The sequence below is a fragment of the Pseudomonas sp. S2_B07 genome (assembly GCF_054668435.1).
This window is the reverse complement of the sequence record NZ_CP162769.1, coordinates 3,088,939-3,204,281: the sequence shown is the minus strand read 5'-3', so window position 1 is coordinate 3,204,281 and position 115,343 is coordinate 3,088,939. Positions and strand designations below refer to the sequence as shown.

Annotated in this window: 83 protein-coding genes and 6 pseudogenes (2 of these 89 only partly in view); 51 read left to right on the top strand and 38 right to left on the bottom strand. The window is 60.1% G+C overall.

The window, feature by feature from the left end; all coding sequences use genetic code 11:
• A protein-coding gene (gene argS, locus AB4N43_RS14655) for an arginine--tRNA ligase (protein ID WP_194940879.1) crosses the window boundary here: on the bottom strand, positions 1–1,454 show its 5' portion. The gene continues 283 nt to the left of window position 1, outside the view; only the first 1,454 of its 1,737 coding nucleotides appear in the window; its start codon is at positions 1,452–1,454; its stop codon lies beyond the left edge, outside the window.
• On the opposite strand from argS, the gene AB4N43_RS14650 reads away from it, so the two are divergent.
• Positions 1,453–1,575, top strand: coding sequence for a hypothetical protein (locus AB4N43_RS14650; protein ID WP_256218298.1), 123 nt, complete (start codon positions 1,453–1,455; stop codon positions 1,573–1,575). The two genes, argS and AB4N43_RS14650, sit on opposite strands and share 2 nt — an antisense overlap.
• Positions 1,576–1,635: 60 nt before the next feature.
• Here the strand turns inward: AB4N43_RS14650 and AB4N43_RS14645 are convergent, their stop codons facing one another.
• Complete coding sequence (locus AB4N43_RS14645) at positions 1,636–3,855, bottom strand: primosomal protein N' (RefSeq protein ID WP_027922105.1); 2,220 nt, start codon at positions 3,853–3,855, stop codon at positions 1,636–1,638.
• 293 nt (positions 3,856–4,148) lie between these two features.
• Between AB4N43_RS14645 and rpmE the strand changes: the two genes are divergently transcribed.
• The 3 genes from rpmE to AB4N43_RS14630 all read left to right on the top strand — a co-directional run bounded on the left by rpmE (position 4,149) and on the right by AB4N43_RS14630 (position 6,648).
• Positions 4,149–4,382 (top strand): 50S ribosomal protein L31, encoded by a 234-nt coding sequence (gene rpmE / locus AB4N43_RS14640; RefSeq protein ID WP_027922104.1) that lies wholly within the window; start codon positions 4,149–4,151, stop codon positions 4,380–4,382.
• A 14-nt stretch (positions 4,383–4,396) separates the two neighbouring features.
• Complete coding sequence (locus tag AB4N43_RS14635; RefSeq protein ID WP_032833435.1) at positions 4,397–5,197, top strand: thermonuclease family protein; 801 nt, start codon at positions 4,397–4,399, stop codon at positions 5,195–5,197.
• 182 nt (positions 5,198–5,379) lie between these two features.
• Positions 5,380–6,648 (top strand): malic enzyme-like NAD(P)-binding protein, encoded by a 1,269-nt coding sequence (locus AB4N43_RS14630; protein ID WP_027922102.1) that lies wholly within the window; start codon positions 5,380–5,382, stop codon positions 6,646–6,648.
• A gap of 140 nt (positions 6,649–6,788) precedes the next feature.
• Here AB4N43_RS14630 and AB4N43_RS14625 read toward each other — a convergent pair whose 3' ends face one another.
• A complete protein-coding gene (locus tag AB4N43_RS14625) occupies positions 6,789–9,230 on the bottom strand; it encodes a penicillin-binding protein 1A (protein WP_371258937.1) in 2,442 nt (813 codons plus the stop codon).
• Positions 9,231–9,450: 220 nt separating this feature from the next.
• Between AB4N43_RS14625 and AB4N43_RS14620 the strand changes: the two genes are divergently transcribed.
• The 11 genes from AB4N43_RS14620 to hemE all read left to right on the top strand — a co-directional run bounded on the left by AB4N43_RS14620 (position 9,451) and on the right by hemE (position 25,239).
• On the top strand, positions 9,451–10,515 hold the full coding sequence (locus tag AB4N43_RS14620) for a pilus assembly protein PilM (RefSeq protein ID WP_027922100.1): 1,065 nt from the start codon (positions 9,451–9,453) through the stop codon (positions 10,513–10,515).
• A complete protein-coding gene (locus AB4N43_RS14615; RefSeq protein ID WP_059181775.1) occupies positions 10,515–11,081 on the top strand; it encodes a PilN domain-containing protein in 567 nt (188 codons plus the stop codon). The genes AB4N43_RS14620 and AB4N43_RS14615 overlap by 1 nt, the downstream gene beginning before the upstream one ends.
• On the top strand, positions 11,078–11,695 hold the full coding sequence (gene pilO, locus AB4N43_RS14610) for a type 4a pilus biogenesis protein PilO (protein ID WP_059181774.1): 618 nt from the start codon (positions 11,078–11,080) through the stop codon (positions 11,693–11,695). Before AB4N43_RS14615 ends, pilO begins: the two co-directional genes overlap by 4 nt.
• On the top strand, positions 11,692–12,219 hold the full coding sequence (locus tag AB4N43_RS14605) for a pilus assembly protein PilP (protein WP_027922097.1): 528 nt from the start codon (positions 11,692–11,694) through the stop codon (positions 12,217–12,219). Before pilO ends, AB4N43_RS14605 begins: the two co-directional genes overlap by 4 nt.
• 13 nt (positions 12,220–12,232) lie before the next feature.
• Positions 12,233–14,299: a type IV pilus secretin PilQ gene (gene pilQ, locus AB4N43_RS14600; RefSeq protein WP_027922096.1), complete on the top strand. Its 2,067-nt coding sequence runs from the start codon at positions 12,233–12,235 to the stop codon at positions 14,297–14,299.
• A gap of 4 nt (positions 14,300–14,303) precedes the next feature.
• Positions 14,304–14,822 carry a shikimate kinase AroK gene (aroK, locus tag AB4N43_RS14595; protein WP_027922095.1) on the top strand — a complete coding sequence of 173 codons (519 nt, stop codon included), beginning with the start codon at positions 14,304–14,306 and terminating at the stop codon, positions 14,820–14,822.
• 150 nt (positions 14,823–14,972) lie between these two features.
• Positions 14,973–16,073 carry a 3-dehydroquinate synthase gene (gene aroB / locus AB4N43_RS14590; protein WP_059181772.1) on the top strand — a complete coding sequence of 367 codons (1,101 nt, stop codon included), beginning with the start codon at positions 14,973–14,975 and terminating at the stop codon, positions 16,071–16,073.
• Between the two features lie 10 nt (positions 16,074–16,083).
• On the top strand, positions 16,084–17,676 hold the full coding sequence (locus tag AB4N43_RS14585; protein ID WP_027922093.1) for an SPOR domain-containing protein: 1,593 nt from the start codon (positions 16,084–16,086) through the stop codon (positions 17,674–17,676).
• Between the two features lie 349 nt (positions 17,677–18,025).
• Positions 18,026–22,471, top strand: coding sequence for a glutamate synthase large subunit (gene gltB, locus AB4N43_RS14580; RefSeq protein WP_027922092.1), 4,446 nt, complete (start codon positions 18,026–18,028; stop codon positions 22,469–22,471).
• A 33-nt stretch (positions 22,472–22,504) separates the two neighbouring features.
• Positions 22,505–23,923 (top strand): FAD-dependent oxidoreductase, encoded by a 1,419-nt coding sequence (locus AB4N43_RS14575; RefSeq protein WP_027922091.1) that lies wholly within the window; start codon positions 22,505–22,507, stop codon positions 23,921–23,923.
• Between the two features lie 248 nt (positions 23,924–24,171).
• Complete coding sequence (gene hemE, locus AB4N43_RS14570; protein WP_027922090.1) at positions 24,172–25,239, top strand: uroporphyrinogen decarboxylase; 1,068 nt, start codon at positions 24,172–24,174, stop codon at positions 25,237–25,239.
• Positions 25,240–25,416: 177 nt separating this feature from the next.
• Here hemE and AB4N43_RS14565 read toward each other — a convergent pair whose 3' ends face one another.
• A complete protein-coding gene (locus AB4N43_RS14565; RefSeq protein WP_460154179.1) occupies positions 25,417–26,691 on the bottom strand; it encodes an MFS transporter in 1,275 nt (424 codons plus the stop codon).
• Positions 26,692–26,810: 119 nt separating this feature from the next.
• On the opposite strand from AB4N43_RS14565, the gene AB4N43_RS14560 reads away from it, so the two are divergent.
• Positions 26,811–27,707 (top strand): LysR family transcriptional regulator, encoded by an 897-nt coding sequence (locus AB4N43_RS14560; RefSeq protein ID WP_027922088.1) that lies wholly within the window; start codon positions 26,811–26,813, stop codon positions 27,705–27,707.
• A gap of 399 nt (positions 27,708–28,106) precedes the next feature.
• Positions 28,107–28,550, top strand: coding sequence for a DUF2846 domain-containing protein (locus AB4N43_RS14555; RefSeq protein ID WP_027922087.1), 444 nt, complete (start codon positions 28,107–28,109; stop codon positions 28,548–28,550).
• Positions 28,551–28,754: 204 nt separating this feature from the next.
• On the opposite strand, the gene AB4N43_RS14550 is transcribed toward AB4N43_RS14555, so the two are convergent.
• The 19 genes and pseudogenes from AB4N43_RS14550 to AB4N43_RS14460 all read right to left on the bottom strand — a co-directional run bounded on the left by AB4N43_RS14550 (position 28,755) and on the right by AB4N43_RS14460 (position 46,368).
• A complete protein-coding gene (locus AB4N43_RS14550; RefSeq protein ID WP_027922086.1) occupies positions 28,755–29,981 on the bottom strand; it encodes a beta-ketoacyl-ACP synthase in 1,227 nt (408 codons plus the stop codon).
• Entirely contained in the window at positions 29,981–30,709 is a 729-nt protein-coding gene (gene fabG / locus AB4N43_RS14545; protein ID WP_460154178.1) for a 3-oxoacyl-ACP reductase FabG, read from the bottom strand. The genes AB4N43_RS14550 and fabG overlap by 1 nt, the downstream gene beginning before the upstream one ends.
• Positions 30,706–31,167: a hotdog family protein gene (locus AB4N43_RS14540; protein ID WP_027922084.1), complete on the bottom strand. Its 462-nt coding sequence runs from the start codon at positions 31,165–31,167 to the stop codon at positions 30,706–30,708. Before AB4N43_RS14540 ends, fabG begins: the two co-directional genes overlap by 4 nt.
• A complete protein-coding gene (locus AB4N43_RS14535; RefSeq protein WP_059181769.1) occupies positions 31,164–32,360 on the bottom strand; it encodes a beta-ketoacyl-[acyl-carrier-protein] synthase family protein in 1,197 nt (398 codons plus the stop codon). The genes AB4N43_RS14540 and AB4N43_RS14535 overlap by 4 nt, the downstream gene beginning before the upstream one ends.
• A complete protein-coding gene (locus AB4N43_RS14530) occupies positions 32,357–32,839 on the bottom strand; it encodes a hypothetical protein (RefSeq protein ID WP_027922082.1) in 483 nt (160 codons plus the stop codon). The genes AB4N43_RS14535 and AB4N43_RS14530 overlap by 4 nt, the downstream gene beginning before the upstream one ends.
• 49 nt (positions 32,840–32,888) lie before the next feature.
• On the bottom strand, positions 32,889–34,136 hold the full coding sequence (locus AB4N43_RS14525) for an NAD(P)/FAD-dependent oxidoreductase (protein WP_460154177.1): 1,248 nt from the start codon (positions 34,134–34,136) through the stop codon (positions 32,889–32,891).
• Positions 34,123–35,282: pseudogene (locus AB4N43_RS14520) on the bottom strand (cation:proton antiporter). The gene AB4N43_RS14525 and the pseudogene AB4N43_RS14520 overlap by 14 nt, the downstream one beginning before the upstream one ends.
• Entirely contained in the window at positions 35,279–37,621 is a 2,343-nt protein-coding gene (locus AB4N43_RS14515) for an MMPL family transporter (RefSeq protein ID WP_410921767.1), read from the bottom strand. The pseudogene AB4N43_RS14520 and the gene AB4N43_RS14515 overlap by 4 nt, the downstream one beginning before the upstream one ends.
• The gene (locus AB4N43_RS14510; RefSeq protein WP_027922078.1) at positions 37,605–38,183 is read right to left on the bottom strand and encodes an outer membrane lipoprotein carrier protein LolA; all 579 of its coding nucleotides are present in this window, start codon (positions 38,181–38,183) and stop codon (positions 37,605–37,607) included. The genes AB4N43_RS14515 and AB4N43_RS14510 overlap by 17 nt, the downstream gene beginning before the upstream one ends.
• 167 nt (positions 38,184–38,350) lie before the next feature.
• Entirely contained in the window at positions 38,351–38,776 is a 426-nt protein-coding gene (locus tag AB4N43_RS14505; protein ID WP_027922077.1) for an acyl-CoA thioesterase, read from the bottom strand.
• Positions 38,769–40,313, bottom strand: a complete 1,545-nt coding sequence (locus AB4N43_RS14500; RefSeq protein WP_027922076.1) for an HAL/PAL/TAL family ammonia-lyase — start codon at positions 40,311–40,313, stop codon at positions 38,769–38,771. Before AB4N43_RS14500 ends, AB4N43_RS14505 begins: the two co-directional genes overlap by 8 nt.
• Complete coding sequence (locus AB4N43_RS14495; protein ID WP_027922075.1) at positions 40,294–41,241, bottom strand: LpxL/LpxP family acyltransferase; 948 nt, start codon at positions 41,239–41,241, stop codon at positions 40,294–40,296. Before AB4N43_RS14495 ends, AB4N43_RS14500 begins: the two co-directional genes overlap by 20 nt.
• Complete coding sequence (locus tag AB4N43_RS14490) at positions 41,238–41,972, bottom strand: glycosyltransferase family 2 protein (RefSeq protein WP_027922074.1); 735 nt, start codon at positions 41,970–41,972, stop codon at positions 41,238–41,240. Before AB4N43_RS14490 ends, AB4N43_RS14495 begins: the two co-directional genes overlap by 4 nt.
• A gap of 162 nt (positions 41,973–42,134) precedes the next feature.
• The gene (locus tag AB4N43_RS14485) at positions 42,135–43,814 is read right to left on the bottom strand and encodes an AMP-binding protein (RefSeq protein ID WP_460154176.1); all 1,680 of its coding nucleotides are present in this window, start codon (positions 43,812–43,814) and stop codon (positions 42,135–42,137) included.
• The gene (locus tag AB4N43_RS14480; protein WP_460154175.1) at positions 43,811–44,356 is read right to left on the bottom strand and encodes a COG4648 family protein; all 546 of its coding nucleotides are present in this window, start codon (positions 44,354–44,356) and stop codon (positions 43,811–43,813) included. The genes AB4N43_RS14485 and AB4N43_RS14480 overlap by 4 nt, the downstream gene beginning before the upstream one ends.
• On the bottom strand, positions 44,353–44,607 hold the full coding sequence (locus tag AB4N43_RS14475; RefSeq protein WP_007947135.1) for an acyl carrier protein: 255 nt from the start codon (positions 44,605–44,607) through the stop codon (positions 44,353–44,355). Before AB4N43_RS14475 ends, AB4N43_RS14480 begins: the two co-directional genes overlap by 4 nt.
• A gap of 9 nt (positions 44,608–44,616) precedes the next feature.
• Positions 44,617–44,877 carry a phosphopantetheine-binding protein gene (locus AB4N43_RS14470; protein ID WP_027922071.1) on the bottom strand — a complete coding sequence of 87 codons (261 nt, stop codon included), beginning with the start codon at positions 44,875–44,877 and terminating at the stop codon, positions 44,617–44,619.
• The gene (locus AB4N43_RS14465) at positions 44,858–45,667 is read right to left on the bottom strand and encodes a lysophospholipid acyltransferase family protein (protein WP_027922070.1); all 810 of its coding nucleotides are present in this window, start codon (positions 45,665–45,667) and stop codon (positions 44,858–44,860) included. The genes AB4N43_RS14470 and AB4N43_RS14465 overlap by 20 nt, the downstream gene beginning before the upstream one ends.
• Positions 45,643–46,368 (bottom strand): beta-ketoacyl synthase chain length factor, encoded by a 726-nt coding sequence (locus AB4N43_RS14460; protein WP_059181766.1) that lies wholly within the window; start codon positions 46,366–46,368, stop codon positions 45,643–45,645. The genes AB4N43_RS14465 and AB4N43_RS14460 overlap by 25 nt, the downstream gene beginning before the upstream one ends.
• Before the next feature lie 355 nt (positions 46,369–46,723).
• Between AB4N43_RS14460 and AB4N43_RS14455 the strand changes: the two genes are divergently transcribed.
• Complete coding sequence (locus AB4N43_RS14455) at positions 46,724–47,494, top strand: ParA family protein (RefSeq protein ID WP_027922068.1); 771 nt, start codon at positions 46,724–46,726, stop codon at positions 47,492–47,494.
• A 130-nt stretch (positions 47,495–47,624) separates the two neighbouring features.
• Here the strand turns inward: AB4N43_RS14455 and trxC are convergent, their stop codons facing one another.
• Complete coding sequence (gene trxC, locus AB4N43_RS14450; protein ID WP_027922067.1) at positions 47,625–48,059, bottom strand: thioredoxin TrxC; 435 nt, start codon at positions 48,057–48,059, stop codon at positions 47,625–47,627.
• 270 nt (positions 48,060–48,329) lie between these two features.
• Between trxC and mazE the strand changes: the two genes are divergently transcribed.
• Positions 48,330–48,599 carry a type II toxin-antitoxin system antitoxin MazE gene (mazE, locus tag AB4N43_RS14445; RefSeq protein WP_460154174.1) on the top strand — a complete coding sequence of 90 codons (270 nt, stop codon included), beginning with the start codon at positions 48,330–48,332 and terminating at the stop codon, positions 48,597–48,599.
• Positions 48,599–48,961 (top strand): type II toxin-antitoxin system toxin MazF, encoded by a 363-nt coding sequence (gene mazF / locus AB4N43_RS14440; protein ID WP_027922065.1) that lies wholly within the window; start codon positions 48,599–48,601, stop codon positions 48,959–48,961. Before mazE ends, mazF begins: the two co-directional genes overlap by 1 nt.
• A gap of 6 nt (positions 48,962–48,967) precedes the next feature.
• Here mazF and selO read toward each other — a convergent pair whose 3' ends face one another.
• The 5 genes and pseudogenes from selO to AB4N43_RS14415 form a co-directional block, all read right to left on the bottom strand.
• On the bottom strand, positions 48,968–50,431 hold the full coding sequence (selO, locus tag AB4N43_RS14435; RefSeq protein WP_027922064.1) for a protein adenylyltransferase SelO: 1,464 nt from the start codon (positions 50,429–50,431) through the stop codon (positions 48,968–48,970).
• Between the two features lie 48 nt (positions 50,432–50,479).
• Entirely contained in the window at positions 50,480–53,830 is a 3,351-nt protein-coding gene (gene mscK / locus AB4N43_RS14430) for a mechanosensitive channel MscK (protein ID WP_027922063.1), read from the bottom strand.
• A 34-nt stretch (positions 53,831–53,864) separates the two neighbouring features.
• Positions 53,865–55,607, bottom strand: a complete 1,743-nt coding sequence (locus AB4N43_RS14425; RefSeq protein WP_027922062.1) for a potassium/proton antiporter — start codon at positions 55,605–55,607, stop codon at positions 53,865–53,867.
• A 276-nt stretch (positions 55,608–55,883) separates the two neighbouring features.
• A pseudogene (locus tag AB4N43_RS14420) lies at positions 55,884–56,483 on the bottom strand (methyl-accepting chemotaxis protein); the annotation flags it as partial.
• Positions 56,484–56,786: 303 nt separating this feature from the next.
• Positions 56,787–57,443, bottom strand: a pseudogene (locus AB4N43_RS14415) (MCP four helix bundle domain-containing protein); the annotation flags it as partial.
• Positions 57,444–57,785: 342 nt separating this feature from the next.
• Here AB4N43_RS14415 and AB4N43_RS14410 point away from each other — a divergent pair.
• From AB4N43_RS14410 to AB4N43_RS14395, 4 genes and pseudogenes are all read left to right on the top strand, one after another.
• Positions 57,786–58,016, top strand: a complete 231-nt coding sequence (locus AB4N43_RS14410) for a hypothetical protein (RefSeq protein WP_027922060.1) — start codon at positions 57,786–57,788, stop codon at positions 58,014–58,016.
• Positions 58,013–58,315: a cell division protein ZapA gene (locus AB4N43_RS14405; protein WP_027922059.1), complete on the top strand. Its 303-nt coding sequence runs from the start codon at positions 58,013–58,015 to the stop codon at positions 58,313–58,315. The genes AB4N43_RS14410 and AB4N43_RS14405 overlap by 4 nt, the downstream gene beginning before the upstream one ends.
• Before the next feature lie 101 nt (positions 58,316–58,416).
• Positions 58,417–59,442 (top strand): annotated as a pseudogene (locus AB4N43_RS14400) (cache domain-containing protein); the annotation flags it as partial.
• Positions 59,443–59,508: 66 nt separating this feature from the next.
• Positions 59,509–60,354 (top strand): methyl-accepting chemotaxis protein, encoded by an 846-nt coding sequence (locus AB4N43_RS14395; protein ID WP_371258936.1) that lies wholly within the window; start codon positions 59,509–59,511, stop codon positions 60,352–60,354.
• A gap of 109 nt (positions 60,355–60,463) precedes the next feature.
• Here AB4N43_RS14395 and AB4N43_RS14390 read toward each other — a convergent pair whose 3' ends face one another.
• Positions 60,464–62,266: an acyl-CoA dehydrogenase gene (locus tag AB4N43_RS14390; protein ID WP_027922057.1), complete on the bottom strand. Its 1,803-nt coding sequence runs from the start codon at positions 62,264–62,266 to the stop codon at positions 60,464–60,466.
• Positions 62,267–62,520: 254 nt separating this feature from the next.
• Positions 62,521–66,471, bottom strand: a complete 3,951-nt coding sequence (gene putA, locus AB4N43_RS14385) for a trifunctional transcriptional regulator/proline dehydrogenase/L-glutamate gamma-semialdehyde dehydrogenase (RefSeq protein ID WP_194940869.1) — start codon at positions 66,469–66,471, stop codon at positions 62,521–62,523.
• A gap of 463 nt (positions 66,472–66,934) precedes the next feature.
• On the opposite strand from putA, the gene putP reads away from it, so the two are divergent.
• The 8 genes from putP to AB4N43_RS14345 all read left to right on the top strand — a co-directional run bounded on the left by putP (position 66,935) and on the right by AB4N43_RS14345 (position 79,410).
• Positions 66,935–68,419 (top strand): sodium/proline symporter PutP, encoded by a 1,485-nt coding sequence (gene putP / locus AB4N43_RS14380; protein WP_027922055.1) that lies wholly within the window; start codon positions 66,935–66,937, stop codon positions 68,417–68,419.
• A gap of 365 nt (positions 68,420–68,784) precedes the next feature.
• On the top strand, positions 68,785–70,803 hold the full coding sequence (locus tag AB4N43_RS14375) for a type VI secretion system Vgr family protein (protein WP_460154173.1): 2,019 nt from the start codon (positions 68,785–68,787) through the stop codon (positions 70,801–70,803).
• A complete protein-coding gene (locus tag AB4N43_RS14370) occupies positions 70,793–71,530 on the top strand; it encodes a DUF4123 domain-containing protein (protein WP_460154172.1) in 738 nt (245 codons plus the stop codon). The genes AB4N43_RS14375 and AB4N43_RS14370 overlap by 11 nt, the downstream gene beginning before the upstream one ends.
• Positions 71,530–76,323, top strand: coding sequence for an RHS repeat-associated core domain-containing protein (locus AB4N43_RS14365; protein ID WP_460154171.1), 4,794 nt, complete (start codon positions 71,530–71,532; stop codon positions 76,321–76,323). The genes AB4N43_RS14370 and AB4N43_RS14365 overlap by 1 nt, the downstream gene beginning before the upstream one ends.
• Positions 76,324–76,325: 2 nt before the next feature.
• Positions 76,326–76,679, top strand: coding sequence for a hypothetical protein (locus AB4N43_RS14360; protein ID WP_027922051.1), 354 nt, complete (start codon positions 76,326–76,328; stop codon positions 76,677–76,679).
• A 262-nt stretch (positions 76,680–76,941) separates the two neighbouring features.
• Positions 76,942–77,577, top strand: a complete 636-nt coding sequence (locus AB4N43_RS14355) for a hypothetical protein (RefSeq protein ID WP_027922050.1) — start codon at positions 76,942–76,944, stop codon at positions 77,575–77,577.
• Positions 77,578–77,943: 366 nt separating this feature from the next.
• The gene (locus AB4N43_RS14350; protein WP_027922049.1) at positions 77,944–78,267 is read left to right on the top strand and encodes a hypothetical protein; all 324 of its coding nucleotides are present in this window, start codon (positions 77,944–77,946) and stop codon (positions 78,265–78,267) included.
• Positions 78,268–78,573: 306 nt separating this feature from the next.
• Positions 78,574–79,410: a 23S rRNA (adenine(2030)-N(6))-methyltransferase RlmJ gene (locus AB4N43_RS14345; RefSeq protein ID WP_194940982.1), complete on the top strand. Its 837-nt coding sequence runs from the start codon at positions 78,574–78,576 to the stop codon at positions 79,408–79,410.
• Positions 79,411–79,501: 91 nt separating this feature from the next.
• Here AB4N43_RS14345 and msrA read toward each other — a convergent pair whose 3' ends face one another.
• From msrA to aceE, 5 genes are all read right to left on the bottom strand, one after another.
• Positions 79,502–80,149, bottom strand: coding sequence for a peptide-methionine (S)-S-oxide reductase MsrA (gene msrA / locus AB4N43_RS14340; RefSeq protein WP_027922047.1), 648 nt, complete (start codon positions 80,147–80,149; stop codon positions 79,502–79,504).
• 92 nt (positions 80,150–80,241) lie between these two features.
• Entirely contained in the window at positions 80,242–82,935 is a 2,694-nt protein-coding gene (locus AB4N43_RS14335) for a putative bifunctional diguanylate cyclase/phosphodiesterase (RefSeq protein ID WP_460154170.1), read from the bottom strand.
• 192 nt (positions 82,936–83,127) lie between these two features.
• Positions 83,128–84,522, bottom strand: a complete 1,395-nt coding sequence (locus AB4N43_RS14330) for an alkaline phosphatase D family protein (protein WP_194940981.1) — start codon at positions 84,520–84,522, stop codon at positions 83,128–83,130.
• A gap of 272 nt (positions 84,523–84,794) precedes the next feature.
• Positions 84,795–86,780 carry a dihydrolipoyllysine-residue acetyltransferase gene (gene aceF / locus AB4N43_RS14325; protein WP_460154169.1) on the bottom strand — a complete coding sequence of 662 codons (1,986 nt, stop codon included), beginning with the start codon at positions 86,778–86,780 and terminating at the stop codon, positions 84,795–84,797.
• A gap of 11 nt (positions 86,781–86,791) precedes the next feature.
• Complete coding sequence (gene aceE / locus AB4N43_RS14320) at positions 86,792–89,437, bottom strand: pyruvate dehydrogenase (acetyl-transferring), homodimeric type (RefSeq protein WP_027922043.1); 2,646 nt, start codon at positions 89,435–89,437, stop codon at positions 86,792–86,794.
• 383 nt (positions 89,438–89,820) lie between these two features.
• Between aceE and glnE the strand changes: the two genes are divergently transcribed.
• From glnE to AB4N43_RS14245, 15 genes and pseudogenes are all read left to right on the top strand, one after another.
• Positions 89,821–92,760, top strand: coding sequence for a bifunctional [glutamate--ammonia ligase]-adenylyl-L-tyrosine phosphorylase/[glutamate--ammonia-ligase] adenylyltransferase (gene glnE, locus AB4N43_RS14315; protein ID WP_027922042.1), 2,940 nt, complete (start codon positions 89,821–89,823; stop codon positions 92,758–92,760).
• Positions 92,761–93,088: 328 nt separating this feature from the next.
• Positions 93,089–94,123, top strand: a complete 1,035-nt coding sequence (waaF, locus tag AB4N43_RS14310) for a lipopolysaccharide heptosyltransferase II (protein ID WP_059181749.1) — start codon at positions 93,089–93,091, stop codon at positions 94,121–94,123.
• A gap of 1 nt (position 94,124) precedes the next feature.
• Positions 94,125–95,186, top strand: coding sequence for a lipopolysaccharide heptosyltransferase I (gene waaC / locus AB4N43_RS14305; RefSeq protein ID WP_027922040.1), 1,062 nt, complete (start codon positions 94,125–94,127; stop codon positions 95,184–95,186).
• Complete coding sequence (locus tag AB4N43_RS14300) at positions 95,186–96,307, top strand: glycosyltransferase family 4 protein (protein WP_059181747.1); 1,122 nt, start codon at positions 95,186–95,188, stop codon at positions 96,305–96,307. The genes waaC and AB4N43_RS14300 overlap by 1 nt, the downstream gene beginning before the upstream one ends.
• Positions 96,307–97,113: a lipopolysaccharide core heptose(I) kinase RfaP gene (rfaP, locus tag AB4N43_RS14295; protein WP_027922038.1), complete on the top strand. Its 807-nt coding sequence runs from the start codon at positions 96,307–96,309 to the stop codon at positions 97,111–97,113. Before AB4N43_RS14300 ends, rfaP begins: the two co-directional genes overlap by 1 nt.
• A complete protein-coding gene (locus AB4N43_RS14290) occupies positions 97,113–97,847 on the top strand; it encodes a lipopolysaccharide kinase InaA family protein (RefSeq protein ID WP_027922037.1) in 735 nt (244 codons plus the stop codon). Before rfaP ends, AB4N43_RS14290 begins: the two co-directional genes overlap by 1 nt.
• Positions 97,844–98,596, top strand: a complete 753-nt coding sequence (locus tag AB4N43_RS14285) for a lipopolysaccharide kinase InaA family protein (protein ID WP_027922036.1) — start codon at positions 97,844–97,846, stop codon at positions 98,594–98,596. Before AB4N43_RS14290 ends, AB4N43_RS14285 begins: the two co-directional genes overlap by 4 nt.
• A pseudogene (locus AB4N43_RS14280) lies at positions 98,596–100,046 on the top strand (lipopolysaccharide kinase InaA family protein). The gene AB4N43_RS14285 and the pseudogene AB4N43_RS14280 overlap by 1 nt, the downstream one beginning before the upstream one ends.
• Before the next feature lie 235 nt (positions 100,047–100,281).
• Complete coding sequence (locus tag AB4N43_RS14275) at positions 100,282–100,617, top strand: YceK/YidQ family lipoprotein (protein ID WP_032833434.1); 336 nt, start codon at positions 100,282–100,284, stop codon at positions 100,615–100,617.
• 164 nt (positions 100,618–100,781) lie between these two features.
• The gene (locus tag AB4N43_RS14270) at positions 100,782–102,539 is read left to right on the top strand and encodes a carbamoyltransferase family protein (protein WP_027922033.1); all 1,758 of its coding nucleotides are present in this window, start codon (positions 100,782–100,784) and stop codon (positions 102,537–102,539) included.
• Positions 102,523–103,652: pseudogene (locus AB4N43_RS14265) on the top strand (glycosyltransferase). Before AB4N43_RS14270 ends, AB4N43_RS14265 begins: the two are co-directional and overlap by 17 nt.
• A complete protein-coding gene (locus AB4N43_RS14260) occupies positions 103,652–104,548 on the top strand; it encodes an antimicrobial resistance protein Mig-14 (protein WP_059181746.1) in 897 nt (298 codons plus the stop codon). The pseudogene AB4N43_RS14265 and the gene AB4N43_RS14260 overlap by 1 nt, the downstream one beginning before the upstream one ends.
• 8 nt (positions 104,549–104,556) lie before the next feature.
• Positions 104,557–105,999, top strand: a complete 1,443-nt coding sequence (locus AB4N43_RS14255) for a PIG-L deacetylase family protein (RefSeq protein WP_027922030.1) — start codon at positions 104,557–104,559, stop codon at positions 105,997–105,999.
• Positions 105,996–107,150: a glycosyltransferase family 4 protein gene (locus AB4N43_RS14250; RefSeq protein WP_027922029.1), complete on the top strand. Its 1,155-nt coding sequence runs from the start codon at positions 105,996–105,998 to the stop codon at positions 107,148–107,150. Before AB4N43_RS14255 ends, AB4N43_RS14250 begins: the two co-directional genes overlap by 4 nt.
• On the top strand, positions 107,147–108,031 hold the full coding sequence (locus tag AB4N43_RS14245) for a glycosyltransferase (protein ID WP_027922028.1): 885 nt from the start codon (positions 107,147–107,149) through the stop codon (positions 108,029–108,031). The genes AB4N43_RS14250 and AB4N43_RS14245 overlap by 4 nt, the downstream gene beginning before the upstream one ends.
• Before the next feature lie 61 nt (positions 108,032–108,092).
• Here AB4N43_RS14245 and AB4N43_RS14240 read toward each other — a convergent pair whose 3' ends face one another.
• Both AB4N43_RS14240 and AB4N43_RS14235 read right to left on the bottom strand, forming a co-directional pair.
• Positions 108,093–109,310: an acyltransferase family protein gene (locus tag AB4N43_RS14240; RefSeq protein WP_460154168.1), complete on the bottom strand. Its 1,218-nt coding sequence runs from the start codon at positions 109,308–109,310 to the stop codon at positions 108,093–108,095.
• Entirely contained in the window at positions 109,310–111,172 is a 1,863-nt protein-coding gene (locus AB4N43_RS14235; protein ID WP_460154167.1) for an O-antigen ligase family protein, read from the bottom strand. The genes AB4N43_RS14240 and AB4N43_RS14235 overlap by 1 nt, the downstream gene beginning before the upstream one ends.
• 156 nt (positions 111,173–111,328) lie before the next feature.
• Between AB4N43_RS14235 and msbA the strand changes: the two genes are divergently transcribed.
• The 4 genes from msbA to hldE form a co-directional block, all read left to right on the top strand.
• A complete protein-coding gene (gene msbA, locus AB4N43_RS14230) occupies positions 111,329–113,131 on the top strand; it encodes a lipid A export permease/ATP-binding protein MsbA (RefSeq protein WP_027922025.1) in 1,803 nt (600 codons plus the stop codon).
• A 158-nt stretch (positions 113,132–113,289) separates the two neighbouring features.
• Positions 113,290–113,994, top strand: a complete 705-nt coding sequence (locus tag AB4N43_RS14225) for a sulfotransferase family 2 domain-containing protein (RefSeq protein WP_194940975.1) — start codon at positions 113,290–113,292, stop codon at positions 113,992–113,994.
• A complete protein-coding gene (gene cysC / locus AB4N43_RS14220; protein ID WP_460154166.1) occupies positions 113,987–114,592 on the top strand; it encodes an adenylyl-sulfate kinase in 606 nt (201 codons plus the stop codon). Before AB4N43_RS14225 ends, cysC begins: the two co-directional genes overlap by 8 nt.
• Before the next feature lie 102 nt (positions 114,593–114,694).
• Positions 114,695–115,343 carry the 5' portion of a bifunctional D-glycero-beta-D-manno-heptose-7-phosphate kinase/D-glycero-beta-D-manno-heptose 1-phosphate adenylyltransferase HldE gene (hldE, locus tag AB4N43_RS14215; RefSeq protein WP_059181742.1) on the top strand. 776 nt of this gene lie beyond the right edge of the window, so the window shows 649 of its 1,425 coding nt (coding positions 1–649); its start codon is at positions 114,695–114,697; the stop codon falls past the right edge of the window.

The following is a 115,343-nucleotide window of genomic DNA, read 5'->3' as shown; positions in this document are numbered from 1 at the left end:
CCTTCGACTTCGGTGAAGTCCTTGCCCAGTTTGCGGAACACGCCAGCGACGCGGGTGTAGGCGTACAGCAAGTACGGCGCGGTGTTGCCTTCGAAGTTGAGCATCAGGTCGAAGTTGAAGCTGTAGTCGCTGGTGCGGTGCTTGGACAGGTCGGCGTATTTCACCGCGCCAATGCCCACCACCTTGGCGATATTGCGCAACTCGGCTTCGGCCAGTTCCGGATTCTTGTCCTTCACCAGGGTGTAGGCACGTTCCTGAGCTTCGGTCAGCAAGTCGATCAACTTCACGGTGCCGCCGTCACGGGTCTTGAACGGACGGCCATCGGCGCCGTTCATGGTGCCGAAGCCCATGTGTTCCATTTCCATCGGGTGCGTCACGAAGCCGGCCTTGCGCGCCACGGCGAACACTTGCTGGAAGTGCAGGGCCTGACGCTGGTCGACGAAGTACAGCGCGCGATCAGCCTTGAGCTTGCCGCTGCGGTAACGCACGGCCGCCAGGTCGGTGGTGGCGTAGAGGTAGCCGCCATCTGCCTTGACGATGATCACCGGCAACGGGTCGCCGTCGGCGTTTTTGAACTCGTCGAGGAACACGCACTGGGCGCCATTGCTCTCGACCAGCATGCCGGCGGCCTTGAGGTCGTTGACCACGTTGATCAGGTCGTCGTTGTAGGCACTTTCGCCCATCACGTCGGCCATGGTCAGTTTGACGTTCAGCAGTTCGTAGATTTTCTGGCAGTGCGACAGCGAGATGTCCTTGAACTTGGTCCACAGGGCCAGGCAGTCCGGGTCGCCGGCTTGCAGCTTGACCACCAGGCCACGGGCGCGATCGGCAAACTCTTCGGATTCGTCAAAGCGCTGCTTGGCCGCACGGTAGAAATTTTCCAGGTCCGACAGCTCGTCGCTGGTGATCGGGTTTTCTTGCAGGTACGCCATCAGCATGCCGAACTGGGTGCCCCAGTCGCCGACGTGGTTCTGACGGATCACGTCGTCGCCGAGGAACTCCAGAACGCGCGCCACGCCGTCACCGATGATGGTCGAGCGCAAATGGCCGACGTGCATTTCTTTGGCGAGGTTCGGTGCCGACAGGTCGACCACAGTGCGCTGCACCGGGCCAGCTTTGCGCACGCCGATGTGGTCGTCGGCGAGGGCGGCATCCAGGCGAGTGGCCAGGGCATCAGTGTTCTGGAAGAAATTCAGGAAGCCCGGGCCGGCGATTTCGGTTTTGCTGACGTTTTCATCAGCCGGCAGCGCAGCGATGATTTTCTCAGCCAGGTCACGCGGCTTCATGCCAGCCGGTTTGGCCAGCATCATCGCGATGTTGCTGGCGAAGTCGCCGTTCTTTTTGTCGCGGGAGTTTTCCACCTGGATCGCCGGCGACAGGCCTTCAGGCAACACACCTTCGTTGACGAGTTGGGTGATGGCTTGTTGGATCAGCTGGCGAATGGTGTCTTTCATGGTGGTCTCTTTCGACCGCAAGCGCGGTGCGCGCTTCGATGCGCTGGTGGAAAAACTGGGCATTATCCGTTGCGAAGACGGGCTTGCCAACTATAGCGGGCAGGTTATGGATATGTGGTGACAAATAGTCAGCCTTCTTCGGAACGCCGCCCGGAGCCTGCTCGCGAAGGCGCTCTCTAATTCAATACAAATCCACGGGATCGACATCAAGGGACCAGCGCACCGCCCGCCCGCTCGGCATCTGCTCCAGCACCAGCAACCAGCTGCTCAACAACCGATGCAGCGGCGCCCGGGCCGTGGCCTGCAACAACAGCTGTGCGCGATAGCGCCCGGCGCGACGCTCCATCGGCGCGGGCACTGGCCCCAGCAACTCGATCCCACCCAGATTCTGCTCGGCCAGCAAGCGTTCGGCCTCGCTGCATGCTTCATCCAGGAAGCCTTCAGCCTGCCCCGGTTTATGCGCTTCAGCCCGCAGCAGCGCCAAATGCGCAAACGGTGGCAGTCCAGCGGAGCGACGTTCGCTCAACGCCTGCTCGGCAAAGGCGAAATATCCTTGCTCGGTCAGTTGCACCAGCAGCGGATGGTCTGCCAGGTGCGTCTGGATAATCACTCTGCCCGGCTCTTCCGCCCGTCCGGCGCGGCCGGCCACTTGAACGATCAACTGCGCCATGCGCTCGCTGGCGCGGAAGTCGCCGGAGAACAGGCCGCCGTCGGCGTCGAGAATCGACACCAGCGTCACCCGCGGAAAGTGATGCCCTTTGGCAAGCATTTGCGTGCCGACCAATATGCACGGCTGGCCTTTCTGAATGGTGGCGAACAGCTGATTCATCGCGTCCTTGCGCGATGTGCTGTCACGGTCGACCCGCAACACCGGGACGTCCGGGAACAGAATCGCCAGCCGTTCCTCGGCGCGCTCGGTGCCAGCACCCACAGGGCGCAAATCGACTTTGCTGCATTTCGGGCAACGCCGAGGCACGCGCTCGACGTAGCCGCAATGATGGCAGCGCAGTTCGCCGGAGCGTTGGTGCACGGTCATCCGCGCATCACAGCGCTGGCATTCGGACATCCAGCCGCAGTCGTGACACAACAGCGTCGGCGCAAAACCGCGACGGTTGAGGAACACCAATACTTGCTGGCCAGCGGCCAAAGTCTGGCCGATCGCTTGCTGCATCGGCCCGGAAATGCCGCTGTCCAGCGGGCGGCTTTTGACATCCAGGCGCAGGAAGCGTGGCTGCTTGGCGCCGCCGGCTCGCTCGTTCAGCCGCAGGAGGCCGTAACGGCCGGTGTAGGCGTTGTGCAGACTTTCCAGTGAGGGTGTGGCGGAGCCGAGGACAATCGGGATGTTTTCCTGGCGGGCGCGGACCAGTGCCAGATCGCGGGCGTGGTAACGCAAGCCTTCCTGCTGTTTATAGGAACCGTCATGCTCTTCATCGATGATGATCAGGCCGGGGTTTTTCATCGGCGTGAACAGCGCCGAGCGGGTGCCGATAATGATGTCTGCGTCACCGTCCCGCGCGGCAAGCCAGGCTTCGAGGCGTTCTCGGTCGTTAACCGCCGAGTGAATCAGCGCGATGCGCGCATTGAAGCGCTGCTCGAAACGCGCCAGGGTCTGCGGGCCGAGGTTGATCTCCGGGATCAGCACCAGCGCCTGCTTGCCGGCCTCGAGGGTTTCGCGGATCAGCTGTAAATAGACTTCCGTCTTGCCGCTGCCGGTGACGCCGGCCAGCAGAAACGCATGATAGCTGTCGAACCCGGCGCGAATCGCTTCATACGCGGCGCGTTGTTCCGGGTTGAGTGGCAATTCCGGTTGCGCCAGCCAGTGCTCGTGGCGTGCGCCGGGGGCGTGTTTGCGGATTTCGACCTGGACCAGGTCTTTGGCCAGCAACAAATCCAGGCTGTCCTTGCTCAGCATCAGTTTGCTCAGCAACTGATGCGCCACGCCGTGGGGATGCTGGGCCAGTGTCGCCAGGGCTTCGCGCTGGCGGGGCGCGCGGGCAATGCGCGGGTCATCCAGGCTGGCGCCCGGTGCGGCGGACCAGAAGCGTTCCTGGCGCGCTTCGGCCAGTTCGCCCTGACGCAGCAACACCGGCAGCGCCCAGCTCAAGGTGTCGCCGAGGCTGTGCTGATAATACTGGGACGTCCACAGGCACAGCTTGAATAGTGCGGGCGGCAGTGGTGGCGTGGCGTCGAGCAGGGCGATCGCCGGTTTGAGCTTTTCTACCGGGACTTCGCTGGTGTCGGTGACCTCCACCAGAATTCCGATCATTTCCCGTCGACCGAACGGCACCCGCAGGCGCATGCCCGGTTGCAGCTGGGCACGCAGGACTCCGGCCGGGGCACGGTAATCGAACAGGCGGCGCAGCGGCGAAGGCAGGGCGAGGCGCAAAATGGCGTCGGGCACGCGGGGGATTCTCTTTGGACGGGCAATAAATGAAAAACCGGGCGCATACCCTGTGGGAGCGAGCTTGCTCGCGATGGCGGTGTGTCAGGCACTACAAATGCTGGGCTGACACACCCTCTTCGCGAGCAGGTTCACTCCTGCACGGGACGGCGCTTTGGGTCGGGAGCCTAGCAGACGGTCGGTCTCAGCGACAGCTTGCGCGATTGGCAATGTCTGGTAGAATCCGCGGCCTAATTACGTGCGGTATTCAACAATAGTGTTGAGTGGCGGCACGCTAGCCCGAGGAAGACACCATGAAAGCCGATATCCATCCAACATACGAAGTCACCGCAGTTACCTGCAGCTGTGGCAACAAGTTCGAAACCCGTTCGAACCTGGCCAAGCCTCTGGCGATCGACGTATGCAACGAGTGCCACCCGTTCTACACCGGTAAGCAGAAGACTCTGGATACTGGCGGTCGTGTACAGCGCTTCGCAGACCGTTTTGGCGCTTTTGGCAAAACCAAAGCACCAGCTGCTGCAGAGTAAGGTTGAACGGCCCGATGGGCTTTTCCTTGCTGTTGAAAAAGGCGTCCCTCGCGGGCGCCTTTTTTGTGTCCGCGATTTGGCTGTCCGGCGCCCACGCCTTTTGTCCGACGCCGAGCGCACTGGAGTCGGTCATGGTGCAGCGAGTGGTGGATGGCGACACCTTGCGCCTCGACGATGGCCGCAGTGTGCGCATGATCGGTCTGAACACCCCGGAGCTGGGCAAAAAGGGGCGTTCCGACGAGCCGTTCGCCGTGGCCGCGCGCAAACGCCTGGAAGCGTTGGTGGCCGCCAGCGATGGACGGGTCGGCTTGTTGCCCGGCAAGGAGAGCAAGGACCATTACGGTCGCACTCTGGCTCATGTCTATAGCGCCGATGGCGCCAATCTCGAAGCGCAGATGCTCGCAGAAGGGCTCGGTTTCCAAGTGGCAGTCGCGCCGAATGTCGATTTGGTCGGCTGCCAGCAATCCGCCGAACGCAGTGCCCGTCAGGCCGGCCTTGGCCTGTGGCGGCAATCACCTGTACTGAAAGCAGAGCAGATCAACGCTTCCGGTTTCGCCGTGCTCAGTGGACGTGTGAGCAAGGTTCAGCGCAATCGCGGTGGGATTTGGATCGAGTTGCAGGATTCAGTTGTATTGCGTGTTGCACCCAATTTACTCGGGCAGTTCGATGTCCCGGCGCTGGAAAACCTGGAAGGCAAGCAGATCGAGGCGCGTGGCTGGGTAGTGGATCGTTCCCGTCGCGGTGGGTTGAAATCCGGACAGGCGCGCTGGCTTCTGCCGCTCACCGATCCGTCGATGCTGCAAATCGCGCGCTAAGAAAAAATTGTAGACATTTTTGCTGTCGATTGTGAACAGTCCATCCCTTGTGTTCCGCGGCTCTTGGCCCAAAGTCGTAGGGCAGGGCGCTTGACAGGGGTGACCGGTCAGTCTTGTGGGGATTTTGCGAGGCGCGTATCCTCGCTGACCAGTCTGTCCAACAGTAAAAGCGGAATGCCCCCATGTCTGATTTGAAAACTGCCGCTCTCGAATATCATGCCCATCCTCGTCCAGGTAAGCTGAGCGTCGAGCTCACCAAGGCCACCGCTACTGCCCGCGACCTGTCGCTGGCCTACAGCCCCGGCGTAGCCGAACCAGTACGCGAAATCGCCCGCGATCCTGAGCTGGCCTACAAATACACCGGCAAAGGCAACCTGGTTGCAGTCATTTCCGATGGCACCGCGATTCTCGGCCTGGGTAACCTCGGCCCATTGGCTTCCAAGCCTGTGATGGAAGGTAAAGGCGTGCTGTTCAAGCGCTTCGCCGGCATCGACGTTTTCGACATCGAAGTCGACTCCGAAAGCCCGCAAGCCTTCATCGACACCGTCAAGCGCATCTCCATCACCTTCGGTGGCATCAACCTGGAAGACATCAAGGCACCGGAGTGTTTTGAAATCGAACGCGCTCTGATCGAGCAGTGTGACATTCCAGTGTTCCATGATGACCAGCACGGCACCGCGATCGTTACCGCGGCCGGCATGATCAACGCCCTGGAAATCGCCGGCAAAACCCTCGCTGACGCCAAGATCGTCTGCCTGGGCGCCGGTGCGGCGGCCATCTCCTGCATGAAATTGCTGGTGAGCATGGGCGCCAACATCGAAAACATCTTCATGGTTGACCGTACCGGCGTGATCCACTCCGGCCGTGACGACCTGAACCAGTACAAGGCTGTCTTCGCTCACGCGACCGACAAGCGCACCCTGGCAGACGCCCTGCAAGGCGCAGACGTGTTCGTTGGCCTGTCCGGTCCGAACTTGCTGAGCGCTGAAGGCCTGAAATCCATGGCGGCCAACCCGATCGTGTTCGCGTGCTCCAACCCGGACCCGGAAATCTCCCCGGAACTGGCTCACGCCACCCGTGACGACGTGATCATGGCCACCGGCCGTTCGGACTACCCGAACCAGGTCAACAACGTGCTGGGCTTCCCGTTCATCTTCCGTGGTGCCCTGGACGTTCGCGCCAAGCGCATCAACGAAGAAATGAAAGTGGCTGCGGCCAACGCCCTGCGTGAACTGGCCAAGCTGCCGGTTCCTCAGGAAGTGTGCGACGCCTACGGCGGTATCAAACTGGAATTCGGCCGTGAGTACATCATTCCGAAACCAATGGATGCCCGCCTGATCACCCTGATCTCCGATGCGGTGGCCAAGGCTGCCATCGAGACCGGCGTAGCGACCCTGCCGTATCCGAAGAACTACCCGCTGAAAAGCGTGGATGACGTGTTCAACGGATAAAAGCAGCCGCCCATAAAAAACCCAGCCAAGTGCTGGGTTTTTTTATGGGCTTGAAGCGACAAGCTACAAGCTGCAAGTTAAAAGCGATGCGGCTCTTGCTTCAGCGTGTGGCTTGCAGCTTGAAACCTGTAGCTGCCTCTCTAGAACAAATCGATCGGTGCCGCTTCATCCGCTGGCAGCGGGCTGCCCGGCGCTGTGCCGTTGCCCAGCTCATTCACCGACGGTGGCGTGTCTTCGGCCTTGAACAGTTCAAAGTACGCGCCTGGCGTGCCCGGGCTGGCGGCACGACCGCTGACCGGGTCGACCCGCAGGCTCAGGATGCCTTCCGGCTCTGGCTGCGTATGCGGCGGCTTGTCTTTGAGGGCGGCGCCCATGTAGCTCATCCAGATCGGCAGCGCGACGGTGCCGCCGAACTCCTTGCGGCCGAGGCTTTCAGGCTGGTCGAAACCGGTCCAGACCGTCGTCACGTAGTCGGCGTTATAGCCGGAGAACCACGCGTCCTTGGATTCGTTGGTCGTACCGGTCTTGCCCGCAATGTCGCCACGTCCCAAGGCCAGTGCGCGACGGCCGGTGCCGAGCTTGATCACGTCCTCCAGCATGCTGTTGAGGATGTAGGTCGTGCGGCCATCGACGATGCGTTCGGCAACGGCCGGCGTTTGCGGCGCGGTGCCCGGAGCGGCTGGCGCCTCACCCGGTGTCGCGTTGACTGTAAAGGTCTGCGCGGCCGGGGCAGCAATGCCGCTGGACGCTGCGTCGCCCTGAGGAACGCTCGGCGGGTTGGCGACGAACAGCGTGTCGCCGTTGCGACTTTCGATCTTGTCGATGATGTACGGGGTGATCTTGAAGCCGCCGTTGGCGAAGGTGCTCCAGCCCGTGGCGATCTCCATCGGGGTCAGGGTCGCGGTGCCCAGTGCCAGGGACAGGTTGGGCGGCAGGTCCTGCTTGTTGAAACCGAAGCGGGTGATGTAGTCGATTGTCCTGCCGACGCCCATCGCTTGCAGCAAGCGGATCGACACCAGGTTACGCGACTTGTACAGCGCCTCGCGCAGACGGATCGGACCGAGGAAGGTGTTGGTGTCGTTCTTCGGGCGCCAGACCTTGTCCAGGTATTCGTCGACAAACACGATCGGCGCGTCGTTCACCAGGCTGGAGGCGGTGTAGCCGTTGTCCAGCGCCGCACTGTAGACGAACGGTTTGAAGCTCGAGCCTGGCTGGCGCTTGGCCTGCAAGGCGCGGTTGTAGTTGCTCTGCTCGAACGCAAAACCGCCGACCAGCGAACGAATGGCGCCGTTCTGCGGATCAAGGGATACCAGTGCGCCCTGCGCCTGCGGAATCTGGCTGAATTTCAGCGAGTTGTCCGGCTGACGCTGCACGCGAATCAGATCGCCGACTTGAGCCACATCCGAAGGCTGCTTCGGATTGGCGCCCATGCTGTTGGTGTTCAGGAACGGACGCGCCCACTTCATGCTATCCCAGCCGACGTGTTCGTCACCGGTGCGGGTCATCACTTGCAGGCCGTTTTTGTCGACCTGAGTCACGATGGCGGGTTCAAGGCTGCTGATGGTGCGTTGCTTGGTCAGCTCGGTAGCCCAGGCCTCGCGCGTCTTGCCCGGCAGGCGCGACTCGGGGCCGCGATAACCATGGCGCTGGTCATATGTCATCAAGCCTTCGTGAACCGCGGTGTTGGCCATTTCCTGCAGATTGCTCGGCACAGTCGTGGTCACGCGGAACCCTTCGGTATAGGCGTCGCTGCCATAACGCCCGACCATCTCGGCCCGGGCCATTTCGGCGATGTAAGGTGCATTCACTTCCGGCGTCGGCACGTGATAGCTGGCGTTCAGGGGTTCGTTGATCGCCGTGGTGTAGTCGGCTTCGGTGATTTTCCCGAGCTTGTACATGCGCCCCAGAATCCAGTCGCGGCGCTCTTTGCTGCGGGCCGGGTTGGCCAGCGGGTTGAAGCGCGACGGGGCTTTTGGCAGGCCGGCGATCATCGCCATCTGGGCGAGGCTGACGTCACGAATCGATTTGCCGTAGTAAACCTGCGCGGCGGCTTCGATGCCGTAGGCGCGGTTGCCCAGGTAGATCTTGTTGACGTACAGCTCAAGGATCTCGTCCTTGGTCAGCTGTCGTTCGATCTGCAGGGCCAGGAGAATTTCGGTGGTTTTGCGCGAGAAGCTGCGTTCGCTGGTCAGGAAGAAGTTTTTCGCGACCTGCATGGTGATGGTGCTGCCGCCGGACTGAATGTGCCCGCTCTTGACCAATTGGGTCGCCGCACGCATCAGGCTGCTGGGGTCGACGCCGTAGTGGTTGGCGAAATTGTCGTCTTCAGCACTTAGTAACGCATTAATGAAATTGGGGGGAATGTCGGCGAAACGGATCGGAGTACGGCGCATTTCGCCAAACTCTGCGATCAACTTGTTATCGCTGCTGTAGACCCGCAAAGGAATCTGCAACTGGATGCTTCTCAGCGCCTCCACGGACGGTAATCCGGGACTAAGGTAAAGAAAGGCGCCACTCAGACCCAGAAGCAGTCCGCAGAAAACGGCGACGATGGACCAACCGAAAAATTTCAGCAGACGAATCAAGGCTTTTGGACATCCAGGGCAAAGAATGAATGAGGCATCAGGGTTCGGATAAACAGGGAACGACCCGCGCTTGAAGTAAAAACCGGAAAAAAAACGCTGGGCATTATAAGCATTTTTCCGCAGGGAGCGTCATGGGCGCTTCTGTCAAGACGGGAGGTAATGAACGCAACGGATATTACAGAGTCCGTAAGACACGGATAGTCATAGGGAATGGGTAGTGCTAGGACTCTTCAATAAAAAAGCCAACTCGCTGTTGGGGATCGACATCAGTTCCACGTCGGTAAAGCTTCTGGAACTGAGTCGTCAGGGTGACCGTTATCGGGTCGAGGCGTACGCGGTAGAGCCGTTGCCGGCCAATGCGGTAGTCGAAAAAAACATCGCTGAGCTCGAGGGTGTCGGGCAGGCGCTCTCTCGTGTGTTGCTCAAGGCCAGAACCAGCCTCAAGAGCGTGGCGGTGGCAGTGGCCGGTTCGGCGGTGATCACCAAGACCATCGAGATGGACGGTGGTCTTTCCGACGACGAGATGGAAAACCAGCTCAAGATCGAGGCCGATCAGTACATTCCCTACCCTTTGGATGAAGTCGCCATCGACTTCGAAGTCCAGGGCGTGTCCGCGCGTAACCCGGAGCGGGTCAATGTGTTGCTGGCCGCCTGTCGCAAGGAAAATGTCGAAGTCCGAGAGGCGGCTCTGGCCTTGGCCGGCCTGACTGCGCGCGTGGTCGATGTCGAGGCTTACGCGCTGGAGCGTTCCTTCGGCTTGCTCTCGACACAACTGGCCGCCACCCAGGAGCGCCTGACGGTTGCGGTGGTGGACATTGGCGCGACCATGACCACCCTCAGCGTGCTGCACAACGGCAAGATCATTTATACCCGCGAGCAATTGTTCGGGGGGCGGCAGCTGACCGAGGAAATTCAGCGCCGGTATGGCCTGACGGTCGAGCAGGCCGGGCTGGCGAAGAAGCAGGGCGGATTGCCAGACGACTACGTCAACGAAGTCTTGCAACCGTTTCGCGAGGCGCTGGTACAGCAGGTTTCGCGCTCGTTGCAGTTCTTCTTTGCCTCTGGCCAGTACAACGCGGTCGATCACATTCTGCTGGCCGGTGGCACGGCGTCGGTGTCGGGGCTGGACCGGTTGATCGAACAGCGCCTGGATACGCCGACTCAGGTGGCCAACCCGTTCGCCAACATGGCCTTGAGCAGCAAGGTCAACGCCGGCGCGCTGGCTAGCGATGCGCCAGCCTTGATGATCGCGTGCGGGCTCGCCCTCAGGAGTTTCGACTGATGGCGCGGATCAATCTTTTACCTTGGCGCGAAGAGCTGCGGGAAGAACGCCGCAAACGCTTTTTGCTGACGTTGGTCGGCGTGCTGCTGTGTTCCGTGGGGGGCGTACTGGTCGCGGACCAGTTCATCAGTGGAGCCATTGATCGGCAGGCTGCCCGTAACGCCTACATCGGCAAGCAGATCGCAGTGGTCGACGAGCGGATCGCACAGATCAGTGATCTGAAAGCCCGACGCCAGCAACTGGTCGAGCGCATGCGCATTATCCAGGACCTGCAAGGCAACCGGCCGATCAGCGGCCGGATCTTCGATCAATTGGCGCGCACGCTGCCGGACGGTGTGTATTTCACTGAAGTGAAAATGATCGGCAAAACCCTGTCCATCACCGGCGCGGCGGAGTCGAACAATCGCGTGTCGGACCTGATGCGCAACCTGGATGCGTCCGACTGGTTCGATGCCCCCAGTCTTACCGAGGTCAAGGCGACGACCGCCGGTCAGCTGGATCAGGCCAATGTCTTTCAGCTGACCGTTCGTCAGACCCAGCCCGCTGTCGTGGAGGAGGATAAATGAGTCCGTCTCAATGGCTGGAAGGGTTGCGCAATGTTGATCTCAACGATCTGGACACCAGCAACATGGGTTCCTGGCCGCCAGCGATCAAGGCCGTGGTGGCTGTTTTGCTCATGCTGTTGGTGTTGGCGCTGGGGTACACCTTTTACCTCAGTGATCTCGAAGACCAGCTCAACCTGAAGCGCGAGGAAGAGTCGACCCTCAAGGAACAGTTCGCGACCAAGGCCCACATGGCGGCAAATCTGGAGCTGTACACCCAGCAAATGAAGGAGATGGAAACGTCCTTTGGCATGCTGCTGCGGCAATTGCCCAGCGACACCGAGGTTCCCGGCCTGCTGGAGGACATCACCCGCACGGGGCTGGGCAGCGGACTGGAGTTTGAAGAGATCAAACTGCTGCCGGAAGTCACCCAGCCGTTCTACATCGAACTGCCGATCCAGATCACGGTGACTGGTGCCTATCACGACCTGGCGACCTTCGTCAGTGGCGTGGCCGGGCTGCCCCGGATCGTGACGCTGCATGATTTCGACATCGCGCCGGCCAGCCCTGAAGGTGGTCCGAAGTTGCGCATGAGCATCCTTGCCAAGACCTATCGCTACAACGGGGCGCAGAAATGAGTCCGCTTCGTTGTGTATCGATGGTGGTGTTGTTCGCCAGCCTGGCCGCGTGTGGCAGCGATAACGACCTCGGCGACCTGGATGCCTACATGAACGAAGTGCGCCTGCGGGCTCCGGGCAAAATTGAACCAACGCCGACGTTTCGGTCTTACCCAACGTTCACCTACAACGCCGCCAACCTGCGCAGCCCGTTTTCCCGGCAGGTCAGAGTGGACCTGGCAGGCCAGAAACGCGGCTCGCGCAACGTCAAGCCCGACCCCAATCGGATCAAGCAGTACCTCGAAGGATTCAACATCGAGCAGTTTGAAATGGTCGGCACGATCTCCAATGCCTCTGGCTCCTTTGCACTGTTGCGCGGGGCGGGCGGGGTGCATCGGCTGAAAGTCGGTGATTACCTGGGGCGTAACGATGGGCGGATCGTCGCCATCAGCGGCTCACAAGTTGATGTGGTCGAAATCGTTCCCGATGGCGAGGGTGCCTGGCTGGAGCGACCACGGACCCTTCCTTTGAAAGAGCACTCATAGTGGAACTCGAATAATGAACAGGACTTTCTCAACCCTCGGCATTTCGCTATGGATAGCGTTGGTGTCTCCGATGGTGCTGGCGAGCAACCTCAAAGCGCTGGATGTTGCCGCGCTGCCGGGTGATCGCGTCGAGTTGAAGTTGTCTTTCGATGGGCCGCCACCGGTGCCCGACGGTTACACGACCGAACAGCCGGCGCGGATTGCACTGGACCTGCCCGGCGTGGTCAGTCAGCTGAAGAACAAGACGCGCGACCTCGGTGGCGGCAATGCCCGCAGTGCCACGGTGGTCGAGGCCAACGACCGCACGCGATTGATCATTAACCTGACGCAGTTGACGCCGTATAACGCGAGGGTCGAAGGCAACAACCTGTTGGTGGTGGTCGGGCAGGGGGCCAACAGCAAGGCGTCGAAACCGGCGGCTCGCGCCGCGGTAGCAACACCGGCGCCGGCTAAAACCTACGCCCCTTCGAGCAAGGCCATTCGCGGCGTCGACTTCCAGCGGGGTACCCAGGGTGAAGGCAATGTGGTCATCGACCTGTCGGATCCGTCCATCGCACCAGACATCCAGGAACACGAAGGCAAGATCATCCTCGGTTTTGCCAGGACCCAATTGCCCGAAAAGTTGCGTGTGCGCCTCGACGTCAAGGATTTCGCCACTCCGGTGCAATTCGTCAACGCCGTCGCCACTGGCGACCGTGCCACGATCACCATCGAGCCTGGCGGCGCGTTCGACTATTCGACCTATCAGACCGACAACAAGCTGACCGTCAGCATCCGGCCGATGACGGTCGACGATCTGCAAAAGCGCAACGCAGAGCGCTTCGCCTACACCGGCGAAAAACTCTCGCTGAATTTCCAGGACATCGACGTGCGCTCGGTGCTGCAACTGATCGCCGATTTCACCAACCTCAATCTGGTGGCCAGCGACACCGTGCAGGGCGGCATCACGTTGCGGTTGCAAAACGTACCATGGGATCAGGCACTGGACCTGGTGCTGAAAACCAAGGGCCTGGACAAGCGCAAGATCGGTAACGTGCTGTTAGTGGCGCCGGCCGATGAAATCGCCGCCCGGGAACGCCAGGAACTGGAATCGCAGAAGCAGATCTCCGAACTGGCGCCGCTGCGTCGCGAGCTGTTGCAGGTCAACTACGCCAAGGCGGCGGACATTGCCAAGTTGTTCACTTCAGTGACCAGTGCCGAGGCGAAAGCCGACGAGCGGGGGTCGATCACCGTTGATGAGCGCACCAACAACATCATTGCTTACCAGCCCCAGGACCGTCTCGATGAGCTTCGCCGCATCGTCACGCAACTGGACATCCCGGTTCGCCAGGTGATGATCGAAGCGCGAATCGTCGAAGCCAACGTCGATTACGACAAAAGCCTCGGCGTGCGCTGGGGTGGTTCGGTGCGGAACAAGGGCAACTGGAATACGTCCGGGGCCAGCGATGGGAGGACCATCGGCACACCGGAAAGTACCAGTACCAACTCGTCGTTTGTCGACATGGGCGCAGCAGGCAGCACCTCGGGCATCGGCATCGCCTTCATCACCGACAACGTGTTGCTGGACCTGGAACTGACGGCGATGGAGAAAACCGGCAACGGCGAAATCGTCTCGCAGCCCAAGGTGGTCACGTCCGACAAGGAAACCGCAAAAATCCTCAAGGGCACGGAGATTCCCTACCAGGAAGCCAGCTCCAGTGGCGCGACTTCGGTGTCTTTCAAGGAAGCCTCGCTGTCGCTGGAAGTGACACCACAGATCACCCCGGACAACCGGATTATCATGGAGGTCAAGGTCACCAAGGATGAGCCGGACTACCTGAACAAGGTGCAGGATGTACCGCCGATCAAGAAAAACGAGGTCAACGCCAAGGTCCTGGTCAACGATGGCGAGACCATCGTGATTGGCGGGGTTTTCTCAAATACTCAAAGCAAGGTTGTAGATAAGGTGCCATTTCTCGGCGATGTGCCGTATCTTGGCCGCCTTTTCCGGCGTGACGTGGTTTCGGAGAAAAAATCCGAGCTGCTGGTATTTCTCACTCCGCGTATCATGAACAACCAGGCGATTGCTGTGAGTCATTGATTCTGTGCGAAATTTGATTCTTGTTGGACCGATGGGCGCTGGTAAAAGCACCATCGGCCGGTTGCTGGCCAAAGAGCTGCGCCTGCCGTTCAAAGATTCCGATAAGGAAATTGAATTGCGCACGGGCGCCAATATCCCGTGGATTTTCGATAAAGAAGGCGAACCGGGCTTTCGTGACCGCGAGCAGGCGATGATTGCCGAGCTGTGCGGCTGCGATGGCGTGGTATTGGCAACCGGTGGGGGCGCAGTCATGCGCGAAGCCAATCGTCGGGCGCTGCATGCCGGTGGTCGGGTGGTCTACTTGCATGCTTCTGTCGAACAGCAAGTCGGCCGAACTGCCCGTGACCGCAATCGCCCCCTGTTGCGTACCGCTGATCCGGCCAAGACTCTGCGGGATCTGCTGGCAATCCGCGATCCGCTGTATCGGGAAATCGCCGACCTGGTGGTTGAAACCGATGAGCGGCCGCCGCGAATGGTGGTGCTCGACATCCTCGAACGCTTGCAGCAGCTACCGCCCCGTTAATGCGCAGCGCGAAATGCGCTATCCTCGGCGTCCTGCCATGATCGCTCCAGGTTATGGCAGATGGCTACCGAACGGCGTCACACCAACGGGTGCCGTGGACATTCGATAACTCAAGGCAGGACGCCTGATTCATCTTCACTGTGGGGACACATGCAGACACTCAAGGTCGATCTAGGCGAGCGCAGCTACCCGATTCACATTGGCGAAGGTTTGTTGGATCAGCCTGAGCTGCTGGCCCCGCATATTCGCGGACGGCAAGTAGCGATCATCTCCAACGAGACCGTTGCACCGCTCTACCTCGAACGTCTGACCCGCAGCCTGGCGCAGTTCTCGGTGATTTCCGTTGTCCTGCCTGACGGCGAAGCCTTCAAGACCTGGGAAACCCTGCAACTGATTTTCGACGGCCTGCTGACCGCACGGCACGACCGCCGCACCACCGTGATCGCCCTCGGTGGCGGCGTGATGGGTGACATGGCCGGGTTTGCTGCCGCCTGTTACCAGCGTGGCGTTGATTTCATTCAAGTGCCGACCACGTTGCTGTCGCAAGTCGACTCTTCGGTGGGCGGCAAGACCGGTATCAACCATCCGCTGGGCAAGAACATGGTCGGCGCGTTCTATCAGCCCAACGTGGTGCTGATCGATACCGCGACCCTCAATACCCTGCCGGCCCGCGAACTGTCCGCTGGCCTGGCTGAAGTCATCAAGTACGGACTGATCTGCGATGAGCCGTTCCTGACCTGGCTCGAAGAAAACGTTGATCGCCTGCGTGCCCTGGATCAGGTCGCCCTGACCTATGCCATCGAACGCTCCTGCGCCGCCAAGGCTGCAGTGGTCGGCGCCGACGAAAAAGAGACCGGTGTTCGCGCCACATTGAACCTCGGTCATACGTTTGGCCACGCCATCGAAACCCACATGGGCTATGGTGTCTGGCTTCACGGTGAAGCCGTCGCTGCTGGCACCGTGATGGCTTTGGAGATGTCGGCGCGACTGGGTTGGATCAGTGAGCAAGAACGTGATCGCGGTATTCGCCTGTTCCAGCGTGCCGGCCTGCCGGTCATCCCGCCAGAAGAGATGACCGAAGCCGATTTCCTTGAACACATGGCAATTGACAAGAAAGTGATCGACGGTCGTTTGCGCCTGGTGCTGCTGCGCCACATGGGCGAAGCGGTGGTGACCGACGATTATCCGAAAGAGATTTTACAGGCCACGCTGGGAGCGGATTACCGCGCCCTGGCTCAGCTGAAAGGTTAATAAGATCCCGATGACTAGTTTGCATGCCGACGAGGCTTTCCTCGGCCATTACCAGTTAAGTCATGACCCTTTTGCTCCACGGGTACCTGGCTTCAAATTTTTCCCGGCCCAGCGCAAACCGGTGCTGGGGCAACTGCATCACCTGGCGCGTTATAGCCAGCTGCTGCTGGTGGTCACGGGCCCGCAAGGCAGTGGCAAGACCCTGTTGCGCCAGGCTCTGGTAGCCAGCACCAACAAGCAGTCGGTGCAGAGCGTGGTGGTTTCCGCTCGCGGGGCGGGCGATTCGGCCGGCATCTTGCGCCAGGTCGCTCAATCGCTGAACGTCGAACAGGCCGAGATCGGCGCGATTCTGGCGCAAGTGGTGCAACTGGCGTTGACCGGTCAGGAAGTCTATTTGCTGGTGGATGACGCCGAGCAGCTCGACGAGTCCGCGCTGGAAGCCCTCATGGCTCTGGCGGCCGGCGCACCGGAAGGTCGCCCGCACGTGTTCCTGTTTGGCGAGTCGTCGCTGATCGCTCAGCTTGAGGCGCTGAGCCTTGAGGAAGAGCGCTTCCACGTGATCGAGCTGCAGCCTTACACCGAAGAAGAAACCCGCGAATATCTGGATCAGCGCCTCGAAGGTGCCGGTCGGGGTATCGAACTTTTCACCGCGGATCAGATCTCTGATATTCACGAAAGCTCCGACGGTTGGCCTGGCAACATCAACCAGGTCGCCCGCGATGCAATGATCGAAGCCATGATTGCCAGCCGCTCAGCGGTGAAGCGTCCAAGTATGGGGTTTAACATGCCGAAGAAACACGTATTGGCGATTTCCGCCGTAGTCGTGGTCGCGGTAGCCGCCGCCTGGTTGATGCCGGGTCGCAGCAAAGCACCGACCACCGGCGCACCTGCCAACGAACAGGCACAACTGCCGCTCGGACAGGGTTCGCCACAGCCTAACGGCGGTGCACCTTCCGTCGAATTCGCCGGTAACTCGCAGCCGATGCCATTGCCGCTGGTCGGCAACTCGCAACCGGTCATGCGCGGTCCGTTGGCTGAAGCGGCCGGTGGCATCACCGAGGGCGACGATGGCGTGCCGGTCGAGGGTTCCAGCGCGACACCGCCAACCGTGACCACTGTCGCGCCGCCAGCGGGCATTCAGCCGGGTCCTGCGCCGACGCCAGCCGCTAAACCGGTTCCAGCACCGACTCAGGTCGCCACCGCCAAGCCAGCCCCGACTGCGCCGGCCGTGAAGCCGGCTCCCGCGCCAGCCAAGCCAGCCGCTGTGGCTGCCGCCAAGCCTGCCGAGAAGCCAGCCCCTGCCGCCAAGGCCGCGGGTGGCACCTGGTACGCCGGTCAGCCGACCAGCAACTACGTGGTGCAGATTCTCGGCACCAGCTCCGAAACGACTGCACAAAACTTCGTGAAAGAGCAGGGCGGCGAGTACCGTTATTTCAAGAAAGTCCTCAACGGCAAGCCGCTTTACGTCATCACCTACGGTAACTTCGCCAGCCGCGATGCAGCCGTTACCGCCATCAAGGCCTTGCCAGCGAAGGTTCAGGCTGGTAAACCTTGGCCTCGCACTGTCGCCAGCGTCCAACAGGAACTGGCTACAACTCGCTGAAGATTCGGCGGCCTTACCCAGGCCGCCTCTCCCGGCACCTCAAAATTTCTACAAGTGCATGCCGCCTCTACAGGCCGCGTGCCTTGTGGTGTCTGCGTCACAGTAGTCTTTGAGTCGTGCGGTCAAAATTAAAAAAGTTTTGACTAGCACAGCAGATCGCTTTAAACCTTTCACAAATGCGACATAGATTTGCGACAGTTCGTCGTCAAATTTGTGAGCGTAAGTGTCGGTGTGTACAATGACCTCCCTTTTGCTCCCGCAAAGCTGACGAACGTTCGGCGTGGATGGCAAGTGGTTGAATTGAAAAGAAATTTGCCTCGACAAGAGGCAGCCTGGTGAGAAAGTGTCTATGAAAGCAGGTCTGTACCAACCAGATGAATTCAAGGATAACTGCGGTTTCGGCCTGATAGCCCATATGCAGGGCGAGCCCAGTCATACCCTTTTGCAAACGGCCATTGAGGCCCTGACCTGCATGACCCACCGCGGTGGGATTAATGCCGACGGCAAGACCGGTGACGGTTGCGGTCTGCTGATTCAAAAGCCGGACGTGTTCCTGCGTGCCATCGCCCAGGAAACCTTCGGCGTCACACTGCCCAAGCAATATGCTGTGGGCATGGTCTTCTTCAACCAGGACCCGGTAAAAGCCGAAGCCGCTCGCGAGAACATGAACCGCGAGATCCTGGCGGCCGGCCTGACCCTCGTCGGCTGGCGCAAAGTGCCGATCGACACCAGCGTCCTCGGCCGCCTGGCCCTTGAGCGCTTGCCACAGATCGAACAAGTGTTCATCGGCGGTGAAGGCCTGAGCGATCAGGACATGGCCGTCAAGCTGTTCACGTCCCGTCGTCGCTCGTCCGTGTCCAATGCCGCCGATACCGACCACTACGTCTGCAGCTTTTCGCACAAGACCATCATTTATAAAGGCCTGATGATGCCGGCGGACTTGACCGCCTTCTATCCAGACCTGAGCGATGAGCGCCTGCAAACGTCGATTTGCGTGTTCCACCAGCGCTTCTCCACCAACACCCTGCCGAAATGGCCGCTGGCTCAACCGTTCCGCTTCCTGGCGCACAACGGCGAGATCAACACCATCACCGGCAACCGCAACTGGGCCGTGGCCCGTCGCACCAAGTTCACCAACGATCTGATGGACCTGGAAGAGCTCGGCCCGCTGGTCAACCGCGTCGGTTCCGACTCCTCCAGCATGGACAACATGCTGGAGCTTATGGTCACCGGTGGCATCGACCTGTTCCGTGGCGTGCGGATGATCATTCCGCCTGCGTGGCAGAACGTCGAAACCATGGACCCGGATCTGCGTGCGTTCTACGAATACAACTCGATGCACATGGAACCGTGGGACGGCCCGGCCGGCGTGGTCATGACCGACGGTCGCTACGCGGTGTGCCTGCTCGACCGTAACGGTCTGCGTCCGGCGCGTTGGGTCACCACCAAGAACGGTTTCATCACCCTGGCTTCGGAAATCGGTGTCTGGAACTACCAGCCTGAAGACGTGATCGCCAAGGGCCGCGTGGGTCCGGGCCAGATCTTTGCCGTGGACACCGAAACCGGTCAGATCCTCGACACCGATGCAATCGACAACCGCCTGAAGTCCCGTCACCCGTACAAGCAATGGCTGCGCAAGAATGCCCTGCGCATTCAGGCGACCATGGAAGACAACGACCACGGTTCGGCGTTCTACGACGTCGATCAGCTCAAGCAATACATGAAGATGTACCAGGTCACTTTCGAAGAGCGTGATCAGGTGCTGCGTCCGCTCGGCGAGCAAGGCTACGAAGCCGTGGGCTCGATGGGCGACGATACGCCGATGGCCGTGCTGTCCCAGCGCGTGCGCACGCCGTACGACTATTTCCGCCAGCAGTTCGCGCAGGTCACCAACCCGCCGATCGACCCGCTGCGTGAAGCCATCGTCATGTCGCTGGAGATCTGCCTCGGTGCCGAGCGCAACATTTTCCAGGAATCGCCGGAGCACGCCTCGCGCGTGATCCTCAGCTCGCCGGTCATTTCCCCGGCCAAGTGGCGTTCGCTGATGAACCTCGATCGTCCGGGCTTCGAGCGCGCGATCATCGACCTCAACTACGACGAAAGCGTCGGCCTCGAAGCGGCGATCCGCAACGTTGCCGATCAGGCTGAAGAAGCCGTGCGCGCCGGTCGTACCCAGGTGGTGTTGAGTGACCGGCACATTGCCCCGGGCAAGTTGCCGATCCATGCTTCGCTCGCCACTGGCGCGGTGCACCATCGCCTGACCGAAAAAGGCCTGCGTTGCGACTCCAACATCCTCGTGGAAACCGCGACCGCTCGCGACCCGCATCACTTCGCCGTGCTGATCGGTTTCGGCGCCTCCGCCGTTTATCCGTTCCTGGCGTACGAAGTGCTGGGCGACCTGATCCGTACCGGTGAAGTGCTGGGCGACCTCTATGAGGTGTTCAAGAACTACCGCAAAGGCATCACCAAAGGCCTGCTGAAGATCCTGTCGAAGATGGGTATTTCGACCATCACGTCGTATCGCGGCGCGCAGTTGTTCGAAGCCATCGGTCTGTCCGAAGAAGTTTGCGAGCTGAGCTTCCGTGGTGTGCCGAGCCGCATCAAGGGTGCGCGTTTCGTCGACATCGAAGCCGAGCAGAAAGCACTCGCCGCCGAAGCCTGGAGCCCGCGCAAGCCGATCCAGCAAGGCGGCCTGCTGAAGTTCGTCCACGGTGGCGAATATCACGCCTACAACCCGGACGTGGTCAACACCCTGCAAGCGGCTGTGCAGCAGGGCGACTACAGCAAGTTCAAGGAATACACGGCGCTGGTGGACAACCGTCCGGTGTCGATGATCCGCGACATGTTCAAGGTCAAAACCCTCGACACGCCGCTGGACATCAGCGAAATCGAACCGCTGGAATCGGTGCTCAAGCGCTTCGACTCCGCCGGTATCTCGTTGGGCGCCCTGTCGCCGGAAGCCCATGAAGCCCTGGCCGAAGCCATGAACCGTCTCGGTGCGCGTTCCAACTCCGGCGAAGGCGGCGAAGACCCGGCGCGTTACGGCACCATCAAGAGCTCGAAAATCAAGCAGGTTGCGACTGGCCGCTTTGGTGTGACCCCGGAATACCTGGTCAACGCTGAAGTACTGCAGATCAAAGTCGCTCAGGGCGCCAAGCCCGGCGAAGGTGGTCAGTTGCCGGGTGGCAAGGTCAACGGTCTGATCGCCAAGCTGCGTTACGCAGTGCCGGGCGTGACCCTGATTTCGCCGCCGCCGCACCACGACATCTATTCGATCGAAGACTTGTCGCAGCTGATTTTCGACCTGAAACAAGTCAACCCGAAGGCGCTGGTCTCGGTGAAGCTGGTAGCAGAAGCGGGCGTCGGCACCATCGCGGCCGGTGTGGCCAAGGCCTACGCGGACTTGATCACCATCTCCGGCTACGACGGCGGCACCGGCGCATCGCCGCTGACTTCGATCAAATACGCGGGTGCTCCGTGGGAACTCGGCCTGGCTGAAACCCACCAGACCCTGCGCGGCAACGACTTGCGCGGCAAAGTGCGGGTACAAACCGACGGCGGCCTGAAAACCGGCCTCGACGTGATCAAGGCTGCGATCCTCGGCGCTGAAAGCTTTGGCTTCGGCACCGCGCCAATGATCGCACTGGGCTGCAAATACCTGCGCATCTGCCACCTGAACAACTGCGCCACCGGCGTCGCGACTCAGAACGAGAAGCTGCGCAAGGATCACTACATCGGCACCGTCGACATGGTGGTGAATTTCTTCACCTACGTCGCCGAAGAAACCCGTGAGTGGCTGGCCAAGCTGGGCGTGCGCTCCCTCGAAGAGCTGATCGGTCGTACCGATCTGCTGGAAGTCCTCGAAGGCCAGACCGCCAAGCAGCAACACCTGGATCTGACGCCGTTGCTGGGCAGCGATCACATCCCGGCAGACAAGCCTCAATTCTGCCAGGTGGACCGCAACCCGCCGTTCGACAAAGGCCTGCTGGCCGAGAAAATGGTCGACATGGCCACCTCGGCCATCAACGACATGAGCGGCGCCGATTTCGCCCTGGATATCTGCAACTGCGACCGTTCGATCGGCGCACGGATCTCCGGTGAAATCGCGCGCAAGCACGGCAACCAAGGCATGGCGAACGCGCCGATCACCTTCCGTTTCAAAGGGACGGCCGGTCAGAGCTTCGGTGTGTGGAACGCCGGCGGCCTGAACATGTACCTGGAAGGCGACGCCAACGACTACGTCGGCAAAGGCATGACCGGCGGCAAACTGGTCATCGTTCCGCCGAAGGGCAGCGTCTACAAGACTCAGGACAGTGCCATCATCGGCAACACCTGCCTGTACGGCGCCACTGGGGGCAAGTTGTTCGCCGCCGGCACCGCAGGCGAGCGTTTTGCCGTGCGTAACTCCGGCGCCCACACGGTTGTGGAAGGCACTGGCGATCACTGCTGCGAGTACATGACCGGTGGTTTCGTCTGCGTCTTGGGCAAGACCGGTTACAACTTCGGCTCAGGCATGACCGGCGGTTTCGCCTACGTGCTCGACCAGGACAACACCTTTGTTGACCGGGTCAACCACGAACTGGTGGAAATCCAGCGGATCAGCGGTGAGGCGATGGAAGCCTATCGCAGCCACTTGCAACGCGTGCTGAACGAATACGTCGAGGAAACCGACAGCGAATGGGGTCGTAACCTCGCTGAAAACCTCGACGACTACCTGCGTCGTTTCTGGCTGGTCAAGCCCAAGGCTGCCAACCTGAAATCGTTGCTTTCCAGCACCCGTGCCAACCCGCAGTGAAATGCGCCTGAAGAGTTTGATGAGGTTTTAACAATGGCTGAACGTCTGAATAACGACTTCCAGTTCATCGATGTCGGGCGCAAAGATCCGAAGAAGAAACTGTTGCGTCAACGCAAGAAAGAGTTCGTGGAGATCTACGAACCCTTCAAACCCCAGCATTCGGCTGATCAGGCCCACCGCTGCCTGGGTTGCGGTAACCCGTATTGCGAATGGAAGTGCCCGGTGCACAACTTCATTCCGAACTGGCTGAAGCTGGTGGCCGAGGGCAACATCCTCCAGGCCGCCGAGCTGTCGCACCAGACCAACACCCTGCCGGAAGTGTGCGGCCGGGTGTGCCCGCAGGATCGTCTGTGCGAGGGTGCCTGCACCCTCAACGACGGCTTCGGCGCGGTAACCATCGGTTCGGTCGAGAAGTACATCACTGACACCGCGTTCGCCATGGGCTGGCGCCCGGACATGTCCAAGGTCAAGCCGACCGGCAAGCGTGTCGCGATCATCGGGGCCGGTCCTGCAGGCCTGGGCTGTGCCGACGTGCTGGTACGTGGCGGCGTGACCCCGGTGGTGTTCGACAAGAACCCGGAAATCGGTGGCCTGCTGACCTTCGGCATCCCCGAGTTCAAGCTGGAAAAGACCGTGCTGAGCAATCGTCGCGAAGTCTTCACCGGCATGGGCATCGAGTTCCGCCTGAACACCGAAGTGGGCAAGGACGTGACCGTCGAGCAACTGCTCGAAGAATACGATGCCGTGTTCATGGGCATGGGCACCTACACCTACATGAAGGGCGGCTTTGCCGGTGAGGACCTGCCGGGCGTGCACGATGCGCTCGACTACCTGATCGCCAACGTCAACCGCAACCTGGGCTTTGAAAAGTCGCCGGAAGATTTCGTCGACATGAAAGGCAAGAAGGTCGTGGTACTCGGCGGTGGCGACACGGCGATGGACTGCAACCGTACGTCGATCCGTCAGGGCGCCAAGTCGGTGACCTGTGCGTACCGTCGTGACGAAGCGAACATGCCGGGCTCGCGCAAAGAAGTGAAGAACGCCAAGGAAGAAGGGGTGAAATTCCTCTACAACCGCCAGCCAATTGCGATCGTCGGTGAAGACCGCGTCGAAGGCGTGAAAGTGGTCGAGACCCGTCTCGGCGCACCGGACGCCCGTGGCCGTCGCAGCCCTGAGCCGATCCCGGGCTCCGAAGAGATCATCCCGGCCGACGCCGTGGTCATCGCCTTCGGTTTCCGCCCAAGCCCGGCGCCGTGGTTCGAACAGTTCGACATCCAGACCGACAGCCAGGGCCGCGTAGTGGCCCCGGAACAAGGCAAGTTCAAGCACCAGACCAGCAACCCGAAAATCTTCGCCGGTGGCGACATGGTTCGCGGTTCTGACCTGGTGGTGACCGCGATCTTCGAAGGCCGCAATGCGGCTGAAGGGATCCTGGATTACCTGGGCGTCTAAACCCGTTCCACCTGATTGAAATGCAATACCTGTGGGAGTTGGCTTGCCAGCGATAGCATCACCTCGGTCTAACTGACAAACCGAGGTGTCTGCATCGCAGGCAAGCCAGCTCCCACAATGGTTTGTGGTGTTGCGAAAACCGGGTTTCACCGCGACAAATTGACCCGATAGACAAAAGGCTGACCTGCAACCGTGCCTTTTGCGTCGCGCTCTGAGAAAATGCCCGCACTTTTTTTCCGGATGCCGACATGACTGCCCTGAAGAACGACCGTTTCCTTCGCGCCCTGCTCAAGCAACCCGTAGACGTCACCCCTGTGTGGATGATGCGTCAGGCCGGTCGCTACCTGCCTGAATACCGCGCCAGCCGTGCCAAGGCCGGTGACTTCATGAGCCTGTGCATGAACCCGGAGTTCGCTTGCGAAGTCACGATGCAACCGCTCGACCGCTATCCGCAACTGGACGCGGCGATCCTGTTCTCCGACATCCTGACCATCCCCGATGCCATGGGCCAGGGCCTGTACTTCGAAACCGGTGAAGGCCCGCGCTTCAAGAAAGTCGTCAGCACCCTGGCCGACATCGAAGCCCTGCCGATTCCTGATCCGCACAAAGACCTCGGCTACGTCATGGACGCGGTCAGCACCATCCGCCGCGAACTGAACGGTCGTGTGCCGTTGATCGGCTTCTCCGGTAGCCCATGGACCCTGGCCACCTACATGGTTGAAGGCGGCTCGTCGAAAGACTACCGCAAGACCAAAACCATGCTGTACGACAACCCGCAAGCCTTGCACCTGCTGCTAGACAAACTCGCGCAGACGGTCACCAGCTACCTCAACGGCCAGATCATGGCCGGTGCGCAAGCCGTGCAGATTTTCGATAGCTGGGGCGGCAGCCTCTCGGCGGCGGCGTACCAGGAATTCTCCCTGGCCTACATGAAAAAGATCGTCAGCGGCCTGATCCGCGAACACGAAGGCCGCAAGGTTCCGGTGATCCTGTTCACCAAGGGCGGCGGTTTGTGGCTGGAAAGCATCGCCGACGCTGGCGCTGATGCCTTGGGTCTGGACTGGACCTGCGACATCGGCAGCGCCCGTGATCGCGTCGGCAACAAAGTCGCGCTGCAAGGCAACATGGACCCGACCGTGCTGTACGCCAAACCGGAAGCCATTCGCACCGAAGTCGGGCGCATCCTCGCCAGCTACGGCAAAGGCAGCGGCCACGTGTTCAACCTGGGTCATGGCATCACCCCGGAAGTTGATCCGGAACACGCGGGTGCGTTCTTGCGCGCGGTGCATGAGTTGTCGGCGCAGTATCACGAGTGATCGTCGTCCAATAAAAAACGCCCGGCTAATGCCGGGCGTTTTTGTTTGCACGATCCAATGTCGGGCGCAGATCAAATGTAGGAGTGAGCCTGCTCGCGATAGCGGTAAATCAGTCGCTGAATGTATTGGCTGACACTCCGCTATCGCGAGCAGGTTCACTCCTGCATGGGTTATGCGTCAGGCTTTCACTCCGCTCAGGGGCGGCAACTTCGCCAGTTTCAACGCCACTAGCAGCGCAATCACCAGCAACCCGCCAATGAACAACCCGATTCCGTTCCAGCCACCCAAATGCCAGAACACGCCCCCGGCAGTACCCGCAATGCTCGACCCGGCGTAATAGCTGAACAGATACAGTGAAGACGCCTGCCCCTTGGCCTTGATCGCCCGACGGCCGATCCAGCTGCTCGCCACGGAGTGCGCGGCAAAGAAGCCGAAGGTAAAGATCAGCATGCCAATGATCACTACCGGCAGCGGTGTGAACAGGGTCAGCGCCAGGCCGGCGAGCATCAGCACAATCGTCGCCCAGAGCACTTTGCGGCGACCCAGCTTGTCAGCCAGCGAACCGATCTTCGCCGAGCTGTAGATCCCCGAGAGGTACACCACCGAGAGCAGTCCGACGAAGGTTTGCTCCATGTGATACGGCTCGGCCAGCAAGCGGTAGCCGATGTAGTTGAACAGCGTGACGAACGCGCCCATCAACACAAAGGCTTCGAGGAACAACAACGGTAAACCGGCATCGCGAAAGTGCATGGTGAAGCCGTCGAGCAAGCTGCGCGGGTGCAGCGAGCGGGCGCGAAAGTTACGGGATTCGGGAAGGATTTTCCAGAACACCGCTGCGGCGATCAGCGCCAGGCCGCCGATCACCAGCATCGCCGTGTGCCAGCTGACGAAGTCGATCAACACGCCGGTGATCAAGCGCCCGCTCATCCCGCCAATCGCGTTGCCGCCGATGTACAAACCCATGGCCAGGCCGATGTGCTGTGGGTGAATCTCTTCGCTCAGGTACGTCATGGCGACCGCTGCCAGGCCGCTCAATGACAAACCGATTAGTGCGCGCATCACCAGCACGCCGTGCCAGCTCGGCATCATCGCGCTGGCCATGGTGCACAGCGCGGCGGCGAACAATGCGGCAACCATCACCGGTTTGCGGCCAACACGGTCGGAGATCGGGCCGGTGATCAGCAGGCCGATGGCGAGCATGCCGGTCGCGACCGACAGGATCAGGCTGCTCTGCGCCGCGTTGATCGAGTACTCGTGGGACAGCAGCGGCATCATCGGTTGCACGCAATAGAGCAACGCGAAGGTCGCGAAGCCGCCGGAGAACAGCGCCAGCACGGTGCGCATGAACATCGGCGTGCCTTTTTCGATGTAAATCTCCTTCAGCTCGGCGACGACATCGTCCGCCGCGGCGGGCGGAACTTCATGGGCGAGTGGAGCGACAGCAGTTTTCACGTTGAACCTCGGAGGGACGCAGCCGGGCAGGCAATGAAAAAATCATATAGCTGCCTAATGATTCAATCCAATATATTGTTCGACCTGTTTGAGAGCTTTTACGACCTAATGGGGTTTTCATGGAATTGCGTCACCTGCGCTACTTCATCGCCGTCGCCGAAGAACTGCACTTTGGCCGCGCCGCTCAGGTGCTGGGCATCTCTCAGCCGCCGCTGAGCCAACAGATTCAGGCACTTGAGGCCGAGGTTGGCGCACGCTTGTTCGAGCGAACCAATCGTCGGGTCGAGCTCAGCGAAGCCGGTCGGTTGTTTCTGCAAGAGGCGCGATTGGCGCTGGCGCAAGTCGACAAAGCCGCCGACGTGGCGCGGCGTGCGCAACTGGGTGAACTCGGTGAACTGAAGATCGGTTTCACGTCCTCTGCACCGTTCAACTCGACCATTCCTCAGGCGATTTTTTCGTTCCGCCAGCGCTTCCCGGCGGTGCACCTTAATTTGCGGGAGCTGAGCAGCACCCAGGTCGCCGATGCGCTGGTCGACGAGTCGATCGAGGTCGGCATCATGCGACCGTTGGGGTTGCCGGATTCCCTCAGCGTCGTGGAGCTGATGCGCGAGCCACTGGTGGCGGTGCTCAGCTCCAAGCACCCCTTGGTCAATGGCAGCGAAGATGGACTGTTTCTGTCAGCACTGGCCCTCGAGCCTTTCGTCTTTTTCCCACGCAGCTATGGCAGCGGTCTCTACGCACAATTGCTCAGCCTGGCCCGCGATGCGGGTTTCAGTCCGCACTTTGCGCAAGAGGCGGGCGAGGCGATGACCATTATCGGCCTGGTAGCAGCGGGGCTTGGGGTGTCGGTGCTGCCGGCGTCGTATCAGCGGATGCGCATCGATGGCGTGGTGTATCGACCGTTGCTGGACCCCGCGGCGGTGTCGGCGGTGTGGCTGGTGCAGCGCAAGGATCAGAAATCGCCGATGGCCAAGGCGTTTGTCGAGTTGTTGACGCGTAAGGTTGAAGGGACTTAAGCGTGGGGACACTTCAGGCCTAGCGAGGCGAATGGCCAGTCGTTGCCCTGAGTTCTGTTTCGCGCAATACTCGCGCCGTTCCCGAAAGGGGCTTGTGAGACTCTGAGGATCCTGGGCACCCAGCCATCGCAGAGCCAGACAGGTACAGGGCGATGACAAGCCGGCCTGTTTGTGAAGGGGCGCCGAAAGGCGCCCTTTGTCGTTTTAGCATGACCCACTTCAGTCTATTTGTACCCGATCCCCACGCAACACCACCTCGGACGCTATCGCCTTCAGCACTTCTGATGCCGCGAAAATTCACGCCTTGGTGCTTGCCATGTTTTTTTGATACATCCCTTCGCCTTTTTTCTGATCAGCCGATAACGGTTTCGGACTCATCACAAACAATGGAGATACAGGATGTTCAAGCAATTAACTTTTACCGCGTTGCTGGCCATGATGGCGCTGACCGGTGGTTGTGCTTCGGTAAAAATGGCGGATGACACTCAGGACGCTCAGGCGAAGACCTTCCAGGTCGCCCCGGACAAAGCCAACATCTACGTTTATCGCAACGAGAGCATGGGCGCTGGGGTGAAAATGCCGGTGACGCTGAACGGTAAACCGGTCGGCCAGACCGTCGCCAAGTCGTACCTGATGTTGGCCGTCCCGGCTGGTCAGCAGACCCTGGTGTCCTCGGCGGAAAACGATTCCGAACTGAAACTCACCGCAGAAGCCGGCAAGAACTACTTTGTCTGGCAGGAAGTGAAAGTGGGCTTCATCAAGGCACGCAACAACCTGCAAGTGGTTGATGACCAGACCGGTCGTGCTGGCGTTGCTGAAAGCAAGTTGATTCAAGCTCAGTAAGTATCGGGACGGTCCCTGCATCCAGTGCAGGGGCCGTACCAAGCAACATCACACCCGTCGCGCTAACTCATCCCCCATCGCCACGCCACACTCCCTTCTTGAGTAGATCCTGATAGCGCTCGCTTTCGCTTATGTGGCAGTCCAGCACCGGCCATGACAAACAACGCAAAAGCGTCATTCCTTTTACTCCAAACGTAGTTCAGGTCAGCGCCAACGACGGAAGATCAATGAGGTGTTGACGCCACCAAACGCGAAGTTGTTGTTCATCACGTATTCATTACTCATCTGCCGAAACTCCCCGCGCAAGTAGTCGAGCTTGCCGCAATGCGGATCGACCTCGTCGAGGTTCAACGTGTGGGCATACAAATCGCGGTTCATCATTTCGATGCTGAACCAGGACTCCAGTGCACCGCAGGCGCCTAGCGTATGACCGAGGAAGCTTTTCTGCGAACTGATCGGCATGTGTTCGCCAAACAACGCGCTGGTGGCCAGTGTTTCAGCAATGTCGCCCTGTTCTGTGGCAGTGCCGTGGCCGTTCACGTAGCCGATGTCCGACGGTTGCAGTCCGGCGTCTTCCAGCGCGAGCTCCATGGCCCGGCGCATGGTCAGTTGCTCGGGACGGGTGGTGTGCTGACCGTCGGCGTTGCTGCCGAAGCCGACGAGTTCGGCGTGGATGCGCGCGCCGCGAGCCAGTGCGTGTTCCAGCTCTTCAAGCACCAGCATGCCGCCGCCTTCACCGATCACCAGACCGTCGCGACCCTTGTCATAAGGACGAGGGGTGGATTGCGGGGCGTCGTTTTTCAGGCTGGTGGCGTACAGCGCATCGAAGACCATGGCTTCGGTCGGGCACAGCTCTTCGGCGCCGCCCGCCAGCATCAGCGGCAGGCGGCCGAATTTGATCGACTCATAGGCGTAACCGATGCCCTGGCTACCGCTGGTACAGGCACTCGACGTCGGGATCAAACGGCCGGTGAGGCCGAAGAAAATGCTGATATTCGCAGCTGTGGTGTGCGGCATCATCCGCACGTAGGAGTTGGCGTTCAGGCCTTCGGCCACCGAGTTGAGCAGCATGTTGCCGAATGCCTTGATCTCGTCGGTGCTGCCGGTGGACGAGCCGCACGCGACGCCCATGCGCCCGTCCTTGATCGACTCGTCGCCCAGCAATCCGGCATCGGCCAGCGCTTGCTCGGCCGCGCCCACCGCAAGCCGCGACACCCGGCCCATGCTGCGCAATTGCTTGCGGGTCCAGTGGCTCGGGATCTTGAAGTCATCGATCGGGCCGGCCAGGCGCGTGTTGAGTTCGGTAAAGCGATCCCACTCGTCCATGCGCCGAATGCCGCTGCGATTGGCCGCAAAGTGCCCTGCGATGGTGTCCCAGTCGCTGCCCAGTGAAGTGATGCCGGCCATGCCGGTGACGACAACGCGCTTCATCAGCACAGGCCTCCATTGACGGCCAGAACCTGCCGGGTGATGTACGAGGCTTCCGCCGAAATCAGGAAATTCACCGCGCCAGCCACCTCTTCCGGGGTGCCCATGCGTTGTGCGGGGATCATTTTCATCAGTTCTTCCACGGGCACGTTTTCGTCGAGCATGGCGGTGTCGATCAGGCCGGGCGCGACACAGTTGACGGTGATTTTACGCTTGCCCAATTCAATCGCCAGCGCCTTGGCTGCGCCGATGAGGCCGGCCTTGGAGGCGCTGTAGTTGACCTGGCCACGGTTGCCGATCAACCCCGACACCGAAGTGATACAGACAATTCGCCCGGCGGCGCGACGACGGATCATCGGCATCATCACCGGGTGCAGCACGTTGTAGAAACCGTCGAGGTTGGTGCGCATCACCACATCCCAATCATCCTCGCTCAGCGCCGGAAAAGCACCGTCGCGGGTCAGGCCGGCGTTGAGCACCACGCCGTAATAGGCGCCGTGGGCTTCGACGTCGGCTTCGAGAATGGCTTTGCAGCTGGCACGGTCGGAAACGTCGAACTGCAGGACGCGTGCATGGCGGCCCAAGGCTTCGATTTCGCCTTTTACCGCGATGGCGTCCGCGAGGCCGCTGCGGCAATGCAGCACGATGTCGTGCCCGGCCTGAGCCAGGCGCAAGGCGATGGCGCGGCCGATGCCACGGCTGGAACCGGTGACCAGTACAGGTTCAGTCATGACTGGACTCCTTCGGGTTCATGTAGATATTGAGCGGCCTGAGGCGGACGAAACACGTTCAGGCGCGCGCTGGCGTGGATGCCCGGGGCGTTGATATGGCATTCGAACACGCCCATGCCATTGTCGTCTTCCAGCGAGCGCAGGCCGTGGATGGTCAGTTCCGTACCCGCCGGAAAGTGCTCGACGTTGCACTCGAATTTACGGCTGCCCAGCAGAAAGCCCAGCGCCACCGCATCACCGCGCTGGCGCGCATGGCAACCGGCGTAGGCGGCAACACTCTGGGCCATTATCTCGATGCCGACCCAGGCCGGCAGGCTGCCGTCGGGACGGTTGAACAGGCCGCCGGGTCTGACGGTGAGGCGGGTGTGAATCTGCTCGTCATCGAACGCCAGGATCTGCTCGATGAGGATCATGTCGCCAGCGTGGGGCAGCAACTCGGCGAGCGGCCAGTCAATCATGGTGCATCTCCGATAATCAGGCTGACGTTGTTGCCACCGAAGGCAAAGGAATTGCTCATCAAATAGCGAGGTGCAATGGACGTCAGGCGATCGGCCGGGGTCACCCAATGCAGCGCGGGCAGGAGCGGGTCGGGCTGGCCGTCCCAGAGATGAGGCGCGAGGGCGTGGTCGCGATTGTCCGGGCTCAGGCTCAGCCAACAGAACGCGGCTTCCAGAGCGCCGGCAGCGCCGAGGGTGTGACCGGTCATCGGCTTGGTCGATGAGCAGGGTACGCCTTGCGGGAACAGCGTCGCCACGGCGAGGCTTTCCATGGCGTCGTTATGCTGGGTCGCGGTGCCGTGCAGGTTCAGGTAATGGATCTGCTGCGGTTGCAGGTTTGCCCGGTTCAGGGCTTTGCTCATGGCTTGCAGTGCACCACGACCGGTCGGTTCCGGCGCGGAGATATGGTGCGCATCGGAGCTGGCGCCGCTGCCGAGCAAGGCAATGGCCTGGCCATCTCCTGCGTTTTTGCTCATCAGAAACAACACGGCGGCTTCGCCGATGTTGATGCCGTTGCGGTTGACTGAAAACGGATTGCAGCGTTGTCCGGACACCGCTTCCAGGGCCGAGAAGCCGTTGAGGGTCAGTTTGCACAAGCTGTCGACGCCGCCGCACAACACCGCGTCGCACAGGCCCAGGTCCAGCAGGCGCTGGGCACTCATCAGCGCCCGGGCGCTGGAGGTGCAGGCGGTGGAAATCACATAGGCCGGACCGCTCAATTGCAGCCAGTCGGCGAGGAAGCTGGCCGGCGCGCCGAGTTCCTGTTGCTGATAGTCGTACTCGGCAGGGAATTGATGTTCACGGATGTAATGGGCCAACCCACGGCTGGCCTCATCGATACCCGAGGTGCTGGTGCCCAGAATCACGCCGATCCGATCACGGCCGTAGGTCTGGATCGCCTGATCAATCTCGTCGCGAATTTGCAGTGCGGCGTCCATCAGCAATTGGTTGTTGCGAGTGTCTTGCACTTTCAACTCAAGCGGAATCGACGGCAGTTCGCCGCTCACTGCCGCTACCGGCAAGGCGCGCTCTGGCACCCAGCCGGTTTCGACGCGCAGGCCCGAGCAATCGCCGGCAAACAGATTGGCGGCAACCTCGTGTTTGCCACGACCCAATGCGCAGATCACCCCGAGGGCATTCAAGTAGGCTGTCATGGTGCTTCCCCGCTCAGCGGCGTGACTTCATACCGGGGCCCCTTGGGCAGGTTCAATTCAAAGGTCATGGGCTGTGAATATAAGACGTCCCAGTGTGTTGGCAGCGAGCGTTGCCTGCCGTGCTGCCAGGCAGTGGGGTAATTACCCGACAGTTCGTCCTTGGGGGTCAGGGCAAACAGCAACGCGGCGAACAGCTCCCGGGCTTCCGGGTTGGGCGGCAACAGACCATCGGCGTGCCATTTGCCATCGATCAGTTTCTGCCGCGCTTGTGGAATGCCCAGCAGATCCATCATCGACCAGCGAAGCCCCACCTCTTCCTGCTGGATCACCAATACCCAGTCCTGACGTTGCGCGGCTTCCAGGCGCTGGATGTGCAGTTGCAGCGGCAACGACAGCTTCGGGATGTGCTCGGGCAGCGGTGCCTGGCTGGCGCAAGCGCTCAGCAACAGCAGGCAGCCCAGGAGCAGAAAACGGATCATCAGGCATTACCTTCAAGGGAGTTGCACCGCAAACAGGCGGTCCTGTCATTCATGTGACATCTCTGGCGCAGAGTTCTGACAACATGCGCAGCCGACGCTTGGGTTCACTGACGAACGGGTTGCGTTCGTCCCAGGCATAACCGGCGAGAATGGCGCTGATCATGCGGCGGATATCCGGTGAGCCGCCTGTGTGGAAGATCACATCCTGGAAGGTCCCGGCGTACCAGCCCTCGACGTAGCAACGGAAGGTGTCGACGCCACGCTTGAGCGGTTCGGCGAACTCGCTCTGCCAGTCCACGCTTTGCCCTTGCAGTTGGCGATGCAACACGCCCGCGGCCATGCTCGCCGAGCGCATGGCGATGGTCACGCCGGAGGAGAACACCGGGTCGAGGAATTCCGCGGCGTTGCCGAGCAGCGCAAAGCCCGGGCCGTGCAAGGTTTTGACGTTGGCCGAGTAGCCGCCGATGGTGCGTGCGGGCGTGTCCCACACGGCATTTTTCAGTACGCCAGCCAGGCTTGGGGTTTCAGCGATGAACCCGCGCAGGCACTCGTCCAGATTCTCCATGCGGCCTTCGAAATGTTCAGCGGCCGCGACCACGCCCACCGAACATCGACCGTTGCTGAACGGGATGGTCCAGAACCAGATGTCGCGATGGATGGGGTGGGTCGTAATCAGGATCTTTTCCCGCTCGAAAGACGGGCTGTCGATGTGGTCTTCGATATGGGTAAACACGGCCTGGCGCACCGGAAAATTCGACGGCGCTTCAAGGTCCAGCAGGCGCGGCAGCACACGACCGTAGCCGCTGGCGTCGAGCACGAAATCCGCTTCGACGCGGTACTGGCTGCCGTCTTCGCGCAGCACCTCGAGCTGCGGCTTGGGCAAGTCGAAATCGACGCTGACGATGGCTTCGCCATAACGCACTTCTACGCCTTGCAGCGCAGCCTGATCGGCCAGCAGCTTGTCGAAATCGGCCCGTTGCACCTGGAACGTGGTCGGCTTGCCATGGCTGAACGTGTCGCCAAAATCGAAGGCGCTGTACTGCTCGCCCCAGGCGAAGGCGGCGCCGTTTTTAAGCTGGAAACCTGCAGCGTTCACGGCCTCGAGCATGCCGGCTTCTTCAACGAAATCCAGGCAATGCGATAACAGGCTCTCGCCGATGGAGAACCGTGGGAAGTGCTGGCGCTCGATCATCAGCACATCATGACCGTTACGCTTGAGCAGCGCGGCAGCGATGGCGCCCGAGGGCCCCGCGCCGATGACGACGACCTGGCGACATTGCATTTCAACTGTTGGCACGGGGGCTCCTTGCCGGGGCGGCGATGTTCAAAGGGGGCTGCGCATGCCGGCCAGTGCCGGCAGCAGCGTCGCGATCAGGCCCATCACCATCAGCGCAAAGTACAGCGCCGGGCTGATGAGCTGTTGTTGCAGCAGCAGGTTGAGAAAAACGATCTCGCTCAAGCCACGAATGTTCAGCAGCAAGCTTTCCCGCCAGCGACTGGCGCCTTCAAAGGAGGCGCCGGCCCAGCCGAGACCCAGCCAGTTGCCCAGCAGTTTGCTGGCAATCGGCAACAGCAGCAATGCGGCCAGTTGTAGCCAGCTCAGGCTGGTCATGGCGGCGTGAACGTTGATCTGCACAATGCCGAACGTGAGGATCAGCGGAATGGCGATCCAGGTTTGCAGACGGGTCATCCACACTGCGGACATTGGCCACACCAGCGGTACTTTCAGCGCGGCCATGCACAGCAGATAACCGATGCCGAAAATCAGCGCATTGAGCTTGAAGTGCTCGGCGACCACCAGCAGCGCGAAAAAACAGCCGCTGTGCAGCAACGGCTGACGCAGACCGAGCACACGCAACAGCACCGGCAGGCAGGCGCCAGCCAGCGGCAGGAGCAAACTGCTCAGGTGCAGGCTGCCTTGGGCGAAGCCGAACAGCGTCCAGCACGCCAGGTCGATGAGGATCGCGGTCTGCACCAGGCGCCGGGTGGCGTCGGGCGGGTAGTTGATGTGGCGCAGGTACAAATACAGCACCGGAATCGCGGTGATGGCGAACACCAGGCCCACCGCCAATGAACTGATCCACGATTGCGCAGGCAGCAACCACACCGCCGTCGCCAACCCGCCCGCGAACGGAACGCAAAAACTCGGCAGGGCGATTTTCAGGCTCTGGCGGTCCAGCCGCAGGTCGATCACGTCGCTGAGAATGTGCCCCAGCAGCAAGGCAAAGCTCAGGCTGTAGAGGTTTTTCAGCCATGTCGGCGAGATCAGTTCAGCGCCGCTGAGCTGCCAGCCGGGCTCGATCCAGAGGTACATCAGCAGCGGCAGGCCGAAGGTCGCCAGCAGCAACTGGCTGACGATCGGGATCAGGCCAAAATGACGACCGACACGGGTGGCCACGGCGAACAGCGCGAGGGCCATCAGCCAGAACAGGGCGATCATCATGCGGCTGACTCCGCAACCGGAGCCGTGTGCAGATGTCGGCCCGCCCATGGCGCCAGGATGAAACTGAAAGCCAGCCCCAGGCTCACTGACAATCCAAAATTGCTTACGGCCGGGGTACTTGATACGGCGAGCAGACCGAACGACAGCCAAGTGGTCAGCGCTGCCAGCAAGGTGCCGAGCAGGCTCACAGCGGCGCCGCCGACCTGTTCGCGCATGAGGATTGCGTAATCGACGCTGATCGCCGTCACCAGCAGCAGGCCGAACAGGCTGAACAGCGTCAACGGTTGCCCCAGCCAGCCGAGACTGGCCAGGCTGCACAGCGCGGCGAGCAGTGGCAGGGCGACGATGCGCAGGGCACCGCCGAAACCGAATGGCAGCATCAACACCAGCACGATCAGTGCGCAGGAGGCGAGTTTGAGCTCTGCTGCGCTGATCTGTGTCGCGGCGAAAACGCTGTTCAATTCACCGAGGCGGTCGACCAGTTTGACGCCGGGCAAGTCCAACGCCTGAACGCGTAACAGGGTCGGGTCGTTGAGCCCTTGCAGGCTGACCATCGCTGCCACGCCACCGTCATCGGTCGGCCCCAGCCACAGTGGACGATAAGGTTCAGCCAGCGGCCCGAGCAGTGCGGCATCGATGTCTTCGGTGGGCAACGCCTGCAATTTCGTCAGCTCGGCATGCAGCGCTTCGGCCGGTACGCCGACGGCGAGCAGCGGTTGCCAGAACTGCGGCAGTTTACTCAGTGCATTACGCACTTGCTGCTGTTCACTTGGCTGGCTCACGAGCTGATTCAGCGACAGGTAACCCTGAAGTTTTTCCAGGTTCACCAACTGATTCAGCCGTTCGCTCAACGCGGTCTGACGCTCCAGCAGTTCTTGCTGATTGGCGCCGCGCACCAGGAAGAACTGGCTGGTCGGTTGAAAACCCGTGATGCGCGCAATGGTCTTGGCTTCGTCAGTCAATTGCTGCGGTGCGCCGATCCATTGGCGGATGTCGTTTTTGCTGTCGAGTTTCAGCAGACCGCCCACGCAGAAGGCAATCAGCAGGGCCAGCAGCACCGGCGTGCTGGCCTGTTTGAGCAGCGCGTCACGCAGGCTCAGCAAACATTCGCAGAGACGCAGTGGCCATTGTGCTGGACGGATATCGGCGCCCTTGAGCAGTGCCGGCAACAGACAAACGGCGGACAGATAGGCACCCAGCAAACCGGCGGCGGAGAACACGGCGATCTGGGTCAGGGCCGGGAACGGTGTCCACGCCAGCGCCAGGTAACCGATGCAACTGGTGATCAGGCTCAGCGTCAGGCCCGGCAGCGTCAGGCGCAACGCGGGCCAGCTGTGCCAGGGTTTCAGGCTCCAGCTTTTCGACAGGTAATGCAGCGGATAGTCGACGGCCACACCGATCAGGCTGGAGCCGAGCACCAGCGTCATCACATGCATATGGCCGAACAACGCCACGCAGGCCACCGCGCCAAACAGCATGCCCACCAGCACCGGAACGAACGCGAGCAATACCCGCCATCGCCGGAAGGCCAGCAACAGCAACGCCAATATCCCCAGCGTGGCGCCGCCGCCGACCCATGTCATCTCGCGGGTGGCTTGTTGCTGACCGCTCGCGGCGTAGAGCAATCCGCTGGCTGCCAGCAATTGCACGTCAGACTGCGCCGCTTGTTCGCGGCTATGTTTCAGCAGGTCGGCCACTTGCAGCGGCAGGCTCATGTCGAACGCATTGCCGGTGGTTTTTGCCCGCAGCATCACCCAGCTCTTGCCGTCGGCATCGGCGATCAACGCGCCGCTGCCAATGTCCAGTTGCACGGCGCCGTGTTGCGGTTGGCTGTTCTGAATGCGTCCGGTCAGGCCCAACCAGTCATCCTGGCTCGGCACCAGACTGAAGCCGGTAAACGGGTCGAACAGCGCCTGAACCCGTTGCTGGATGAAGACGTCTGGGTGCTCGATCAGTTGCTGTCGATCCGCCTCGGACAGCATTGCCAATCGGCCTTGCAGCAGTTGCGTGCGCAGTGCGGGCAAGTCGGCTTGTAACGTCCACTGCACCTTCTCGAACAGACCGCTGGCCTGCCATTGCTCGCCGAGTTTCTGCGCCATGGCGATGGCTTGCTCGCGATCCTTATGGCCGACCAACACCAGCATTTCGCGGTTCAGCGGTTCTTGCATGCGTTGTTCGGCGCGCAGTTCCAGCGCATCCGGCGCCGTGCCCGGCACCAGTTCCATCAGGTTGGCCGACAGCGGCGCGCCATCACGCCATTGCCAACCGGCGAGCGCGAGCACTGCCAGCAGCAGGATCAGGAATAGCCATGGCAGCCTGCGTTCACTCGGCAAAGTCATGTTGCTCCGCAGTGCTCAAGGGTTGGGCGCTGGTGCTGTCCTGCATGCGTAACAGGGTGCTGTCGCCTTGGGTTTCCAGCAGTTCGATGGTGCTCACCAATTCACTGCCGGTGATGTTGATCTGCTTGAACACTTGCTTGAGCAGCAGCGAGCGCGGGATCAACGTCAGCTTCCAGTTCTGCGCGTCGCCGCTCAATGACAGCTCGAAGTCACGCTGCAAACCGCTGCTGTCGCCTTGCAGCACGGCGAGGAACAAGCGGTTCTGCTCGGCGCCGGCGCTCTTGTCCGGCAGCATTTGCCAACCGCTGGCGTCGCGTCGGGCGATGCCGTTGGCGGTGATGCGGTAATCCTGTTGCAGCGGGGTTTTCAGCAGCCACAGCAGGCCATGATTTTTTGCGAGAACGAACGTGCCCTTGCTGGTCAGCGGTTGGGGCAGGGCGCGCAGGTGTTTTTCCTGGATGAAGTTACCGTGGATGACATCGGGTTTGGCCAGTTGATCGCTCAACTGCTGCGAATCAAATGCCTGCGCAAGTGAAGAGAAACCGAGCATCACCACAAACATGTAGCAGCTGCTGAGCCCGCGAGGCTGCGTCCGGCGGCGAAGCCGTCGTAAAACCTTCACATGCGGTGCTTCAGCAAAAACGCAGGGCGACTGCTGCGCAGCCGAACGCAGGCTTCGCCAGCTGCTACAGATCGAACGCAGGCTGCTATAGAGAGTCGTAAGCAGATTCATGCCAGCGTCCTTTCGACAGCGTCGGTAAAGACCTTCGGTGAGGCCAGCTGCATTTCGCGGCTGGCCATGTCGACGGCGACTTGCACGGAGCTGGCGCGGGTCAGGCGTTCGCCGGTTTCCAGGTCACTGATCAGGTAATTGATCTTCAACCGGTTCTCCCACTCCACCAGATTTGCCCGCACGTTCAGTTTCTGGCCGAACACTGCGCCACGCACGTAGCGCAGTTGCAGGTCGATCACCGGCCAGGCGTAACCCGACTCGGACATCGCCGTGTAGTTATGGCCGATCTTGTCCAGCAACGCACAACGGGCGACTTCCAGATATTTGACGTAATGGCCATGCCAGACCACGTGCATGGTGTCGACGTCAAAGAACGGCACCTGGATTTCCGTATCGGTGTGAAGCACTCCCTTGCTACGCATGCAGCCTCCAGTGTTGCTCGGCAATTCGTTTCAGGCACAGGCGCAATTCGCCTTCCAGTGCGCGATCTTCGATGACCGGCGGGAAGTCCTTGGCCAGTTCCTCGTGCATGGCGGCCAGGGCTGGCGGCAATGGGCGAGCATCCTCGGCCTTGCTGCGCAGCCACACGCCCTGATTGGCTGCGAGCAAAGTCGCGGCGGCGACCTGTTCGGTCAGCTCCAGCACACGAATCGCATCGCGGGCGGCAATGGTGCCCATGCTCACTTTGTCCTGGTTGTGGCACTCGGTAGAGCGCGAGAAAACGCTGGCCGGCATGGTGTTTTTCAGTGCTTCGGCGGTCCAGGCGCTGGTGCCGATCTGCACGGCCTTGAAGCCGTGGTTGAGCATCGCCCGGTCAGCGCTGGCGCCGGACAGATTGCTCGGCAAGCCATGGTTGTAACGCTCGTCCACCAGCAACGCGAGTTGCCGATCCAGCAAGTCGGCCACGTTGGCCACCAGGTTTTTCAGGCTGTCCATGGCGAACGCGATGTGGCCGCCGTAGAAATGCCCGCCGTGCAAAACGCGCTCGGCTTCAGCGTCGATGATCGGATTGTCGTTGGCGCTGTTGAGTTCAATTTCGATGAACGAGCGCAGCCAGTTCAGGCTGTCCGCCAACACGCCGAGGACGTGGGGCGCGCAACGCAGGGAATAACGGTCTTGCAGGCGGTGCAGTGGCGCGGTCGGCGCGTCGATCGCCAGATCCTTGCGCAGCCACGCGGCAACTTGCATCTGCCCCGGGTGCGGTTTGGCGGCGAACAGGCGCTCGTCGAAGTGTTCCGGGTTGCCCTGCAACGCCACCACGTTCAGTGCGGTGATGCGGGTAGCCAGTTGCAGCAGGTAATCGGCGCGGGCGAAGGCCAGGCAGGCGAGGCCGGTCATCACGGCGGTGCCGTTCATCAACGCCAGTGCCTCTTTCGGTCGCAGTACCAACGGCTGCCAGCCCAGTTCACGATGCACGTCGGCGGCTTGTCGGCGTTCACCTCGGAACATCACTTCGCGTTCACCGGACAGCGTTGCGGCAACGTAGGACAACGGCGTCAGATCACCGCTGGCACCGACCGAACCTTCTTCCGGGATCAGTGGCAGGATGTCGTGTTCGAGGAACGCTTGCAGGCGTTCCAGCAGTTCCACGCGCACCCCGGACACGCCATGGCACAGCGACTGCAAACGCGCGGCGAGCACCGCTCGGGTGGCTTGTTCGTCGAGCAGTTTGCCCAGGCCACAGCCGTGAAAGGTATACAGATGACGGGGCAGCGCCTCGACGTGATGCAGCGGCACCGCGACCACGCAGGAGTCCCCATAACCAGTGGTCACGCCATAGATCACGCCTTCCTTGTCCAGCAGGGAATCGAGGAATCGCGCGCCCTTGGCGATACGCTCGCGGTACGCGGGATCGCCCTGCAACTGCGTCGGCACCTGACGGTTGGCCAGGGCCAGCACGTCTTCGATGCGCAAAGGGAGTTCGCCGAAGGTTACCGGCTCATGCGTTGGCGTCGTCATCGGTCTTCCAGAAAGGGTAAAAGTTGAACCATTGTTGGGGCGCTTCGAGGCAATAGTGACCCAGGCGCTCGGCGTAGCGGGACGCCCACTGATGAATGACCTGTTCGCGATCGCTGCGTTTCCACACCACGGCCTCGGCAAACGGTTCGAGGGTCACGCGATATTGGCCCGATGGTTTTTTCAGGCACATCAGCAGATTGATCGGGCATTTCAGCAAACCGGCGAGCAGCCACGGCCCCTGAGGGAACGCCGCCGGGTGGCCGAGAAAATCCACGGTCACACTGCGTCCGCCGTGCAGCGGCACGCGGTCGCCGGCAATCGCCAGCCATTCGCCACGCTCGAGCCGCTCATGCAATTGCAGCATGATCACCGGGTCCAGCTCGCTGACCTGTATCAGTCGCAAATTGGTTGCACCGGCCTCGCCGAGCAAGCGGTTGAACTGCTCGGCGTGCTTGGTGTGGACCAGCACGTTCATCGTGACTTTTTCGCCGATTTCCGCGAGTGCGCGGCAGACTTCGAGATTGCCCAGATGCGCGCCCACCAGCATTTGCCCACGAGTGCCGCGCAGTTGATTGCGCAGCAGCGCCGAGTCGATGATTTCGATCTGGTCGATGCTCAGCTTGCCGTTCCACACGTCGAGCTTGTCGAGCATGGAGTCGGCGAACGCCATGAACTGGCCGAACACGCGCCAATGGGTGGGGCGCAGTTCCGCGCGACCGCTCCAGTCGACGAGACGTTGCTGGTACTGCCAGGCGCTGTGGCGCGCGCTGCGTCCGAACAGGAAAAAGTACAGGACGATGCCGTACAAAATCGGGCTCAACAGCCGCCGGCCCAGCACTTTGGCGCCGAACGCAGTGAGCTTCATCAGCCAGAAGCTGCCTCGCTCCTGGCGATCGGCCCAGTGCTTTTTATCTACGTCACTGCTCATGCCCGCCACCGTCGCCAGAGGATCACCGGTGCCCGCAGCAACATGCCGAAAAACAGCCGTGTGTGCATGCTGGAGATCAGCACATTGTCGTGGAACAGGCGGAAATGCGAGACGCCGTCGAGCGGGTAATGAACCCGGGTCGGCAACCATTGCATCGGCAGGTTGCGCCAGGCCAGGCGCACCAGAATGTCGGAATCAAAGTCCATCCGTTTGCCGATCTTCGCCGAGTCGATCAGCTCCAGAGTCGGCGGCAATGGATAGACGCGAAAGCCGCACATGGAATCGCGAATCTGCAAGGACAGCGTATTGATCCACACCATGACGTGCGTCAGGTAGCGGGCATACAAACGACCTTTAGGCACGCTGGCGTCGTATTGCGGGTAACCGCAGATCACCGCATCCGGGTGGGCGCGTGACTGCTCGATGAAGAGCGGCACGTCCTGCAGGTCGTGCTGTCCGTCGGCATCGACTTGCAGCGCGTGGCTGAAACCCAGGCGTGAGGCTTCGCGCAGGCCGGTCATGACGGCGCCGCCCTTGCCTTGGTTGGCAGTAAGGCGGATCAGGTTGACCATCTCGCGCTGCGCCAATCGGTCGAGCACTCTGGCGCAGGCTTGATCGCTGGCATCGTCCACCAGAATGCACGGCAGGCCACTGGCAATCACCGCGTCAACCACCGTGGTGATGGCGGTTTCGTGGTTGTAGACCGGAATTACGGCGCAGGGGCTATGCATACCAATCACACCTCAACCTTGTAGCTGCTGGCTAAGCCTGCGTCCGGCCGCGAAGCGGTCGTAAACCGGTATGTGCGGTTTTCCGGGATATAGGGGGTGGTGTCGATGCGAGCGCTTCGCACTCGGACGCAGCCTTCGGCAGCTGCTACAGGGGGCTTCAACTTATCCACAAGCGGCCTCCAGCAAAATCCGCCCACTGGAGCAGGTGGCAGTTTCATTGCGATAGGCGAAATACAATTTGCTGCGTTCCGGGTCAAAGCGCAGGTGCAGCTGGATTTCGTCACCGGGGCGCACCAGTTGCTGGAATTTCAGCACTTCCATGCCCGCGAATTTCGCCGGCAGGTCCATCAATTGCTGGCCTAGGTTCAGCGCCCATTCCACCTGCACCACGCCGGGCAGTACCGGCGTTTGCGGGAAGTGGCCGCTGAAGTAAGCGAGGTCCGGCGGGACTGCCAGTTGCAGGCTCCACTCGCCGTCGACTTCGACCTGTTCGAGCACTTCCGGCGCCTTGACGCGGGGCGCCAGCAGCAAGGCTTCGACATCGGCCTGAGGCAACTTGCCCTGAGCGTTCAGTGGCATTTGCCGCAGCAATCGCCAGCGTCGGGGCAGGGCGAGGGTTTCGCAGTGCTGAGTCAGGTGCTGACGCAATTCCTGCGTGAGGGTGCGTCGCCCCTGATTGCGCAAGGCGTGCAGGCCCGATTCGCTCAACACCAATAGCGCACCCAGCGAGGCGCGGTTTTCCTGGACCACACCGAGGCGCGCTTCCGCGACCCAGTGGTGGTCCATCAGAGCCTTTTCCAGCATGGGCAGCGAGATACGTTTTTCTTCCAGTTTGACGATCCGGTCCAGCCGGCCGAGCAATTCGAAACGGCCGTTGGCCGTAATGCGTGCGGCGTCAGCAGTGTGTTCGGTGTGGCCGGCCGGCAAATAGGGCGATTGGATCAGCAGCGCGCCGTCACTGTCCTGGCTCAGTTCGACCTCCGCAAACGGCTGCCAGAGATCGTCCCCTTGTCGCCAGGCGATTCCACCGGTTTCCGAGCTGCCGAGGATTTCTGTCGGCCATTGTTCCAGACACTGGTGCAGGCGCTGCGCGGCCTCGGCGGGCAACGCACCACCTGAGGAAAACACTCGTCGCACGGCGCTCAAGGCAGGCCAGTCGAGGTTGTCTCCCATGCGTTTGAGCAGCGCCGGGCTGGCGACCCAGGCGAAGGACGGGTGTTCACGGCTGGCGCGCTGCAAGTCTTCGGGAAACGCCAGTTGCTTGCGTACAAATGTCCGCCCGGCGCACAACGGCCACAGCACCCGAAACAGCAAGCCATAGATATGTTGAGTGGCGACGCTGCCGATGATGCATGCCTCGCCCAGGTCTGCGCCCCAGAGCTGTTCCAGCGCCTGAACTTCATTGGCCAGTTGGCGCAGGGTTTTGTCGATGCGCTTGGGCTCGCCGCTGGAGCCGGAAGTGCAGAGGCTCAACTGGCAGGCGTCTAAATCCAGCACGGCACCGGGGAGAGGCGGGTGACGGTAATCGCCCAGGTGTGCGTCATCGGCCAGATTGGTCAGCCACAGGTCGACATCGGCGGACCAGCGCTGGTGAGTCTGCTGTTGCAAATCGGCGGGCAGCAGCACGCTGACGCCGGCACGCCAGGCACCGAGCAGGGCAATGGCCAGGTCGGCGGCGTCTTCCAGGTGGACGGCAATGCGCTGCACACCTTGGGCTTGCAGGCCGGCTGCCAAACGCAGGGCCTGTTCGCACAGTTGTGCATGATTCAACGCCGGTTCGGCCGTGACGGCACGCTCCGGCTGAGCCTTGAGCAACAGCTGCTCAAGTGTTATCCAATTCATGAGTGGCCTCGTACCCGTTGTCGTATCAGCCATTCAATGGCAAACAGCAGGCCCATCAATCCGTAGGAAATCAGGCCGGTGTACAACATCCACCAGCTCAGCGGCGCCCAAAGGGTCAGGGCGGCGGCGAGCACGCCGTTAAAGATGAAAAACACACACCAGGCAATTGTCACCTGGCGCGTATAAATAATGGCCCTGGGCGGCAGGTGCGGTTCACGCAGGCGCGCCAGGCGTTCGACCATCGGCGGGCCGACTTTGAGGCTCAGTCCAAACAGCCCGAGCATGAACGCGCTGATCAGTACCGGGTACCAGCGCAGCAACTGCGGGCTGTCGAACAGTGCCAGCAACAGGCAAAAAGCGATGGCGATGGTCGCCTTCCACAGGCTGCCGGGACGCCGCGCACCGAGCAGCGCCCGAGCCAGCCACAGGCTGCCCAAGAGCAGGCCGAACTGCCACGGAGCAAAATGTTCCATGCCGAAATACACCGCAAAGGGGTACAACAGGCCCGCGAGCAGCAGGCCAAGGCCGATCAGTCGGCTCATGCTGCCGGTTGAACCAGGCGATACACCGCCTCGACCACGTCGCTGACAGTCCGCACCGATTTGAATTCTTCGGCGGCGATTTTCTTGCCGGTCTGACGCTTGATGTGATCGATCAGGTCGACGGCGTCGATGCTGTCGATTTCCAGATCCTGATACAGGTTTGATTCGAGGCTCACGCGCGCCGGGTCCAGCTCGAAGAGTTCGACCAAGGCATCGCGCAGGGTGTTGAAAATGTCGTCACGAGTTTGCATGGTCCGGTCTCAAGCTGCCTGTTTTGCAGTGACGAACGCCGCAAGGCTCGCCACGTTGGTGAAGTGATTACGGGTGTCCTTGGCGTCGGCGTCGATTTTGATGCCATATTTTTTCTGAATCGCCAGGCCGAGCTCCAGAGCGTCCACCGAATCCAGGCCCAGGCCTTCGCCAAACAATGTCTGTTCGTTGTCAATGTCGTCGGCGCTGATGTCTTCGAGGCCGAGGGCGTCGATGATCAGATCTTTGATTTCACGGTGTAGATCGCTCATCTTCGGCGAGCTCCTTAATAAAGTAAGTATGCAAATATTCGTTGAGCTTGCGCGAAGCCTGCGGGGGCGGGCCTAGCGTTGCGAAAGACTGTGGGTCTATATCGGCCCCAACGCGAAAACTGAAGTGCACGCGGCGTTTCGGGATCCGATACCAGGGCTCGGCCTTGGTCAATGTCGTCGGGCTGACCTTGATAATCACCGGGGTGAGGATTTTCGCACCGCGCAGGGCGATCGCCGCGCCCCCCCGATGAAAGGCTGGCGCCTCGCCAGGCTGAGTGCGCGTGCCTTCGGGAAAAATGATCAAGGTCTGACCGTCTTTCAGCGCATCGGCAGCCGCGTCCAGCATGTCCATGCTGCCGTCGTTGCTGATGTATTCGGTACGGCGTAGCGGGGCGCGGGTAAAGGGGTTGTCCCAGAGGCTTTGTTTCACCACGCAATTGGCATGAGGCACCAGGCCAATCAGAAACACGACATCAATCAGCGAGGGGTGATTGGCCAGGATCATTTGCCCGGGGCGACCGAGTTTTTCCGCGCCCTGGATGTCGTAGGTCAGGACACCGGTACGGGCCATGAACCGGACAAAAAACCAGAAGCAACGACTGACGGTTTTTCGTGCGCGCAGGCGGTGGGTTCTGGCATCACCGGGCAGGCAACCCAGCAGCGGGAAAACCACCAGCCGCAGGCACAGGCCGCCTAACCCGAACAGGGTGAAGCTTGCGGCAGTGGCCAGCAGGCGCCAGTAATAGGCGTCGCGGTTTTTTCCGGTTACGGGGTGCGATGCCAGGTCCATACACGATTCTTCCAGGCATGTTGGCAAGTGGTTTGCTGGCCGAGCAGGGTACGCAACAGATTCAGGGCATGGGGCCAGTGGGCTTTGGACAAGCTTTGCGTCGAGCTGTTCAAGGACAACTGCCAGTCGGTACCGGGGGTCAGCAACAAAGCCACGGCATAGGGAAACGGCACATCGTCGATCCAGGTCTCGTAGGCGTCGGGCGGTTGTTCTTCGGCGACAATCAGCAGGACGGCAGGCGCGCCTTCGTCCAGCATCGCCGCAGCCTCTAGCATGCCGTGTTCAAGCCCGTCACCGGCGGCGGCGAGCGCCGTCATTTCGCTGGTTTCGCCACGCATGATCGACCATAGACCAATAACGGCGTTGTGGACGGACAAGCTGAATTGAGTGGGTGACAACGGTTGGTCGGCCGCCAGATCCCTGAGGATTTCGAACGTGCGCGGCGTTTCGCCGTGGCGGGATATAAAGACCAACGGTAGGTCAGTGCGACCATCGGCCAAGGGCCAGCCGACACTGAAGGCCATTCGCGCCAAACGGCTGAGTCGCCGGCGCTGCATGGCGGGCAGAAACGACACGTCGGGAGCGGCATCGCTGCTCGCAAGCACGACCGGTTGTCGGCTCCATGCCTGCCAGTCGTCCACGCTTTCGAGCCCGGGAGCCCACGCGCGCCATTGGGCGATGTTGAAGTTGATCACAGACATACATCCCGCCCCTGCAGGGCTAACGTGACGCGGTGAGTCGCAAAAACAGCGACAGACCTTACGTGGCGCGTAACGCCGAGTGGCGCGCATTATCCGGGTGCTACGGGTGCGTAGCAAATGCTGGTTACATTTTGCGCAAGGAAATGTACCGTCCGGTTCGCAAAAAGCTGTCGGTTGGCCATTATCCACATCAGCATGTGCGCGTCTGTCGGCCCGTTACCCGAATCAGTGAATGAGATTGCCTCCTATCAATGGGGAAACAGGACATGACCGTGTAGTCCCTGTCCCAAGGAGGTAGCTAAGCGATGCCGTGGACTACTACACTCGGTCATTCTTTGATACACGGAGGTCTGACATGCGGCGCGTGGTATTTAATCAAAAAGGTGGCGTGGGCAAATCCAGTATTGCCTGCAATCTGGCGGCGGTCAGCGCCAGCGAGGGCTATCGCACCCTATTGGTGGATCTCGATGCCCAGGCCAACTCCACTCAATACCTGACGGGCCTCACCGGCAATGACATCCCGATGGGCATCGCCGATTTCTTCAAACAAACCCTTTCCTCCGGCCCGTTCTCGAAGAAGAACCAGGTCGACATCTACGAAACGCCCTTCGACAACCTGCATGTGATCACTGCCACGGCTGAACTGGCGGATTTGCAGCCCAAACTTGAAGCCAAACACAAGATCAACAAGCTGCGTAAGCTGCTTGACGAGTTGGGGGAAGATTACGACCGGATTTACCTGGATACACCGCCCGCGCTGAACTTCTACGCGGTATCGGCGTTGATTGCTGCGGATCGTGTGCTGATCCCCTTCGACTGCGACAGCTTCTCGCGTCAGGCGTTGTACGGCCTGCTGGCTGAAATCGAGGAATTGAAGGAAGACCACAACGAAGGCCTGGAAGTCGAAGGCATTGTGGTCAACCAGTTCCAGGCTCGCGCCAGCCTGCCCCAACAGATCCTCGACGAGTTGATCGCAGAAGGGTTGCCGGTGTTGCCGGTGTACCTGGCCAGTTCTGTGCGTATGCGCGAATCTCACCAGGCGAACACGCCGCTGATCCACCTCGACCCACGGCACAAGCTGACCCAGCAATTCGTCGAACTGCACAATCTGCTGGAAAATGCCTGATCCTGCGTAACCACCGACCCCCTGTAGGCGTGAGCCTGCTCGCGAGAGCGGAGTGTCAGTCGACATCAATTTGACTGTTATATACCGCTATCGCGAGCAGGCTCACTCCTACATTTGATTGGCGGTGGTCTTAAATACCTTGGCTACGCAGCCAACTCATCAACTGCGGTAACGGAAACGCCCCGCTCTGGCGCGCCACTTCCCGGCCGTTCTTGAACAGAATCAGACTCGGGATCGAGCGAATCCCCAACTGCGCCGACAACTGCTGGTTCGCCTCGCTGTCCAGTTTCGCCAACCGGCACTTGCCCGCCAACTGAATGGCCGCCTGCTCGAACACCGGCGCAAAAGACTTGCACGGCCCGCACCAGTCCGCCCACACGTCCACCAGCAACGGCAGATCGCCTTTGATCTGGCTGGCGTAATCGCCTTGCTTCAATTCGAACGGCTTGCTCAGCAAGACCTCGGCCTTGCAGCGCCCGCATTTTGGATGGTCGTTGAGGCGCTCGGCGGGGATGCGGTTGAGGCCGTTGCAGTGCGGGCAGGGGATGAGGAGTGGGTCGGTCATTTTGGGCTCCAAAAAATTGAGCAATCAGACTCGCTGATTTGGAGTCGAAGGCTGGATTTATCAAGTTGATAAAACGACTGAATCGAATTCACAGCCGTCGCAATTGCACACAGTTTCCGGAGGGGCAGTGCTGAAACGGTAGCTACGCTGCGGGCAACTCAACACGACTTATCTTCAGTCAAGGAGATCGCTTTGCTTTCAACTGCGTGCTACTTTTGTTGCACTTATCGACTTCTCGATGTTTTTCACTTTCCGGATAGGAGTACTCCCATGTCCGTGACTTCCAAAATCCGCCGTCAAGGTGGAGCCGCCGTGATAACTCTCCCACCTACCTTACTGAAACTCCTGCATCTGGAGGTAGGGGCACAGTTGGAGCTCAACGTGGTTAATGGTGAGTTGATTGCTCGCCCCGTTGTGCCGTCTTCTCGTAAACGCTACAGCTTGACTGAGTTGCTTGAAGGCGCTGAAGAAATAGCTGAATTGAATGCGCTGACATCGTCTGCCCGCGAAGGTGATCCAGTTGGCCGGGAGTTGGGTTGATGGTGCGTGGGCAGGCCCCGCAGCGGGGCGACGTCTATTGGGTTGACCCCAATCCGGTTGCTGGACGAGAGATGATGAATCGGCATCGCTTCGTGGTGATAACGCCAAGGGAAATCAATGCTCTGGGTGTCAGCATGACGGTCCCTATCACCAGCGGCGGCAGCTTCAGTCGAAACTCGGGCCTTGCGGTTGTCGTATCAGGACATGACACGACTGGGGTCGCGGTGTGTAATCAGGTGCGCAGTTTTGATATTGAACAGCGCGTCCGTGATGGCTCTGCCAAATTTATCGAGCGTCTTGATGACGTGACAATGGCCGACATCGTTGCTCGAGTCGTCAGTTCCATCGATCCACTGGATTAGCCAGCATCACGACGAACAACTAATCTCCAAATGCTTGCCCCACTCCGGCGGCCGCTCGGCGTAACTCTCCATTCCCGGCTGTTCCTCGAACGGATTGCTCAGCACCGCGTGCAGCCGCCGAACCTCTGAATAATCCCCGCTCTCCGCCGCATCGATAGCCTTCTGCGCCAAGTAGTTACGCAGGATGTACAGCGGATTGACCGCGTGCATCCGTTGCTGGCGCTGTGCTTGGTCAACCGCGCCTTCGCGAGCCACCCGGGCAACGTAGAGCTCGCCCCAGGCGTCGAAGCCCTTGATGTCGACAAAGTCATCACGCAAGCGGGCGACAGCCATTTCCGGTGACTTATCTCCGAGACGACGGAAGAACAGGCTGTAATCGACGCCACTGTTCTGCATCAGCTGCAGCAGCTGTTCCAGCAGTTTCTGGTCATCGTCTTCAGCGGTGGTGAGGCCGAGGCGACGGCGCATCAGGTCCAGGTAGTGGGCCTGGTACAGCGGCAGGTAAAGCCCGAGGGCTTCGCGCAGGGCTTCGACGCTGATGAACGGCGTCAAAGCCTGGGCGAGGGCGCTAAGGTTCCATTGGCCGATCGGCACCTGGTTGCTGAAGGAGTACCGGCCCTGATCGTCGGAGTGGTTGCAGATGAAGTGGGCGTCGAAGTCGTCGAGGAAGGCAAATGGGCCGTAGTCGAAGGTGATGCCGAGGATCGACATGTTGTCGGTGTTCATCACTCCGTGGCAGAAGCCATAGGCCTGCCACTTGGCAATCAGCTCGGCGTTACGCTCGACGATTTCGCGGAACATCGCCAGATACGGTTCCGGTTGTTCCAGGCATTCGGGGAAATGCATGGCCAGCACGTGCTCGCCGAGTTCTTTCTGCTTCTCGGGGCGTTTGGTGTAGTAGAAATACTCGAAATGCCCGAAGCGCACGTGACTCGGCGCCATACGCAGGACCATCGCCGCGCGTTCCTGCTTCTCGCGCCAGACCGGCGTATCGGAGCCAATCACGCACAGCGCTCGGGTGGTCGGAATGTTCAGGGCATGCAGCGCCTCAGAGGCGAGAAACTCGCGGATTGAGGAGCGCAACACCGCGCGGCCATCGCCCATGCGTGAAAAAGGCGTCTGGCCGGCGCCCTTGAGGTGCAAGTCCCAGTGTTCACCGGCCTCGTTGTAGACCTCGCCCAGCAACAAGCCGCGTCCATCACCCAGCTGCGGGTTGTAGGAACCGAACTGGTGCCCGGAATAGACCATCGCCCTCGGTACCGCGTCGGCCCAGAGCTTGTGGCCGCTGAACAGCTCGGCGAACTCCGGGGTTTCAGCAACGGTCGGGTCCAGGTCCAGCAATGCCATGGCCGCAGGGCTGGCCACCACCAGGCGCGGGTTATCGATGGGCTCGGGCAGCACATGGGCGGAAAACGTATCGCCCAGACGGGCAAAACGATTATCGAAGGTCAGTTCGTCGAGGGCTTTCACCGGCCATCTCCAGCAGAATGTCCAAGCATTCTGCTGGGGATAGGGCGGTTAGTCGAGCTTGGCGGATGGCGGCTCTTGCACGGGTTTGCCATCGGCCATCGGCACGATGGTTTTACTTTCCGGCTCGATCGGCACCATTTTGTATTCCTGACCCTGAAGGTTCTTGAGGTAGACCTCCATCTGCCGGAACGAGATGTTGATGTGCTGCTTCTTGAATTCGCGGTTGATGAAGCGGTTGACCTCATCGAGCACCGGGTTGCGGTCACCGAGGTCGCGCACATGCATGCGCAACTCGTGGTCGAGGGTGCTTTCGCCGAAGTTCAGGAAGTACACGTGCGGTTCCGGGTCCTTGAGCACGCGCGGGTTATCGCGGGCCGCCTTGAGCAGCAGCTCTTTCACCAGGTCCAGGTCCGAGCCGTAATCGACGCCGAGCTTGAGGGTCACCCGGGTGATGGTGTCGGTGAGGGACCAGTTGATCAGTTGCCCGGTGATGAACGTCTTGTTCGGGACAATGATGTCCTTGCGGTCAAAGTCGGTGATGGTCGTGGCGCGGATGCGGATCTTGCTCACCGTACCCGACAGGTTGCCGATGGTGATGGTGTCGCCGATTCGTACCGGGCGCTCGAACAGAATCATGATGCCGGAGATGAAGTTCGCAAAGATTTCCTGCATCCCGAAACCGAGACCGACCGACAGCGCCGCTACCAGCCATTGCAACTTGTCCCAGCTCACGCCGAGGGTCGACAGGGTCGAGACAAAACCGACGCCGGCGATCACGTAGGACAGCAGCGTGGTCGTGGCGTAGGCGCTGCCCTGCGCCAGGTTGAGCTTGGACAGCACCAAGACTTCCAGCAGACCCGGCAAGTTGCGGGCGAGGGCGAAAGTGATGCCGATGATGATCAGCGCGCCGAGCATGTCGCCGATGCTGATCGGCACCATGCTCATGGTGGCGCCCGTGCCGCTGGTGTATTCGTAGAGGGTGATGTTGTCCAGGTACGAGAACACCGAAATCAGGTCGGACCAGGCCCAGTACAGCGCGGCCATGAAGCCGCCGAGCAGCGCCAGGCGAATCAGGCGCAAGGACTGTTCGTTGACCTTCTCGATGTCCAGCGTCGGTTCCTCGATGACTGCTTCGCCATCACCGGCCTCCTTCGCAGCCTGACGTTTGGCCAGGGCTCGCTGGTACGCCAGGCGGCGCGCCGCCACGCTGAGGCCGCGGACAAAGGTGGCTTCGATCACCAGCCAGAACATCAGCAGGTAAAGGGTGTTGATCAGTCGATCACTGAGCTTGAGCGCCGTGTAGTAGTAGCCGAAGCACACGGCCACGAACAGCGCGATTGGCAGGGCGGTAAACAGGATCCCTACAATTTTGCGGAACAGCGAAGTGTTCTCGTGCGTCGGGCTTCGCATCAGTAAGCGGCTGAGCAGCCAGGCCATCAAGGCATAGCAGGTCAACACCACCGGCATGCCCAGCACGTCATCGGCGAGCGTTGCCGGTTGCAGTTCGGCGACCGCCACTACCGCCACCAGCGCCATGACCACCAGACCGAGTCGACGGACCCAGCCTTGAAGGAATTCGACCTGAGGCTTTTCCCAACGGAAATGCAGTTCCGCCACGCCACCCGGCGCGAGGATCCGATAGGCGGTGTAGAACACCAGCCACGCCTGGGCCATTTGCAGCAGCGCGGCACCCATGTTGGCGTTTTGCCCGCGGGCGTCGATCTGCAAGGCGAGGCCGCACAAGGCCAGGCCGAGCGCGACCGGCATCGCCAGCAAAATATTGATCAGAATGGCCTGAGGCGTGTGCCACTGGCTGTCGCGCTTGAAGTGGCCGATGTCCTTGTGAACCTTGTTCAGTCGGGCATACAGGCTTTTGCGTCGCCACAGCAGGGCGCCGATCAGCAGCACCAGCGGCAGAAACAGCAGCGGACGTTGAATCAGGCCATCGCTCAACTCACTCAGGCTGGAAAACCACGGCAAGGTGGTGACCTGGCGCTGCAAGCGTTCCGGCACGGCGTGAATCCATTCCAGGTCCAGCGGCTTATTGCTGGGGATCCAGAACATTTGCTCGTCGAGGGTCGCGCGCAGGCTTTGCGCGGTGCTCAGCAGTTGCTTCTGATTGAGTTGCAGGGTGATGGATTCGTTGAGCACGGCGCTCAATTCGCGGTTCAGTCGCTCCAGCAGGTCGGCGCGGGTCGTGGCCAGTTCCAGCAGGCTCTTGCGCAGTTGCGGGGTGACTTGATCCGGCGGCTGGGTCGACAGCAGATTGTCGACGTAAGTGGCCGGATTACTCAGCAGTTCGCGTTGCTGGCTGACTTCAAACTGATAGAGGCGAATGTCGGCGATCTGGTCGGCCAGGTCGCGGTCGAGCCTCAAGCGCGGCAGAGACTGCTTCTGTTTGTAGAGAATCTTGGACAGCAGCAGGCTGCCCTTGAGCACGTTGATTTGCTCGTCCAGCGCTGAATCGCTCTGGGTGACGTTGTCCAGTTGCTGCTTGGTTTGCAGGTTTTGCTGGGTGACTTCGTTGAGGCGGTCGGTGCTTTTGAGCAGGTAGTCGGACAGCTTCAGGTTGGCCGCGCTTTCGGTGGCCAACAGGGCGCTGCCACCGGACTTCTGCGCCTCGATGGACTGCTGGGTCACCGTTTCCTGGGACTGGGCCAGGCGTTTCTGGTTGATCAGGGTTTGCAGCTCCTGGATCTCCTGATCCAGGCGATCGGATTTTTCCGAGAGCAAATCGTGCTGGCCGCTGCCCAGGTCCTGCAACTGACTGTTGCCGGCCAGTTCCTGACGGCGCAACGGGATCAGTGCATTCAGGGCGGCGAGTTCAGCATTGAGCAAGTCGCGCTGTTCACCACTCAAGGTTTTGCCGGCATCTTTGCCCGTCTTGAGGGTGTTGTTGATTTGTTGAATGCGCGTCTGGCTGGTCGAAATTTCCGCTTGGGCGCGCTCTGGTCGGGTCTGGGCGGTAATCACCAGACTGTTGGCATCGGCCAGGGCTTTTTGCAGATCGCTTTGCTGAGTCGAACGCTCGGTGAGCATTTGCTCGAGCTGCGGGATCGACAGGTTGGCGTAGCGCTGCCCCACCGGCTGCGCCTTGGTCGCCTTGAGGCGCGCCAGTTCACGCTGGTTCTCGATGTTCTGCTTGGGCGCGGTGGCCAGTTGCTGTTTGAGGTCGGCGAGTTTCTGCTCGTAGTCACGCGCGTTGTTGAGCTGGGTCAGCGTGTTCTGCAGGATGGCTTGCAGCGCTTTCTGGTCGGCTTCCGGCAGCTTGCGGTCGGCGATCTTGTCCAGGCTTGCCTGCACGGCTTCGCTGGACGGCGGTTCGGCCGCTTGCAGCGTGCCGATGGAGAGGCTCAAGCCCAGCAGGGCCATGACGAAAAAGGTGCGCAGGGTTGACATAGAGACCGATCGAAAACGAGACGAAGAGTGGAGTTTAGAGGAACAAGCCCGGACCCGGGCGACTTCCTTCGGGGAATCTGACGCCCACTTTGCCGATCTTGTTCCCTTCCATGACCGCCACGGTCCAAATGGTGTTGTTCCACTCCACTTGGTCGCCGACCACGGGTGCACCCCCGACTTTCTGGGCGATGAAGTGGCCGAGCGTCATGTCCGGATCGATGCCTTCGACTTTCAACCCGTACAGCGAAGCAACCGCGCCCAGCTGGGCGTCTCCTTCGAGTACGAAGTCGCCGAAGAAGCGCAAATCCAGACCCCGCTGCGGTGCCTGGCTGAAGAGTTTTCCGAGGGCCGGCAGGTTGTGTTCATGGCCGATAACACACAGCAAATCATCGACTTCCAGCACCGTACTACCCGACGGATGGAGCAATTGCTGGCCACGAAACAGGGCTGCGATGCGCGTACCTTCGGGCATTTTCAGCTCGCGGAGGGGCGAGCCGATGCACCATTTCTCGGCACCGAGGCGATAAATGAACAGTTCCCACTCACTGGTGACATGCACTTCCAGTGCAGACCGCGAGATCGGCGCGGGCTCCGGCGGCACCGTCACTTTCAGCAGTTTGGCCACCCAAGGCAGGCTTGTGCCCTGCACCAGCAGCGACACCAGCACAATAAAGAAGGCGAGATTGAAATAGAGCTGGGCGTGGGGCAAACCGGCCATGAGCGGGAACACCGCCAAAATGATCGGGACCGCGCCGCGCAGGCCGACCCAGGAAATGAACGCTTTTTCGCGGCCATGGAATGCCTTGAACGGCAGCAGTCCGGCCACCACCGACAGCGGCCGCGCGACCAGAATCATCCACAGCGCCAAGCCCAGCGCGGGCAGGGCGATCGGCAGCAAGTCATGCGGGGTAACCAGCAGACCCAGCACCAGGAACATCCCGATCTGCGCCAGCCAGGCCATGCCGTCGAGCATGTGCAGAATGCCGTGACGGCTACGCACCGGCCGGTTGCCGATGACCAGACCGCACAGGTACACCGCGAGGAAGCCGCTGCCGTGCAGGGCGTTGGTCAGGGCAAACACCACCAGACCGCCGGCAATCACCAGAATCGGGTAGAGGCCGTTGGCCAGGTTGATCCGGTTGACCAGTTGCAGCATCAGCCAGCCGCCGCTGAGGCCGACGACGGCGCCGATACCAAACTCACGCACGAAGTGCCCGAGCAAGCTCCAGTGAAGGCCGGTCTCGCCGCTGGCGAGCATGTCGATCAAGGTGACGGTGAGGAACACCGCCATCGGGTCGTTGCTGCCGGATTCGATTTCGAGGCTGGCGGTGACCCGTTCGTTCAGGCCTTTGCCACCCAGCAGCGAGAACACCGCTGCGGCGTCGGTCGAGCCGACAATCGCGCCGATCAGCAGGCCCTGAATAATGCTCAGGTTGAACAGCCAAGCGGCGACCATGCCGGTCAACGCCGTGGTAATTAACACCCCGACCGTGGCCAGCGACAGCGCCGGCCACAGTGCAACGCGGAAACTCGCGACCCGGGTGCGCAAGCCACCGTCGAGCAGGATTACCGCCAATGCGAGGTTGCCGACCAGATAAGCCGTGGGGTAGTTATCGAAAATAATGCCGCCACCGTCGACGCCGGCAGCCATGCCCACGGCCAGGATAATCACCAGGATCGGGATACCGAGGCGGGACGAAAGTGAGCTCACCAGAATGCTCGCACCTACCAGCAACGCGCCGATCAGAAACAGGCTGTTGATGGTGATTGCATTCAAAGGCAGTACTCCAGAAAACGAAAGGCGGGCACAAACTGACCATGCAGTCTGCGTGCCAGCGATTCTAACCTGTTGAAATGTGATGCTGTCAAAAAGGTTTTTGCATTGATACACCGCGATGGCAATACCCGCCCTGTAGCAGCCTGCGTTCGGCTGCGCAGCAGTCGCGATTCCTATGTACCGGATTTGTCTGACATACAGCGAATGACTATTTGACGACTGCTGCGCAGCCGAACGCAGGCTGCGCCAGCTGCTACAGGGGCGGTGTGATGGGTGTCAGAGGCTGAACCGCCCAACCATGTTGTTCAGGTCCAGCGCCAATCGCGACAGCTCATTGCTCGCCGCACTGGTCTGATTCGCCCCGGTCGCCGATTGCACCGACAAATCACGAATGTTCACCAGGTTGCGATCCACTTCGCGGGCCACTTGCGCCTGCTCTTCGGCGGCGCTGGCGATGACCAGGTTGCGTTCGTTGATTTCGACGATGGCGCTGTTGATAGTGTCCAGCGACAGGCCGGCGCCACGAGCAATGTTCAGCGTCGACTCGGCGCGCTCGGTGCTGTTGCGCATCGAATCCACGGCGTGCTCGGTGCCGCTCTGGATGCTGCCGATCATGCGTTCGATCTCGCTGGTCGACTGCTGAGTGCGATGCGCCAGGGCACGAACCTCATCCGCCACCACCGCAAAACCGCGACCGGCCTCACCGGCGCGAGCCGCTTCGATGGCCGCGTTCAGGGCCAGCAGGTTGGTCTGGTCGGCCAGACCGCGAATCACGTCCAACACTTTGCCGATATCGCGGGATTCGTTGGCCAGGTCGCCGATCAGCGTCGCGGTGCTCTGCACATCGGCGCTCATGCGTTCGATGGCGCTGACGGTTTCCTGCACCAGATCACGGCCATCACCGGCCGACGTCGTGGCATTTTTCGAGGCTTCGGAGGTGCTCACGGCGTTACGTGCGACTTCTTCCACGGCGCTGGTCATTTCGTTGACCGCAGTGGCCGCCTGTTCGATTTCGTTGTTCTGCTGAGTCAGGCCACGAGCGCTTTCGTCGGTGACGCTGTTGAGCTCTTCAGCGGCGGATGCCAGTTGCGTGGCCGAGCCGGAAATCCGTTGCAGGGTGTCGCGCAACTTGTCCTGCATCTTCGACATCGCCAGCAGCAAGCGACCGGCTTCGTCTTCACCATCGACGGTGATCGGGCGCGTCAGGTTGCCTTCGGCAATTTCCTCGGCAGCGCTCAGTGCGTTGGCGATCGGCTTGGTGATGCTGTTGGTCAGTAACCAGGCGAACAGCAAAGTCAGGCCGGTGGCGACGACCAGCAGGGTGATCACCAGGTTGAATGCCGAGGAATACTGGTCGGCTGCCTGCTGGTTGGTGTCGAGGGTCTGCTGTGTGTTGATCTCCAGCAAACGGTTGAGCACGGTGTTGACCGCTTCGGAGTTGGTCAGCAAGTCGGTGTTGAGCAACGTGCGCAGTTCATCGACCTGATTGTTGCGTGACAGGCTCTTCATGCGGTCTTCGATCTGGCGGTACTGACCCAGTAACTGCACGTATTGATCATAAGCCGCACGTTCCTGCGGGCTGCTGATCAGTTTTTCGTAGGTCGTCTGGGCGGTACGGATCTGCTGATTACGGGTTTCCAGCAGGTCCATGGTTTTCTGCTGCACGTCCGGCTCGCGGTTGACCAGCAAGCGATAAGACAGAACGCGCAGACGCAGGGTCAGCTGAGTGAATTCGTCGAGGCTTTTAATGCTCGGCACGCTGCTCAGGGTGATCTCCTCGGCGGCACCGCGAATCTTGCTCATCTGGTTCAAGGCGAACACGCCCAGGATCAGCATCAAGCTGCCAATCAGGGCAAAACCGAGGAACGCCCGTGGAGCGATATTCATATTACGAAGGGACATTGTGTTTACCGAAGTGAGCGCACCCGTGCGGCGCTGAAGCTGACGTATGAGTGACTTATCGGTCATACGACTAAAGTCTTGAGTCCCTGCGCGTTTTTGTCGCACAAGCCCCCCTGGCGACGAAGTGCAGGAACCGGATCCGCCAATCACAGTCTCTACTGCTCGCGAGAAAGGTCGCCCGCCAGGAAAATCAAGGCTTTAGGCCCCAATAACCCTGGCATCCGTGGTGACTTTTCTTTATCGTACGCGCCCTTTGAAAATGCTCGGAAAATCAAAATGTTGGAAGCATCCCTAAGCCAATTGGAACAGCTGGTAAATGATCTGGTGCAACAGAACCAGGCACTGCTGGGCACTAACCAGACCCTGAGCGCAGAACTGGCTCAGGCCAAGGATGAAAACGAAAGCCTGCAACTGAGCCTGATGGAGCAGGAAGAGAAACAAGGCGCCACCGCCGCACGCATTCAAGCCTTGGTTGAGCGCGTCAGCGCCGGTCCGGTCAGCGCATGAATCACGGCGCCGCAGGGGTAAAAGTCGTCTCGATCCTGGGGGAGGACTATTCGATCAAGGCGCCGGCCGGGGAAGAGCAAACCCTGCTGGACGCCGCGATGATGTTGAAAGCTGCTTTGGCCGACACCAAACGGAAGTACCCGACCCTGATCGGTGACCGCCTGCTGGTGCTGGCCGCGATGAATCTGTGCTCGCAGCAAATCGAAATGAAAAAGCAGCACAAGCAGGAACTCGACCGTTACCAAGAGCAAGTCAGCGCCACGGTTGAAGTGATCTCCAAGACGATCAATCAGGCCTGATCGGCTTTGCGCACAACCAAAGAATAAATTGTCGATAAGTGTTGTATACAATCGGCACGGCTGTTGCAGTGTTTCAGCCTCTTATTCTTTGGGGGTGCACCATGCAGTTCTGGCGACGCAGTATTCAATGGCAGTTGATCTTGAGCATGGGCACCGCCCTGTTGGTCAGTATCCTGATCGTAGTGGGCATTTATACCCTCGTGGTTAACCGTCTCGCCCAGAGCTATCTGGTCGAACAGGCCCTGCCGTCGAGCATCGAAGCGATGCGCAACGACATCGAGCGAATCCTCGTTCAACCCCTCACAGCCGCCAAGGACATCGCCAGCAATAGCATGGTGCGAGACTGGTTGGCCGCGGGTGAAGACAGCGGCCGGACGGCTGAATTTGCGCAATACCTGGAAGGCATCCGTGCTGAACACAAAGCCTTCACCGCGCTGATTATCGGCACCGCTTCAAATCACTATTTGACCGAAAAAGGTCTGGACCGGACCCTCAGCCGTTCCAATCCCAAAGACGCCTGGTTCTACTCCTTCCTCGACAGCAATCAGCCGCGCACCCTTAATATCGACAATGACACCGCGACCGGAGAATTGGCGCTGTTCATCGACCTTAAGGTCCAGGCTGCCGGTAAAGTCGTGGGCGTTGCCGGCCTGGGGCTGAGCATGAAAGAGCTGTCGGAGCTGATCCACAACTTCGCCTTCGGGGCGCGCGGCAAGGTCTATCTCGTGCGTTCTGACGGTTTGATCCAGGTGCATCCCGAAGCGGAATTCAGCGGAAAACGCACCTTGGCCGAGCAAATCGGTGCTCCGGCGGCGCAAGCCGTCATGGGTCAAAAAACCGCCACAAACAGCAGCTTCGTAAGAGACGGTGAAGACTTCCTCGCCTTGAGCCTGCCGCTGCGAGACCTGGGCTGGACGCTGGTGGCCGAAGTGCCACAATCGCAGATCTACGCCGAAGCCCGCCGCGCCATGTGGATGAGCAGCGGCATCGGCCTGGCCGTGGCGCTGGTTTGCCTGATGCTGGTGGTGTTGCTGGCCCGTGGTTTGGTGCGCCCGATCCGTCAGGTAACAGCGGCATTGGTAGCCATCGGTAGCGGCGGTGGAGATTTGACCCACCGGTTAGATTCCAGTCGCGCCGATGAACTGGGTGACCTGGCGCGCGGCTTCAATCGGTTCCTCGATAGCCAGCGTGAAATGATCGGCGAAGTGCTGACCACCAGCGAGCGCTTGCGCACCGCCGTCGGCCAGGTGGCGAAGGTGGTGGACAACACGGCCCAGCGTTCTGGTCGGCAGCAGGAAATGACTGACATGGTCGCCACGGCCGTTCATGAGATGGGGTTGACCGTGCAGGAAATCGCCCAGAACGCCGGCAACGCAGCGGTTGCTTCGCAAAATGCTCGCGATGAGGCGATGCAGGCGCGGGAAGTGGTCGGCGGATCGATTCGACATATAGAAAGCATGTCGGATGAAATCGGCCTTGCGGCGACGGCGGTGGGCGAGTTGGCTCATCAGGTCGCCTCTATCGATCAGGTGTTGGCGGTGATTCGCGGGATTTCCGAGCAGACCAACTTGCTGGCGCTCAACGCCGCCATCGAAGCGGCGCGAGCCGGAGACATGGGCCGTGGATTTGCGGTAGTCGCGGATGAAGTGCGCACCTTGGCGCGCCGCACGCAGTCGTCGACCGATGAGATTCAGCAGATGATCGGCAGCCTCAAGCAGGGTGCGGAGAATGCGGTGTCGTCGATGCACAGCGGACAAGCGGCGACGGGCACCGGTGTTGAATCGAGCCAGCGCACTGGCGCGTCGTTGACGGCGATTACCGGGCAGGTGGAACGGATCAGCGACATGAATCATCAGGTGGCGACGGCGACGGAAGAGCAGTCGGCGGTGACCGAGGAGATCAACCGCAACGTGCAGGGGATTTCGGATTTGGCGCGGGCTACGGCTGGAGAAGTGAGAGCATGCCGTGAGGACTGTCAGACGTTGCAGCGGTTGGCGGATGATTTGGCGCGGCAGATGAGCAGCTTCAAACTGAGCTGATGAGTTGTCTGCGCTGACGCTATCGCGAGCAGGCTCACTCCTACAGTTGATCGCATTTCAACTGTAGGAGTGAGCCTGCTCGCGATTGGCCTTCAGCAACACCAAAGAATCAGAACCACTCATCCTGCATGTTCAGACACACATCATCCCGCGCCTCAAGAATCGTCAGTTCATGGTGGCAACCCGGCACTTCCCACGTCAGGAAATACCGTGCCGCCTGCAGCTTGCCCTTATAAAAGCTCACATCCGCCGCATGACCCTTGGCCAACCCTTCCTCGGCCCGAATCGCCTGTTCCAGCCAGCGCCAGCCAATCACCGTGTGCCCGAACACTTTCAGGTACAACGCCGAGTTCGCCAGGCTGCTGTTGACCTTGCCCTGCGCCAGATCAGTCAGCAGGCCGATGGTCACCGTTTGCAGGCGCGCCACCAGTTTCTCCAGCGGTTCACGCAATGCGGTCAAGGATTCATACGCCTGCGCCCGCGCGCCTGTGTCGGCGATCAGCCGGATCAATTGCTTGAGCCCCGCACCACCGTTCTGCGCCAGTTTGCGCCCGAGCAAGTCCAGCGACTGAATGCCGTGTGTCCCTTCATGAATCGGGTTCAGACGGTTGTCGCGGTAGTACTGCTCCACCGGGTATTCGCGGGTGTAGCCGTGGCCGCCGAGAATCTGGATCGCCAGTTCGTTGGCCTTGAGGCAAAACTCCGACGGCCAGGATTTGACGATGGGCGTCAGCAAATCCAGCAACTCATGGGCTTGTTTGCGCTCGGCTTCGGTTTCAAGCGTGGTGGTGTCATCGAACAATCGCGCCGCGTACAACCCGAGGTCGAACGAACCTTCGACATAGGCTTTCTGCGTCAGCAACATGCGCTTGACGTCGGCGTGTTGGATGATCGCCACCGGCGCGGTGTTCGGGTCCTTGCTGTCCGGCACGCGACCTTGTGGACGTTCCCGGGCGTATTCCAGCGAGTACAAATACCCGGCATAACCGAGCATCACCGCGCCCATGCCGACGCCGATCCGCGCTTCGTTCATCATCTGGAACATGTAGCTCAAACCGTGATGCGGCTTGCCCACCAGGTAGCCGACACACTCGCCGTTATCGCCGAAATTCAGCGCGGTTGACGTGGTGCCGCGCCAGCCCATCTTGTGGAACAACCCGGCCAGCAACACATCGTTGCGCTTGCCGAGGCTGCCGTCCTCGTTGACCAGGAATTTGGGCACGATGAACAGCGAAATACCCTTCACCCCGGCCGGTGCGTCCGGCAGCTTGGCCAACACCATGTGCACGATATTTTCCGACAGCGGGTGATCGCCGCCGGAGATGAAAATCTTGTTGCCCTTGAGGCGATAAGTGCCGTCAGACGCAGGTTCGGCGCGCGTACGAATATCCGACAGCGACGAGCCGGCATGCGGTTCGGTCAGGGCCATGGTGCCGAAGAAACGCCCGTCGATCATCGGTTGCAGGAAGCGCTGTTTCTGCTCCTCGGTGCCGAAGCTTTCAATCAGGTTCGCTGCGCCCATGGTCAAGAACGGGTATGAAGTGGAGGCCGCGTTGGCCGATTGAAAATGCGCGAAGCACGCCTGGGACAACAGCGTCGGCAGTTGCATGCCGCCCGCGTCGAAACTGCGCGCGGCGTTGAGGAAACCGGCTTCGAGGAACGCATCCACTGCCGGCTTCACTTCCGGAATCAGAATCGCCTGACCATCCTCATAGCGCGGCTCGTTCTCGTCGCCCTTGCGGTTGTGCGGGGCGAAGAACTTTTCGGCGATGTTGCGGGCGGTACCGATGGCGGCATCGAAGGTCTCGCGATTGTGCTCGGCGAAACGCTCACGCTGGGTCAGGCCCTCGGCATCGAGGACTTCATACAGCTCGAAAGCCAGATTGCGGGAACTGAGCAACGTCTCGGACATGGCGGCCTACCTTTTTTTGGAATGGACCGAGTCTAGGCGTGGGAATAAAGGCTGAACAGGATGATTGATGAGCGTGATGGTAGAGCCGCGCAGAAACTTAGCAAACACCACAAACCCCTGTGGGAGCAGGCTTGCCCGCGATAGCGGCAGATCAGTCAACATTAATAGTGACTGACACATCGCTGTCGCGGGCAAGCCCGCTCCCACAGTGATTATTGCCAAGCCAGGCCCCGTTGCAGGTGCCCGGTTCGGGTTTAGCCGATGGTCATCAAGCTCGCATTACCACCCGCCGCAGCGGTGTTCACGCTCAACGCCCGCTCAATCACCAGACGCTCCAACGCAATGTTGGTCTCGCCTTGCGACAAACCATGAACACCGACAATGGCGCCCGCACGCTTGGCCACTTGCTGGCACACCGCACGCAATTGGTCCGAATGGCCATGATGCAGAACCGCATCAAACACCACTTCGTCTTTGTTCCAGTCGGACACCAGCTTGATGCGTGCCTGAACTTCCTTCGGCAGGCGTGCGAACAACGCCTTGCTCACGTCAGATTCCGGCCACACCGCCGAACCACCGACAGCCAACACCGCTGCCAGTTGGGTCAACAGATCGCCTTCAACCTCGGCCAGACACAGCACGTGCTCACGCGGCAGGATGGCGTAGCTGTTGCGCTCGCCGGTCGGGCCCGCCAGAACACGGGTGATCCCGCTTTGCGATTGCGCCGAGAACTGCACGCACAGGGTGCTCAGGTCGGCAAACTTGTTGCTGTCGGCCCAGGCTTTCAGGGCCGTCAGCGGCTTGCTCATGGCGTCACGCAGACGAACGTCCGGCGCGGCGATAGCGTCACCGCGAGCGAAGGATTGTTCGATCGCATCGGTAGGACGTGTCGACAGCAGGCGGTACAGGTACAGCGGACCACCCGCCTTCGGACCCGTACCCGACAAGCCTTCGCCACCGAACGGCTGCACGCCAACTACAGCGCCAACAATGTTGCGGTTCACGTAGACGTTGCCGGCGTTGACGTTGTCAATCACCTTGGCGATGGTCTCGTCGATACGGGTATGCACGCCCAGGGTCAGGCCATAACCGGAAGCATTGATCTGACCGATCAGTTGATCGATGTCTTTGCGCTTGTAGCGAACCACGTGCAGCACCGGGCCGAAGATCTCCCGTTGCAGTTCGTCGAAGCTTTCCAGTTCGATCAGGGTCGGCATCACGAAGGTGCCGCGTTTGACTTCTTCGCTGTTGGCGATAGCCACCTGGTACACGTTGCGACCTTTGTCGCGCATGGCCTGGATGTGCTTCTCGATGCCCGCCTTGGCTTCGGCGTCGATCACCGGGCCGATGTCCACGGACAGGCGCTCAGGATTGCCGAGACGGCATTCAGCCATGGCGCCCTTGAGCATTTCGATGACACGGTCAGCGGAATCTTCCTGCAAGCACAGGACGCGCAGTGCCGAGCAACGTTGGCCGGCGCTGTCGAAGGCCGACGACACGACGTCGATCACGACCTGTTCGGTCAGTGCCGAAGAGTCGACGATCATCGCGTTCTGACCACCGGTTTCGGCGATCAGCGGGATCGGACGGCCCTGGGCATCCAGGCGACCGGCGATGTTACGTTGCAGCAAACGAGCGACTTCGGTGGAGCCGGTGAACATCACGCCTTTAACGCGCTCGTCACCGACCAGCCCGGCACCCACGGTTTCGCCACGGCCCGGCAGCAGTTGCAGAACGCCTTCCGGAATCCCGGCTTCGAGCAGCAGACGCACGGCTTGAGCGGCGACCAGCGGGGTTTGTTCCGCAGGCTTGGCCAAAACCGGGTTACCGGCCGCCAGTGCTGCCGCGACTTGGCCACTGAAGATCGCCAGCGGGAAGTTCCACGGGCTGATGCACACCACCGGACCCAGTGGGCGGTGGGCGTCGTTGGTGAAATCGTTGCGCGCCTGCACTGCGTAATAACGCAGGAAGTCCACGGCTTCACGCACTTCTGCGATGGCGTTGGCGAAAGTCTTGCCGGCTTCACGAGCCAACAGGCCCATCAGCGGCTGGATCTCGCCTTCCATCAAATCGGCGGCACGTTCCAGAATCGCGGCGCGTTCGGCGGGCGGGGTGGCCTGCCAGATCGGTGCGGCGTTCAGGGCGCACTGGATCGCGTTGTCGACGTCTTCGACGGTGGCTTCCTGCACATGGCCAACCACGTCACGCAAATCGGACGGGTTCAGCACAGGCGCAGGGGGTTCAGTGCTGGAGGCGCAACCGAGCATCGGCGCGGCTTTCCAGTGGTTGTGAGCCGTGGCCAGCAGGGCGCAGGACAGCGAAGCCAAACGATGTTCGTTGGCCATGTCGATGCCGCTGGAGTTGGCGCGCTCGGCACCATAAAGATCACGCGGCAGCGGGATACGCGGGTGCGGCAGGCCGAAGCCGCCTTCCAGCGTCGCCATCTGCTCGATGCTGGCCACTGGATCGGCTACCAGCTCCTGGATCGAAATCGATTGGTCGGCGATGCGGTTGACGAACGAAGTGTTCGCGCCGTTTTCCAGCAGGCGCCGTACCAAGTAAGCCAACAGCGTTTCGTGCGTACCAACCGGAGCGTACACGCGGCACGGACGGTTCAGCTTGCCTTCGGAAACTTTGCCTACAACTTGTTCGTACAGCGGTTCACCCATGCCGTGCAGGCACTGGAACTCGTACTGACCCGGGTAATAGTTCTGACCGGCGATGTGATAAATGGCCGACAGGGTGTGGGCGTTGTGCGTGGCGAATTGCGGATAGATCACTTCCGGCACCGACAGCAACTTGCGGGCGCAGGCGATGTAGGAAACGTCGGTGTACACCTTGCGGGTGTAGACCGGATAGCCTTCCAGGCCTTCGACTTGGGCGCGCTTGATTTCGCTGTCCCAGTACGCGCCTTTCACCAGACGGATCATCAGGCGATGACGGCTGCGGCGAGCCAGGTCAATTACGTAGTCGATCACGTACGGGCAACGCTTCTGATACGCCTGGATCACGAAACCGATGCCGTTCCAGCCGGTCAGTTGCGGCTCGAAGCACAGGCGTTCGAGCAGATCCAGCGACAGCTCGAGGCGGTCGGCTTCTTCGGCGTCGATGTTCAAACCGATGTCGTACTGCTTGGCCAGCAAGGTCAGCGACAACAGGCGCGGGTACAACTCGTCCATCACACGCTCGTACTGCGCGCGGCTGTAACGCGGGTGCAGTGCCGACAGCTTGATCGAAATGCCCGGGCCTTCATAAATCCCACGACCGTGGGACGCTTTGCCGATCGAGTGAATGGCTTGTTCGTACGAGGCCAGGTACTTCTGCGCATCGTGCTCGGTGAGTGCCGCTTCACCCAGCATGTCGTAGGAATAACGGAAACCCTTGGCTTCGAACTTGCTCGCATTGGCCAAGGCTTCGGCGATGGTTTCGCCGGTGACGAACTGCTCGCCCATCAGGCGCATGGCCATGTCGACGCCCTTGCGGATCATCGGCTCGCCGCTCTTGCCGATGATGCGGCTCAGGGACGAAGTCAAACCTGCTTCGTTATGCGTGGCGACCAGTTTGCCGGTCAGCAGCAGGCCCCAAGTGGCCGCGTTGACGAACAGCGACGGGCTGTTGCCCAAGTGCGGGTGCCAGTTACCGGTGCTGATCTTGTCGCGAATCAGTGCGTCGCGGGTGCCTTTGTCCGGGATGCGCAGCAGCGCTTCGGCCAGGCACATCAGCGCTACGCCTTCCTGGGATGACAGGGAAAATTCCTGCAACAGGCCCTGAACAATCCCGGCACGGCCACCGGCACTTTTCTGATTGCGCAGCTTCTCGGCAATCGAGGAGGCCAGTTTGTTGGTGGCTTCAGCCATCGCTGCCGGCAGACGCGCCTGCTCGATCAGCATCGGCACCACTTCCGGCTCAGGGCGACGGTAAGCGGCGGTGATCGAAGCGCGCAGCACCGATTGCGGCAGGATGCTTTCGGCGAATTCGAGGAAGCACTGGTGAGCGTGATCCAGAGGCGCATCGACGGCGTCGTCGGAATCCTTGGTCAAACCGCTCAGCTCGGTCAGGGTTGCACCACCCTCGAGTTTTTCCAGGTAATTGAAAATTGCCTGCTTGATCAGCCAGTGCGGCGTGCGATCAATCGAGGTCGCGGCAGCCTTGAGGCGCTCGCGGGTCGGGTCGTCAAGTTTGACCCCAAGGGTGGTGGTAGCCATTTTTTTATCCTCATGTTTGCCACGACCGCGTGGCATCAGCTGGCGGCAAGATTAGCCGTGCAACCGTCGAGGTGCAACCGGGTGCAACCCTTTTTTTGTCGGAATAATAAGCAGCTCGTCAGGAAATAAATTCCGGTACGAACGTACCGCTTCTGCTTGGTGCTTTTACTTCTAGAAACATCGCATGACTGCGCTAAAAGGGAGCAAAAACCGCTCGGTTTCACGGAAAACAGTTTGGGTGCAACTAATTCTCACGAAATGGGTTGCACCTTATTTGGATTGTTGAATAGGATTCGCGCCCCAAGGTGCAACCGGATGAAAAATCGGTGCGCCGGCTGATGGCTTTCCTGGGGAAACATCAGTCTTAAATGCGCGGGCTTTGAAATCGTCTGAACAAACGTTGTCGTTTGTCGGCGGGTTCACACGCTGGCGCCACATAAAAACAAAGCCAGGGCATCACAGAATGAGCGTAAGCAATCCAACCCTGATCACGTTCGTGATCTACATCGCAGCAATGGTGCTGATCGGCTTGATGGCCTATCGCTCCACCAACAACCTTTCTGACTACATTTTGGGCGGTCGCAGCCTGGGCAGCGTCGTCACGGCCTTGTCCGCCGGCGCATCCGACATGAGTGGCTGGTTGTTGATGGGCCTACCGGGCGCCATCTACATGTCTGGCCTGTCCGAAAGCTGGATCGCCATTGGTCTGATCATCGGTGCTTACCTGAACTGGCTGTTCGTCGCTGGCCGTCTGCGCGTGCAGACCGAGCACAACGGCGATGCCCTGACCCTGCCGGATTACTTCGCCAGCCGTTTCGAAGACAAAAGCGGCTTGCTGCGGATCATTTCTGCGGTGGTAATCCTGGTGTTCTTCACCATTTACTGCGCTTCCGGCATCGTCGCTGGCGCCCGTCTGTTTGAAAGCACCTTCGGCATGTCCTACGAGACCGCGCTGTGGGCCGGTGCTGCGGCGACGATTGCCTACACCTTCGTCGGCGGTTTCCTCGCCGTAAGCTGGACCGATACCGTACAAGCCACACTGATGATCTTCGCGCTGTTGCTGACGCCAATCATCGTGCTGCTCGCCACCGGTGGCGTCGACACCACGTTTCTGGCCATCGAAGCGCAAGACGCCAGCAACTTCGACATGCTGAAAAACACCACCTTCATCGGCATCATTTCGCTGATGGGCTGGGGTCTGGGCTACTTCGGCCAGCCGCACATCCTCGCGCGTTTCATGGCGGCGGATTCGGTCAAGTCGATTGCCAACGCCCGTCGCATCTCCATGACCTGGATGATCCTGTGCCTGGGCGGCACCGTTGCGGTAGGTTTCTTTGGTATCGCTTACTTCTCGGCGAACCCTGATTTGGCCGGTCCGGTCACTGAAAACCACGAACGTGTGTTCATCGAACTGGCGAAAATCCTCTTCAACCCATGGGTTGCCGGTGTATTGCTGTCGGCCATCCTGGCTGCCGTGATGAGCACCCTGAGCTGCCAGTTGCTGGTGTGCTCCAGCGCCCTGACCGAAGACTTCTACAAAACCTTCCTGCGTAAATCCGCTTCCCAGGTGGAACTGGTCTGGGTCGGTCGCGCCATGGTGCTGCTGGTTGCCCTGATCGCCATCGCGTTGGCCGCCAACCCGGAAAACCGCGTACTGGGTCTGGTCAGCTACGCCTGGGCCGGTTTCGGTGCTGCGTTCGGTCCGGTTGTGCTGATCTCCGTGATCTGGAAAGACATGACCCGCAACGGCGCACTGGCCGGCATCCTGGTCGGCGCGATCACCGTGATCGTGTGGAAACACTTCGAACTGCTGGGCCTGTACGAAATCATCCCTGGTTTCATCTTCGCCAGCCTGGCGATCTACATCGTCAGCAAGCTGGGTTCGCCGACTCACGGCATGCTCCAGCGTTTTGCTGCGGCCGAGGCAGATTTCCGTCTGAACAAGTGATGGGGATGAGCTGAGGCGCTGATCTCTCGCCGAACATGAAAACGGCCCGCTTCCTGATGGAGACGGGCCGTTTTTTTTGGCCTGTATAAATCTCGAATCCCTGTACATATTCCTGTAGGAGTGAGCCTGCTCGCGATAGCCGGGTCAGTCGACATCAAGTTGAATGATTAACCGTTATCGCGAGCAGGCTCACTCCTACAGGGGATTGGTGGTGGTTTTGAGGGAGATGTCTGTAGCCAAACGCACTGATTCGTGAAGGACAAATCTCTTTAAAAGTAGGGGGAATCTGATTTCCTTGTCCCTCCCTCAACCCCCCTTGTCGCTCATGCAGAATCGCCCGCCTTCATTCTGCAGAGACACATCGGATGTTCGCGCCTGCCAATCAACCGCGTTTCACGTTGACCCTCGACGGCGTCCAGAATGAGCTCAAAGTCCTTGAGTTCACGGGCACGGAAGCCATCAGCCAACCCTACCGTTTTGACCTGGAACTGGTCAGTGAACGGCCAGACATAGAACTGGAAAGCCTGCTGCACCGTCAGGCGTTTCTGAGTTTCGATGCACAAGGTTCCGGTATCCACGGTCAGATTTTTCTCGTCGGCCAAAGCGACTCCGGCAAACGTCTGACGGGTTATCAGATCAGCCTCGTGCCGCGCCTGGCTTACCTCGGTCAGCGCATCAACCAGCGCATCTTCCAGCACAAAAGTGTGCCAACGATCATCGCCCAAGTCCTCAAGGACCATGGCATCCAGCGCGATGCGTTCGAGTTTCAGCTCGGCAGCGACTACGCACCTCGCGAGTACTGCGTGCAGTACGCCGAAAGCGATCTGGCGTTCATCCAGCGGTTGTGTGCCGAGATCGGCATTCACTACCACTTCCAACACAGCCCCGACGGGCATCTGCTGGTGTTCGGTGATGACCAGACGGTTTTTCCTCGTCTGCCCGAGTCGACGCTGTATTTGCCGGGCAGCGGAATGGCGGCGGTTGCGCCGGCCATCAAACGCTTCAACGTGCGTCTGGAAACCCGCACGACCGCGGTCGCGCGTCGCGACTACGACTTTCAAAAACCTCGCCTGCAACTCGAAACCCGTCTCGACAGCGAACAGCGCCCGGTGCTGGAGGATTACCACTTCCCCGGCCAGTTCATTGATCGCGAACATGGCAAGCAACTGACCCACCGTGCACTCGAACGCCACAATGCCGACTTTCGTCTGGCTGAAGGTAAAGGCGACGATTCGTCGCTGGTTTGCGGGCATTTCCTGCACCTCGCCGAGCATCCGCGTCAGGCATGGAACGACCTGTGGCTGATCACTCAAATCGAACATCGCGGCCGCCAGCCACAAGTGCTGGAGGAATCGGCCACCAGTGACGACCCGGACGACTTTCAGGGGTATCGCAATACGTTTCTGGCGACGCCATGGGACGTTTCGTTTCGTCCGCCACTGGGGCCGCAAAAGCCCCGCATGCTCGGCTATCAACCGGCCGTGGTCACTGGGCCGACTGACAGCGAAATCCATTGCGACGAGTTCGGTCGGGTCAAGATTCAGCTCGCCTGGGACCGCGATGGACAACTCAACGAACACTCCAGTTGCTGGCTGCGCGTGGCCACGGGTTGGGCGCATGACCGTTATGGCAGCGTGCTGATCCCGCGCGTCGGCATGGAAGTGCTGGTCGGCTTCATCGACGCTGATGCCGACAAGCCGCTGGTGATGGGTTGCCTGCCGAATGCGGCGACGCCCGTTCCGCTGGACCTGCCCGCCGACAAGACCCGCAGCATTTTCCGCAGCCAGAGCAGTCCGGGAGGCGGGGGGTACAACGAACTGCGCATCGAGGATCGCAAAGGCGCCGAGGAAATCTACCTGCGCGCCCAGCGAAACTGGACCCAGCATGTGTTGAACGATCAGCACGTGCAGGTCGATAACCAGCGCAGCATCGTCGTCACCGGCACCGCTCGCCACGAGTTGAAGGCCGACGAGCAGCGCATCACCCATGGCCAGCGCCAGGCCGAAGTGAAGCTCGACGATCACTTGGTGGTGATGGGTGATCGGCACATTCGCGTGACCAGCCAGGCGCTCAACGCCAGTCAGCAATTCCACGTCAGCGCCGGCCAGCAAGTGGTGATCGACGGTGGCGCCAGCGCGACGATTCAGGCGGGCGGGCAGTGGATCAATATCGGTCCTGGGGGGATTTTCAGCAGCGTGCCGATTCAGGTGGGCGGGGCGTTGATGCCGCCGATGGCGGCTGCGCCGACGGCGCCGAATACGCCGTTGAAACTCGCCGCTGCGCCGGCAGCGTTGTTGAGTGCTGCACAAATCATGAGCCTGAAAAGCGACGCGCCGTTTTGTGAGGAGTGTGAGCGCTGCAAGGACGGTGTCTGTGCGGCCTGATCATTTAACGCCTCGCGACTGGCTAGCCCGGCAGCCGCTGAAATCATCGGAACAGCTTTTTGCGGTTTTCAGTAATGCCAGCACGGCTGAGCCGTTTAAAGTCTGGCAGCAATCGACCACCGTTCACGCGCCGCACCCGATCTGGGCCGATACCGCCTACGCCGAGTGGGAACCGGTGATGCCTTTTGTGGGAATCATTGAGGCAGGCAGTGAGTTTCTCGAGTGGGTCGCTGCCACCGAGTCTCGCGATTGGGGTTGGTTAGCGGTTTCTTCTGCGTCTCAAGAGGGGCTGGTCGAGCATCTGCGCAGCCTTACCCAGGTACTTTTGCCCAACGGACATGCGGTGTTTTTCCGCTTCTGGGACGGGCGTTATGTGCTGCCGATTCTTCAGTCCGGCGAAGTGAATGCCACGCAGTTAATGCCGGTGATCGACCGTTGTTTGATCAATGGTCAGCCGCTGGATATCGGCGGCAGTGCGCTGAAAACCACCAGGGTTTTTCCGTGGTGGGAAGTTTCCGAGTCGCTACTCAAGTACCTCGCTGGCGAGTCCGCGACGACTCGCATCAACAACTTGCTGATGTGGTTGAGCGAGGACCGACCTGATCTTTATGAAGCGTTTTCGCCGAGCGTATTGCGGCACAAAGTCGCGCTCTTCTTGCAGACGCCGGACCTGCCTCAAGCACCGAAATCAGCCTTGGTGGATTACCTGATGACGGAGCTGGACTGATGGATCAGATCGTGCGGATCGAGCAGGAGCTCGACGGGTTTAAAGACACGCTGGTTGTGTATCGCCAGCAACTTGGCAGCTTCTTGGGGCGGAATACGGACAGGGTCAGCCGGGCGATGGATTTGCCTTCGCTGATGGACATGGAGCGACTGGTAAAACTTGGGAGCACCACGACAGCGGTGAGCGGTGGCGATGATGATTTTTTCTCGGGTGTTGCTCAGTGTCCGGCAAGTGGGATTCTGGAAATCGAGAGCAAGTTTGAATCGGTTTATGACATTCCGTTGGGGAATATTTCAGTTGATGTGATTGCCCGGGATGGCGGCGAGATCAAATCGGTCAAGCTCGATGAAAACGGTAAGGGGCAGTTCGAAGGGATACCTGGCAAGTTCTACCGTGTTCATGTTCAGAGTGAAGTTACACCGAAGCAGATCGACAAGCTTTTTGATTCTTACAAAGGCCTGACCACGGAGCTGGAAGGCTGGCTGCGCAACGAGTGGCAGGGGTTTAAACCGCAGTGGTCGCAGCAAACGATGTCGGCCTCGTTGGCCGCCGTGGGCAATGGAATGCTCGCAGGAGGTTGGGCGGCCGTTCAGGCTGTTTGGGATGGTATCGGTGAACTAACCGACATTCTGAAAGACCCTGACGCCTTTGCCGAGAAACTGGGTGAAAGCGCAGGGGAACTGGCAAGTCTCGCTGTAAGCGCCCCAGACAAAATGGAAAAAGCCCTGTTGCTGGCCAGCGACGAGGCGGCGTTGTGTTTGCTGATGCGCACCGCAATGTTATGGCTCGAAGCATTGCCGCCATCGCAATTGGCCGGGACGTCGGCTGAGGCCATTTCCAAAGGTGTGGTTGGCCTGGTCATCGACGTATTGATTGGCTTGGTGTTGAGCGTGGTCGGCGTCGGTATTGCCTGGCTGACAGTGCGACTGGCCAAGTACAGCGCGCAGATTTTTCAGGCCGTGATGGGCTTCGTGAAGTCGATGGTCACGATCATCGACAACTTTATGGAGTACGTAGACCGCTACAAAACAGTCGCCGCGCGCGGCGTTGCAGCGGGACTAAACAAGGGGCGCATGCAACTGCGCTGGGATGCCAAACGCAACACCACCCTCAAGCAAAACGAACACCACGACAACGCCCCGGATCAGGCGAAAAACCCCAACGGCGACGCTGCCGATTCCGCCAACAAAACCGCCACCAACAAGTGCCCGGTGTCGATGGTCACCGGCGAAGAACTGCTGACCCTCACCGACGGTGCGCTGGACGGCATTCTGCCGTTTGACTTCACCCGGCTCTATCGCACCAGTGCTGCCGAAATCGATTGCGGCCTCGGCTTCGGCTGGAGTCATTCGCTCTCCCATCGACTGGAGATCGACGGCGACAGCGTCATCTGGATCGACCACGAAAACCGTCGCACCCCATTCCCGCTGCCGACCGCTGAACGCCCGGCGATTCACAACAGCCTGTCGCGCGCGGCGATTTATCTCGGGGCTGAACCCGAAGAACTGATCCTCGCCCAGGCCGGTGACGAAACGCGCTTTTACCACTTTCAAAATGGTTTTTTGACCGCGATCAGCGACGGATACGACAACCGCCTGCGCATCACCCGCGACCGTCAGGACCGCATCCAGCGTCTCGACAACGGCGCCGGCCGCGCCTTGCGCTTGCGTTATGAGCGCAGCCATTTGGTCGCCGTCGACTACCAGGTATTTGTCCCGGCCGAGACCCTCGATGAGTCCTGGAAGACCGAGCAAACCCTGGTCAGTTACACCTACGACGAACGCGCACACCTGATCGAAGCCAGCAACGCCGCCGGTGAAAGCGAACGCTACGACTACGACGACCAGCACGTCATCCTCCAGCGGCAACTGGCCGGTGGGGCGAGTTTCTTCTGGGCGTGGGAAAGGTCCGGAAAAGCGGCACGCTGTGTCCGCCACTGGGCCTCATTCGCACAGATGGATGCGCGCTACGTGTGGGATGACGCCGGCAGCGTCACCGTGCACAACGTCGACGGCAGCGAAGAGGTTTACGTCCACGACGAGCGGGCGCGGCTGGTGCGCAAGGTCGAACTGGATGGCGGTGAACAGCTCAAGGCCTATGACGAAGAAGGCCGGCTGATTGCCGAGCAGGACCCGCTCGGCGCCGTCACCGAATACCGATACGACGAAGTCGGACGCCTGGTGGCGCTGATTCCACCGGAAGACGAGCCAACGGCCTACGAATACCGCAACGGTTTCCTGCACGCCCGCTATCGCGGTAAAGCCGTGTGGAAGTATCGGCGCAATGCCCAGGGTGACGTTACCGAAGCGACCGATCCCGACGGCCAGATCACCCATTACCACTACGACGAAAAAGGTCAGTTGCTGTCGATTCGCTATCCGGACACCAGTCGGCATGTGTTCGTCTGGAACGGTTTGGGGCAACTGGTCGAGGAAACGCTACCGGACGGTGGTGTACGGCGGTTTTCCTACGACTCGCTCGGCAGACAGATTACCCGTCAGGACGAGCAGGGTGCAGTCACTCAGTCGCAATGGGACGCCGTTGGCCGACTGATCCAGACGATTCTTCCTACCGGTGCCAGTCGCGCCTACAGCTACAACGCCTACGGAAAAATCACCGCCGAACGCGACGAACTCGGTCGCATCACGCGCTACGAATACCTCGACGACCTGCACCTGGTCAGCCGTCGGCTCAATGCCGACGGCTCCCAGCTGAAGTATCGCTACGACAACGCGCAGCTGTTGCTCACGGAAATCGAAAACGAATCCGGCGAAAAATATCAGCTGGACTACACCGCCGGCGGACTGATCCGACAGGAAACCGGCTTCGACGGCCAACGCACGGCGTATGCCTACGACCTCAATGGCCAGTTACTGGCGAAAACTGAGTTTGGCGCTGACGGTTCGCAGCTGATCACCGCTTACGAGCGGGATTCAGCCGGGCGACTGCTGGTCAAAACCCTGCCCGACGGGCTCAAGGTCGAATACCGCTACGACAGCTTCGGCCGGCTGATCGGCGTCGACGACGGCCACGACCATCCGCTGGAATTCGAATACGACCAACAGGACCGACTGATCACCGAGCATCAGGGCTGGGGCACGCTGCGTTATGGCTACGACGCCTGCGGCCAACTTAATCGCCTGCGCCTGCCGGACGGCAGCAAACTCGACTACCACCATGCCAAGGGCGGCGCGCTCACCGCCATCGACCTCAATGGTGCGCAGCTCACTAGCCACCAATTTACCTTCGGTCGCGAACAACAACGACAGCAAGGCCAGTTGCTCAGCGACTTTGCCTACGACGATCAGGGGCGTCTGAAAGCCCATGCTGTCAGCCAACAGCAACAACCGCTGTATCGCCGCGACTATGCCTACAGCGCCAACGGCAATCTCGACCATATCGCCGACACCCGCCACGGCCAACGCAACTACACCTACGACCCGCTCAACCGCCTGACCCGCGTGCGCCACACCCGCGACACCTCAGCGGAAAGCTTCGCCCACGACCCGGCCGGCAACCTGCTGATGCAGGACCGCCCCGGCGCCGCGAAAGTGCTGGGCAATCGCCTGCTGATGCAAGGCGACCGCCACTACGACTACGACGCCTTCGGCAACCTCATCCGCGAACGCCGCGGCACCGGGCAAAAGCTCGTCACCGACTACCGCTACGACTGCCAACACCGCTTGATCGGCGTCACCACCCCGGACGGTCGCACCGCCACTTACCGCTATGACGCCTTCGGCCGCCGCATCGCCAAAACCGTCGACGGCCACACCACCGAATTCTTCTGGCAAGGCGACAACCTCGTCGCCGAAAGCAGTCGCGAACACTACCGCAGCTACCTCTACGAACCCGGCAGCTTCCGCCCGCTAGCCATGCTCGACGGCAAAGGCCTGCGCAAAGCCTGCCCGTTCTACTACCAACTCGACCACCTCGGCACACCGCAAGAACTGACCGATTTTGGTGGCGAGATCGTCTGGTCGGCGAAGTACAACGCCTACGGCAAGGTTACGCAGCAGGCGTTCGGCGGGGGCGAGCAGCTTGAGCAGCCGCTGCGCTTTCAGGGGCAGTACTTTGATGCCGAGAGCGGTCTGCACTACAACCGGCATCGGTACTATGATCCGAAGATTGGCCGATACCTGACGCCGGACCCGATCAAGTTGGCGGGTGGGCTGAACCAGTATCAATACACGCTGAATCCGACGGGGTGGGTTGATCCGTTGGGGTTGAGCGGGAATTGTCCGCCACCGAATAAGCCTGGGTGTGGGGCGCCGGATGATACGACTGGCGCTAGGGTAGATGAAGGTGAGCCGGCGCTGCCGAAGCTGACGGGTGATCAGCGGAGGGCGCGGATTGATGAACTCACTGAGAATATTGCTTTCAAGGAACTGAAGAAAATTCAAAAAGCCCATCAACCTAAGGCTCACTTTTTGGATAAGCATGGTGCTCAGACTACTTTAGCGTCTCAATTTGAACGTGCTGACACGGCCCGAAATCCGACCACTGGGAAAATAGAAATGCGGAAGAATAGGAAAACAAAATTAGACGAACCGAGCATTCCTAGGGCCGCAACACGTTTCATTAGTCATAAAGACCAATTGAATGCGATAAATCGCGCGCAATTGATTTTCAAAAGAACTGGAAACTTAACATTGTCTAGTCGACCTGTGGAGATGCACCGGAAGGTTGGTGAAGGTTATAAAAGTGATGGGCTTGTGTATATCGAGCCTACCAAGACGGTGGTAATTATGAATGAGTTCGGGAAGCTTATAACTGCGTATGCGGAGTATTAGTTATGAAGTTTGAGCCTGATGTGTCGATTTTACCTGGGTTGCTCTTCGTTTTTGATATTGACTACCCTCACGAAGAGTCCGTGCTGGATGAGATTTGCTCTACGGATGTCAATGATCCCATAGCGCTGTCGAGGATTATGGATCTAGTTCTAAAGCCTACATATCAAAGGTTTTTGGAGGATGAGCAACAATGGCATGTGAATACACTTCGGCATTTTCTTGATAAAGGTGAGAGTTTTAAGTCTGTACTTGAGAAGCGTAGTTTTTTATTTTCTGATGAGGTTGTCGATGGTCGTGAATTTATGCGGATTTTGTATCTGTGCTTAATGCGCTATCAGCGTGAGGAGAGTAAATAAATCTATCCCGTTTTGCAGGGGCGTGTTTCTATTTTTGTTGATTTCTCGGATCAGCAAATTCACAACGACCATCCTAATCTGGCGATTGGCAAAAATTCAGGTAGATCGAATAGACGTGTCTTTCTGACAGGAGTTGCGAGAATTGCGGGCATAGGATATCTAAATCTGTCCTCTTTTACTTATTTCTCCTTTCTTGTGAATTTTGTTTTCGAGTATTGATAGCGAAGAAGAATTTTATCTGTTTCTGAAGGGTATATTTTTAGTGTTGAAAGTAATTGATGAAGAAAAAAATAAATCGCTTGTTGATCGGATGGATGACGCTGGCTGCGTTTTCAATTTTGTCGTGCTCCGCCCTGAGATAAATGTGACAGTCGACGAATCAATTCATCGGCAAGCTTTGATCAGGCTTCACGAAAAGCTCATGAAAGATTTGTGGGATTGGCATAACGATTTGATAAAAAATCCCGAGTATATAAATCCAGTAGATCCTGCTATCAGTTGGGACCTAGAGAAGGCTGTGGCTACTGTTTTGAGTCGGAAAGAAATACATAATCTCATTTTGGTCGAAGATTATGAGCGAGGACCGTTGGCGTTTTACGGTTCTTTTCGTGAGCCACCTTATAGAACTGAATTCAAAGGAGGAGAACTTGAGGCTCAGGCACTATTCCGTGAGTGGTGTCAGGCTCTAGGCCTCGAAGAGCAAGATGATGTTGTAGTAATAAATTGGGTTAAGGGATTTAAGCGAGAATGGGTCAATAACTCTGATGCAATTCCAGGGCGCGAATCGTGGAGTGATTACTTCAACGAAGGTTTGGAGTGGTGGGGGGTGTGGTGTTTGACGATCTGGAATCCCAAACGTCGAACTCTCAGCGCACTGATTGCCAGCACAACAGACTAATTAAAATCTGTTTAATATTTTCGTGGTGGTAACGAATTTTCCGGGCAAGCTCATCGGAAGTTTCCTTCAAGTTGTGACGGCTTCCATGAACTGGTGGGCTATGGGTTGCAGGGATAGTCTTTGGCTGTCACCGCGCAAGTGGTGGCAGGGTGTAGGAGCCCTCACTCATGATGCAACAGCTCTGTCGTTTGATTGCGGCACTTAACTCGTGTCCATATGATCGTTCGCGGCGGCTGTGCGCGGGACACGCTTCGGCGTGACCGAGGTTCATGAGTGCTCGGTACTCCTACTCCTGCGCATGGCTGCCACCCAAACCTGTAGGAGGGTGCGTTTGGCAGCTCATTTTCATACTCATGGAATTTACAAATGACAACGCTAACGCCAGATCCACCCTACGAAAAACCAATCCCCCACCCCAAAAACCGCTTCATGGCCCTCACCAGCAACTGCACCGACATGCCCACGCTGTTCGTCGATACCCACGCGCCGCTCGATGTTTTATACGAGGCTGCCAACTATCGAATTCGCGCCGTCACGCAGGTGTTGGAGAACATTTCGATGCGCGGTTCGGTTGAGTGTGAGTCGTTCATTCTTAGTGATTTTGCGTTGCTGTGCGCCATTCCGTTGCGGGATGGGTGTGATGTGCTGGATGTGATTGGACGGCGATTGCGGGCGATGCCTTCGCAATAGCGACTGGCTGCTTTTGTGGCGAGGGAGCTTGCTCCCGCTGGGCTGCGTAGCGGCCCCAAAACCTGCAACTCGGTTATGTCAGTTGTTCCGAGGGGTTTGGTTTGGCGACTGCTACGCAGTCGAGCGGGAGCAAGCCCCCTCGCCACAGGGTCTTGTGGGTACTGGGATATTTTGGGGCTGTTGTGCAGCCCGACGGGGCAAGCCCCCTCACCGCAGGTTTGTGGGCCTGCAAGTGCCCGCTCGGCTGCGAGGTCCTGACGTTCGCCTCGGTACAAGGTAAACTTCCCGGCCTTCGCAGGAGCAATCATGAATTATCGTCACGCCTTCCATGCCGGCAATCACGCCGATGTGTTCAAACACCTGACTTTGACCCGCCTCATCGCCCTGATGTCGCGCAAGGAGCAGCCGTTTGCCTATCTCGACACTCACGCCGGCATTGGTCTGTATGACCTGCAGGGTGATCAGGCGAGCCGTACCGGTGAGTACCTGGAAGGTATTGCGCGTCTGTGGGATCAGCCGGACCTGCCGGCGCTGACCGCCGATTACATGAACGTGCTGCACGACATGAACCCGGATGGCCAGTTGCGCTATTACCCGGGGTCGCCGGAGCTGGCGCGGCGTCTGACGCGGCCGCAGGATCGGGTGATGCTCAACGAGAAGCACCCCGAAGACGGTTTGCTGCTCAAGGACAACATGGCCGGTGATCGTCGGGTGAAGGTGCATCTGGGCGAAGGTTGGCATGTGCCGCGCGCGATGTTGCCGGTGCAGGAAAAGCGGGCGGTGATGTTGATTGATCCGCCGTTTGAACAGCTCGATGAGATGCAGCGCTGTGCGGCGTCGCTGAAAGAAGCGGTTGGCCGGATGCGTCAGACCGTGGCGGCGATCTGGTACCCGGTGAAGGACCAGCGCCTGTTGCGTCGTTTCTATCAGGATCTGGCAGGCTCGGGCGCGCCGAAGTTGTTGCGCGTGGAGTTGCTGGTGCATCCGCTGGATACGCCGAACAGTCTGAACGGGTCCGGGTTGGCGATTGCGAATCCGCCGTGGGGGCTGGAAGAGGAATTGCGTGAGTTGCTGCCGTGGCTGTCCAAGAAATTGGGGCAGACCCAGGGTGGATGGCAGATGGATTGGTTGATTGCTGAATAGCAGCGACAGGTTTCAAGCGGCAAGCTGCAAGTAAAAGCGGTGCGCGCGGGGCTTTCGCTTGAAGCTTGAAACTTGCCGCTTGCAGCTATCTTTAGATCGGGCAGGTCACGCCTGTGCCGCCAATCCCGCAATAGCCTTCAGGGTTTTTCGCCAGGTACTGCTGGTGATACGCCTCGGCGAAGTAGACCGTCGGCGCTTCGGCGATTTCGGTAGTGATTTCGCCTTTCCCGGCCTTGGTCAATTCAGCCTGGAACACGTTCCTGCTGTGTTTGGCGGCTGCTAGTTGCTCCGGGTTGGTCGCATAGATCACCGAGCGGTACTGGGTGCCGATGTCGTTGCCCTGACGCATGCCCTGAGTCGGGTTATGCAGTTCCCAGAACATCTTCAGCAGCTCGTCGTAGCTGACTTTTTCCGGCTCGTAGACCACCAGCACCACTTCGCTGTGGCCGGTCAGGCCTGAGCAGACTTCTTCATAGGTCGGGTTCGGCGTGAAGCCGCCGGCGTAACCCACGACTGTGCTGACCACGCCTTCACGCTGCCAGAAACGACGTTCCGCGCCCCAGAAGCAACCCAGGCCGAAGATGGCAAAGTCGACGTTGGTGACGAACGGGCCCAGCAGCGGGGAGTCGTGGACGAAATGTTTTTCCGGCAGGTTCATCGGGGTTTCACGGCCGGGTAGAGCTTGTTCTTTGGTTGGAAGCACGTTTTTGTTCACCAGGATTTCCGAGCGCAAGACCATGATCAGTCCTCTCAGTCAGGTTGGGATGTAGGAATCAGACCGCCAGTGTGCCCAAACCCTTCCCGTTACGCACTACCCCTGTAGGAGTGGGGTCAGACGAGAGGGCCGCGCGGGTAGCGCTTGAGCTTTTCGATCAGCTCGGAACCCGGGATAGGGCGGTCGAACAGGTAGCCCTGGCCGACGTCGCAACGGTGGCGGCGCAAGAACGCCAGTTGCTCGGCGGTCTCGATGCCTTCCGCCACGACCTTGAGTTTCAGGTTGTGGGCCATGGCGATCACAGCGGAGGTGATTTCCATGTCGTCCTGGTTGTCCGGGATTTCGTGGATGAAGCTGCGATCGATCTTGATGATGTCGATCGGGAATTTTTTCAGGTAGCTGAGCGACGAGTAACCGGTGCCGAAATCGTCCATGGCCAGGGTCAGGCCCAGGCGCTTGAGCTGGTCGAGCTGCAAGTGGGTGTCTTCGGTGGCTTCCAGCAGCAGGCCTTCGGTCAGTTCCAGCTCCAGCAGGTTCGCCGGCAGCGCTTCTTCCTTAAGGATGTTGGCGATGGACGAGACCAGGTCCGGGTCGGAGAACTGCTTGGGCGACAGGTTGATCGCCACTTGAAGATTGCCCAGGCCAGCGGCGCTCAGTTCCTTGCTCATGCGACAGGCCTGGCGCGCGATCCATTTGCCGATCGGGATGATCAGGCCGGTTTCTTCAGCGACGCTGATGAACTGATCCGGGCGGATCATGCCTTTGTCCGGGTGGTTCCAGCGCAGCAGCGCTTCCATGCCCAGCAGGCGGCCGCTGCGCAGGCAGAGCTTGGGCTGGTAGAACACGTCCAGTTCGTTCTGAGTCAGGGCGCGGCGCAGGTTGTTCTCGACGAACAGCTTGTAACTGGCCTCGGCATTCAGTGCTTCAGTGAACACCTGGACCTGATGCTTGCCGTTGGCCTTGGCCTTGTGCAGCGCCAGGCCGGCGTTGCGCATCAGGGTTTGCGGGTCGCGACCGTGCAGCGGCGCACAGGCCAGGCCCACGGAGCCGGTGACGCTGATCAATTGGTTGTCGACGAACATCGGCTTGTCGAGGGTCATCAACAACTGATGGGCGACCTGCTGGCCGGTGCGCAGGTCGGTGTTGTCCAGCAACACGGCGAATTCGTTACTGGCGAAACGCGCCAGGCTGCCGCTCGGGCTCAGGCTGTTGCGCAGGCGTCGGGCCAGGCTGATCAGCAGTTTGTCGCCGGTCTGGTGACCGAGGCTGTCGTTGATCCGCTTGAAGTTGTCGATGTCCACCAGCAACAGGCTGATCGGTGTGTCGGTGTCGCGGGCGAAGCGTTCATCGAGGTTGCGGATGAATGCCGGGCGGTTGCCGAGGTTGGTCAGATTGTCGGTGTAGGCCAGGCGCTCGATGCGCTGCTGGGCGAGTTTGGTTTGGGTGATGTCTTCGTAAATGCCGATGTAATGCGTCAGCTCGCGGTTGTCGCCATAGACCTTGGAGATCGACAGCTGGCCCCAGTACGGTTCGAGGTTTTTACGTCGGCTCTTGAATTCACCCTGCCAACTGTTGCTCTTGGCCAGCGCCGAGGGCGCGTCGAACAGCAGTTCGCTGAGGTTCTCCAGCGCCGGCAGTTCCGACAGCCGCTGGCCGTGGACTTCTTCGGTGCTGTACTGGGTGATCGCGGTGAAGCTCGGGTTGACGTATTCCACCACGCCGTCGCAATTGACCAGCAAAAAGGCGTTGGCGCTTTGCTCGACCGCACGCTGGAACAGGTGCAGGGCGCTGGTGGCGGTGCGGCGGTTGTGGTTGTTGATGACCTGGGCGAACTGATCGGCCAGCTCGCCAGCGAAAGCTATTTCGTCCGACTGCCAGGCGCGGGTCGCCCCCGTCTGTTCCAGGCACAGCACGCCGACCACCTGGCCGTCGACGCGGATACTGGCGTCGAGCATCGCGTTCACATCGCGCGGGCGCAGGCTCTCGGCCATGTCCCGGGTGCGCGGATCACGCATGGCGTTGTGGGCATCGATGGCGCGGCTGCTGTGCAAGGCTTCGAGGTAATCGGGGAAGCCGCTGACGTCGATCGGTTCCGGCAGTTGGTATTCACTGCTGGCGCGGTGATAGGCCGATATCGGTACCAACATCGAGCCTTCGAGGTTCCACAGGCTGGCACAGTCGATTTCGTAGATGTCGCACGCGCTGCGGGTGATCAGTTCGGCGGCTTCTTGCAGGGAATTGTTGGTGCTGTAGCGCTGGCGGGTCAGTAACAGGATCAGGTCCTGCTGGGCGCGCACCCGGTCCAGATGCTGCAATTGTTCCTGCTGGGCGCGCTGGTTGAGCTCCAAGGCAATTTGCAGCCGCGAGTTCTGGGTTTCCAGATCCTGCGCGGGCTGAAGCTGAAAGCCCTCGAACAGGTCATCGACCACCAGCAGATAGCCGCGCAACAGGTGCCGATTGTGCTGTTTATAGGCTTCGCCCAGTTCCAGCAGGTTCAAGGCGCCTGAGGCGGTGTGCAAGGTGTAGCGGATCTGGTAGTTCGGACTGTCGGTGAGTTGCTGCTGGACCGCGTCATGCAGCTGATAGCGCGCTTCGGGCTCCATCAGGCTGGCGTAGGGGGAGTCGACCAGCGCACACAGGTCGACGGCCGGCAGGCCGAAATGGCGTTCGCAATTAGGATCGAGAAACAGCAGCGCCCAGCTAGGCTCATTCAGCCGTTCGAAACGCAGCATGCCGAGCCGCGAGGGCACAGGCAACTGCGTCACTACCTCGGCCACCATACGGCTGGCGGCATCGGGTTGGCTTTTCATTGAGGGAAACTCGCTTCGAATGTGCTGATCGCGCCGGGCTCTCGCCCTCTTAACTGTTGTCTGCGGCAAGGTTGCATCATTGCGGCCCCGACTGACAAGAGACATGAAGGCCAAGTGCTATAAGAATATGTCGGCCGGCGCGAAGTTTTCTTCAGCCCGGGCTCAAAACTAATGCATTTGGCCTTCATGACCTTAGTGCAGCGGGATGTTTACCGTTTGTAATCGTTTGCCGTCCCGGTCGTGGTAATTGACCTGAACCTGCTCGCCATCAACGATCAGATGGGCGAAGTTGTCCTCGCTGACGACTTGGCTGGTCAGTTCATGCCGATAGTCCCCCGCCGCCGTTTGCGCCAGCGGCTGATCCAGAATGAAGGTGGAGGCCTTGGCGTATGGCAGCAGTTTGCTGTTGCACAGCGGCGAAGAGACAACGGTGTGCACCTCGAAGTCCGGGTTTGCGCTGTGGGTCAGGCGACTGGTCAAGGAGCCGTGGACATCGCCCGACACGAATATGACGTTCTTGATGCGGTGCGTGCGAATCGTCTCCAGCAACCGCAGGCGTTGTTCTGGAAAGGCCTTCCAGGCGTCATCGCCATGGCGTTTGCGGTCGGGGTAGAACATCACGCTAGTGACCACGAATTTGACCCGGGCCGGGCTGTGGATCAGCCATTTGAGCAGTGTTTGTTCCTGTTCTTCATCAAGGATACGGCGATCATCGGCGGACAGGTTGCGGCGAGTACGGCTGTCGGTGACAAACCATTCAATATCACCGTCGGTGAACTGATACCAATAACGTTCTAGTTTTCTGTTTATCTGTCCGTTGGTCAGAAGTTCATGTGCCGGACTGTGGCTGGCTTGATAGAGCTCATAAGCCGCGATGGCGTTTTTATATAAGTAAGCGTCGCCCTTGCTTTTGTTGGCAGGCCAGTTGTCTTCTATTTCATGGTCGTCGAGGATCATGTAGGTCGGCAAATTAGACATTAATCTGGATATGTTCGGTTGGGAAAAAGCTGCACGATACTTATTGAGTATTTCCTTGTATTCCCGGTCGGGAGCAACGAGGTTCAAGTCATCGACATAGATTTGGTCGCCGGTCATCAGCATCGCGCTGACAGGCGGGTCAACCTGCTGCGTCAAATCGGCAATCGAGGCAAAAATCCGGTCACCCCGTTTCGGCGCCGACGCAATGCCTGCCGTCATGCGTAGATAGCGGCAAGAGCCGACCACGTAAGCTCGTGGCGTGGTGGTCTTGCTGGAGCGAGTGCGGAACCGGTAAATCTCCCGTGGCCATTGCAGTGGCAGTTCCTGGACCGTTTCCACGGTATGCACCGGGCTCATCGGGCTGAACCAGCCGGCCTGATATTCGTACTCGGTGTCGCTGGCCAGCTCATTGAGCGCAATCACATCGGCCATGTCGCGCAAGCGCGTCAACTTAACAAATTCGCCTCGGGACCAATGGGCTTCGCCTTGGCGCCGATAACGAACCCCTGCAAATGCCAATGCATTATCTTGAAGTTCTCCACGCAGAAAAATGCGCGCGTGATTAGTTGTAGTGTGGCCCATAATCGGGCCGACAGTCGGTTTTAACATGTTCGATTCCATTCGAAGTAATTGCTAGCGAAGCAGGAAGTAGCTGATGTGGTTTTATTAAGTTTCAGTGCAACTAAGACTAGTTGCTGCTTCGAAGAAAATATCGGGAGGAAGTGGACTTGAGTTGTGGGCAATGTAAGCCGCTGCTGTAGGAAGAAGCTTTATTCAGGGCAAAAAAAAGCCCCGCCAAATTGGCGGGGTTGAGGTACGAGCGTGGCGCTCGGAAAACGTGGAACGCGAGCGGCCCTCCGGTGAGGGAGGGCCGCTCGGTGTTACAGCAGGATGGTGCGGATGTCCGCCAGCAGGCTGCTCAGACGCTGGGTGAAGCGTGCAGCAGCGGCGCCGTTGATCACGCGGTGATCGTAGGACAGCGACAGTGGCAGCATCAGTTTCGGCTGGAAGGCTTTGCCGTCCCAGACTGGCTGGATGGTTGCCTTGGAAACACCGAGGATCGCCACTTCCGGCGCGTTGACGATCGGCGTGAAGCCGGTGCCGCCAATGTGGCCGAGGCTGGAAATGGTGAAGCAGGCGCCTTGCATGTCGTCAGCGGTGAGCTTTTTGTCGCGGGCTTTGGCGGCCAGCGCAGCGGCTTCGGCTGCCAGTTGCAACAGGCTCTTCTGGTCGACGTTCTTGATGACCGGTACCAGCAGGCCTTCAGGGGTGTCGACGGCGAAGCCGATGTTCACGTACTTCTTGCGGATGATCGCTTTGCCGCTGGGTGCCAGCGAACTGTTGAAGTCCGGCAGTTCCTTGAGCAAATGCGCGCAGGACTTGAGCAGCAGCGGCAGGATGGTCAGCTTGACACCGGCCTTCTCTGCAACGGCTTTCTGAGCGATACGGAACGCTTCCAGTTCGGTGATATCAGCCGAATCGAACTGAGTCACGTGCGGAATGTTCAGCCAGCTGCGATGCAGGCTCGACGCGCCGATTTGCATCAGGCGAGTCATCGGCACTTCTTCGGTTTCACCGAAGCGGCTGAAGTCCACGACCGGAATTGGCGGGATGCCTGCGCCGCCGGTTGCGCCGGCAGCAGCGGCCGGTGCTTCCTTGGCCTTCTGCATCATCGCTTTGACGTAAACCTGCACGTCTTCTTTGAGGATGCGACCGTGCGGGCCACTGGCGCCGACGGCGTTCAGCTCGACGCCGAACTCGCGAGCCAGTTGACGCACGGCCGGGCCGGCGTGAACTTTGGCGCCAGGCTTGGCTGGAGCAGCAACCGGGGCGGCAGCCGGTGCGGCGGCGGCAGGTGCAGCAGCGGCTGGCGCCGGAGCACTCGGTGCAGCAGCGGCGGCCGGAGCCGGGGCGGCAGCAGGCGCAGCGCCTTTGACTTTCAGCTTGAGGATCAGGTCGCCGGTACCGACTTCGTCATCCAGCTTGATGGAAACGCTTTCCACCACGCCAGCGGCAGGCGATGGGATTTCCATACTCGCCTTGTCGGATTCCAGGGTGATCAGCGACTGGTCGGCTTCAACGGTGTCGCCGGCCTTGACCAGGACTTCGATGATCTTGGCCTTGCCCGCCGAACCGATGTCCGGAACGTGGATGTCCTGAACGCTGTCGGCCACTGGAGCAGCCGGAGCTGCAGCGGCTGGCGCTGGAGCCGCGGCGGCAGGTGCAGCAGCCTGAGCTGGAGCTGGAGCTGGAGCTGGAGCTGGAGCAGCAGCAGGGGCCGCAGCACCTGCCACTTCCAGATCCAGAATCAGGTCGCCGGTGCCGACTTCGTCGTTGAGCTTGACGCTGATGGCCTTGATCACGCCAGCGGCGGGCGATGGGATTTCCATGCTCGCCTTGTCGGATTCCAGGGTGATCAAGGATTGATCAGCCTCGACGGTGTCGCCGACCTTGACCTGGATCTCGATGATCTGGGCCTTGCCCGCCGAACCGATGTCCGGCACGTGCACTTTCTGAATCGAAGCGGCAGCCGGCGCAGCAGCTGGCGCGGCGGCGGCAGCAGGAGCCGCAGCCGGTTTCGCTTCAGCTTTTGCAGCCGGCGCAGCGGCAGCCGCAGGGGCCGCAGCAGCGGCACCTTCGACTTCCAGCTCGAGCAGTTCGTCGCCTTCTTTCAGGCGATCGCCCAGCTTCACTTTAATGCTTTTGACGATGCCGGCTTTAGGCGCAGGAATTTCCATGCTCGCCTTGTCCGATTCCAGCGTCAGGATGCTCTGGTCGGCTTCGACACGGTCGCCGACCTTCACAAACAGTTCAATTACTTCACCTTCACCGCTGCCGATGTCAGGTACGCGAATGAGTTCGCTCACAGAATCTCTCCTCAGCAGTCCAGTGGGTTGAGTTTTTCCGGGTTGATACCGAACTTGGTGATGGCTTCAGCCACAACCTTAGGTTCGATGTCACCACGGTCAGCCAATGCTTCCAGGGCTGCCAACACCACGAAATGACGGTCGACTTCGAAGAAATGACGCAGTTTCTTGCGGCTGTCGCTGCGGCCGAAGCCGTCGGTGCCCAGGACTTTGAATTCCTTGGACGGGACCCACTGACGAATTTGCTCAGCGAACAACTTCATGTAGTCGGTAGAGGCGATGACCGGACCTTTACGGCCGTTCAGGCACTCTTCGACGTAGCTCAGCTTAGGCTTCTGGCCCGGGTGCAGGCGGTTGCTGCGCTCGACGGCCAGGCCATCGCGACGCAGTTCGTTGAAGCTGGTAACGCTCCATACGTCAGCGCCGACGTTGAACTCTTCACGCAGAATCTTCGCCGCTTCACGGACTTCACGCAGGATGGTGCCGGAGCCCATCAGCTGAACGTGGTGTGCCGCTTCGCGGGTGTCTTCTTCGAGCAGGTACATGCCCTTGATGATGCCTTCCTCGACACCGGCCGGCATGGCTGGCTGCTGGTAGGACTCGTTCATCACGGTGATGTAGTAGAAAACGTCCTGCTGCTCTTCGGTCATCTTCTTCATGCCGTCCTGGATGATCACCGCCAGCTCATAGCCGTAGGTTGGATCAAAGGTGCGGCAGTTCGGGATGGTGCCGGCCAGGATGTGGCTGTGACCATCTTCGTGTTGCAGGCCTTCGCCGTTCAGTGTGGTCCGGCCGGCGGTGCCGCCGATCAGGAAGCCACGGGTACGGCTGTCGCCAGCGGCCCAGGCGAGGTCGCCGATACGCTGGAAGCCGAACATCGAGTAGAAGATGTAGAACGGCAGCATTGGCTGGTTGTGGCTGGAGTACGAAGTACCGGCAGCGATGAAGGAGCTCATGGCGCCTGCTTCGTTGATGCCTTCTTCGAGGATCTGGCCCTTCTTGTCTTCCTTGTAGAACATCACCTGGTCTTTATCGACTGGCTCGTAGAGCTGGCCGACGGAGGAGTAGATGCCCAACTGACGGAACATGCCTTCCATACCGAAGGTACGGGCTTCGTCCGGGATGATCGGAACGATGCGCGAGCCGATTTCCTTGTCCTTGACCAGTTGCGCGAGGATCCGCACGAACGCCATGGTGGTGGAAATCTCACGGTCGCCCGAGCCATCAAGGATTGCCTTGAGGGTATCGAGTGGCGGCGTTGGCACGCTGAAGCTCTGCGCGCGGCGCTGTGGTACGAAACCGCCCAGTGCAGTGCGGCGCTCGCTCAGGTAGCGGGCTTCGGCGCTGTTTGGCTCTGGCTTGAAGAACGGCAGGTTTTCCAGCTCTTCGTCCTTGACCGGGATGTCGAAACGATCGCGGAACAGCTTCAGGCTTTCAACATCAACCTTCTTGGTGTTGTGCGCGGTGTTCTTCGCTTCGCCGGCACCGGTGCCATAACCCTTGATGGTCTTGGCCAGGATGACAGTCGGTTGTTCTTTGTGGTTGACCGCTTCGTGGTACGCCGCATAGACCTTGTACGGGTCGTGGCCGCCACGGTTGAGTTTCCAGATCTCGTCGTCGGACAGATCAGCAACCATCGCCTTGAGTTCTGGCGAGTTGAAGAAGTGTTCACGCACGAACGCGCCGTCTTTGGCTTTGTAGTTCTGGTACTCGCCGTCGATGACTTCGTCCATGCGACGTTGCAGGATACCGTCGACGTCCTTGGCCAGCAGTGGGTCCCAGAAACGGCCCCAGATGACTTTGGTCACGTTCCACTGAGCACCGCGGAAAACGCCTTCGAGTTCCTGGATGATCTTGCCGTTGCCGCGAACCGGGCCGTCGAGGCGCTGCAGGTTGCAGTTAATGACGAAGATCAGGTTGTCGAGCTTCTCGCGGCCAGCCAGCGAGATCGCGCCCAGGGATTCCGGCTCGTCACACTCGCCGTCGCCCAGGAAGCACCAGACCTTCTGCTTGCCTTCCGGGATGAAGCCACGGGCTTCCAGGTACTTCATGAAACGTGCCTGGTAGATCGCCTGGATCGGGCCCAGACCCATGGATACGGTCGGGAACTGCCAGAAGTCAGGCATCAGCCAAGGGTGCGGGTAGGACGACAAGCCGTGACCGTCGACTTCCTGGCGGAAGTTGTTCATCTGGTCTTCGGTGATGCGGCCTTCCATGAATGCACGGGCGTAAACGCCTGGCGAGGTGTGGCCCTGGAAGTAGATCAGGTCGCCGCCGTGTTCGTCGGTCGGGGCCTGGAAGAAATAGTTGAAGCCGATGTCATACAGGGTGGCGCTGGAGGCGAAGCTGGAGATGTGACCGCCCAGGTCAGAATCTTTCAGGTTCGTACGCATCACCATGGCCATCGCGTTCCAGCGTACCAACGAGCGAATGCGGCGTTCCATGAACAGGTCGCCAGGCATGCGTGCTTCGTGGGTAACGGGAATGGTGTTGCGGTATGGCGTGGTGATGGCGTAAGGCAGTTGCGAACCGCTGCGGGTCGCCAATTCGCCCATACGGGTCATCAGATAGTGAGCGCGGTCTTCGCCTTCTTTGTCGAGAACCGATTCCAGGGCGTCCAGCCATTCCTGGGTTTCGACGGGATCGAGGTCTTGCATGGCTTGCTCCAGGGCGGAAAGGCTTCCAGAATCGGTTGCCTGAGTTTGCGACTGGCCTTGTGGGCAGACGATATAAATTCTTGGATTGCCGAGAGGTTGTTCCGGCGGCGTGTAGTTTTACTACAAATCTTCGGGCATTTCAGCCTTTCGAATGTATATACGAGTAGTAAAACTACAGATGAATGGCTTGTGGCCTCCGGCTGCGTTGTGAGAATAATCGTTAAGGTTGGTCTTTTACCAACCACAAAAGGTGAAAGCTTGATGTTCACTGCCAAAAATAAAGAATTTTCAGCTATTTCTAACTTTTGTTCGACAGTCCTCCACGTAGTGCAATATGAAAATTCACTACATGCAACCCGTTCTACGCCGATCAAGGATAGACCATGAGCCTTCCCGCGCTTGCCGAACTGCCCGCCATTCTCCAGCCGTTTGTCACCCGTGCCGAGCAGTCGTTCCGTGCCGCCGTTGCGGCACTTGAAGATGACCATGGCCTGTCGACCTGGACACCTGAACGCTGGGCGCAATTCGCCCGTGTCGCGGCGGCCAGCGACTTTGTGATTGAACAGAGTGTGCGTGACCCTTTGATGTTGCTGGCTCTGGTGCAGTCCGGCGAACTGGACCGCAGCTTCGCGCCCGGCGAGCTGTGCGCGCAGATTGCGGCGGCGGTGAATGCAGCGCAAACCGAAGACGAACTCGGCCGCGTCCTGCGTCGCCAGCGCACCCGTCATCAAGTGCGAATCATCTGGCGCGACCTGACCCGTCAGGCCGATCTGGTCCAGACCTGCCGCGACCTCTCGGACATGGCCGATGCGAGCATCGATCAAGCCTATCAGTGGTTATATTCGCGTCATTGCCAGCAATTCGGCGTGCCGACTGGCCGCCGCAGTGGCGAGCCGCAGCAGATGGTCATCCTCGGCATGGGCAAGCTCGGCGCCGTGGAGCTCAATCTGTCGTCGGACATCGACCTGATCTTCGCCTACCCCGAGGGCGGCGAAACCGTCGGGGTGAAACGCTCGCTGGATAACCAGGAATTCTTCATCCGTCTTGGCCAGCGCCTGATCAAGGCGCTGGACCCGATGACCGTCGACGGCTTCGTGTTCCGCGTCGACATGCGCTTGCGGCCATACGGTTCGGCCGGTGCATTGGTCTTGAGCTTCAATGCGCTGGAGCAGTATTACCAGGATCAGGGCCGCGACTGGGAACGCTACGCGATGATCAAATCGCGGGTGGTGGCCGGCGATCAAGTGGCCGGCGCGCAATTGCAGGAGATGCTGCGCCCGTTCGTTTACCGGCGTTACCTGGATTTCTCGGCCATCGAAGCGCTGCGCACCATGAAGCAGCTGATCCAGCAGGAAGTGCGGCGCAAGGGCATGGCCGACAACATCAAGCTCGGTTCCGGCGGCATCCGTGAAGTCGAATTTATTGCCCAGGCGTTTCAGCTGATCCACGGCGGCCGCGACCTGAGCCTGCAACAACGCCCTCTATTAAAAGTACTGAGCACGCTGGAAGGTCAGGGTTATCTGCCACCGGCGGTGATCAGCGAGTTGCGCGAAGGCTACGAATTCCTGCGTTACACCGAGCACGCGATCCAGGCGATTGCCGACCGCCAGACCCAGATGCTGCCGGACGGCGCGCAGGATCAGGCGCGTATTGCCTTTATGTTGGGCTTCGCCGACTGGGACGCTTTCCACGAGCAGCTGATGTATTGGCGTGGTCGTGTGGCCTGGCACTTCGCTCAGGTGATTGCCGATCCCGATGAAGAGGAGGGCACTGAAAGCGAAGTGGTGGTCGGCGGCGAATGGCTGCCGCTGTGGGAAGAGGCTCAGGACGAAGAGGCCGCCTGCCGTCAGTTGGAGGAGGGCGGTTTCAAGGACGCCACCAAAGCCCTGAAAGCCTTGGCCGGTTTGCGCAGCAGCCCGCAATTGCGAGCGATGCAGCGCTTGGGCCGAGAACGCCTTGATGCCTTTATTCCCCGTTTGCTGGCTCAGGCCGTTGAACATGCCAATCCGGATCTGGTGCTGGAGCGCGTGCTGCCGCTGGTGGAAGCCGTGGCTCGTCGCTCCGCGTATCTGGTGTTGCTGACCGAAAACCCCGGTGCGCTGCGCCGCTTGCTGACCTTGTGCGCTGCGAGCCCGTGGATCGCTGAACAGATCACCCGTTTCCCGCTGCTGCTCGACGAATTGCTCAACGAGGGCCGGCTATTCAAGCCGCCGCTGGCGCCGGAACTGGCCGCCGAGTTGCGCGAGCGCCTGACGCGGATTCCCGAGGACGACCTCGAACAGCAAATGGAAGCCCTGCGCCATTTCAAACTGGCGCATCGCTTGCGCGTCGCCGCCTCGGAAATTGCCGGCAGCCTGCCGTTGATGAAAGTCAGCGATTACCTGACCTGGCTCGCTGAGGCGATCCTGGAACAAGTGCTGGCCCTGGCCTGGCGCCAGACTGTGGCCAAGTACGGCACGCCGCTGCGCACCGACGGCACGTTGTGCGATCCCGGCTTCATCATTGTCGGTTATGGGAAAGTCGGCGGACTGGAATTGGGGCATGGTTCGGACCTTGACCTGGTGTTTATCCACGACGGCGATCCGCAAGCAGAAACCGACGGGCCTAAACCGATTGATGGCGCGCAATTTTTTACTCGGTTGGGGCAGCGGATCATTCACTTGCTGACGGCGCAGACCAACTCCGGCCAGCTGTATGAAGTGGACATGCGCCTGCGACCGTCCGGTGCATCGGGGTTGTTGGTCAGTTCGCTGGGGGCGTTTGCCCGCTATCAGGAAAATGAAGCCTGGACCTGGGAGCATCAGGCGTTGGTGCGAGCGCGGGTACTAGTGGGCAGTCAGGATGTCGGCCAGGCGTTCGAGAAAGTGCGCGCGGCGATATTGGGCAAGGCGCGGGACCTGTCGACCTTGCGTCAGGAGGTCAGCGAGATGCGCGCCAAGATGCGCGACAACCTTGGCAGCAAGAGCACCGCGGCCGGCACCGGGGCAAATGCCTTCGAGGCCACGGCGCCGTTCGATCTCAAGCAGGACGCCGGAGGTATCGTCGATATTGAATTTATGGTGCAATACGCGGCCCTGGCGTGGTCCGAAACACACCCGCCATTGCTGCGCTGGACCGACAACATCCGCATTCTGGAAGAGCTGGAGCACGAAGGGCTGATGCCCGTCGAAGACGCCAACTTGTTGCGCGAGGCCTATAAAGCCTACCGCTCCGCCGCTCACCGGCAGGCCTTGCAGAAGGACGCCGGGGTGATACCAGGCGATCAGTTTGTCGATGAACGCCGGCAGGTAGTGCGGATCTGGCGCGAGCTGGGGTTAAGCTGAAACAGGATAGTTGTAACGCTGGATACCCCATGTGGGAGCGGGCTTGCTCGCGAGAGGGCCGTCACATACAACATTTATGCTGACTGTCACTGCGCAATCGCGGGCAAGCCCGCTCCCACAGTGATCTGCGGTGAATTGCAGAAGCAGGACAGAGCGCAAAACCCTGTGGGAGTGGGCTTGCCCGCGATTGCGGAGTCTCAGGCGACGTTGATGTTGGATGTAACGCCCCTCTCGTGTGCAGGCTTGCTCCCACAGTAGATCTGCAGTGTTTTGTAGAATTCTCGAGGCGGGGAGGCGTAGGCCTCCCCGGTTCGTTTTTGGAAGCCACATGAAAATTCTGATCGTTGGGCCCAGTTGGGTCGGTGACATGGTGATGGCGCAGACACTGTTTCAGTGCCTCAAGCAACGCCACCCGCAATGCGAAATCGACGTCCTGGCCCCCGAGTGGAGCCGGCCGATCCTGGAGCGCATGCCCGAAGTCCGGCAGGCCTTGAGCTTTCCGCTCGGCCACGGTGCCTTGGAGCTGGCGACCCGTCGGCGCATCGGCAAATCCCTGGCCGGCCAGTACGACCAGGCGATTTTGCTGCCCAATTCGCTGAAGTCGGCGCTGGTGCCGTTCTTCGCCGGCATCCCCAAACGCACTGGCTGGCGTGGCGAGTTCCGCTACGGCCTGCTCAATGACGTGCGCACGCTGGATAAAGAACGTTATCCGTTGATGATCGAGCGCTTCATGGCCCTGGCGTTTGAGCCCGGCGCCGAACTGCCGACCCCTTATCCTCGTCCGAGCTTGCAGATCGACCCGGTCACCCGCGATGCGACGCTGGCCAAATTCGACCTGACCCTCGACCGTCCGGTGCTGGTCCTGTGCCCCGGCGCCGAGTTCGGCGAGGCCAAGCGCTGGCCATCCGAGCATTACGCCAAGGTCGCCGAAGCGAAGATTCGCGAAGGCTGGCAAGTCTGGCTGTTCGGTTCGAAAAACGATCACGCGGTGGGCGAAGACATCCGTGCGCGGCTGATTCCCGGCCTGCGTGAAGAGTCGGTCAACCTCAGCGGTGGCACCTCGCTGGCGGAAGCCATCGACCTGATGTCCTGCGCTGACGCGGTGGTGTCCAACGACTCCGGCCTGATGCACGTCGCCGCCGCGTTGAACCGCCCGCTGGTGGCCGTCTATGGCTCGACATCGCCGGGCTTTACCCCGCCTCTGGCCGAGCATGTCGAAGTGGTACGCCTGGGCATCGAATGCAGTCCGTGCTTCGATCGCACGTGCCGTTTCGGTCATTACAACTGCTTGCGCCAGCTGATGCCGCAAGCCGTGAACGAAGCCTTGCAGCGGTTGCAGGGCACTGTGGTCGAGGTCAAATAGTTTGCGGGTTCTGCTGATCAAGACTTCTTCGCTGGGCGACGTGATTCACGCGTTGCCGGCGCTGACCGATGCGGCGCGGGCGATCCCCGGCATCACGTTCGACTGGGTGGTGGAAGAAGGCTTCGCCGAGATTCCGACCTGGCACCCGGCCGTGGGCAAGGTGATCCCGGTGGCGATCCGTCGCTGGCGCAAGAACCTCTGGCAAACCATCAAGAGTGGCGAGTGGAAGCGCTTCAAACAAAGCATTCGTGCCGAAAAATATGATCTGGTGATCGACGCCCAAGGCCTGCTGAAGAGCGCCTGGCTGACACGCTACGTCAAGGCGCCGGTCGCCGGGCTGGACAAGGATTCGGCGCGCGAGCCGGTGGCTGCACGCTTCTACTCCCGCCGCCTGGCGGTGGGCCGTGGACAGCACGCGGTGGAGCGGGTGCGTCAATTGTTCGCCCTGGCGTTGGGCTACGACTTGCCCAAAGGCCTGGGCGATTACGGCCTGAACGTCGAACGCTTGGTCGAACTGCCACGCAAGAATCCGTATGTGCTGTTCCTGCATGGCACCACGTGGGACACCAAACACTGGCCGGAAGCCTACTGGCGTGAGCTGGCCGAACGCGTTGGTTATCTGGGCGTCGGCGTGAAACTACCGTGGGGCAACCCGATCGAGAAAGCCCGGGCCGAGCGCATCGCCGCCGGGTTCCGCCATGTCGAAGTGCTGCCCAAACTGAACCTGGCCGGTGTCGGCAAAGTGCTGGCCAGCGCGCAGGCCTGTGTCGCCGTGGACACCGGCCTTGGTCATCTGGCCGCCGCGCTCGACGTCCCGACCCTGTCGCTGTTCGGCCCGACCAACCCGGGCCTGACCGGCGCCTACGGTAAAGCGCAGATTCACATCGCCAGCGACTTCCCCTGCGCACCGTGCCTGCAAAAGAAATGCACGTATCAACCGACGGAACAGGATGCCCGTCAGTTCAACTTGAAACGCGAGTGGCCGCTGTGCTTCACGCGTCTGAATCCCGAGCGTGTCGCGACCCGACTGAGCACGTTGTTACTGGCTGAGGAGCTGCGCTGATGCAATTGGCATTCGTCTTGTACAAGTATTTTCCGTTCGGAGGGCTGCAGCGTGACTTCATGCGCATCGCCCTTGAATGTCAGCAGCGTGGCCATCAGATCCGTGTCTACACGCTGATCTGGGAAGGCGACGTTCCGCCGGGTTTCGAAGTGCTGGTGGCACCGGTCAAGGCGCTGTTCAATCATCGCCGTAACGAAAAACTCAGTGAGTGGATGGAAGCGGACCTGGCCAAACGCCCCGTGGACCGCTTGATCGGTTTCAACAAGATGCCGGGCCTGGACGTTTACTACGCCGCCGACGGCTGCTTCGAAGACAAGGCGCAGAACCTGCGGCACTCGTTGTACCGGCGTTGGGGCCGTTACCGACACTTTGCCGAGTATGAGCGCGCGGTGTTCGCCAAGGACGCCAAGACCGAAGTGCTCATGATTTCCGAAGTGCAGCAGCCGCTGTTCATCAAGCATTACGACACGCCGCTGGAGCGTTTTCACCTGCTGCCACCGGGAATTTCCCAGGACCGTCGCGCGCCGCCCAATGCGGCCGAAATTCGTGCCGGTTTCCGTGCCGAGTTCAACCTGAAAGACGATGAACTGCTGCTGGTGCAAATCGGCTCGGGGTTCAAGACCAAGGGCGTGGATCGTAGCCTCAAGGCGCTGGCCGCATTGCCCGCCGATCTGAAGAAGCGCACCCGGCTGTTTGTAATTGGCCAGGATGACCCCAAATTATTCCAGATGCAGAGCGCTGCTTTGGGGCTGGGCGACAACGTGACGTTCCTCAAGGGGCGCAGCGATATCCCGCGTTTCCTGCTCGGTGCCGACCTGTTGATCCACCCGGCGTACAACGAAAACACCGGGACCGTGTTGCTCGAAGCCCTGGTGGCCGGGTTGCCGGTATTGGTGAGCGCAGTGTGTGGTTACGCCCATTACATCGCCGAGGCCGACGCCGGGCTGGTGCTGGACGAACCCTTCGAGCAGGCCCAACTGACGCAGTACCTGAGGGGCATGTTGAACGACGCTCAAGCACGGGCGGCCTGGAGCCGCAACGGTCTGGCCTTTGCCGAGACGGCCGACCTCTACAGCATGCCGCAACACGCGGCCGATGTGATTCTGGCGGAGCACGCTTAATGAAGTTGATGCTGGCTGAACCGTTCAAGAGCCTTTGGGCCGGACGCGATGCGTTCACCGAAGTCGAAGGCCTCGAGGGCGAGGTTTACCGTGAGCTGGAAGCGCGCCGGACGTTGCGCACTGAAGTGAACGGCAACGGTTTTTTCGTGAAGATCCACCGTGGTATTGGCTGGGGCGAGATCTTCAAGAACCTGCTGACGGCCAAGCTGCCGGTCCTCGGCGCGGGTCAGGAATGGAAAGCCATTCAGCGCCTGCAAGAAGTCGGCGTGCCGACCATGACCGCCGTGGCTTACGGCGAGAAGGGCAGCAACCCGGCAGATCAACACTCGTTCATCGTTACCGAAGAACTGGCGCCGACCGTCAGCCTCGAAGACTTCAGCATCGACTGGATCAAGCATCCGCCTGCGCCTGCGCTCAAGCGTGCGCTGATCGCCGAAGTCGCGCGCATGACCGGCATGATGCACCGCGCCGGGGTCAACCATCGCGACTGCTACATCTGCCACTTCCTGCTGCACACCGATAAACCGGTGACGGCTGACGATTTCAAACTCTCGGTGATCGACCTGCACCGTGCCCAGACCCGCCCGGCGATCACCCAGCGCTGGCGCAACAAGGATCTGGCGGCACTGTACTTTTCGGCCCTGGACATTGGCCTGACCCGGCGTGACAAATTGCGTTTCCTCAAGGGCTACTTCCAACAGCCGCTGCGCCAGATTCTGGCCGAGGAAGCGTCATTGCTCGCCTGGCTTGAGGGCAAGGCCAATAAACTCTATGACCGTAAACAGCGATATGGGGATGCGCTCTGATGGCGGGTTGGAAACTGGAGCCCGCTTACAGCGATCTGGCAGAAGATTTTGGCAGCCTTGAAGCGGTGTTCGCGCTGCAAGGTGAGCGGCTGACTCGCGACCTGTTGTCCGAGGTCATTCGCGTCAATCGCAACGGTATTAATTACTACGTCAAACGCTACGTCGGCGCCGGCAAAGGCCTGCGCCGTTACCTGGGCAAACCCCGGGTGAAAGCCGAATGGCAGAACCTCAAGCGCTTCGCCAAGTGGGGCATTCCTACCGCCGAAGTGGTGGCCTGGGGCCTGGAGCGACGCGGCGCGGCATACGACCGCGGGGCGATGATCACCCGCGAGTTGCCCAACACCGAAGACTTGTCGGCCCTCGCTGATCGGCGTGATCCCAAGTTGGCGGACCGCGCCTGGGTCGATGCGATCAGTCGGCAGCTGGCCGGTTACACCCGGACCATGCACGACAATCGCTTTACCCATAACGATTTGAAGTGGCGCAACCTGCTGGTCGATGATCAGGCCCGCCTGTTCCTGATCGATTGCCCCAATGGCGATTTCTGGCACGGCTTCTGGCTTAAGTACCGCATTACCAAAGACCTGGCCTGCCTCGACAAGGTGGCCAAATACCACCTGTCGGCGACCCAGCGCCTGCGCTTTTATCTGCAGTACCGCCAGCGTGACCGGCTGAATGCCGCCGACAAGAAACGCATCCGGCACGTGGTGAGATTTTTCGAGGGACGCGAATGACTGATTTCCTGGCCGCTGAAGACCGTGCGCTGCTTGAGCGCCATGGCCTCGGCACGTTCGATGCGCTTTGGGCCAAACAGCTCGAGGCCGTGGACGAGCCCAATACCGCGGGTGGTGGCTGGAGCAGTGTGTTTCGGCTGGATCTGGAGGGGCGTGGTTTTTACCTCAAGCGCCAGAGCAACTACCTGACGCGTACCTTCCACGCGCCTTTCGGCGAGCCGAGCTTCGCCCGCGAATTTCGCAACATCAGCCGCTATGAAAAACTCGGTATTCCGGCGCTGAAGGCGGTGTTTTTTGGTGAGCGTAAAATCAACGGTGAAGTCCGCGCGGTGCTGCTGACTCGCGCGCTGGACGGCTGGGATGACCTGGATTCGCTGTTGCAGCGTTGGTCGGACCTGAGCGAGGCGCAACATTCGGCCATCCTCAAAGCCTGTGGCGAACTGGCGCGGCGCCTGCACGGCGTGCGTCAGGTTCATGGTTGTTTCTACCCCAAACATATTTTTCTTCAGGCGAGCGGCGACGGCTATCTGGCTCAGTTGATCGACCTGGAAAAGACCCGGCCGCTGTTGTTCGGTCAACGTGACCGGGTCAAGGATCTGGAACCGTTGCTGCGTCGCGCGCCGGAGTGGACCGACGCGCAGTTGCGCGAATTGCTGGCGGTCTATGTCGATCAGCCTCGGGACAGCGCGTTGGTGGACAGTTGGGTGTCACGTCTGACTGCGCGGCGCAGTCGTAAGGAGACCCGCTGATGCGCTTGTCCGAACTGAAGAACGCCGGCCGCACCCCGAGCCTGCCCATGAGCATTCCTCTGGCCGACGCCGCAGGCCCCGCCGATTTGCAATTGTTGAGCTTGCTGCGGGTCTTGCCGGGGCAGCGTTATGTGGGTGCCGGTGTCTGGCGTGGCCGTCCGGTGCTGGCCAAATTATTGGTCGGCAGCAAAGCGGCGCGGCATTTTCAGCGTGAACTGGCCGGCGTGCGTTTGCTGGCCGATCAAGGCCTGACCACACCGCAACTGCTGGCGGATGGGCTAAAGGAAGGCGAGGGTGGCTGGCTGCTGTTCGATTTCCTCGAAGGCGCCGAGAGCCTGGGGGAGACCTGGAAAAAGTCGAACACTTGCCCGTGTTGGCGGACATGCAAGGGGCCGTGATTGCCGAGGCATTGGGCGCAATCGGCCAAATGCATCGCAAGGGACTCTGGCAAGAAGACCTGCACTTGGACAACCTGCTGCGTCAGCGCGGCCGCTTGTATTTGATCGATGGCGGCGGTGTCTGTGCTGAAACGCCGGGCCAACCGCTGTCGCGCAACAAAGTCCTGGAAAACCTCGGCGTATTTTTTGCGCAGTTGCCCAAGACGCTGGAGCCGTTCATCGAAGAACTGCTGGTGTATTACCTGTTGAGCAACGGCGAGCACGCCTTGCCGATGGAAGCCTTGCAGAAGCAGATCGATAAGGTTCGCGCCTGGCGTTTGAAAGACTTTCTGATCAAGGTCGGCCGCGATTGCACGCTGTTCAGCGTCCAGCGCGGGGCGTTCGGGCTGCGGGCGATTCGTCGCGAGGAAGAGGCCGCGATGCTGCCGGTGCTGGGGCAGGCCGATGCCCTGCTCGATCAAGGCCATTTGTACAAGACCGGCGGCGCGGCGAGTGTAGGAAAAGTCGATATTGATGGTCGGACGCTGGTGATCAAGCGCTACAACATCAAAGGCTTTGCCCATTGGCTCAAACGCTTCTGGCGTCCGAGCCGTGCGTGGCATTCGTGGCGTGAAGGCAATCGCCTGGCATTCCTCGGCATTGCCACGCCCAAGCCGTTGGCGCTGCTGGAGACGCGGTTTCTCTGGTTGCGCAGTCGGGCCTATCTGGTGACTGAGTATTTGCCGGGTCCGGACATCATCGAGCGTTTTGCGCCCTACGTTGAAAACGGCCATGCGCCGGAGGCGGAGTTGCTGGCGCTGGATCATTTGTTCGCCGAACTGATCGGCGCGCGCATCAGCCATGGTGACTTCAAGGGCCACAACCTGTTCTGGCAGGAAGATCGCTGGGCGCTGATTGACCTGGATTCGATGTGTCAGCATGGCTCGGTGGGCAGCTTTGCCCCGGCCTATGCGCGGGATCGGGCACGGTTCATGCGCAATTGGCCTGAGAGCAGCGCGCTGTATCAGGTCATTGATCAGCGTCTTCCCAAGGATATCTCCGGCGCCGCCTGAATCGGACCTTCGGTCCTATCGGGAGCAGGCTCGCTCCCACAGTGGTTTCGTGCACGACGCAGATTCAGTGTAGGAGTGAGCCTGCTCCGGGCGGCGTTCCGACGATGGCTAGACCCGCCGCCTGAGATCTAGAGGACGAGTTCTGATGAATTGTCCTACGTGATCTACAGACCCCATGAACTGTGCCCTGAATAGCCGCGATGCTAATTTGCCTGACGTTCACGGAGGGCAAATCTTGACCATAAAAATGGCTGTTATGTTGGCTGCTTTCTCGCTCGCACTGACCGGCTGCGGGACCACGATGACGGTGTTGCAAGCTGATGAGGACGCAGCCCGCAGTCTCAGGAAACAAAAAACCTACTGTCAATCCATTCCCCGCATTTATAGCGGCCTGGCCTATGACTTTTGTGTGTTGAATGCCCCGCCGGATCCCACCGGCTTCCTCGTGCCGTTCGTGCTGCTGGACCTGGGCCTGTCGGGTGTCTTCGATACCGTGTCCTTGCCGTATACGATCTACCGCCAGGCTACAGATGGCAATCTCAGCATTTACTGGCGCCCGGGCCGAGGATAAGCGGGGCGTCATGCTTTCCTCCCTTGTAGGACAATAAGCGCTGGGTCATTCCCGCCATGTTTACGCTATAATCCCGCCCTTTAGCTGTCTCTCGCCGCTTGCGAGGGCACATTAATTTTTGAGGCGCTTGTCGCCTGCATGCAGACTAAAGAGGCTAGACCCCTGTGGCATTGACGATTCTTGGCCTGTCCGGCGCCCTTAGCCATGATCCTTCCGCAGCCTTGTACATCGACGGCAAGCTGGTCGCGGCGGCTGAAGAAGAGCGCTTTGTGCGCGATAAACATGCAAAGAACCGCATGCCCTACGAGTCGGCGAAGTTCTGCCTGGAACAGGCGGGCATCAAGCCATCCGACGTAGATGTGGTGGCGATTCCATTCGCACCGATCAGTATTTTCGGCAAGGCTCGCTGGCAGTACGCCAAGCGTTACTGGTACGCCCCGGACCGCGCGCTTGACGCGATCCTGATGGGCAACCGTCGCTACAAGCGTTATCGCAACAAGATTGTCTGGTGCCTCGAGCAACTGGGCTTCGATCCGAAGAAAATCAAGATCGAGCCGGTCGAGCACCATCTGGCCCACGCCTCCAGTGCTTACCACTGCTCCGGTTTCAAGGAGAAAACCGCGATCCTGGGGATCGACGGCAAGGGTGAGTACGCCACGACCTTCTTCGGTTACGGCGAGAACGGCAAGATCCACAAGATCAAGGAATTCTTCGATCCGGACTCCCTCGGTGGCCTGTATGGCGCGATCACCGAGTTCCTCGGTTTCGATATGCTCGACGGCGAGTTCAAGGTCATGGGCATGGCGCCGTACGGCGACGCCAGCAAATACGATTTCTCGCGCCTGGCTTCGTTCGAAAACGGCGAGCTGGTGATCAACACCGACTACGCCAACGTCATCGGCCTGCGTCGCTACAAAGAGAAGGGCAAAGGCTACTACTTCTCGCCGAAGCTGATCGAGTGGCTGGGACCGAAGCGCGAAGGCGACATCGCCGACGAGCCGTACATCCACTATGCCGCGAGCATTCAAGCGCTGTTCGAAAAAATCGCGCTGCAGATGATCGACTACTACCTGGGCGACGTGCTCAAGGAAACCGGCAAGCTGGCCTACGCCGGTGGCTGTGCGTTGAACGTCAAGCTCAACCAGAAAATCATCGCTCGCGATGACGTCAAAGAGCTGTTCGTACAGCCTGCATCCGGTGATGCCGGTACGGCGGTCGGTGCGGCGGCTTATGTGTCTAACGCCCGTGGCGTGCCGGTCGAGAAGATGGAACACGTCTACCTCGGCCCGTCGTACACCAACGAAGACGTGCTCGCTGCCTGTGCCCGTCACCCGAGCAAACCGGTCTGGCGCAAGCTCGCCAACATGCCGGAAAACATCGCCAAAATCATGGTCGACGGCAACCCGGTGGCCTGGTTCCAGGGGCGCATGGAGTTCGGTCCGCGTGCCTTGGGCGGTCGTTCGATCATCGGTTGCCCGAGCGCCGTTGGCGTGGCTGACCGTATCAACCACCAGATCAAGTTCCGCGAGCGCTGGAGGCCTTTCTGCCCGTCGATGCTCGACACCGTGGCCCCGCAGATGATCAAGATCGATCACCCGGCGCCGTTCATGACCTTCACCTTTGAAGTGGCTGAAGAGTGGAAGACCCGCGTGCCGGAAGTCGTCCACGAAGACGGTACGTCCCGGGCCCAGGTGCTCAAGCGCGAGTACAACCCGCGCTACTACGACATGATGAAAGCGCTGGAAGTGCTGACCGGCAACGGCGTGTCGCTGAACACCTCGCTCAACCGTCGTGGCGAGCCGATGATCTGCTCGCCGACCGATGCCCTGAACATGTTCTTCGGCTCTGACCTACAGTATCTGATCATGGAAGACATCCTGGTGGTTAAAGAGGGCGCTGACGCATATGACTCGCTCGGCTGAACGCCATGTGTTGCAGTTCTGTCACGGCTATGACGGCCCGTTTCTGGACTGCGCTCGGCAGTACGCCAGCCTGTTCGCGGGGACCGGCTATCGAGTGACCACGGTCTTTCTGACCGGGGCCGCCGACAGTGAAGTCGCTGCGGGCTGCGCTTCCGATGAAGTGCTGTTCATGGAATACAGCTCCAAGGCCATTCGTGGCCTGAAGCTGGGCGCCATCGGCGATCTGCGCAAGATCGCCGCTTCGCGCAATTTCAGTTTCTGCATTGCCCACCGCTTCAAGCCGATCTACATCGCGCTGCTTGGGACTTCGCTGCCGGTCATCGGTGTGCATCACGGGTATGGCGATTACAAGCGCGGCACTCGCAAGCTGTTCGCTCATATCTTCCGCAAGCGCCTCAGCCTGCTCGGAATCTCCGACTCGGTGCGTGACGACATGCGCAGCTGCCTGCCGAAATGGCCGGCCGGGCGAATTCAGACGCTCTATAACCGGATCGATGTCCCGGCGTTACAGACCAGCCAGGTGTCGGTTCGCGAGGCTCGGGAAACCCTGGGCCTGGCGGCGGATGCCTGGATTGTCGGTAACGTCGGACGACTGCATCCGGACAAGGACCAGAACACGCTGCTGCATGGTTTTGCCTTGGCATTACCGCAGTTGCCGGCCAACAGCCAACTGGTGATTCTCGGTAAAGGTCGACTGGAACAGGACCTCAAGGAACTGGCCCGGGAACTGGGTATAGGCGATCGGGTGCTGTTTCTCGGTCAAGTACCGGATGCTCGTCGCTACTTCCGTGCCTTCGATGTGTTCGCCCTGAGCTCCGATCACGAACCGTTCGGCATGGTGCTGCTCGAAGCCATGGCCGCGGGCGTGCCGTTGATCGCGACCGCGTGCGGTGGCGCGAGGAAGTCGTTGAAGGGGTCGGCATCCTGTTCCCGTTGGGCGATGCCGAGCGCCTGGCTCAAGGGCTGCACCATCTGGCCGCGATGGACGAGCAGCAGCGTCACCAGTGTGCCGAGTTGATGCTCGACCGCTTGCGTGAGCGATTCTCCGACCGCGCCGTGCGCGAGGCTTTCTGGCATATGCCACACGTCACAGAACTGGCACCGAGGGGCTGATGCTCAACCGATTTCAAGGCTGGCGCGAACGTGGCTGGACGGTGATCGACGCCCCGACTTATGCACAGGCGTGGCAGCGTTTTGGCGGTAGCGTCGCGACGCATCCCATGGTGGTTGAGCGCCTGGCGCAGTTGGCCGAGATCCCTGTGCGCTACCTGGCCTGGGAGCAAAACGGTGAAGTGAAAGCCGCCATCCCGACCTGGGGGCGCGACCTGGCGCTGTCCAAAGACGTGCTCAAGCGCTGTGGCAAAAAAGGCTTGTTCGACCTCGGCAATGCCGAGGTGATCCTGCCGGCGGCCGCCGATGCACACGCACCGCTGCGCCATCGCGGGCGTTATCTGTCGGCCCTCAACGAAGGCCGTTTCAGCGATATCAAGCTACAGGCCGAACAACTGGCCATGGCGCGCACGCCCGAAGAACTGTCGAAAAAATTCCGCTACAACCAGCGCCGTGAATTGCGCCTGCTGGAAGAAGCCGGTGGCGTTGTGCGTCCTGTCTCCGAATTTTCCAGTGCCGAGCTGGCCGCGATTTATTGCGACCTTTTCCAGCGCCGCTGGGGCTTCCCGGCCACGGGTGCAGAGCGCATGGGCGAGGTGGTCGAGCTGCTGCGCGACTTGCTGATCGGCTCGGTGATTTTCCTCAACGATGCACCGATAGCGATTCAACTGGTGTACCGCGTCGAAGCGCCGGAATGGATCAGCGTCGAGTACATCAACGGTGGCGTCGATCCCGAAACCCGCGAGTTCAGCCCTGGCAGTGTACTGAGTTTCCTCAACACGCAAAGTGCCTGGGAACACGCTCGCGCCCTCGACAAGCCTTTGCGGTTTTCCTTCGGCCGCGCCGACCGGGAATACAAGGACCGCTGGTGCAATCCTGTGCCGGTTTTTACCGTGTGAGTGAACCCATGAGCCGCAAACAGCAACTGCTCAAGCGCCATCGGCGCAACAAACGCATCAGCCTGTTGATTGCGCTGGTGCTGTTGATTGCCCTTGGCGTGCTGGTGGCCTGGTGGCTGCCGTTGGTGCTTGCCGTGCTGGGCTGGATTGCCCATGAGGCCTGGTTCGCCGACCACCTGTTTTATTCCCCCCAAGACGATTACCACTACAGCTTCCCGGCCTACACCCCGCAACCCAAGGTGCACCTGGACGGTGAGCGTTTGCGGCTGGATGACGGCGTAATGCTCGTCGACGACGCCACACTGGTGTTGGCGCTGCGAGTAAAAAGCAGCTGGCTGGGACGCTTTTTCGATCCAGTGGTGGCGTTGTCGGGTGGCGATAACCCGGACTGCCAAACCTTCGAGCGTGGCGTTAACGGCCTGCGCTACCTGAACCTCAGTGGTCAGGCGCAAGTACTGTCGCGCGGCGAGTTGCGTCTGCGTGGGCGCTTCTGCCGCCTGCTCGGCGAGCCGGTGCTGTGGGCGTTGGAGCAACCCGACTTCCGTCGTCAACGGGTGATGGTGATTGCGCCACACGCCGACGATGCCGAACTGGCCGCCTACGGTTTGTACAGCCAGGCCGATGAAGCCTGGATCGTCACCCTGACCGCCGGTGAAATCGAAGCCGAGCATTATCAACAGATCGGTCTGAACAAGGTCGAGGCCGCGCGCCTCAAGGGACGTTTGCGGGCTTGGGACAGCATCGCGGTGCCGCGCTGGGCTGGCGTGCCGCAAGCGCATTGCGTGCAGCTGGGTTATTTCTGTCTGCAACTGGCGGCGATGCAGGCCACGCCGACGCAACCGATCGCGTCGCGGGAAGCGGACCTGAGCGACACGCGGCTGTTTCGCCAGTTGAACCCGTTTGCCCTGCCGGGCGATACCGACGGAGCGCCGACCTGGAATAACTTGCTGGCCGACCTGCGTGAATTATTACTGCGAGCACGTCCCGAAGTGATCGTGCTACCGCACCCGACCCTCGATCCGCACCCCGATCATATCTGTGCGCAACAAGCGGTCCTCGAAGCCTTGAAAGGCCTGGAATGGCAGCCGACCACACTGCTTGGTTATGCCAACCATCTGCACGACAACGACCGCTGGCCAATGGGCGACGCCGGTCATGGTGTCGCGTTGCCGCCAGCCTTTGACCCGGCCATGCCGATGCAGCCTTGCTGCCTGCCATTGTCGTTGGAGCTTCAGCGCGATAAAGCCATGGCGTTGGGCATGATGCATGACCTGCAACCGCCGATGCCGTTCAAGCGTCGTCTGCGCCGATTGATCCAGCGGCTGTTGGCCAGGCGCAAACCGCCGGCCTACGGCGAGAACGAATTCTTTCGCAAGGCGGTTCGACGTCACGAGCTCTTGTGGATACTCAAGCACACACCAATAAACGCTTCGCAGCGGGGAGAGTTATGAGCCAGCGGCTAAAGGTTCTGCAATTGCAGCCTGACTACAACGTCAAAGCCCATGATTTTGCCGACCTCGCGGAGCAGATCGTCAAGGCCTTGCCGAACGAGCGCTACGAAGTAACGGCGGCGTTCCTGCGCGGCAAACCCGGGCCGGGTGAGGCGATAAGCCGGGCCGACCGTTCGGTGTATTTCGAGTTTTCCGACAAATCCCTCAAGGGCATGCGCCTGCGGGCGATGTGGACGCTGTACAAGTTTTGCCGTGCGGAAAAGTTCGACGTGGTGATCTGTAACCGCTTCAAGCCCGTGAACATGATGCTGACGCTTAACCGCTGGTTGAAAGTACCGCTGTGCATCGGCATTTCCCACGGTTTCGGCGAGTACGACCGGTTTTACCGGCGCCGCCAGACCCAGCGCCTGATCGATCGTCACTGGCGTTTTGTCGGTGTGTCCCCAGCGGTCAAGCAGTACCTGCTGGACTGCGATTGCGGTTTCACCGACCAGAACACCTACGCGATCACCAATGCCATCGACATCGAGCAGGCCGAAGGTTTGCAGCACAGCCGCGAGCGCGCCCGCGAAATGCTGGGCATCGATCCGTCGGTGCGCCTGATTGGCGCATTGGGGCGTCTGGTGCCGGTAAAGGGCCACACCTATCTGTTGCAGGCGTTTGCCGCGCTCAAGGACAAATACCCGAACACTCAATTGGCGATCATCGGTGCCGGTCGTGAAGAGTCGCGCCTGAAGGCCGAGATCGAACGCCTGGGCCTGTCCGGGCGCGCGCACCTGCTGGGTTTCAAGGAAATCGCCTTGCAGTACATCCGCGCTTTCGACATCTGGACCATGCCATCCCTGGCGGAAGGCCTTGGGTTGGCGCTGCTCGAAGGCATGAGCGGGCATCTGCCGGTGATCGCCTCCAACGTGCCGGCCATGCTGCCGCTGATTGAAGGGGCAGGCGGGCTGGCGATTACGCCCAAGGATGTGCCGAGCCTGGTCGCGGCGCTGGATACCTACCTCGGGTTGTCGGATGACGAGCTCAAGGCCAAGGGCGAGCAGGCCTACCGTTATCTGCAGGAACAACATGACATCGAGGTGTTCCGCCAGGAGTACCTGAACCTGATCGACTCCGGTTTGGATCAAGCCCGCAAGGAGCAGCCATGAGTACCACGCAACCTCTCGTCACGGTCATCATCGCGTCGTACAACCACGGTCCCTATATTGAGCAAAGCATTCTCAGCGTCCTCAATCAGACCTACAAAAACATCGAACTGCTGGTGGTTGACGACGGCTCCAAAGACGACAGCGTCGAACGCATCAGTGCGCTGCAGGCGCAATATGGATTCGATTTTCGGGTTCAACAGAATCAGGGCCTGACGAACACGCTCAACGCTGCCATCGCGCGCTCAAACGGCAGTTTGATCGCGCCATTCGGCTCCGACGACATCATGCTGCCGGAACGCATCGCTATTCAGGTTGAGTACATGGATGGCAAGCCCGAGGTGGGTATCTGCGCCGGCAACATCGAGCTGATCGACGCCGACGGCAATCTGTACCCGGAGAAGCGTCAGCGACGTGATGTGCCGTTTCGCCGTCTGGACTTCGATGACATGTTCCTGGAACGTAAACCTTATCCACCGGCCCCGACCCTGATGATCCGTCGGGAAGCGCTGGACAAGGTCGGCGGGTTCGATCCGAACATTCGCCTGGAAGACCTGCTGATCGAACTGAAGGTGACCCACGCCGGGTACTTTATCGACGGCCTGAATGTGTTGATGGCGCGCTATCGCAAGCACCCCACCAACTCCTATAAAAATCACCGCTTCATGATCGATAACATCCTGCGTTCCTATGCGCTGTTCAGCGATCATCCGCTGTACGACGAGGTTCGCTACAAGTTTCTCAGCTCGATGTTTCTCAAGACCGCCAACCGCGATCGCAAGCTGGCCCGCGAACTGCTGGCGCAGATCCCGTTGAAGGCCTGGAACAAGAAAACCTGGCGTGGTCTGGGGCGGCTGTACTTTTCACCGCTGGAAAAAGACTGACCCCGCATTGATGCACACGTTGCAGCTGGCTTCGCCAGCTGCAACAAGAATGTGCGTTGCTTCAGCGAGCGACTTTCTCTGCCAGAGCCTTGTCGGCTTTTTTGCGTTGACGCAGCCACTGCAACACTTTCCTGCCGGCCATGATGCCCGGCTTCTCGATGTACAGGAACGTCAGGCTGCTGATGATGATCAACAGGCAGCTGCAGACAGCCAGCAGCGGCAGGAAGGTCCAGATATCGCGAGCGTCCAGATCAAGCGCCATCGGCAGGCGCTGGATCAACACCCACAGTACGAAGCCGTGCAGCAAATAGGTGCTGTAGCTGATTTCACCGAGCCAGCGAATGCTGCGTGGTTTCAGCGCGCCGAACAGGGTGTTGCCGGACGCCACAATCACGAAAAACAATGACATGAGCAGTATTGGCCTCACGCTGAAGGCACGGTTGAATGCCGTGAAGGCAATCGCCAATGCCAGCAGCGCGATAATCCCCGCCATTCGCGTCTGACTCCAGGCCACCAGTTGCGGCCTGCGAATCCAGTACGCAGCGCCGATACCGCCGAGAAAACTCGCCATAAAGTGTTTCTTCAGCGAGTGCTCCAGGCCAATCACTTTGTACAGGGCGACAATGCCGATCAGGCACAACACCACTTGCAACCAACTGCCCCGGTAGATAAACACCATGCCGGCAAGGGGCAGTGCCATATAGAAAAACACCTCGTAGCCCAGGGTCCAGGTGACATTGGAGATCAGCATGCCGGTTTGGTGGTATTGGTTGACGTCCGGGCGGTCGAAGGTCAGCCAGGCCAGGATCTGGCCGAAAAAGCGCATGCCGGAGTCCTTGAGCTCCCAGTTCTGCAGGTAGAACACCGTGATAAACACGATCAGCATCAGCGGCAAGTACAGCGGGTAGAGGCGAAAAAACCGCGATATGGCGAAGGCCAGCCAGTCGTGCTGGCGTCCCTGGGTGAGCAATCGGTTCCAGAACAGGAAGCCGGTGATCATGAAAAACAGCGCGACACTGCCCTGTCCGAGCTGTGAGTAGAGATTGCTGGGCGGAAAATCAATCACGCCCGTGCGCAGGAAGATCAAGGTAATGATCGAGTGGTGCACGAACACGCCGAACGCCAGATAACCGCGCAGCCCATCAATGCTGGCATAGCGGCTTTCACCGGAATGTTCGATGTGTCGGGCGATTTTCGGCACTGCGCGCAACAACAGGGCCGAAGTCGCAATGGCGAGCAGATAAGCTGCCAGCGCAATGAGTGGGTTGGTTTCAGTCATCAATGAGCCCGGGCCGGGGTGCTCCCGGCCAGCACTTGCCGGTGCAGATTCTCGACAGCGGACTTGGGTGCCGTCATGGCGTAGCCCTGAAGCAGCGCCTCGAAGTGTTCTTCGAACAACCAGCGCCGGTCCACCGTGTAGCGCTGCATATGGCGCAGATTGCGCTGACGCAGCGCCAGGCTCAAGGAAGAAGGGTAAATGCGCAGGTCGGCCACATCGATCAAACCAAACTCTCCATCCTCGAGCACCAGCACATTGCCCAAGTGCAGTGAGCGGAAATAAACGCCTTGTTCATGCAGTTGGGCCATGAACTTGCCGAAACGCTCCACCAGCGCTTGACGCACCGCCGGCGCGGTAATGCCTTGCAGGACCTGGCGCAGCGTATTGCCGGGCAGCGGCGAATAGTGCACGGCACTGCTGCCGTCCGCGAGGCGATAAAGGGCAAGAATAGGCGGGGTAGGGATCCCCAGGTTGCGCAATTGCTCGCTGTTGACGGCAAAGCGTTCGGAGTAGGGGTTGAAACTGCCCGAGGTGTACCAGCGGCGGCCACGAAACAGCTTGAGGAAGCTGCCATCGAGCAGGCGCAGGACTTTAGGGCCCAGGCCATCTTCTTCGATCACCTGCGCATTGGCAGTCAGTTGTTGCTGGGCGATCGGCGTCAGTGTCTTGACGGGCATCGTCAGCAAGCGTCTGGCGCGCTGGTTGATGCTGAGCGCGACGATCAAAGCCAGCGGGATCCACAGCAGGAACCAATGCTCCTTGGGCCGGGAGATGATGCCGCCGCCCTCGGTCAGGCCTGCGCCGATACCGAATATCAGCCAGGTCGAGGCCATGATAAACAGCGGTTGCAGACGATTGCGCCAACTGCTGAACAGTCCCCATAGCTGGGCAAACAACCAAGGCAGCAAACCCAGAATGCCGACGTAATAGAGCACGCCGAGGACAAAACTGTGGGGCTCCTGATAGTTGACGCCAATGCCAGGGTCGATGGCCAGATTGGCGTTATAACCATGACCGATCCAGGGGTGGTCGGCAATTTTCTGCAAGGCCAGTTGCCAGATTTCGAGGCGGTAAGAGTCGCCTCGTAGAATGATCATTCGCGCAAACAGCCCATAAACCGTAGCGCCGCCGGCAACCAACGCACCTAGCAATACGACGGAGCGACGGTTCCAGCAAATGAAGCCCAGCCAGAGTGCTGCCATCGTCAGTGCAACCAGCGGTGTCCTGGAGCCCGTGGCGATCACGGCGGCGAACATGATTGCCAGCGCCGGGAAGCTCAGCCAGAGCATCCGGCGGCGCTTGCAGATCATGCTCATGCTCATCCAGTAGGCTGCGTAAAAACCGTACATGTGAGAGCTCAGCAGCGGATTGTCGAACGCGCCACCACCGATCAATCGCAGGCCGGGCTGGTACACGCGGGCGAACAGGAACAGATCGTGGGTGGTACCGATCAGTCCGACTATTGCCGCGGTGAATAGCAAAGGCTGGATGATTTCGCTGCGATAGCGCACCAGAAAATAGCAACCGACAAACAACAACAAGGTATGCAGCGGTGGTTTGAACTGGCCGACGAAGCCCCCCTTGTCCGGTCCCCAGCACAAACTCAATAGCGCCCAGGCCGCGAACACCAACACGGCGACGAACACCGGTTCACGAATCATTTCCTTGAGTTCCCGGGGACGCAGGCACAGGGCGATCAGCGCTGGAATGCTGAACAAGCCATAAAAAAGCTTGTGGTGCAAACTTCGGCCCGGCAGGAAGAACAGGGCACACAGGAGCAAGAGATAGCCGAGTGGAAGAATCCAGAGGCAAATGAAATCGAAAACTCGATTTGACGCACTATTGAAACCGCTGAGTTGCATGCTGAGAGATTCAATCCTGAAGTTGATCGGCCATTTCGGGGTGATGGCTATTTGATGCTTGATTCGACGTCTAACAATAACAGCCTTTATGCGATTGCCAGAACCCTGAAGAAGCTGTGCTAAAGTCAGCGTCCTTTTTATCGACAAACGCGTGATATGACCGACTCCAGTCTCTCCGCAAGCCCATCGAGCTTGAAAATCTACTTCCGCCTGCTTGGCTATGTCCGGCCGTACATCAGTCTGTTTCTGATCAGCATCGTCGGCTTTCTGATTTTCGCTTCGACCCAGCCAATGCTCGGCTATATCCTCAAGTACTTTGTCGATGGCCTGTCCAATCCTGAGGCCGCGCTCTTCCCGACGGTGCCTTACCTGCGCGACCTGCAACTGCTGCAGGCGGTGCCGCTGCTGATCATCCTGATCGCCGCGTGGCAAGGGCTGGGATCTTATCTGGGCAACTACTTTCTAGCCAAAGTTTCTCTGGGTCTAGTCCATGATCTGCGAGTACAGCTGTTCAATAACCTGTTGGTTCTGCCCAACCGGTATTTCGACAAGCATAACTCGGGTCATCTGATTTCGCGTATTACCTTCAACGTGACGATGGTCACCGGGGCGGCCACAGATGCGATCAAGGTCGTAATCCGTGAGGGCATGACGGTGATCTTCCTGTTTGCCTCGCTGCTGTTCATGAACTGGCGCCTGACGCTGGTCATGGTCGCCATCCTGCCGTTGATCGCCGTCATGGTGCGCACCGCGAGCAAGAAATTCCGCAAGCAAAGCAAGAAAATCCAGTTGGCCATGGGTGACGTGACGCACGTGGCGTCGGAAACCATTCAGGGCTATCGCGTGGTGCGCAGCTTCGGTGGCGAAGTCTACGAAGAAAAACGCTTTTTCGACGCCAGCCAGGGCAATACCGACAAGCAACTGCGCATGACCCGCACCGGTGCCATCTACACGCCGCTGCTGCAATTGGTGATTTACACCGCCATGGCGGTGCTGATGTTCCTGGTGCTGTACCTGCGTGGCGATGCTTCGGCTGGTGACATGGTTGCCTACATCACCCTGGCCGGCCTGTTGCCCAAGCCGATCCGCCAGCTGTCCGAAGTCAGCTCGACCATCCAGAAAGGCGTGGCCGGTGCCGAGAGCATTTTCGAACAACTGGACGTTGCGCCTGAAGTCGATACCGGCACCGTCGAACGCGATGCTGTCACCGGTCGTCTGGACGTACGTAACCTGAGCTTCACCTACCCGGACACCGATCGCCAGGTGCTCAATGACATCACGTTCTCGGTCGAACCGGGGCAAATGGTGGCACTGGTCGGACGCTCAGGCAGTGGCAAGTCGACCCTGGCCAACCTGATTCCGCGCTTCTATCACCACGACAAGGGCGAGATCCTGATCGACGGTGTTGAAGTGGAGCAGTACAAGCTGCTGAACCTGCGCAAGCACATCGCCCAGGTGACCCAGCATGTGACGTTGTTCAGCGACACCGTGGCCAACAACATTGCCTATGGCGATCTCGCCGGCGCGCCGCGTGAAGACATCGAGAAAGCGGCGCGAGACGCTTACGCCATGGATTTCATCGCGCAATTACCCGAAGGCCTGGACACCCAGGTCGGCGAGAACGGCGTGCTGCTGTCCGGCGGTCAGCGTCAGCGTCTGGCGATTGCGCGAGCCCTGTTGAAGAACGCGCCGTTGCTGATTCTCGACGAGGCCACCTCGGCGCTCGACACTGAATCCGAGCGCCACATTCAGGCGGCACTCGATCAAGTGATGAAAGGCCGGACCACGCTGGTGATCGCTCACCGACTGTCGACCATCGAAAAGGCTGACCTGATTCTGGTTATGGATCAGGGCCGGATCGTCGAGCGCGGTACCCATGCCGAGCTGCTGGCGCACAACGGATACTACGCCCGCCTGAACGCCATGGGCCTCGATGCCCCGGCTGAAGACATCGCCTGATCTTCGCTCGCCGGGCGCGCAATGCGCCCGGCGATTTGTATCCAGACCTTTACCCTTCTTGACCAAACCTGCATAAATCTGTGCGACTCGCTTGTTAAGGTTCCTGAACGACCTTTGACTTCAATCGATGGGGCCATCCCCATCGCGCGGGTACTGCCATGCTGCAACGTTATCTCTGGAAGCTGTTACCCAAGTCGCAGCGGGCATTTTTGCTGGGACGCCTGTCGGTGGTAGACCGCCAGGTGGTGAACAAATCGATGTCGGCCAATGTGCGTTTTCCCCAAGCCTTCGAGCAGCTTTCCTGTCTGTACATTCATGTCCCCAAATGTGCCGGGAGCAGCATCTGCGCAGCGATGTTCGACAATTGGAGCCCCGGTCACTTGCCGTTGTACTGGTACGAGCAGCAGTTTTCCGAGCAGTTTGCGGCCAGTTTCAAATTCGCCTTTGTGCGTGATCCTCTGGAAAGGGCTTATTCGGCCTACGCATTTCTGCGGGGCAACGAGTTGGGCCGGCGCGATCATGCGGCGCAAAAACTGGTCAGCCACTACCGCGACTTCGACGATTTCGTCGGTCGCTGGCTGCACCCGGAAACGATCCAGCGGCAATTGCATTTCGCCGCGCAAACGGATTTTCTCACCGACTCCCTGGGGCATCTGGCGTTGGACTTCATTGGGTATCAGGAGCATCTGGAACGGGACTTTCAACTGGTCTGCGAGCAGTTGGGGTGTTCGCTGGTGCTGCCTCACGTCAACAGCTCCCGGCAACGACAGCCGATGCGCGCCCGTGATTTCTGCTCGGCGCGTACCCGTCGGTTGGTACGCCGGGCGTACCAGCGCGACTACGAGATGCTCGGCTATGAATAAAGCGCAGTTGATGTCAGTTGCCGATGTCAGGCCTTACTCGCTGGCGCTGTCGAACGAGGCGCGTGCCTCAATCAAATGCCAGCGGCCGCGTTGCTTGTGGTTGACCGGGTTGTCCGGGGCGGGCAAGTCGACGCTGGCCAATGCCCTTGAACTTCAGCTCAATCAGCGTGGGCTGCACACCTTTCTGCTGGATGGTGACAACCTGCGTGGCGGCTTGTGCCGTGATCTGGGGATGGGGGCTGACTGTCGCCGGGAAAATATCCGACGCATGGCCGAGGTGGCGCGATTGATGGTGGATGCGGGGCTGATAGTGATCGTTGCGGCGATCTCGCCTTTTCGTACCGAGCGCGAAACCGCCCGGCGTTTGTTCGCCGAAGGCGATTTCATTGAGGTGTATGTGAGCACGCCGTTCGCAGTGTGTGCGCAGCGCGACCCCAAAGGCTTGTATCAAGCGGCCCGGCAGGGGCGGGTCAAGGACTTCACCGGCATCGACAGCCCGTACGAGGCGCCGCTGTCTGCCGAATGTGAGATCGACACCGACGAAACGGGGCTGGCCGACGCCTGCTGGCAGTTAGCGGCATTTCTGCTCAATAAATGAACAGTTTTACCCGGCAAATCATCCCGTTGCAGCCGTCACGCAAGCCAGCGCCAACCCTGTGGTAATATCGCGCCCCTGTTCATTTTGTATGTGGGTTGCTCCATGAAGTTGTCCATGCCGCGATTCGATCAAGCCCCTGTCTTGGTGGTCGGCGATGTCATGCTCGACCGTTACTGGCATGGTGGTACCTCACGGATTTCCCCTGAGGCGCCGGTGCCGGTGGTCAAGGTCGAGCAAATCGAGGACCGCCCGGGCGGTGCCGCCAACGTTGCGTTGAACATTGCCGCGCTCGGTGCTCCTGCCTCGCTGGTCGGTGTGACCGGCGACGACGAAGCGGCCGACAGCCTGGCCAATAGCCTCCAGGGCGCAGGCGTCCGGGCTATTTTCCAGCGCATTGCGCACCAGCCGACCATCGTCAAGCTGCGGGTCATGAGTCGTCACCAGCAATTGCTGCGTATCGACTTCGAAGAACCCTTCGCCACCGACGCGTTGGCGCTTGGCGAGCAAGTCGATGAACTGCTCGAAGGCATCAAGGTGCTGGTGCTGTCCGACTACGGCAAAGGCGCCCTGAAAAACCATCAGGTGCTGATCCAGGCCGCCCGTGCCCGTGGCATTCCAGTGCTGGCGGATCCCAAGGGCAAGGATTTCTCGATCTACCGTGGCGCGAGCCTGATCACCCCGAACCTCAGCGAGTTCGAAACCATCGTCGGTGGCTGCGCCGATGAGCACGAACTGGTGAGCAAAGGCGCGC

Coding starts and splice junctions, on each gene's coding strand:
- pilQ (WP_027922096.1), top strand. CDS start 12,233: ATGAACAGGACTTTCTCAACCCTCGGCATTTCGCTATGGATAGCGTTG.
- AB4N43_RS14555 (WP_027922087.1), top strand. CDS start 28,107: ATGTTCAAGCAATTAACTTTTACCGCGTTGCTGGCCATGATGGCGCTG.
- AB4N43_RS14485 (WP_460154176.1), bottom strand. CDS start 43,814: ATGAATTGGATAACACTTGAGCAGCTGTTGCTCAAGGCTCAGCCGGAG.
- AB4N43_RS14460 (WP_059181766.1), bottom strand. CDS start 46,368: ATGTCTGTGATCAACTTCAACATCGCCCAATGGCGCGCGTGGGCTCCC.
- aroB (WP_059181772.1), top strand. CDS start 14,973: ATGCAGACACTCAAGGTCGATCTAGGCGAGCGCAGCTACCCGATTCAC.
- AB4N43_RS14290 (WP_027922037.1), top strand. CDS start 97,113: ATGGCGGGTTGGAAACTGGAGCCCGCTTACAGCGATCTGGCAGAAGAT.
- AB4N43_RS14375 (WP_460154173.1), top strand. CDS start 68,785: ATGTTCGCGCCTGCCAATCAACCGCGTTTCACGTTGACCCTCGACGGC.
- AB4N43_RS14615 (WP_059181775.1), top strand. CDS start 10,515: ATGGCGCGGATCAATCTTTTACCTTGGCGCGAAGAGCTGCGGGAAGAA.
- AB4N43_RS14575 (WP_027922091.1), top strand. CDS start 22,505: ATGGCTGAACGTCTGAATAACGACTTCCAGTTCATCGATGTCGGGCGC.
- AB4N43_RS14630 (WP_027922102.1), top strand. CDS start 5,380: ATGTCTGATTTGAAAACTGCCGCTCTCGAATATCATGCCCATCCTCGT.
- aceE (WP_027922043.1), bottom strand. CDS start 89,437: ATGCAAGACCTCGATCCCGTCGAAACCCAGGAATGGCTGGACGCCCTG.
- AB4N43_RS14335 (WP_460154170.1), bottom strand. CDS start 82,935: ATGAAAAGCCAACCCGATGCCGCCAGCCGTATGGTGGCCGAGGTAGTG.
- cysC (WP_460154166.1), top strand. CDS start 113,987: ATGAATAAAGCGCAGTTGATGTCAGTTGCCGATGTCAGGCCTTACTCG.
- AB4N43_RS14515 (WP_410921767.1), bottom strand. CDS start 37,621: ATGACTTTGCCGAGTGAACGCAGGCTGCCATGGCTATTCCTGATCCTG.
- mazE (WP_460154174.1), top strand. CDS start 48,330: ATGTCCGTGACTTCCAAAATCCGCCGTCAAGGTGGAGCCGCCGTGATA.
- AB4N43_RS14475 (WP_007947135.1), bottom strand. CDS start 44,607: ATGCAAACTCGTGACGACATTTTCAACACCCTGCGCGATGCCTTGGTC.
- waaF (WP_059181749.1), top strand. CDS start 93,089: ATGAAAATTCTGATCGTTGGGCCCAGTTGGGTCGGTGACATGGTGATG.
- AB4N43_RS14360 (WP_027922051.1), top strand. CDS start 76,326: ATGAAGTTTGAGCCTGATGTGTCGATTTTACCTGGGTTGCTCTTCGTT.
- AB4N43_RS14245 (WP_027922028.1), top strand. CDS start 107,147: ATGAGTACCACGCAACCTCTCGTCACGGTCATCATCGCGTCGTACAAC.
- trxC (WP_027922067.1), bottom strand. CDS start 48,059: ATGACCGACCCACTCCTCATCCCCTGCCCGCACTGCAACGGCCTCAAC.
- gltB (WP_027922092.1), top strand. CDS start 18,026: ATGAAAGCAGGTCTGTACCAACCAGATGAATTCAAGGATAACTGCGGT.
- AB4N43_RS14255 (WP_027922030.1), top strand. CDS start 104,557: ATGAGCCGCAAACAGCAACTGCTCAAGCGCCATCGGCGCAACAAACGC.
- hemE (WP_027922090.1), top strand. CDS start 24,172: ATGACTGCCCTGAAGAACGACCGTTTCCTTCGCGCCCTGCTCAAGCAA.
- rfaP (WP_027922038.1), top strand. CDS start 96,307: ATGAAGTTGATGCTGGCTGAACCGTTCAAGAGCCTTTGGGCCGGACGC.
- AB4N43_RS14505 (WP_027922077.1), bottom strand. CDS start 38,776: ATGCGTAGCAAGGGAGTGCTTCACACCGATACGGAAATCCAGGTGCCG.
- AB4N43_RS14390 (WP_027922057.1), bottom strand. CDS start 62,266: ATGTCCGAGACGTTGCTCAGTTCCCGCAATCTGGCTTTCGAGCTGTAT.
- AB4N43_RS14500 (WP_027922076.1), bottom strand. CDS start 40,313: ATGACGACGCCAACGCATGAGCCGGTAACCTTCGGCGAACTCCCTTTG.
- AB4N43_RS14550 (WP_027922086.1), bottom strand. CDS start 29,981: ATGAAGCGCGTTGTCGTCACCGGCATGGCCGGCATCACTTCACTGGGC.
- AB4N43_RS14260 (WP_059181746.1), top strand. CDS start 103,652: ATGCTCAACCGATTTCAAGGCTGGCGCGAACGTGGCTGGACGGTGATC.
- putP (WP_027922055.1), top strand. CDS start 66,935: ATGAGCGTAAGCAATCCAACCCTGATCACGTTCGTGATCTACATCGCA.
- AB4N43_RS14605 (WP_027922097.1), top strand. CDS start 11,692: ATGAGTCCGCTTCGTTGTGTATCGATGGTGGTGTTGTTCGCCAGCCTG.
- AB4N43_RS14650 (WP_256218298.1), top strand. CDS start 1,453: ATGGTGGTCTCTTTCGACCGCAAGCGCGGTGCGCGCTTCGATGCGCTG.
- AB4N43_RS14490 (WP_027922074.1), bottom strand. CDS start 41,972: ATGCATAGCCCCTGCGCCGTAATTCCGGTCTACAACCACGAAACCGCC.
- AB4N43_RS14250 (WP_027922029.1), top strand. CDS start 105,996: ATGAGCCAGCGGCTAAAGGTTCTGCAATTGCAGCCTGACTACAACGTC.
- AB4N43_RS14405 (WP_027922059.1), top strand. CDS start 58,013: ATGAATCACGGCGCCGCAGGGGTAAAAGTCGTCTCGATCCTGGGGGAG.
- rpmE (WP_027922104.1), top strand. CDS start 4,149: ATGAAAGCCGATATCCATCCAACATACGAAGTCACCGCAGTTACCTGC.
- glnE (WP_027922042.1), top strand. CDS start 89,821: ATGAGCCTTCCCGCGCTTGCCGAACTGCCCGCCATTCTCCAGCCGTTT.
- fabG (WP_460154178.1), bottom strand. CDS start 30,709: ATGACTGAACCTGTACTGGTCACCGGTTCCAGCCGTGGCATCGGCCGC.
- mscK (WP_027922063.1), bottom strand. CDS start 53,830: ATGTCAACCCTGCGCACCTTTTTCGTCATGGCCCTGCTGGGCTTGAGC.
- msbA (WP_027922025.1), top strand. CDS start 111,329: ATGACCGACTCCAGTCTCTCCGCAAGCCCATCGAGCTTGAAAATCTAC.
- AB4N43_RS14495 (WP_027922075.1), bottom strand. CDS start 41,241: ATGAGCAGTGACGTAGATAAAAAGCACTGGGCCGATCGCCAGGAGCGA.
- mazF (WP_027922065.1), top strand. CDS start 48,599: ATGGTGCGTGGGCAGGCCCCGCAGCGGGGCGACGTCTATTGGGTTGAC.
- pilO (WP_059181774.1), top strand. CDS start 11,078: ATGAGTCCGTCTCAATGGCTGGAAGGGTTGCGCAATGTTGATCTCAAC.
- AB4N43_RS14480 (WP_460154175.1), bottom strand. CDS start 44,356: ATGAGCCGACTGATCGGCCTTGGCCTGCTGCTCGCGGGCCTGTTGTAC.
- putA (WP_194940869.1), bottom strand. CDS start 66,471: ATGGCTACCACCACCCTTGGGGTCAAACTTGACGACCCGACCCGCGAG.
- AB4N43_RS14350 (WP_027922049.1), top strand. CDS start 77,944: ATGACAACGCTAACGCCAGATCCACCCTACGAAAAACCAATCCCCCAC.
- AB4N43_RS14365 (WP_460154171.1), top strand. CDS start 71,530: ATGGATCAGATCGTGCGGATCGAGCAGGAGCTCGACGGGTTTAAAGAC.
- msrA (WP_027922047.1), bottom strand. CDS start 80,149: ATGGTCTTGCGCTCGGAAATCCTGGTGAACAAAAACGTGCTTCCAACC.
- AB4N43_RS14285 (WP_027922036.1), top strand. CDS start 97,844: ATGACTGATTTCCTGGCCGCTGAAGACCGTGCGCTGCTTGAGCGCCAT.
- AB4N43_RS14410 (WP_027922060.1), top strand. CDS start 57,786: ATGTTGGAAGCATCCCTAAGCCAATTGGAACAGCTGGTAAATGATCTG.
- AB4N43_RS14465 (WP_027922070.1), bottom strand. CDS start 45,667: ATGGACCTGGCATCGCACCCCGTAACCGGAAAAAACCGCGACGCCTAT.
- AB4N43_RS14470 (WP_027922071.1), bottom strand. CDS start 44,877: ATGAGCGATCTACACCGTGAAATCAAAGATCTGATCATCGACGCCCTC.
- AB4N43_RS14535 (WP_059181769.1), bottom strand. CDS start 32,360: ATGACAGCCTACTTGAATGCCCTCGGGGTGATCTGCGCATTGGGTCGT.
- AB4N43_RS14585 (WP_027922093.1), top strand. CDS start 16,084: ATGACTAGTTTGCATGCCGACGAGGCTTTCCTCGGCCATTACCAGTTA.
- AB4N43_RS14455 (WP_027922068.1), top strand. CDS start 46,724: ATGCGGCGCGTGGTATTTAATCAAAAAGGTGGCGTGGGCAAATCCAGT.
- AB4N43_RS14240 (WP_460154168.1), bottom strand. CDS start 109,310: ATGACTGAAACCAACCCACTCATTGCGCTGGCAGCTTATCTGCTCGCC.
- AB4N43_RS14395 (WP_371258936.1), top strand. CDS start 59,509: ATGATCGGCGAAGTGCTGACCACCAGCGAGCGCTTGCGCACCGCCGTC.
- AB4N43_RS14635 (WP_032833435.1), top strand. CDS start 4,397: ATGGGCTTTTCCTTGCTGTTGAAAAAGGCGTCCCTCGCGGGCGCCTTT.
- AB4N43_RS14225 (WP_194940975.1), top strand. CDS start 113,290: ATGCTGCAACGTTATCTCTGGAAGCTGTTACCCAAGTCGCAGCGGGCA.
- AB4N43_RS14560 (WP_027922088.1), top strand. CDS start 26,811: ATGGAATTGCGTCACCTGCGCTACTTCATCGCCGTCGCCGAAGAACTG.
- AB4N43_RS14345 (WP_194940982.1), top strand. CDS start 78,574: ATGAATTATCGTCACGCCTTCCATGCCGGCAATCACGCCGATGTGTTC.
- AB4N43_RS14510 (WP_027922078.1), bottom strand. CDS start 38,183: ATGTTTGTGGTGATGCTCGGTTTCTCTTCACTTGCGCAGGCATTTGAT.
- AB4N43_RS14330 (WP_194940981.1), bottom strand. CDS start 84,522: ATGTTAAAACCGACTGTCGGCCCGATTATGGGCCACACTACAACTAAT.
- AB4N43_RS14530 (WP_027922082.1), bottom strand. CDS start 32,839: ATGATCCGTTTTCTGCTCCTGGGCTGCCTGCTGTTGCTGAGCGCTTGC.
- AB4N43_RS14540 (WP_027922084.1), bottom strand. CDS start 31,167: ATGATTGACTGGCCGCTCGCCGAGTTGCTGCCCCACGCTGGCGACATG.
- AB4N43_RS14235 (WP_460154167.1), bottom strand. CDS start 111,172: ATGCAACTCAGCGGTTTCAATAGTGCGTCAAATCGAGTTTTCGATTTC.
- AB4N43_RS14300 (WP_059181747.1), top strand. CDS start 95,186: ATGCAATTGGCATTCGTCTTGTACAAGTATTTTCCGTTCGGAGGGCTG.